The organism is uncultured Bacteroides sp. (genome assembly GCF_947632445.1).
GTDB lineage: Bacteria > Bacteroidota > Bacteroidia > Bacteroidales > Bacteroidaceae > Bacteroides.
The window spans coordinates 1-86,671 of sequence record NZ_CANRPM010000005.1 but is presented as its reverse complement, the minus strand read 5'-3'; the positions used below and the strand labels follow the sequence as shown (position 1 = coordinate 86,671).

74 protein-coding genes, 7 tRNA genes, 1 other RNA gene and 3 pseudogenes are annotated in these 86,671 nt (G+C 48.6%); 38 read left to right on the top strand and 47 right to left on the bottom strand.

Annotation, left to right across the window (positions count from 1 at the left end; all coding sequences use genetic code 11):
* The 12 genes and pseudogenes from Q0Z70_RS02145 to fabD form a co-directional block, all read right to left on the bottom strand.
* Positions 1-625, bottom strand: a 625-nt coding sequence (locus tag Q0Z70_RS02145; protein ID WP_298072186.1) for a hypothetical protein, incomplete at its 3' end; no start/stop codon positions are given.
* A gap of 249 nt (positions 626-874) precedes the next feature.
* Positions 875-1,507: a hypothetical protein gene (locus Q0Z70_RS02140; RefSeq protein ID WP_298072184.1), complete on the bottom strand. Its 633-nt coding sequence runs from the start codon at positions 1,505-1,507 to the stop codon at positions 875-877.
* A 314-nt stretch (positions 1,508-1,821) separates the two neighbouring features.
* Positions 1,822-2,397: a hypothetical protein gene (locus tag Q0Z70_RS02135; protein WP_298072182.1), complete on the bottom strand. Its 576-nt coding sequence runs from the start codon at positions 2,395-2,397 to the stop codon at positions 1,822-1,824.
* Between the two features lie 295 nt (positions 2,398-2,692).
* A pseudogene (locus tag Q0Z70_RS02130) lies at positions 2,693-2,986 on the bottom strand (transposase); the annotation flags it as partial.
* 290 nt (positions 2,987-3,276) lie between these two features.
* Positions 3,277-5,286: an alpha amylase C-terminal domain-containing protein gene (locus Q0Z70_RS02125; protein WP_298072180.1), complete on the bottom strand. Its 2,010-nt coding sequence runs from the start codon at positions 5,284-5,286 to the stop codon at positions 3,277-3,279.
* A gap of 25 nt (positions 5,287-5,311) precedes the next feature.
* Positions 5,312-5,758 carry a YhcH/YjgK/YiaL family protein gene (locus tag Q0Z70_RS02120; protein ID WP_298072178.1) on the bottom strand — a complete coding sequence of 149 codons (447 nt, stop codon included), beginning with the start codon at positions 5,756-5,758 and terminating at the stop codon, positions 5,312-5,314.
* 32 nt (positions 5,759-5,790) lie between these two features.
* Entirely contained in the window at positions 5,791-6,456 is a 666-nt protein-coding gene (locus tag Q0Z70_RS02115; protein WP_298072176.1) for a DUF2461 domain-containing protein, read from the bottom strand.
* Between the two features lie 175 nt (positions 6,457-6,631).
* Positions 6,632-8,332 carry an alpha-amylase family glycosyl hydrolase gene (locus tag Q0Z70_RS02110; protein ID WP_298072174.1) on the bottom strand — a complete coding sequence of 567 codons (1,701 nt, stop codon included), beginning with the start codon at positions 8,330-8,332 and terminating at the stop codon, positions 6,632-6,634.
* Positions 8,333-8,389: 57 nt separating this feature from the next.
* Positions 8,390-8,614, bottom strand: a complete 225-nt coding sequence (locus Q0Z70_RS02105) for a hypothetical protein (RefSeq protein ID WP_298072173.1) — start codon at positions 8,612-8,614, stop codon at positions 8,390-8,392.
* 221 nt (positions 8,615-8,835) lie between these two features.
* A complete protein-coding gene (locus Q0Z70_RS02100; protein WP_298072171.1) occupies positions 8,836-9,348 on the bottom strand; it encodes an ECF transporter S component in 513 nt (170 codons plus the stop codon).
* Positions 9,349-9,373: 25 nt separating this feature from the next.
* Positions 9,374-10,492: a DUF362 domain-containing protein gene (locus Q0Z70_RS02095; protein WP_298072169.1), complete on the bottom strand. Its 1,119-nt coding sequence runs from the start codon at positions 10,490-10,492 to the stop codon at positions 9,374-9,376.
* A gap of 382 nt (positions 10,493-10,874) precedes the next feature.
* On the bottom strand, positions 10,875-11,762 hold the full coding sequence (gene fabD, locus Q0Z70_RS02090) for an ACP S-malonyltransferase (protein WP_298072167.1): 888 nt from the start codon (positions 11,760-11,762) through the stop codon (positions 10,875-10,877).
* Between the two features lie 408 nt (positions 11,763-12,170).
* Here fabD and Q0Z70_RS02085 point away from each other — a divergent pair, with 408 nt between their 5' ends.
* From Q0Z70_RS02085 to Q0Z70_RS02060, 6 genes are all read left to right on the top strand, one after another.
* Complete coding sequence (locus Q0Z70_RS02085) at positions 12,171-12,899, top strand: NUDIX domain-containing protein (protein ID WP_298072165.1); 729 nt, start codon at positions 12,171-12,173, stop codon at positions 12,897-12,899.
* Positions 12,900-12,905: 6 nt separating this feature from the next.
* Positions 12,906-14,390, top strand: a complete 1,485-nt coding sequence (locus Q0Z70_RS02080; RefSeq protein WP_298072163.1) for an FGGY family carbohydrate kinase — start codon at positions 12,906-12,908, stop codon at positions 14,388-14,390.
* A gap of 67 nt (positions 14,391-14,457) precedes the next feature.
* The gene (gene xylA / locus Q0Z70_RS02075) at positions 14,458-15,774 is read left to right on the top strand and encodes a xylose isomerase (protein ID WP_298072160.1); all 1,317 of its coding nucleotides are present in this window, start codon (positions 14,458-14,460) and stop codon (positions 15,772-15,774) included.
* 120 nt (positions 15,775-15,894) lie between these two features.
* Positions 15,895-17,370 (top strand): D-xylose transporter XylE, encoded by a 1,476-nt coding sequence (gene xylE, locus Q0Z70_RS02070; protein ID WP_298072197.1) that lies wholly within the window; start codon positions 15,895-15,897, stop codon positions 17,368-17,370.
* A 24-nt stretch (positions 17,371-17,394) separates the two neighbouring features.
* Positions 17,395-19,563 carry a glycoside hydrolase family 3 C-terminal domain-containing protein gene (locus tag Q0Z70_RS02065; protein WP_298072158.1) on the top strand — a complete coding sequence of 723 codons (2,169 nt, stop codon included), beginning with the start codon at positions 17,395-17,397 and terminating at the stop codon, positions 19,561-19,563.
* A gap of 366 nt (positions 19,564-19,929) precedes the next feature.
* On the top strand, positions 19,930-20,334 hold the full coding sequence (locus Q0Z70_RS02060; RefSeq protein WP_298072156.1) for a helix-turn-helix domain-containing protein: 405 nt from the start codon (positions 19,930-19,932) through the stop codon (positions 20,332-20,334).
* A gap of 159 nt (positions 20,335-20,493) precedes the next feature.
* Here the strand turns inward: Q0Z70_RS02060 and Q0Z70_RS02055 are convergent, their stop codons facing one another.
* The 5 genes and pseudogenes from Q0Z70_RS02055 to Q0Z70_RS02035 form a co-directional block, all read right to left on the bottom strand.
* A complete protein-coding gene (locus Q0Z70_RS02055) occupies positions 20,494-21,129 on the bottom strand; it encodes a hypothetical protein (RefSeq protein ID WP_298072154.1) in 636 nt (211 codons plus the stop codon).
* A complete protein-coding gene (locus Q0Z70_RS02050; protein WP_298072152.1) occupies positions 21,129-21,593 on the bottom strand; it encodes a DUF488 family protein in 465 nt (154 codons plus the stop codon). The genes Q0Z70_RS02055 and Q0Z70_RS02050 overlap by 1 nt, the downstream gene beginning before the upstream one ends.
* The gene (locus tag Q0Z70_RS02045; protein ID WP_298072150.1) at positions 21,586-22,374 is read right to left on the bottom strand and encodes a DUF488 family protein; all 789 of its coding nucleotides are present in this window, start codon (positions 22,372-22,374) and stop codon (positions 21,586-21,588) included. Before Q0Z70_RS02045 ends, Q0Z70_RS02050 begins: the two co-directional genes overlap by 8 nt.
* Positions 22,367-23,770 (bottom strand): HAD-IIIC family phosphatase, encoded by a 1,404-nt coding sequence (locus tag Q0Z70_RS02040; protein ID WP_298072148.1) that lies wholly within the window; start codon positions 23,768-23,770, stop codon positions 22,367-22,369. The genes Q0Z70_RS02045 and Q0Z70_RS02040 overlap by 8 nt, the downstream gene beginning before the upstream one ends.
* Positions 23,771-24,109: 339 nt before the next feature.
* A pseudogene (locus Q0Z70_RS02035) lies at positions 24,110-24,303 on the bottom strand (IS982 family transposase); the annotation flags it as partial.
* A 107-nt stretch (positions 24,304-24,410) separates the two neighbouring features.
* Between Q0Z70_RS02035 and Q0Z70_RS02030 the strand changes: the two are divergent.
* Positions 24,411-25,436, top strand: a complete 1,026-nt coding sequence (locus tag Q0Z70_RS02030; protein WP_298072145.1) for an aminotransferase class I/II-fold pyridoxal phosphate-dependent enzyme — start codon at positions 24,411-24,413, stop codon at positions 25,434-25,436.
* A gap of 147 nt (positions 25,437-25,583) precedes the next feature.
* Positions 25,584-27,077, top strand: coding sequence for a proline--tRNA ligase (gene proS / locus Q0Z70_RS02025; RefSeq protein WP_298072143.1), 1,494 nt, complete (start codon positions 25,584-25,586; stop codon positions 27,075-27,077).
* A gap of 185 nt (positions 27,078-27,262) precedes the next feature.
* Here the strand turns inward: proS and Q0Z70_RS02020 are convergent, their stop codons facing one another.
* Both Q0Z70_RS02020 and Q0Z70_RS02015 read right to left on the bottom strand, forming a co-directional pair.
* Positions 27,263-28,633 (bottom strand): ATP-binding protein, encoded by a 1,371-nt coding sequence (locus Q0Z70_RS02020; protein ID WP_298072141.1) that lies wholly within the window; start codon positions 28,631-28,633, stop codon positions 27,263-27,265.
* 11 nt (positions 28,634-28,644) lie between these two features.
* On the bottom strand, positions 28,645-29,970 hold the full coding sequence (locus Q0Z70_RS02015) for a sigma-54 dependent transcriptional regulator (RefSeq protein WP_298072139.1): 1,326 nt from the start codon (positions 29,968-29,970) through the stop codon (positions 28,645-28,647).
* Positions 29,971-30,172: 202 nt separating this feature from the next.
* Here Q0Z70_RS02015 and Q0Z70_RS02010 point away from each other — a divergent pair, with 202 nt between their 5' ends.
* Both Q0Z70_RS02010 and purT read left to right on the top strand, forming a co-directional pair.
* Positions 30,173-31,690: a DUF4301 family protein gene (locus tag Q0Z70_RS02010; RefSeq protein WP_298072137.1), complete on the top strand. Its 1,518-nt coding sequence runs from the start codon at positions 30,173-30,175 to the stop codon at positions 31,688-31,690.
* 71 nt (positions 31,691-31,761) lie between these two features.
* A complete protein-coding gene (purT, locus tag Q0Z70_RS02005; RefSeq protein ID WP_298072135.1) occupies positions 31,762-32,928 on the top strand; it encodes a formate-dependent phosphoribosylglycinamide formyltransferase in 1,167 nt (388 codons plus the stop codon).
* A gap of 88 nt (positions 32,929-33,016) precedes the next feature.
* Here the strand turns inward: purT and ispE are convergent, their stop codons facing one another.
* On the bottom strand, positions 33,017-33,847 hold the full coding sequence (gene ispE, locus Q0Z70_RS02000; RefSeq protein WP_298072133.1) for a 4-(cytidine 5'-diphospho)-2-C-methyl-D-erythritol kinase: 831 nt from the start codon (positions 33,845-33,847) through the stop codon (positions 33,017-33,019).
* A gap of 190 nt (positions 33,848-34,037) precedes the next feature.
* Between ispE and dnaB the strand changes: the two genes are divergently transcribed.
* Complete coding sequence (gene dnaB / locus Q0Z70_RS01995) at positions 34,038-35,594, top strand: replicative DNA helicase (RefSeq protein ID WP_298072131.1); 1,557 nt, start codon at positions 34,038-34,040, stop codon at positions 35,592-35,594.
* 83 nt (positions 35,595-35,677) lie between these two features.
* Here dnaB and Q0Z70_RS01990 read toward each other — a convergent pair whose 3' ends face one another.
* The 12 genes from Q0Z70_RS01990 to atpD form a co-directional block, all read right to left on the bottom strand.
* A complete protein-coding gene (locus Q0Z70_RS01990) occupies positions 35,678-36,541 on the bottom strand; it encodes an alpha/beta hydrolase (protein WP_298072129.1) in 864 nt (287 codons plus the stop codon).
* A gap of 14 nt (positions 36,542-36,555) precedes the next feature.
* Positions 36,556-38,550 carry an oligopeptide transporter, OPT family gene (locus Q0Z70_RS01985; protein WP_298072127.1) on the bottom strand — a complete coding sequence of 665 codons (1,995 nt, stop codon included), beginning with the start codon at positions 38,548-38,550 and terminating at the stop codon, positions 36,556-36,558.
* Between the two features lie 437 nt (positions 38,551-38,987).
* Positions 38,988-39,380, bottom strand: a complete 393-nt coding sequence (locus Q0Z70_RS01980; protein ID WP_298072125.1) for a DUF1573 domain-containing protein — start codon at positions 39,378-39,380, stop codon at positions 38,988-38,990.
* Between the two features lie 87 nt (positions 39,381-39,467).
* Positions 39,468-40,361: a F0F1 ATP synthase subunit gamma gene (locus Q0Z70_RS01975; protein WP_298072123.1), complete on the bottom strand. Its 894-nt coding sequence runs from the start codon at positions 40,359-40,361 to the stop codon at positions 39,468-39,470.
* Positions 40,362-40,454: 93 nt separating this feature from the next.
* A complete protein-coding gene (gene atpA / locus Q0Z70_RS01970) occupies positions 40,455-42,038 on the bottom strand; it encodes a F0F1 ATP synthase subunit alpha (protein WP_298072196.1) in 1,584 nt (527 codons plus the stop codon).
* A gap of 79 nt (positions 42,039-42,117) precedes the next feature.
* The gene (locus Q0Z70_RS01965; RefSeq protein WP_298072121.1) at positions 42,118-42,678 is read right to left on the bottom strand and encodes a F0F1 ATP synthase subunit delta; all 561 of its coding nucleotides are present in this window, start codon (positions 42,676-42,678) and stop codon (positions 42,118-42,120) included.
* Between the two features lie 21 nt (positions 42,679-42,699).
* On the bottom strand, positions 42,700-43,206 hold the full coding sequence (gene atpF, locus Q0Z70_RS01960) for a F0F1 ATP synthase subunit B (RefSeq protein WP_298072119.1): 507 nt from the start codon (positions 43,204-43,206) through the stop codon (positions 42,700-42,702).
* A 91-nt stretch (positions 43,207-43,297) separates the two neighbouring features.
* The gene (gene atpE, locus Q0Z70_RS01955; protein WP_298072117.1) at positions 43,298-43,555 is read right to left on the bottom strand and encodes an ATP synthase F0 subunit C; all 258 of its coding nucleotides are present in this window, start codon (positions 43,553-43,555) and stop codon (positions 43,298-43,300) included.
* Between the two features lie 29 nt (positions 43,556-43,584).
* The gene (atpB, locus tag Q0Z70_RS01950) at positions 43,585-44,700 is read right to left on the bottom strand and encodes a F0F1 ATP synthase subunit A (RefSeq protein ID WP_298072115.1); all 1,116 of its coding nucleotides are present in this window, start codon (positions 44,698-44,700) and stop codon (positions 43,585-43,587) included.
* Entirely contained in the window at positions 44,697-45,104 is a 408-nt protein-coding gene (locus Q0Z70_RS01945) for a hypothetical protein (RefSeq protein WP_298072113.1), read from the bottom strand. Before Q0Z70_RS01945 ends, atpB begins: the two co-directional genes overlap by 4 nt.
* Positions 45,105-45,148: 44 nt before the next feature.
* A complete protein-coding gene (gene atpC / locus Q0Z70_RS01940) occupies positions 45,149-45,394 on the bottom strand; it encodes an ATP synthase F1 subunit epsilon (protein WP_298072111.1) in 246 nt (81 codons plus the stop codon).
* Between the two features lie 61 nt (positions 45,395-45,455).
* Positions 45,456-46,976, bottom strand: coding sequence for a F0F1 ATP synthase subunit beta (atpD, locus tag Q0Z70_RS01935; protein WP_298072110.1), 1,521 nt, complete (start codon positions 46,974-46,976; stop codon positions 45,456-45,458).
* A 334-nt stretch (positions 46,977-47,310) separates the two neighbouring features.
* On the opposite strand from atpD, the gene Q0Z70_RS01930 reads away from it, so the two are divergent.
* From Q0Z70_RS01930 to Q0Z70_RS01900, 7 genes are all read left to right on the top strand, one after another.
* The gene (locus Q0Z70_RS01930; protein ID WP_298072109.1) at positions 47,311-48,444 is read left to right on the top strand and encodes an aldose epimerase family protein; all 1,134 of its coding nucleotides are present in this window, start codon (positions 47,311-47,313) and stop codon (positions 48,442-48,444) included.
* 34 nt (positions 48,445-48,478) lie between these two features.
* Positions 48,479-50,224: a sodium:solute symporter gene (locus Q0Z70_RS01925; protein WP_298072107.1), complete on the top strand. Its 1,746-nt coding sequence runs from the start codon at positions 48,479-48,481 to the stop codon at positions 50,222-50,224.
* A gap of 20 nt (positions 50,225-50,244) precedes the next feature.
* Complete coding sequence (locus Q0Z70_RS01920; RefSeq protein WP_298072105.1) at positions 50,245-50,922, top strand: NUDIX domain-containing protein; 678 nt, start codon at positions 50,245-50,247, stop codon at positions 50,920-50,922.
* A 24-nt stretch (positions 50,923-50,946) separates the two neighbouring features.
* Positions 50,947-51,633, top strand: a complete 687-nt coding sequence (locus tag Q0Z70_RS01915) for an L-ribulose-5-phosphate 4-epimerase (protein ID WP_298072103.1) — start codon at positions 50,947-50,949, stop codon at positions 51,631-51,633.
* 58 nt (positions 51,634-51,691) lie between these two features.
* Positions 51,692-53,218 (top strand): L-arabinose isomerase, encoded by a 1,527-nt coding sequence (araA, locus tag Q0Z70_RS01910; RefSeq protein ID WP_298072101.1) that lies wholly within the window; start codon positions 51,692-51,694, stop codon positions 53,216-53,218.
* Positions 53,219-53,295: 77 nt separating this feature from the next.
* Complete coding sequence (locus Q0Z70_RS01905) at positions 53,296-54,891, top strand: FGGY-family carbohydrate kinase (RefSeq protein WP_298072099.1); 1,596 nt, start codon at positions 53,296-53,298, stop codon at positions 54,889-54,891.
* Positions 54,892-54,915: 24 nt separating this feature from the next.
* Positions 54,916-56,460, top strand: a complete 1,545-nt coding sequence (locus Q0Z70_RS01900) for an alpha-L-arabinofuranosidase C-terminal domain-containing protein (protein WP_298072097.1) — start codon at positions 54,916-54,918, stop codon at positions 56,458-56,460.
* 520 nt (positions 56,461-56,980) lie between these two features.
* On the opposite strand, the gene Q0Z70_RS01895 is transcribed toward Q0Z70_RS01900, so the two are convergent.
* From Q0Z70_RS01895 to Q0Z70_RS01855, 9 genes are all read right to left on the bottom strand, one after another.
* Positions 56,981-57,529 carry a WG repeat-containing protein gene (locus tag Q0Z70_RS01895; protein WP_298072095.1) on the bottom strand — a complete coding sequence of 183 codons (549 nt, stop codon included), beginning with the start codon at positions 57,527-57,529 and terminating at the stop codon, positions 56,981-56,983.
* Positions 57,530-57,677: 148 nt separating this feature from the next.
* A complete protein-coding gene (locus Q0Z70_RS01890) occupies positions 57,678-57,839 on the bottom strand; it encodes a hypothetical protein (RefSeq protein ID WP_298072093.1) in 162 nt (53 codons plus the stop codon).
* A gap of 12 nt (positions 57,840-57,851) precedes the next feature.
* Entirely contained in the window at positions 57,852-58,250 is a 399-nt protein-coding gene (locus Q0Z70_RS01885; protein WP_298072091.1) for a hypothetical protein, read from the bottom strand.
* A complete protein-coding gene (locus Q0Z70_RS01880; RefSeq protein ID WP_298072089.1) occupies positions 58,234-59,292 on the bottom strand; it encodes a PD-(D/E)XK nuclease family protein in 1,059 nt (352 codons plus the stop codon). Before Q0Z70_RS01880 ends, Q0Z70_RS01885 begins: the two co-directional genes overlap by 17 nt.
* Positions 59,293-59,325: 33 nt before the next feature.
* Positions 59,326-59,772 carry a nucleoside 2-deoxyribosyltransferase gene (locus Q0Z70_RS01875; RefSeq protein ID WP_366807087.1) on the bottom strand — a complete coding sequence of 149 codons (447 nt, stop codon included), beginning with the start codon at positions 59,770-59,772 and terminating at the stop codon, positions 59,326-59,328.
* 6 nt (positions 59,773-59,778) lie between these two features.
* Complete coding sequence (locus Q0Z70_RS01870) at positions 59,779-59,997, bottom strand: DUF6140 family protein (protein WP_298072088.1); 219 nt, start codon at positions 59,995-59,997, stop codon at positions 59,779-59,781.
* A 103-nt stretch (positions 59,998-60,100) separates the two neighbouring features.
* The gene (locus Q0Z70_RS01865) at positions 60,101-61,102 is read right to left on the bottom strand and encodes a DUF6557 family protein (RefSeq protein WP_298072086.1); all 1,002 of its coding nucleotides are present in this window, start codon (positions 61,100-61,102) and stop codon (positions 60,101-60,103) included.
* Positions 61,103-61,126: 24 nt separating this feature from the next.
* Complete coding sequence (locus tag Q0Z70_RS01860) at positions 61,127-61,426, bottom strand: hypothetical protein (protein ID WP_298072084.1); 300 nt, start codon at positions 61,424-61,426, stop codon at positions 61,127-61,129.
* Positions 61,427-61,483: 57 nt separating this feature from the next.
* Positions 61,484-62,404 carry a hypothetical protein gene (locus tag Q0Z70_RS01855; RefSeq protein WP_298072082.1) on the bottom strand — a complete coding sequence of 307 codons (921 nt, stop codon included), beginning with the start codon at positions 62,402-62,404 and terminating at the stop codon, positions 61,484-61,486.
* A gap of 248 nt (positions 62,405-62,652) precedes the next feature.
* Here Q0Z70_RS01855 and Q0Z70_RS01850 point away from each other — a divergent pair, with 248 nt between their 5' ends.
* Both Q0Z70_RS01850 and Q0Z70_RS01845 read left to right on the top strand, forming a co-directional pair.
* Positions 62,653-63,702: an ABC transporter ATP-binding protein gene (locus Q0Z70_RS01850; RefSeq protein WP_298072080.1), complete on the top strand. Its 1,050-nt coding sequence runs from the start codon at positions 62,653-62,655 to the stop codon at positions 63,700-63,702.
* Positions 63,696-65,069: an MATE family efflux transporter gene (locus tag Q0Z70_RS01845; protein WP_298072078.1), complete on the top strand. Its 1,374-nt coding sequence runs from the start codon at positions 63,696-63,698 to the stop codon at positions 65,067-65,069. Before Q0Z70_RS01850 ends, Q0Z70_RS01845 begins: the two co-directional genes overlap by 7 nt.
* A 588-nt stretch (positions 65,070-65,657) precedes the next feature.
* Here the strand turns inward: Q0Z70_RS01845 and Q0Z70_RS01840 are convergent.
* Entirely contained in the window at positions 65,658-66,245 is a 588-nt protein-coding gene (locus Q0Z70_RS01840; RefSeq protein ID WP_298072077.1) for a superoxide dismutase, read from the bottom strand.
* A 189-nt stretch (positions 66,246-66,434) separates the two neighbouring features.
* Here Q0Z70_RS01840 and Q0Z70_RS01835 point away from each other — a divergent pair, with 189 nt between their 5' ends.
* From Q0Z70_RS01835 to Q0Z70_RS01800, 8 genes are all read left to right on the top strand, one after another.
* The gene (locus Q0Z70_RS01835) at positions 66,435-68,786 is read left to right on the top strand and encodes an ATP-dependent helicase (RefSeq protein WP_298072192.1); all 2,352 of its coding nucleotides are present in this window, start codon (positions 66,435-66,437) and stop codon (positions 68,784-68,786) included.
* Between the two features lie 61 nt (positions 68,787-68,847).
* Positions 68,848-69,987: a carboxynorspermidine decarboxylase gene (nspC, locus tag Q0Z70_RS01830; RefSeq protein WP_298072190.1), complete on the top strand. Its 1,140-nt coding sequence runs from the start codon at positions 68,848-68,850 to the stop codon at positions 69,985-69,987.
* 98 nt (positions 69,988-70,085) lie between these two features.
* Positions 70,086-70,161 (top strand) — tRNA-Gly (locus Q0Z70_RS01825).
* 24 nt (positions 70,162-70,185) lie between these two features.
* Positions 70,186-70,270 (top strand) — tRNA-Leu (locus tag Q0Z70_RS01820).
* 37 nt (positions 70,271-70,307) lie between these two features.
* Positions 70,308-70,391: transfer RNA gene (locus tag Q0Z70_RS01815), tRNA-Leu, on the top strand.
* A 15-nt stretch (positions 70,392-70,406) separates the two neighbouring features.
* Positions 70,407-70,482: transfer RNA gene (locus Q0Z70_RS01810), tRNA-Gly, on the top strand.
* A gap of 24 nt (positions 70,483-70,506) precedes the next feature.
* Positions 70,507-70,588: transfer RNA gene (locus Q0Z70_RS01805), tRNA-Leu, on the top strand.
* Between the two features lie 23 nt (positions 70,589-70,611).
* Positions 70,612-70,684: transfer RNA gene (locus Q0Z70_RS01800), tRNA-Gly, on the top strand.
* Positions 70,685-70,764: 80 nt separating this feature from the next.
* Here the strand turns inward: Q0Z70_RS01800 and ung are convergent.
* Together ung and asnA are read right to left on the bottom strand one after the other, a co-directional pair.
* Positions 70,765-71,427 carry a uracil-DNA glycosylase gene (ung, locus tag Q0Z70_RS01795; RefSeq protein WP_298072075.1) on the bottom strand — a complete coding sequence of 221 codons (663 nt, stop codon included), beginning with the start codon at positions 71,425-71,427 and terminating at the stop codon, positions 70,765-70,767.
* Positions 71,428-71,452: 25 nt separating this feature from the next.
* Positions 71,453-72,490 (bottom strand): aspartate--ammonia ligase, encoded by a 1,038-nt coding sequence (gene asnA, locus Q0Z70_RS01790; protein WP_298072072.1) that lies wholly within the window; start codon positions 72,488-72,490, stop codon positions 71,453-71,455.
* A 229-nt stretch (positions 72,491-72,719) separates the two neighbouring features.
* Here asnA and Q0Z70_RS01785 point away from each other — a divergent pair.
* Positions 72,720-72,792: transfer RNA gene (locus tag Q0Z70_RS01785), tRNA-Arg, on the top strand.
* A 347-nt stretch (positions 72,793-73,139) separates the two neighbouring features.
* On the opposite strand, the gene Q0Z70_RS01780 is transcribed toward Q0Z70_RS01785, so the two are convergent.
* Both Q0Z70_RS01780 and Q0Z70_RS01775 read right to left on the bottom strand, forming a co-directional pair.
* Positions 73,140-74,498: an MFS transporter gene (locus tag Q0Z70_RS01780; protein WP_298072070.1), complete on the bottom strand. Its 1,359-nt coding sequence runs from the start codon at positions 74,496-74,498 to the stop codon at positions 73,140-73,142.
* 25 nt (positions 74,499-74,523) lie between these two features.
* The gene (locus Q0Z70_RS01775) at positions 74,524-75,528 is read right to left on the bottom strand and encodes a LacI family DNA-binding transcriptional regulator (protein WP_298072068.1); all 1,005 of its coding nucleotides are present in this window, start codon (positions 75,526-75,528) and stop codon (positions 74,524-74,526) included.
* A gap of 279 nt (positions 75,529-75,807) precedes the next feature.
* Between Q0Z70_RS01775 and Q0Z70_RS01770 the strand changes: the two genes are divergently transcribed.
* The 6 genes and pseudogenes from Q0Z70_RS01770 (at position 75,808) to Q0Z70_RS01745 (ending at position 81,827) form a co-directional block, all read left to right on the top strand.
* Positions 75,808-76,980, top strand: coding sequence for a glycosyl hydrolase 53 family protein (locus Q0Z70_RS01770; RefSeq protein WP_298072065.1), 1,173 nt, complete (start codon positions 75,808-75,810; stop codon positions 76,978-76,980).
* A 19-nt stretch (positions 76,981-76,999) separates the two neighbouring features.
* Positions 77,000-79,465: a beta-galactosidase GalB gene (gene galB / locus Q0Z70_RS01765; RefSeq protein WP_298072188.1), complete on the top strand. Its 2,466-nt coding sequence runs from the start codon at positions 77,000-77,002 to the stop codon at positions 79,463-79,465.
* A gap of 106 nt (positions 79,466-79,571) precedes the next feature.
* Positions 79,572-79,721 (top strand): annotated as a pseudogene (locus Q0Z70_RS01760) (IS982 family transposase); the annotation flags it as partial.
* 341 nt (positions 79,722-80,062) lie between these two features.
* Positions 80,063-80,629 carry a hypothetical protein gene (locus Q0Z70_RS01755; protein ID WP_298072064.1) on the top strand — a complete coding sequence of 189 codons (567 nt, stop codon included), beginning with the start codon at positions 80,063-80,065 and terminating at the stop codon, positions 80,627-80,629.
* 128 nt (positions 80,630-80,757) lie between these two features.
* Complete coding sequence (locus Q0Z70_RS01750; RefSeq protein WP_298072062.1) at positions 80,758-81,450, top strand: hypothetical protein; 693 nt, start codon at positions 80,758-80,760, stop codon at positions 81,448-81,450.
* Between the two features lie 170 nt (positions 81,451-81,620).
* Positions 81,621-81,827 (top strand): hypothetical protein, encoded by a 207-nt coding sequence (locus tag Q0Z70_RS01745; RefSeq protein WP_298072060.1) that lies wholly within the window; start codon positions 81,621-81,623, stop codon positions 81,825-81,827.
* A 369-nt stretch (positions 81,828-82,196) separates the two neighbouring features.
* Here Q0Z70_RS01745 and rnpB read toward each other — a convergent pair.
* Positions 82,197-82,566: RNase P RNA component class A (gene rnpB / locus Q0Z70_RS01740), an RNA gene on the bottom strand.
* Between the two features lie 100 nt (positions 82,567-82,666).
* On the opposite strand from rnpB, the gene Q0Z70_RS01735 reads away from it, so the two are divergent.
* The 3 genes from Q0Z70_RS01735 (at position 82,667) to Q0Z70_RS01725 (ending at position 86,531) form a co-directional block, all read left to right on the top strand.
* On the top strand, positions 82,667-83,875 hold the full coding sequence (locus tag Q0Z70_RS01735; protein WP_298072058.1) for an NlpC/P60 family protein: 1,209 nt from the start codon (positions 82,667-82,669) through the stop codon (positions 83,873-83,875).
* A gap of 126 nt (positions 83,876-84,001) precedes the next feature.
* Positions 84,002-85,177, top strand: coding sequence for a dipeptide epimerase (locus Q0Z70_RS01730; protein ID WP_298072056.1), 1,176 nt, complete (start codon positions 84,002-84,004; stop codon positions 85,175-85,177).
* Between the two features lie 16 nt (positions 85,178-85,193).
* Complete coding sequence (locus tag Q0Z70_RS01725; protein WP_298072054.1) at positions 85,194-86,531, top strand: transglutaminase family protein; 1,338 nt, start codon at positions 85,194-85,196, stop codon at positions 86,529-86,531.
* The last annotated feature ends 140 nt before the right edge of the window (positions 86,532-86,671 follow it).

The window sequence follows — 86,671 nt, the reverse complement described above, 5'->3', positions numbered from 1 at the left end:
TGAAAACAGAATACAGATATAAGAGGAAACTTACAACTGAATCCTGTTTCCATTTACACAAAATTGTGAACAGTGTCGAGAATAATTTCCCGTACTTTATTCCGGAGTTGAGCTCGTCTAAGAATTGATTCCACTCTGCACTTACATATGGTGTAGTTATATAATTAACTTCGCTGGCATAGACAATCATAAAACTACATTTGTTCACTATGCGACGAATGAGATAACCATAATAATCTGTTCCAATCTCCCTTAATACGGGATCTGCAAGAAATGGTTTATATCCATTTTCTAATAGAAAGCTGTATACCTCAAATGCTTTTTTGTAATCTTGACTTTTGCTCGAAATAAACACATTGAACCCCTCTTCTTCGATTTGCTTGTTAAGGCGTTCAATAATGATATTAATTCTATTTGCTTTCTCTTTTACATTTGTTAGTATTTCTATCAATCCACTTGAATAGTGATGGATTATGTTCTGTAATATTTCTGTTCCATTGAAAACAAATATAGTATTATTGAGTTTCTTTTCATATACCGAAAAAATTATTGCTAATTCATCATCACACTCTTTTATTTTTTTTCGGAGCGATTGGCAACGTCTTTTCAATTTCACTGATTTCATTTGTAAGTTGTTTTATTCTTTCTTTTTTTTCTTTAATTTCTTTGATTAAAAGATTAATAAGCATATTTATTTGTGAAGCCACACATCCATACTGTGATTGAAACTTGTTGAAATTCTTAATCTTTTTTAAGATCACCAATTAGTTCTTTACATAACAATATAGATTTTCGTCAAGTCCTAATATATCTATTTTCTAACAGTTCTATCATAGTCTAAATTATATAAAAACGTCTTCAAAAACGTTCTGTTTTACTTTTTTTCTTTTAAGTAATTGAATATTAGACGATAATTTGTATCTATACGTGATCCAAGACTCTCATCTCTTTCGTTTTCCCGAATAGATTCTTCTAATAGGAGTATCTCTTCCTTTAATCTATCTTGATTTTGGATTAGCCATGTTTTATCACTTTCCAACGATTTATATTTTCTTTTCTCCCCGTCAATATGATGATAGTCTTCTAAAAAAGACGTAACGATACTAATAGGAGTAAAATAGGAATCTAATTCTGTTGTTGTTGAAATGGAATAGAGTTTATATTTCAGATCTTTATTAGATATTAATATCAATGCCGGTAATTTATATTGTCCAATAGAATAATGCTTACATACTTCATTCGATATATAAACATGAGTTCTAATGGCTTCTGGGGACAATCTGTATTCTTTTACATGAACAAATGGACGTGGTAACCCCTCTTCATATGCAATATATGCTATTTCCTCACCCGTTAATCGATCAATACTGGTTTGATTTCGAATAATAAAGTCATCTAGCTCTCTATCTTTTGTGTCACTGCTTGGAAGAAAAAGCATCAGGTATTCGTAATGAGAATTTTGAAACCATTCTAATATTTTTGGGAAGTGTAATTTGGTCGCAAGCATACTATATATTTTTATTGTTAACGAGAGTCTGATAAAAATATTATATCTCATTTTAGCTCTCAATAAAAATTAGGCCCCAAGTTACAGCCTTTAAAGTATCAAGTCTTTATTAAATCCTCAATCTTTCGTTCAAATCCTTGTACCGTTCCAGTATGTCCAATGCCTTTTGATTGAGCGGCATGCGCACTGTATTGGCGTGTTCCAGCCTAGTATTCTGCGGGATCAATTGTCAGATAGAACGGGTCGCCATAGACGGGAAACTTGCAGCCGTACAGCTTATAAAGGTCGCTGTCCGTGTATTTCATCTTCTTGCATCAGTGCAGAAACATACAATACATATTCATCGTATTGACAAGGGTCGTGCTCGAGATTTCTCTGTATCTGCACTTCCTGCGGGGGTTGAACTGTTCATAGAACAGAGGATGCTCTTCACGCAGCAGATGTTCATTGACAAGATACTCCCGGAAATCGTTCATATCCTCCAAGGTCAGACGTTCGGCAAAGAGCGTAAAGCCCGTCTCACCGTCTATCTCGCGGCGGTATGCCTGATAGCGGATAATCTTGCGCTCGAAATCCAGAATGATCGCCTGTGTGCGGGCTGCGCCTTCGTGCGTTTCCCTGTACTCGTGTATGCGGGAAACCATAGAAAGATGCCTGCGTTCGTAAGCCCGTGCGGGTTGCAGCGCATCCTCGATGGTCTGGCGCAGCCAATCGCCGTTGGCTCTGCCTGCATCGAAACTTCGGTTTATCTCGGCGATGACGGCCGCTATCTGCTGCGGAATCCGCTTCTGCTCGGCGGCAGGAACCGCCGTCGTGCGCCGGTAGCTGAGGGTGTCCATATCCCAATATCTGTCATGGACTGTAAGAGACGAAACGACCTTTATGTCCACACTCCTCTCTGACCCGGAAGCAGATGTTCGAGGTCTCGGCGGAACACTTTTTCAGATAGACGGTAACTTTCATCGGCGACGATTTTTCGATTACACTGCAAAGGTAAACAAATTCCCGTATATGTTTCCATATATCCCGAAAAAAGTTGAAAAGGATTAAAACAAATCAGGGGAACATTCCCGAATGTGATACCACATAAAGAACACTATATCAATGAATATATTTGCATTTGATTGGCTTTTGTTTTCATTCCCGACTTCCCGTACCAAATATCATAACATATATTGCAGTTCCACGTTTCTTGATAAATTGGGGATCAAAGGTGGAATTGCGGTCACGGGGTGTAGACACTGTCACTTCACCTATGGAAGTCTGGATTTGTTTCTGCATCTTACCATTGCGACGATTGCCTCTCAAGCGTTTCTCATCATTAAGATGAGCATCCATTTCACCTTCCAATCGGCATTAAGAATACTTTCAAGCAAGGGGGGGGGGAGCAAATGCACTATCCTTGCCCAACAAAGGCTTACCGGCTTTCAATTGTTCAGTAGCCTTGTTCTTGATACTTTCAAAATCAAATGCACTCATATAAAAACTGTGTTAGCAAAGTTAATAATATTTTTCTATGCTGACACAGTTTAAATTACGTACTTTATAGAACAATTCTATAACTTTGCTTTCGGTGATCATGACGATTATTGTTTGTAAGCTTTTATAAGTCAGCACTATAAAGATACAAAAAAATTCGCAATCACCAATTTTCAACTACTTATAATTCATCGAACTCACGTTCATTATTAAATGAAAAGAGCCACACCAATCTTTTTTAGAAAAATGATGCAACTCCTTTGATTAATCTTTTATTTCCCAATACTCAATTATTTCTTTCTTTTTAACACAACGGCTGTACGCGCGGGGATATATAATTTCATCCATTCTTTCTTTTCTTTCTTATAGAGAGGGTCAGGAATGGTGAAATGCTTCACAGAGTCATCGGCAAATCCGTAACCTCCATAAGCGGGATCATCGGTGTTGAGAATAACTTCGTAACAACCTGCGGGCATCAGGAAACCGTAATCTGTAAACGATTGTTTTGGATTGAAATTGAACACAAATACCAAATCTTTGCGCATATAGGCAAGTATTTGGTCACCGTCATTATGCCAAATTTCCTGTACAGGAGTATCCTGGAAGTTTTTAATGCTCTTAATGACTTTCAGCATGGCAGCGTCGAAATCGCCTAAGTAGTGGTAGGCCAAGTTATGATTATCCACTAAATCCCATTGACGGCGGGCATACTTGCACGACCATCCGTTGCCTTCGCGTGGAAAATCAATCCATTCGGGATGTCCGAATTCATTGCCCATGAAATTAAGGTAGCCTCCGTTGATGGTGGTGGCTGTCAGCAGGCGGATCATCTTGTGCAAGGCTATACCACGTTTTACGGTATAGTTTTCGTCACCTTTCTGCATGTGCCAGTACATGTCTGCGTCTATCAAGCGGAAAATAATGGTCTTGTCACCCACCAATGCCTGATCGTGGCTTTCTGCATAAGAAATGGTTTTCTCGTCAGCACGGCGATTGGTTACTTCCCAGAACAAGCTTGACGGTTTCCAATCTTCATCAATCTTTTCTTTAATAGTCTTAATCCAATAATCGGGGATATTCATAGCCATACGGTAGTCAAAGCCATATCCGCCGTCTTCATATTTGGCGGCCAGGCCAGGCATACCCGACACTTCCTCAGCTATAGTAATGGCTTTGGGATTTACTTGATGGATCAGTCGATTAGCCAAGGTCAGATAACAGATGGCATTGTCATCTTGGTGGCCATTGAAGTAGTCGTTATAGTTGCAGAATGCTTCTCCCAGTCCGTGACTGTAGTAGAGCATGGAGGTCACACCGTCGAAGCGGAAACCGTCGATGTGGTATTCTTCCATCCAGTATTTGCAGTTGGAGAGTAGAAAGTGTATGACTTCGTTCTTGCCATAGTCGAAGCAGAGCGAGTCCCATGCTGGATGTTCGTGGCGGTCACCAGGATAGAAATATTGGTTGGGGTCGCCGGCAAAATTACCCAAGCCTTCTACTTCATTCTTCACGGCATGTGAATGCACAATGTCCATAATGACTGCGATGCCCATATTGTGGGCTGTGTCAATTAATTCTTTCAGTTCGTCGGGAGTGCCGAAGCGTGACGAAGCGGCAAAGAAGCTGGATACGTGGTAGCCGAAGCTGCCATAGTAAGGGTGCTCTTGGATAGCCATGATTTGGATACAGTTGTAGCCGTCCGTAACCACACGAGGCAGAACTTTCTCTTGAAATTCTTTATAGGAGCCTACTTTTTCTTCTTGTTGCGCCATGCCAATGTGGCATTCATAGATCAGCAATGGAGCGGTTACTGTCTTGAAAGCGCGTTTTTTCATTATGTATGGCTTTTCGGGGTTCCATACTTGGGCACTGAATATCTTAGTCTCACCGTCTTGTACGACGCGGGTGCTCCATGCAGGAATACGTTCGCCGCATCCGCCTTCCCAGTACACTTTCAGTTTGTATAGGTCGCCGTGTTTCAGTATGTCGGTTGGGAGTTTCAGTTCCCACTTGCCGTTGTCTTTACGTTCTAAGCTGAATTTTTTCTCTTCTTTCCAATCGTTGAAAGTTCCAATCAAAAAAATCTGGGTAGCGTTGGGAGCCCATTCGCGGAAAACCCAGCCGCTTTCAGTACGGTGTAAACCGAAGTAAAGGTAGCCGGATGCAAAGTCAGAGAGTGTTTTTTCCCCATTGTTTGTTAGCTCGGCTTCCTTGCTTATCGCATACTGATGACGTCCGTTGATGGCATCGGCGTAAGGCTTCAGCCAGGGATCGTTTTTTATGAGATTAAGTGTTTCCATAACGAATGAGTTTTATTGGTTCGATTTAAGCTTTTACTTTTATGATAATTTTCTTCACACCATCGGGAGTGATGCCAGGAGCGTGTCCGTCCTGAGGAAAGAAAATGGCAAACATGCCGGGTTTTACATCAATGTAGCTTTCGGCCAGTCCCTCGAAGAAGGTGATGTCTTTTTCCGCATTGTAAGGGGCATCGGCAGGTTGGCAATTGCAGGCGGGGGTGTAGCCCATGATTTCGGTTCCTGATACGGGGATTTGAATGTCGATAAAGTCCCTGTGAGTTTCGAGGCGTGCCTGTTCTTTGGTCTTGGGTTTAGTCTCCGTCACGTTTACAAGCAAGTCCTTGCCTTTCAGTTCCGTTTTGCCAAGCTCAAGAGTTTTCAAGTCGTGCGATTTCAAGAATTCAACGGCTTGTGCGAATAGAGGGTTCAGTGACACATACTTTTCTATGTTTTCCAGTTTGTCTATTACCATAATTCAAATGTTTTAGTTAGTTATAATCAATTTTATTCGAAATCATCTATTGTGTAGTTTACGAAGTCTGCAAAGCGTTTCATCTGACGGAAGATATCTGTTGTACGATTTAGAAAATCTGGAACCAGAAAGAAATCGTCGGGCAACGGGCAATTAACGGTATATTCTTTACATTGCAGGTATTTCAGGTAGGGAAAATCCTTGGGAAAACCTTTTGGGGCCGTTTTTAGGAACGTTTCGCCAATGACGGGGAAGTAACGGCTGAAAGCGGGGTCTTCCACAATACTTCGGAATTCGTCGATATTGTCATATACGGCTTGGCGCAAGGCTTTTAGCAGGGCAGGAGGGGGACAATAGCTTCCTCCAGCCAGTAGACAGTTACCAGGTTGTAAATGAAGGTAGTATCCGCAGTGGTCTGATTTTTTCCCTTTAGCGTTGATATAGCCTCCCATGTGTATTTTGTAGGGCGTTTTGTCTTGGCTGAAGCGTGTATCGCGATAGATGCGAAAAGTACAATCTTTGGCTTCGATATCACGGATCGTTTCGTCGAACGTCGAAATGTGTGCGATAACAGCCGTTAGGAGATTTTCAAATTCCCGATGGGCCGATTCGTATGCGTCGCGATGGGCGTTGAACCAGTCGCGGTTGTTGTTGGCGGCCAGGTCTTTCAAATATCGGAATATAACAGGAATGTCCATATTCTGTCTCTTTTTATCAATGTGACAAACTTACGAATAATATTTCTAAAATGCCAAATAATGGTATAAAAAGCATTGTTTTTTAGGGGAAAAACCGATGCTCTTAAAACATTCATTAAATTAACAGACGCCTTTGCTACATCAGAAACGGTGTGCCGGCATTTCTTTTGCCTTCCTACAGCGTGAATTTCAGTATCTTTGCGCTGTATCCTTTGACGGTTATGTCAGTGGACTTGTAGGGTAGCAGACAGGCGATTTCTTCTGCTCCAGTGAGCAAATCAACGGCTTGGTAGCGTTCAATCTGTGGCATTTGTAAGTAACTGAAGGCATGAGAAGGGATGTTGATAGCCATGTCGGCGGTAGCGGAGTCGAAGTTGGCAACGATAAGCAGTATTTCGTTGTCGTATTTGCGGAGGAAGGCATACTGGCGGTGTTCGTTGAAGCGCCAGCCGCCAATGTTGGCATACATCAGGTCGAAGAATAGACCGTGGGCGATGGCTTCTTCCTGGCGGCAGAGGGTGAGGATGCGCTGGTAGATGTCGTGTAGGCGTTGTTCTTCGTTGGTCAGCATGCGGCCGTCGAACTTGCCGTTGTCGCGCCAACGGCGGATGGTACCTACACTCCAGTAGTCGAAGATGGTGGTACGCCCATCGCGTCCGCTGAAACCTTCGTGGTCCATGCCGGGTTCACCGAGCTCTTGTCCGAAGTAGATCATCATGGGGTTGGTGTTCATGCAGGCCGATACAACTAAGGCGGGGATGGCTTTCCAAGGATTTCCGGCAAAGAAGTCGGAGGCGATGCGTTGTTCGTCGTGGTTTTCCAAGAAGTTGAGCATGCGTTGTTCGATGCCGCCCAGACTCTGCCAACAGCGGGTGATGGCGGTAGCCGATTCGTTGCCGCAGACGATGGCACGGAGTGTGTCGTAAAGACCTACCTTATCGTACAGGTAGTCGAAGTGGCCGCGATCCAAGTAGTTGCGGTATTCGTAGGGATTGTAGACTTCAGCAATGAAGAGCAGGTGGGGATGCTTTTCCTTTACTTGTGGGATGGCCCATTCCCAAAATTCGACGGGCACCATTTCGACCATATCGCAGCGGAAGCCGTCAATGTCTTTTCCTGCCCAAAAGAGTAGAATGTCCAGCATCTTTTCCCACGTGTCAGGGGTGGGGTCGAAGTGTCGGGTGCCACCGTTTTGATAGTCCACGCCGTAATTCAGCTTCGTCGTTTCGTACCAATCGTCAATCGTGGGACAGGCATCGAATCGGTTATTGCCTGTAGCCTTGGCGGGATATTCATGGTAAGGTTCAGCGGCGCTTCCCTGCATGTCGAATTGGCCTCGGAGTTCGCTTTGCGGGATGTAGTAGAAATTGTTGTAAGGGCTGAAGGCGTAGGACGGGTTATCGTTGGCGCCAAGCTGCGAGGTGCCGTCGGGCTGGGTGTCGGAGTGGTATTGGCGCGCCACGTGGTTGGGTATGAAGTCAATGAGGACTTTCAGGTTAGCACGGTGAGTGCGCTGCACCAGGTTTTCGAATTCCTTCATACGTTCAGGTACGTCCTTGGCCAAATCGGGGTCTACGTCATAATAATCCTTGATGGCGTAAGGCGATCCGGCCTTGCCCTTGACGACGGCGGGATGGTCGGGGCGGATATTGTAGCGGCGGTAGTCAGTTTGTGTGGCGTGCTCGATGATGCCCGTGTACCAGACGTGGGTGACGCCCAGTCGCTTAATTTCGGCTAAGGCCTTGCCTGTGAAGTCGGCTATTTTGCCACACCCGTTTTGGGTTAGGCTTCCACCATGGATACAGTGGTTATTGTTGTTTCCGAAGAGTCGGGTGAGTACTTGGTAGATGATGAATTTGTTGTCAATGTCGTTCATGATTCTTATGTTATTACTGATAGGTTGTTAATCGGGTTATTATTTCTCTTCCGTCTTCTAAAGCTTCCTTTTTCCTTCAACAGGTGGGTGCTGGCCTCCTTTGCCGTTTCTTAGCTCCATGTATGAAGATCGCAGGACGATGCTGACAATGTTCATCTTGTATTTGAGTGTCAGCAGGGTCGACATGGCACTCAGATGGGCGAAATTCTCGATGAAGTCTCCGTTCAAGGTGAAGTTTGCCGGGTATTTATAGGTGAAGTAGTTGTTGGCAGTCGCTCCCATAAACATATTTTTATCGGGTACGAAGTTAGTGATTTTCTCAAAAGAAGAAAGAAAGTTGAGCAGAAAAACGCATTCAGTAGGATTTCCGAGGATTCGGGATGGGTAATTGATACTTTTGGCAAACGGAACGCTCCCCTTTCCTGTTCGTAAAGCAGCGCTTTTGTAGGCAGCCTGCGGTGCGGAAGGGGAGCGTTTCAGAAGGAGAGAGTTTTTCGGACTCTTTACTTACGAGCCATAGCTTGGAGCACTTTATAGCCGCCCAGCCATTGGAGTAACATGCCCGGCACGCCGATGCGGAAATCTTGTGCTGCCATGTGGAAGTTGCCGCAGAGTAGCCACTCGAAGCCAGTGCCGATAACTTGGTAGGCCAGTACGGTAGCAAGCAGGCCTCCGAACAACACCTTGTCTTTTGCTCGACGGGCTACCGCCGAGGCGATCACAGCCAGCAGGGTAGACTTGATGAGTATGGCGGGCAGGACGGCGGCGGCAGGCATGGCAAAGAGCAGGTGGTTGATCACCGGTGACAGGATGGCTGTCAGCAGTCCTACGCGCAGGCCGAATTTATAGGCGGCCACGAGTGTGAAGAAATAAATGGGCAGCAGCGTGAGTCCTCCCAGCGGCATGAGATGACAAAGCTGTGGCAAAATGATATTGCCTGCTACGAAGAGCAGGGTAAACAAATAAGTCTTTACGTTAGTGAACGAAAGAGAATAAAGTTTGGCAGATGTATTCATAATTATAGTTTTGTATTTTTATGGGTTATACAATCAGTTCATAATTGCGGGTACCGATTCCGATGGCTTCGGCATGTTCCAGTCCGGCCTGCCAGTTGGTGTTGGGATGGATGAGGTGGAACTTGTCGTAGCCGCAGAGATCGTTGTGTTCATGCTTATTGCCTAACACATTGTTGCTGTGAAGCACTGGTGTTTGGTTCACCAAGTCGGCACAGGCTTGGTCGAGGGCAACGGGGTCAGTTGAGGCCAGAATGCCCAAGTCAGGGATGATGGCGGCATCATTGTGGTTCCAACAGTCGCACTCAGGTGACACGTTCATCACAAAGCTGACGTGGAAGTTGGGCTTGTCCTTCAGAACGGCCTTGGTGTATTCGGCAATCTTGTAGTTCAAGTTCTCCGATGTGTCCCAATTACCTACAACAGCACCTTCGTGCTGGCATAGGGCGACGCACTGTCCGCAGCCTACGCACTTTGTGTAGTTTATCTCAGCCTTACGGGCAGTGTTCAGGTGAACGGCATCATGGGCGCAATGCTTCACACAGATATTACAGCCGATGCAGTTGTCCGTGTCAATCTTCGGTTGGGCGGAGGCGTGTAGCTCCAGTTTGCCGGGGACGGCAGCGGATCCCATGCCCAAGTTCTTCAGTGTACCACCGAAGCCCGTCTGTTCGTGGCCCTTGAAGTGAGTCATGCTGATGACGATGGCCGCGTCGGCGATGGCCGTTCCTATCTTGGGTGCCTTGCAGTATTGTCCGTCGATGGGTATCTCGCGGAAATCGGTGCCCTTCAATCCGTCGGCGATGATGACTTGACATTGGGCAGAAATGGGGTTAAAGCCGTTCTCCATCGCACTTTCCAAGTGATCTACGGCGTTAGCACGCCGGCCGGAATAGAGCGTGTTACAGTCGGTCAGGAATGGTTTGGCACCGTAACTGCGCAGCAGGTTGGCCATGCGTGCAGCGTAGTTAGGACGAATGTAAGCCAGGTTGCCTGGTTCGCCGAAGTGTATCTTGATGGCCACGAAGCTGTTCTTCAGTGGCAACTGGGTGATGCCTGCCTTCTTCACCAGACGTTCCATCTTGTCGAGCAGGTTGGAGGTGGGCGAAGTGCGCAGGTCTGTGAAGTAAACTTTTGCTTGTTCCATGTCGTATTACCTATTTTTGATTACATCTGTGGCAAATTTAGTGGAAAATATCCATATAGATTAGGTATTCGTAGCTAAAAAATTAATTATTGTCCCTCATTCTGTAATCAAGGTATCGACGGCTGTAATCGGGGTATGGGAGCGGCTACTGGTTTAATAGAAAGGGTTAGAGATGCCTTTCATTTCGCTTATGTACTGTCGTTCATCGGTTTTTTAATTGAATTTATAGACTCTAATTGGCAGGACCATAGCTCCTTATTAGTATGTAGAAAGTATTTGGGGCGAACGTCGTGGCAACCTGCTGTGATTTATTTCTGAGCTTATAACCTGGGATTTTAATTTTATCCTTTATATTCTTGATTGAGATAGTATAGAGTTTGGATTATACGATTCCGTGTGCATTGACTGTGCTGTCAATCTTCTTGATCAGGCCCTGCAATACAGAACCGGGTCCGCATTCAGTGAAATCAGTCGCACCGTCAGCAATCATGTTCTTGACAGACTGTGTCCAGCGTACAGAAGCTGTAAGTTGGGCCATGAGATTCTTCTTGATTTCTACCGGATCGGTGTGGGGCAGGGCGTCTACGTTTTGGTAAACGGGGCACTTCGGAGTATGGAAGTTGGTGGCGTTGATAGCTGCTTCCAGTTCCACTTTGGCGGGATTCATCAGCGGAGAGTGGAAAGCACCACCCACTTTCAGGGGCAAAGCACGTTTGGCACCGGCAGCCTTCATCAGCTCACAGGCCTTGTTGATGCCTTCGATGGAGCCGGAGATAACAACCTGTCCCGGGCAGTTGAAGTTGGCAGCTACGCAGACTTCACCTTCCTTGCTTACCTGTTCGCAGATTTCCTCAACCTTTTCGTCTGGAAGGGCGATGATGGCAGCCATCGTGGAGGGTTGTGCCTCGCAGGCTTTCTGCATGGCCATGGCACGTGCATACACCAGTTTCAGACCGTCTTCGAAGCTCAGGGCACCGGCCGCAACCAAAGCAGAGAATTCGCCGAGAGAGTGTCCTGAAGTCATTTCAGGCTTGAAGTCGTCGCCCATGTGGAGGGCGGAAATAACAGAGTGGAGAAATACGGCAGGTTGTGTCACCTTGGTCTGACGGAGATCCTCGTCCGTACCGTTAAATATAATATCAGTAATGCGATATCCGAGGATATCATTAGCTTTTTCAAACAAATCTTTGGCCAGTGTCGAATTCTCGTACAAGTCTTTGCCCATTCCTACGAACTGGGCGCCTTGGCCCGGAAATACAAATGCTTTCATCTTTCTAATAATTTGGTTTGTAAAAAATAAGCTTTTGTTTCTAAAAAGCGCTGCAAAGGTAGGCCTTTTTCTGCTAACCGCCACACAAAATCGTTCTTTTTGAGTAATCGGGAGCGTTTTCTTCTTTGGAATACAATAAGATGTTCTTTCTGACTACATCTTTTCCTCACCGAAAACCTTGATAACGGACACATTGCGCCTTGATGCGGATGTTGTGGCCTACGACTATCATTTCCTACTTCTATACATATTGTATTCTGTATGATAAGATTTATTTTTTTATATTGTACGATATATGATATGTATTCATTTGTGAAATAGTGATTTACGATATGCTTAAAAACATGTTTTATGATTTCCGCGTTTTTATAAACATGTATATATTTGCATCGCTAAACGGAAAAAGTGATGAACGTTATGGAACATACAATGCCCCTTGCTAACAATCATATCTCGGTGGACTGCGTTGTTTTCGGTTTCGATGGAAAGCAACTGAAGGTGTTGCTTGTGAAGCGGGTGGGAGAGGAGAGCGGTGAACTCTTTCACGACATGAAACTGCCCGGAAGCTTGATTTATCAGGATGAGGACTTGGACGAAGCTGCCAAACGTGTGCTGAACGAATTGACGGGACTGAAATCGGTGAACCTGACGCAGTTTAAGACTTTCGGTTCCAAGGATCGCACGAAAAACCCGAAAGACGTTCACTGGCTGGAGCGAGCCATCCAGTCGAAGGTAGATCGCATCGTGACCATTGCTTATTTGTCGGTAGTGAAGATAGACCGTGCTCTCAGTAAGAATTTGGACGACTATCAGGCCTGTTGGGTAGCTTTGCCGGAGGTAAAGGATTTGGCTTTCGACCACAACCAGATTATCCGCGAGGCACTGATTTTCATTCGTCAATACGTCGAACTCAATCCCTCGATGTTGTTCGATCTGTTGCCTCGTAAGTTTACAGCCCTGCAACTGCGTCGTCTTTATGAACTGATATACAACAAGACCATCGACGTGCGAAACTTCCATAAAAAGATAGCGATGATGGACTACGTGGTTCCGTTGGAAGAAAGGCAACAGGGCGTGGCTCATCGTGCGGCACGCTATTACCGGTTTGATAAGAAAATCTATAATAAAAGAAGATAAACGATTATGTATTTATTGGGTTATGACATAGGAAGCTCCTCCGTCAAGGCGAGCCTGGTGGATGTTGAGAGCGGTAAGTGTGTGGCTTCGGCCTTCTATCCGAAGACGGAAGCTCCCATCCTGGCTGTCAGACAGGGATGGGCCGAGCAAGATCCTGAAAGCTGGTGGACGAACTTGAAGTTAGCCACACAGGCTGTGTTGTACGAGTCCGGTGCCGATGGAAGGGATATCAAGGCCATAGGCATCTCCTACCAGATGCACGGGCTGGTATGTGTAGACCGTGAACAACGGGTGCTACGGCCGGCCATCATCTGGTGTGATTCGCGTGCTGTGTCTTACGGACAGCGGGCCTTCGAGACCTTGGGGCGGGAACGATGCCTGATGCACTTGCTTAACTCGCCGGGCAACTTTACCGCCGCTAAGCTGGCATGGGTCAAGGAGAACGAGCCGCAAGTATATGAACATATATATAAGGTAATGCTCCCCGGCGATTACATCGCTATGCGTCTGACAGGTGAAGTGTGCACTACCGTCTCCGGCCTGTCCGAAGGCATGTTTTGGGACTTCCGTCGCGGTTGTGTGGCCGATTTCCTGATGGACTACTACGGCTTCGCCCCCTCGCTGATAGCCGATGTTCGTCCCACCTTCGCTGAACAGGGACGAGTAAGAGCCGACGTGGCTTGCGAACTGGGACTGAACGAGGGTACCCCCGTCACCTACCGTGCTGGCGATCAACCCAACAACGCCCTCTCGCTCAATGTATTCAATCCCGGCGAGATAGCTTCGACGGCAGGCACGAGCGGCGTGGTCTATGGCGTGAACGGCGAGGTGAACTACGACCCATGCAGTCGTGTCAACACTTTTGCGCACGTCAACCATACGGCCGACCAGACCCGCTTGGGCGTACTCCTCTGTATCAATGGGACGGGCATCCTCAATTCGTGGGTGAAGCGCAACGTAGCTCCCGAAGGCATCTCTTATGCAGAACTAAACGACTTGGCTGCTCAGGTTTCCATCGGCAGTGGAGGAGTCAATATCCTGCCTTTCGGCAATGGTGCCGAACGCATGCTGGAGAACCATGAGATGAACTGCTCTATCTGCGGCTTGAACTTCAACTTGCATGACCGCCGCCATGTGGCCCGTGCCGCGCAGGAGGGTATTGTCTTTGCATTCAAGTATGGCATCGACATCATGGAACAGATAGGCATTCCCGTGCAGAAAATACACGCCGGACGTGCCAACATGTTCCTTAGTCCCGTCTTCCGCGACACGTTGGCCGGCGTGACGGGCGCCACTATCGAGCTTTACGACACGGACGGCTCCGTAGGTGCCGCCAAGGGAGCAGGTATCGGCGCAGGTATCTACCGTGACCATGTAGAAGCTTTCGCCACGCTGGAGCGTTTGGCTGTCATTGAACCGGACGTTACCAAACGCGAGGAGTATCTTGAAGCTTATGCCCGCTGGAAACAGTTGTTGGAAAAACTGATTTAACCTGGAATAAAGAAATAAATAACAATCATAAAAACCGAGGCCTGGCCTCATAAAACATCGAAAAGATATGGCAACAAAAGATTATTTTCCTGGCATAGGAAAGATTAAGTTTGAAGGGAAAGAAAGTAAGAATCCCATGGCGTTCCACTATTACGACGCCGATAAGATGATCATGGGTAAGAAGATGAGTGAATGGCTGAAGTTCTCCATGGCCTGGTGGCATACGCTGTGTGCCGAGGGCGGCGACCAGTTTGGTGGCAGCACAAAGACTTTCCCGTGGAACGATTCGGCCAATCTCGTGGAGGCTGCCAAGCACAAGGCAGACGCGGGCTTTGAGTTCATGCAAAAGATGGGCATCGAATACTACTGCTTCCACGACGTAGACCTCTGCACTGAGGCTGACACCATTGAGGAATACGAGGCCAACCTGAAAGAAATCGTGGCCTACCTGAAGCAGAAGCAGCAGGAGACGGGTATCAAACTATTGTGGGGAACGGCGAACGTCTTCGGTCACAAACGCTACATGAATGGTGCCGCTACGAACCCCGACTTCGACGTTGTGGCCCGCGCTGCCGTACAAATCAAGAACGCCATCGACGCTACCATCGAACTGGGCGGCTCGAATTACGTCTTCTGGGGTGGCCGCGAGGGCTACATGAGTTTGCTCAACACCGACCAGAAGCGAGAGAAGGAACACTTGGCTACGATGCTGCGCATGGCCCGCGACTATGCCCGTGCCCGTGGTTTCAAAGGCACCTTCCTCGTAGAGCCGAAGCCTATGGAACCCACCAAGCACCAGTATGACGTGGACACGGAGACCGTCATTGGTTTTTTGAAGGCACATGGGCTGGACAAGGACTTCAAGGTGAACATCGAGGTAAACCACGCCACTCTGGCCGGACACACCTTTGAGCACGAACTGGCTGTAGCCGTAGACAACGGTATGCTGGGTTCCATTGATGCCAATCGCGGTGACTATCAGAACGGCTGGGATACCGACCAGTTCCCCATTGACAATTTCGAACTCATCCAGGCCATGATGCAGATTATTCGCGGTGGCGGTTTCAAGGACGGCGGTACGAACTTCGATGCCAAGACGCGCCGCAACTCCACCGATCTGGAGGATATTTTCATTGCCCATATCGCCGGCATGGATGCTATGGCCCGTGCACTGGAGAGTGCTGCCAAGTTGCTCGAAGAGTCGCCCTACAAGCAGATGCTGGCCCAGCGCTACGCTTCCTTCGACAGCGGCCTTGGCAAAGACTTCGAAGACGGCAAGCTGGCGTTGGAAGACATCGTAGCTTATGCCAAGCAGAATGGCGAGCCGAAGCAAATCAGTGGCAAGCAGGAATTGTATGAGGCTATTGTGAATATGTACGCTTAATAATAATGAAGAATGAATAACTTAGAATGAAGAGTTCAGCCATACGTAAGGCCGATGTATATGCTCCTTCGTCGCAGGCCGATTCTTCATTCTTCATTCTTAATATATTCTATTATCATGATAAAACAAACAGAAAGCGGTAGCAAGATCTATCTCTTTTCCATTGTGCTGGTGGCCGTACTGGGAGGGTTGCTCTTCGGGTACGACACCGCTGTTATTTCGGGGGCAGAGAAAGGCTTTCAGGCCTTCTTTATGGGGGCACCGGATTTTATTTATACCGACACATGGCATGGCATCACGTCGTCGAGTGCACTTCTCGGCTGTATCATCGGAAGTGCTATTTCGGGACTTTGTGCCTCTCTCCTGGGACGCAAGAAGTCGCTCTTCTTGGCTGGTGTCCTGTTCTTTCTTTCAGCATTGGGTTCCTATTATCCCGAATTCCTGTTCTTCAACTACGGCGAGCCGAGCTATTCGCTGCTCCTTGCCTTCAATTTCTACCGCGTACTGGGCGGTGTGGGAGTCGGTCTGGCGTCGGCCATCTGCCCTATGTACATTGCTGAAATTGCACCGAGCAATATTCGCGGTACACTGGTGTCGTGGAATCAATTCGCTATCATCTTCGGCCAGCTTGTGGTTTATTTCGTCAACTTCCTTATCTTGGGCGATAACATCAACCCCGTCGTCCGTGCGGTGGAAGGCGTGAACCAAATACTGAACCCCGATGCAGCCGCCTGGACCATCGAGACGGGCTGGAGACTGATGTTCGTCAGCGAGGCCGTACCGGCCGGACTGTTCACCTTGTTGGTGCTGCTTGTGCCCGAAACACCACGTTACTTGGCTCTCTGCGGACGCGACGACAAAGCATTGGCCGTTTTAGGCCGTATCAATGGTGCTTCACAGGCACGGGCTATCTTGGCCGACATCAAATCTACGGCGCACGAAAAGACCGAACGTCTCTTTACCTACGGTTGGTTAGTCATTTTCATAGGCATCATGCTGAGTGTGTTCCAGCAGGCGGTCGGTATCAATGCCGTCCTTTATTTCGCTCCGCGTATCTTCGAGAGCATGGGCATGGGCAATCCGATGGTGCAGACCGTCATCATGGGTGTCATCAATATTCTCTTTACGCTGCTTGCTGTATTCACGGTGGAGCGGTGGGGACGTAAGCCATTGCTCATTTCAGGCTCGATAGGTATGGCCGTCGGAGCTTTCGGTGTGGCGCTGTGTAATGTGGTGACGGGTCTTCCCGCTTTAGTGTCCGTAGTGAGTATCATGGTCTACAGTGCGTCGTTCATGTTCAGCTGGGGGCCCATTTGCTGGGTGTTGATAGCGGAGATATTTCCCAATACCATCCGGGGTGCAGCCGTCGCTGTGGCCGTTGCCTTCCAATGGATATTCAATTTCATTGTATCGTCTACTTTCGTTCCGATGTATAACATGCAGTTGGGTGAGATGGGCGACAAGTTCGGCCACATGTTTGCTTATGCCCTCTATGGCATTATCTGTGTGGTGGCCGCTGTTTTCGTGTGGAAGCTCGTACCCGAAACCAAAGGCAAGACGCTGGAAGACATGACGCGGCTTTGGAAGAAGAAATAAGGAATAAATGGACAAAGAACGCTTATGAAAAAGATTATAATTCCTGTTCTGCTGGCCGGTGCTGTGATGTCGGCCTGTCAGCATAAATTTCCCTATCAGGATGCTTCCTTTCCACCGGAGGAACGTGCGGCCGACTTGGTGCAGCGCCTGACGCTGGAAGAGAAAGTATTGTTGATGCAGAACAATTCGTCCGCCGTGCCACGTTTAGGCATCAAGCCCTACAACTGGTGGAACGAGGCCCTGCACGGCGTGGCCCGCAACGGGCTGGCCACTGTCTTTCCGCAGGCTATCGGCATGGGTGCTGCCTTCAACGACTCGCTGCTCCACGTGGTATTTACCGCTGTAAGCGACGAAGCACGTGCCAAGAACCATATTGCCCGACGTGACAGCAGCTATAAGATATATCAGGGTTTGACCTTTTGGACGCCCAACATTAATATCTTCCGCGATCCCCGTTGGGGACGTGGACAGGAGACCTATGGCGAAGACCCGTATTTAACGAGCCGGTTGGGTATGGCTGTTGTCAGAGGTTTGCAAGGCCCTGAAAACAGTCTGTACGATAAGGCGCATGCCTGCGCCAAGCATTACGCCGTTCACTCCGGTCCCGAATGGAACCGCCATAGTTTCAATGCTGAAAACATTGCTCCGCGTGACCTGTGGGAAACCTATCTGCCTGCTTTCAAAGACTTGGTGCAGAAGGCGGGCGTGAAAGAAGTGATGTGTGCCTACAACCGATTTGAAGGATCACCTTGTTGTAACAGTGATCGTTTGCTGATGCAAATCCTGCGCGATGAATGGGGATACGACGGACTGGTGGTGAGCGATTGCGGCGCTATCTACGACTTCTTCGAGGAAGGCCGTCACGGGACGCATAAGGATAAGGCGGATGCTTCGTCGGCAGCTGTCCTTTCGGGGACAGACCTGGAATGCGGCGATGCTTATAAGTCGCTGGTCGATGCTGTTCGTCAAGGTAAGATTAAGGAGGCGGATTTGGAACGTTCGGTATCCCGTCTGCTGCTGGCCCGCTTCAAACTGGGTGAGATGGACGAAACCACGCCTTGGGATACTATTCCCGACTCGGTTGTAAACTGCCGGATACATCAGGCTTTGGCTCTCCGCATGGCGCACGAGAGTATGACTTTGCTCCAAAACAAGAACAAACTGCTGCCGTTGAAGGCGGGCATGACCATTGCTCTTCTCGGTCCCAATGCCAACGACTCAGTGATGCAGTGGGGTAACTATAACGGCTTCCCCAACCATACCGTCACGCTGCTTGAGGCTCTGCGGAAACGTCTGCCTGAAGATCGGTTGATTTATGTGCCCGGTGCACTTTATGCAGAAGGCTTTGTACCGAAACATAAACAGGAAGAGATGGAACAGACGAAGCCACTGGATGCCGCCTCCCTGTTGAAGCAAGTCGGTCGTGCCGATGTCGTGATCTTTGCCGGAGGAATTTCTCCGATGTTGGAAGGTGAAGAAATGAAAGTCAATGTGCCGGGCTTCAAAGGAGGCGACCGTACAGACATCGAGTTGCCTGCCGCCCAGCGCCGGTTGCTCAAAGCACTGAAGTCTGCTGGAAAGAAGGTCGTCTTCATCAATTTCTCAGGCAGTGCTGTGGGACTGGAGCCTGAAACGCAGATATGCGATGCCATTTTGCAGGCATGGTATCCGGGCGAGGCAGGTGGTATAGCCGTAGCCGATGTGCTCTATGGTGACTATAATCCGGCCGGACGTCTGCCCGTCACTTTCTACAAGAATGTGGGTCAGTTGCCCGATTTCCAGGATTACAGTATGAAGGGCCGCACGTATCGTTATTTCGAAGGTATGCCGCTTTTCCCCTTCGGCTACGGATTGAGCTATACGACCTTTGCTTATGGCAAGGCCGAGGTAAAGGACGGCTCTCTGTTGGTGCCCGTTACCAATACAGGTAGTATGGATGGCGACGAGGTCGTCCAGCTCTACCTGAACCGTCCCGACGATACCGACGGGCCGCGCAAGACGCTGCGTGCCTTCAAGCGTGTGCATATTCCTGCGGGAACTACCCGTATGGTCAGCCTGCCGCTGACGGAGGAAACCTTTAATTGGTGGGATCCGGCTACCAATACGGTTCATCCTTTGGCTGGCAGTTATAAGTTGCTATACGGAGGCAGTTCGGACGACCGTGCCTTGCAGACGATAATGTACGAGTTTTGACAGATAAGGGCAATGAATGCTTACCCTAAACCCCTGTCCGGTCGTTGAGCCGGGCAGGGGTTTGTTGTCTGATTATTTTTCAAAAGGAAACGGAAGCCAAACTGATTTCAATGGATGCTCAAAATAGTCCTGTCAACAAAATCGCCTGATTATCAATGGATATTGTTGACAGGACTGAGTCTTTGGTAAACATTTCCGTGAAAAAATAAAAAATACCTTGCCTTTAAAGGCAGCCTATTTTTTATTGTATTTCATAAAGTTTGTACGGCTCCTGTCACCGTCGCCGTAACTTGCTGATAATGAAGCGATATTGTTGACAGGACTAAAAATTCTTTTTTTTGCGATGATAATTATTGCTTTCAATCTTTGTTTCCCATTATAAAAACCGTTATTTACATCCGTCGTCTCACTTCCTGGATTCACCGCTGCCGTCCGCTCTATGCCGAGCTGACGCGGGGCGGCATTCCCTTCGATAAGCGCCGCAACCTCACCGCCCGCAAGGCCCGGCCCATCATGGAATACTTGGGCGAACTTTGCCTTTCGCCCAACTACTTCGGCGACCTGATTAAGAAAGAAACGGGGAAGACAGCTTTGGAATGGATACAAAACAAAATCATCAGCACCGCAAAGGAACGGCTGCTTCTCTCCTCCGGTTCTATCAGCCAGATTGCCTGTAATCTCGGATTTCAATATCCCCAGCATTTTACACGGGTATTCAAAAGAATGACCGGAATGATTCCCAACGAATATAGAGAAAAAGCCGATGCGTGAAGACACAGTGCGTCGAGGCGGCTGTACAACGCCTTTGAACCGTCAGTTTAAAGGCTTTGTACTGATAGTTTAAAGACGTTGTACCGACAGTTTAAAGGCTTTGAACTGATAGTTTATTAATGATAGACTGAAAATAAACTAGGACTTATTTACTGGTCACTAAATCCAAAATACTTTACTGACAAACTTATATGCTCTTTTTTCACCTGTTTCAGGATGCGTCCAGTCAGCATACTTGGGAATAGATATAACAATAATGGCGTTTTCATAATAGATTTCTTCATCGTCTATTTTATAATAGAAATCTTGATCTGTCAGCGATACTCCTTTTATAGGATAACGCAACCCACTCCATGTAAAATCAATCTTTGCTTTGCCATAATCATTTCTATAAATTCGTACATCCGAAACATGTAAAAGGGACTCTGACGGTTGCGTCACATTATCCAGTTCATCCTCTCTTAAATACGGATATCCATTATTCCAAAAACCATGATAACCGTATTGCTTATAAGCTTGTACAACTCTTCTCTTTGATTCTGTGCCAACTTTCCTGCAAGAATGATTATCAATCACCCAGTTTTCTTTTTGTTTGCCTTGTGGCATTGGTCGACCATTAAATTCTATCACATCAAGCGGCTTGGCAAAATCTATTTCATACCCTTGCACAGCGCCTGCCCGACCATCGTCTCGTACAATACGGATCCACTCTTTTGGATTATCTAAATCAATACCACCCGGACATAATCCTCCGTTCTTGCAACTGACAGCAAGAAGAAACACACGTTTTCTCATTATAAATTCCCTCCAAATTTAATGTCGTTTCCAAATTTCTCAAGAAGCATATCGCTAAGCACTCTTCTATGGCACTTTTCATTTGTCGGCTCAGAACATAACAATACAACATTTTCATATTTCCTGAACTCTTCAACAAAGTTGGAAATGTCGGACTTTGTTTGAAGTTGTTTCCTATATGCCGCCTCGAACAATTTATAATCCTTGCTCATAGGACAAGACTTGTCTCTAACTTCTTTCAGTAGTTCTTTAGTTGGCGCCAAGTCCACACGATGTTTATATTTGCAACCATTTGCCAACTCCGAAAGGAAATACGGCAAATCTTGTTCAAAAGCGAAACGTGATAACTGGCCATTAGGGTTAAGACGTATGTCTACAAGACAATCAATCTTGTTTGCTTTGATAATTCCAAAAAACTCTTTTGCAGTTTTCTGTGTAAAGCCAATGTTGAATAACTTAATCATAGTTCTCGTTATTATTATAGTTAAACCTTTTCCATCCATGTATGAGATTCCAATACCTGTCACAGAAGTCGTAGAGTTTCTCCTTATCAGTTTCTCCAAAATAATGGGCAAGAACATCATCTTTGAACATGGGGTTCAACAAGTTTTTAATGCCCTTCCTTTCACAAACAAAATTCTCAAGTTGTTTATCCAAATCAGAATTTGATATAAAGTAGATTCCTCCACCTGGATTTTCAACGATATGCCTTACTTCAAGCCAATCACCGTATCTTTGTTCAAGTGCTTTGCTTACCAAGAAATATCTGTGACAGTCCATCGGTTTCTTCTCGCTGCACATCAAACATAAGGTAAAGTTTTTATCATAGGCATTTTCAATGCGTTTTAATCCACTTATAAAATGTTCATCATGTCTGAATTTACGAAAATCTACAATTTCATCTGAACCAAGCAATTCTGTTTTCTCCGGTCGGTAACTTTTTGCTATGGGAAAAACCTCTTGTTCAAAGAATATGTCTGATGCCTTGGAGAAAACCTCTTGTTGACTACTGGCTTTGGCTCCAATTTCCGGCATATTCATGTATGGTATGCCTAATTCATTTCCCGCAATCTGCATGTTGTCGGCATTACATTGTGGATATTGCTTGGAAAACGGCACAGAGCGCACATCTATCAAAAAATTTACGCCATACTCTTTTAATATGTCAAACAAGTGATAGACATCTATGGTATTACCTTTTTGAAATAAGGTGTAACCAACTGTATAAATGTACTTTTTATTCATTGCAATATTCTTTTAGTTTGGTATTAAGCTTTATGTCGTTTATAGATTGCCTGTTTGAAATGAAACATAGAATTTCATCTTTTCTAATAAAATTGTTTTCATACTTTTCTATTAATTCAACGACTTTTCCATTAAAACCGGTATCATTGAAAGCAAATGTTATGGTCCGCTTATTTGCTAAAGTAAAGATGTATATCAATATGTATTCTTCGAGTCCAATTTCAAAATATCTACAACTGATAGCCCAGTTTAAGACATGGATATTTTGTTCGTTCTCTGTATAAGTTACAGCAGAACAAATTCCCAGATTCTCACCGTTGTCTCTATATATTTCAAACACTAAAGATTTGCATCCTTCGTAAGTTTCCTTTTTTTCAGCAAACCGGAATTGATTAGACTTTGCATAAAGGCGTATTGCTTCTACATTGTTTATATCGTCACTAACTTTGACAAGCAGTTGAGGGAGATAACTTTTTTCACGTTCCCGTTGTAGAACTTCATATAATCGTTTACGATTTCTTGATTTCAATGAAAGTTCAAATCTATCAAAGACACAGCATGTAACAAGTAAAATTATCAGTTCATCATGACTATTCCAGTCAGGTACAAAAACCTCAGACAGGTTTTGTCTGACTTCATCACGAACTAACTGATTATCGTCAATAAATACACAAGCATTTGTTAATATTGATAGCTGCTGAGCTATGGTCTTTATATTTTTACTTTTATCATTGTAATTGGCAACAATGCAGTCTATATGACCTTTTAGAGGAAACTCCTTTTCGTTAAATTTGTCAATAGCTGACAGAACTTTTTCTTTATCATTACGTGAACAGATAGCCACATACAGCCCCAATTCTTTAGCCATTGCACGTATGAAACGCATAAACGTAACAAATGGTATGGCATCATTTGAATGAAGGTTTTGTTTAATAGTTTCTATACCATCTTCTGCAAGAGTACCTTTCCAGATTGTATCGTCCAAGTCTAGGATAATCGCCTTATATATGGTTTTGGATTTGCATATAATCCGTGAGATGATTTGCATAACCAGTATTCCGACAATGGAAATGCCAGTTTTGCTTGACAAATATGTAGTTGAAATCAGATTTTCTATCCTATATTCAAAAAACTCTTTTTTTACGTTCTCCTCAATAGTATATTCAACTTGTATCTCGTCTATAGTATCTTGTCCTTTGGAGATTATCACTTCAAAATCACAGGTCTTCAATTTGTGCAGAAGAAGATACACATCGTGGTCATCTACAGTAATAAAATCTGCAAGGCCAATAATATTAACTACATACTTGCTTTTTATGAAACTACGAAACGGCTTGACATAGCTGTTAATGTAGGTTTCTATGTATCTATTAATCGGTGACTCTGTTTTAGTCATGATCAAGTCAGTGTCTCCCAGCCCCCGAAGACCTCTTGCTATTATACACCGAAGCGTGGAACTGCAATGCTTCACATCTTAAGTTGACGGTCCTGAGAAAACCTTGTGTACAGATGTAGTAATAGCAGCCCACGCTATAGCGTGAGAACCACTATGCTATCCTTGTACACGTTTGAAAGTTTCTCAGGTTTTCAACTTACAAGATAAGCATAACGCTTCTTAAAATTCTAATATGTTCTGGAATGAGTTACCCCAATCCGACCGCAAAGGTACTAAAAAATCGTAATAATAAGCCTTGTACGGGCAAATTATTGTGATTTAGGTGTGTAATATTTAACGCTTGAAGCAGCGGAAACCACCAGAGTGAAACAGGATAAGAATAACAATAACTTCAGCATCACTCATGCGGTTAGGTTTGTTGCGATGTCTAATAGGTTTGTCTACAATTATATATTTTCCTGTTGCAATGTAAATTCCTTGCAAAAATCATCGGCCATACAATAAATCTCCGTAACTTTAGACGCTGGAAACATAGTGATAATCGTTTAAATGTGATAACTTGACACCATAAATTTAATACTTTTATCGCTATGTTCCTATTTAACAACAGATTATATTTATTCTTATATGAACTCACGTTATGCTACATTTTGATACCGATTATATGGAAGGCGCACATCCCGAAGTGATGCGTCGCCTGGTAGAAACCAATCTGGAACAGACGCCCGGATACGGTTGTGACGACTATACGGCTCGTGCCAGGAACCTGATACGCGAGGCTTGCGGCCGTCCGCAGGCTGCCGTTCAGTTCCTGGTAGGCGGTACGCAGACCAATGCTACCGTCATTGACGCCCTGCTGGCACGCCACGAAGGCGTATTAGGAGCTGAATCGGCCCACATCAACGTCCATGAAGCGGGTGCTATCGAGGCTACGGGTCACAAGGTGCTCACGCTGCCCCAATACGACGGCAAGGTAAAGGCTGCCGATGTGGAAGCCTATATCCGCAACTTCTACCGCGACGAGACCTACGAACACATGGTGGCGCCGGGCATGCTCTACATCTCGCACCCTACGGAGCTGGGCACGCTCTACACCCTTCGTGAACTGGAAGACTTGAGCCGTATATGCCGCGAGGCGAATATACCTTTATATATGGACGGCGCCCGTCTGGGCTACGGATTGGCGGCTGAGGGAACGGACGTTACACTAAGGGACATTGCCCGCCTGTGCGACGTCTTCTACATCGGAGGTACCAAGGTCGGTGCCCTTTTTGGCGAAGCGGTGGTGGCTGCTTGTCCCGAGCGGTTGCCTCATTTCTTCTCCCTCGTCAAGCAGCATGGCGCATTGTTGGCCAAGGGCCGTCTGCTGGGTGTCCAGTTCGGCACGCTCTTTACCGACGGCCTCTACCAGCGCATCGGTACCCATGCCGTCCGCCTCGCCCTGAAGCTGAAGCAGGCGTTTGTAGAGAAGGGTTACAAGCTCCACCTCGATTCGCCCACCAACCAGCAGTTCGTCTGCCTGCCCAACGATACCATCGACCGCCTCATGCACGAAGCCACCTTCGAATTGTGGGGGCCTCGTGGCGAAACGGAGACGGTGGTGCGCTTCGTTACCAGCTGGGCCACGCGCGAAGAAGATGTGGACAAACTGATAGACTTACTATAAAGACAGCGGATTTGATTCTCTTTATGGGCCTTGTTCTCTTTCGTCCGGCATGAAAAATCTGAAATCAGATACTTCGTTATTCAGTAGAAATTCGTAATTTTGCGCTTCATTTGAAACGATAGAAAACAAACTTAAATATAGATAGAAATGGCAGTAGAACTGAAAGAACTGACCAAACGCAGTGAGAACTATTCGCAGTGGTACAATGAATTGGTTGTCAAGGCCGACTTGGCCGAACAGTCGGCAGTGCGTGGATGTATGGTTATCAAACCGTATGGATACGCTATATGGGAGAAAATGCAACGTCAGCTGGACGACATGTTCAAAGAGACAGGACACGTAAATGCCTATTTCCCGCTTTTGATTCCTAAATCTTTCCTTAGTCGTGAAGCAGAACATGTAGAAGGTTTCGCTAAAGAATGTGCAGTTGTAACTCACTATAGATTGAAGAACGATCCTGCGGGTGGTGGAGTGGTTGTCGACCCGGCTGCTAAGTTGGAAGAAGAGTTGATTATTCGTCCGACATCAGAAACCATTATCTGGAATACATATAAGAATTGGATAAACTCCTATCGCGATCTGCCTATCCTATGCAATCAGTGGGCTAATGTCTTCCGTTGGGAAATGCGTACCCGCTTGTTCTTGCGTACAGCGGAATTTCTGTGGCAGGAAGGACATACGGCTCATGCCACTAAAGAAGAAGCCGAGGCAGAAGCTGTGAAGATGCTGAATGTATATGCCGACTTTGCAGAAAAGTATATGGCAGTGCCTGTGGTGAAAGGTGTAAAATCTGCTAACGAACGCTTTGCAGGAGCACTCAATACTTATACTATCGAGGCGATGATGCAGGATGGCAAAGCATTACAGAGCGGTACGTCTCATTTCTTGGGACAGAATTTTGCCAAGGCATTTGATGTTCAGTTTGTCAACAAAGAGAATAAATTGGAATATGTTTGGGCCACTTCATGGGGCGTATCAACCCGTCTGATGGGTGCTCTCATCATGACGCACTCCGATGATAACGGTTTGGTACTTCCTCCGCATCTGGCTCCGATTCAGGTAGTTATTGTTCCTATTTACAAGAATGCGGAAATGTTGCAAAAGATTGACGAGAAAGCAGCCGGCATCGTTGCCAAACTGAAAGCGATGGGCATTTCCGTGAAATATGACAATGCTGACAACAAACGTCCGGGTTTCAAGTTTGCCGATTATGAAGTAAAGGGAATTCCTGTACGTCTTGTGATTGGCGGCCGCGACCTGGAAAACAACACGATAGAAGTGATGCGTCGCGATACGCTGGAGAAAGAAACCCGTTCATGCGACGGCATTGAAGAATATGTAAAGAATCTGTTGGAAGATATTCAGAATAACATTTATCAAAAGGCCTTGAATTACCGCAATAGCCGTATCACAACAGTAGACAGCTACGACGAGTTTAAAGAGAAGATCGAAGAGGGCGGTTTCATTCTGGCACACTGGGACGGCACGACCGAAACAGAAGAAAAAATTAAGGAAGAAACCAAGGCTACCATCCGCTGTATTCCATTTAATTCATTGGTTCCAGGTGATAAAGAGCCGGGTAAGTGTATGGTAACAGGTAAACCTTCGGCTTGCCGGGTAATTTTTGCCCGTTCATATTAATGAATGAGAGTAAGTTATATGATTATCCGCATGATGTCCGTCTATAAATTCTAGACCATATATCCCTTATTAGCACAGAGTTTTCCTTGATGTCCTCCGGGACTTACTCTGTGCTTTAACGATTTCCGTTCATCTATATTTCCGAGAGTAAAAAAGCATAATGTTATCTTAAATCCATTTGTGATTTAATTGAATTTAAGTACGAATGTAGTTTCTTTCTCATCGCCTTTTAAGGTGAGGCTACCTCCCGACAGGCGCATAATCTGACGCGAAATGCTTAATCCGACACCACTGCCTTTTTCACGGGTGGTAAAGAAAGGCACAAAAATATGATTTTCTATGTCGGGTGGGATAGGTGGCCCATTGTTCGTTATTTCAATGACGACAGCTTCTTCTTCGTTGCAGTAGGCATGAATGCGGATGTATTTCTCTTTCTTATCTTTGTTTTCGCTTTCGATGGCCTGTACTGCGTTTTTTAAAAGGTTGGTCATTACCTGTGAAATCAGATTTTCATCTGCATACAGGATAAGGTCATCGGGAGTGATTTCTGTCAGGAAGGTAATGTTGGAATTGGGATATTGATGACGTGCCAGACTAATCATGCGTTTGGTAAAGTCTTTTACATAGAACAATTCCGGTATGGGTGACGGAATGTGTGTGAACTGCCGGTAGGATTCAACAAAGGCCATCAGGCTTTGACTTGTGGCACAAATAGTCTGAAGGCCGCCTTGTAGTTCGTCCCGATTGATTTTATTTTCATCCTTGGCAAGCTGTAATAGGGTTTTGCTTAGAGAAGTGATAGGGGTGACAGAGTTCATGATTTCGTGTGTCAGCACTTTGGTGAGTTTGGTCCACGAGTCTATCTCTTTCTCATCCAGCTCATTATGTATATCATTTAAAGCCAGTATGCGGAGATGATCGCCATGAAGCATGATTTCGCTGACGTGTACAGCCAGATTTCTTGTTCCTCTTTCGTTGCAGATGGGGACTTGCAGTTTATTCCCTGCATGGCAATTCTTTAACAGGTTAGCCAGTTTTTTGTCGATACGTTCCAATTGGACGATATGGGTCAGTATGTCTGTACCCAACAAGTGTAAGGCTCCATTGTTTTTTTGGCAGACTACTCCTTTATCATTGAGCACAATGATACCTGTATCCACGCAATTCAATATTAGTTCATAATATTTTTCTTGTTGGGCTGTCTCGGTTTTAACTTGATATAAAATCTGGGCAACCCGATTAATTGCATGATTTACGAGCCGGCTGTCGGGAGTACTGCTATCTTCTGCAAAATGGATAGATGTGTCATTGTTCTCAATGGCATCGAGAAAGAAGAGCACTTTTCGGGCGTGTTGTTTATATAATTGCAATTGCCAGTATAGCACTACAAACAACAGAACAGTTAGGAAGAGGGCTAAAAGAAATTTGCTTTCCGATAGCTGTAGTTCGGAAGTGTCAACGATGCAGACAGCCCATGCAAATCCTGACGCGAGTGCCGTAATGAGACTGACGGTTGTGCGAAAGGAATAGTATAGGGAAAGGTTGTGGAAAGTCATAGCTATTGGGATTATAGTCCGTATTTTTTCATTTTGTTATATAAGGTTTGTCGGCTGATACCCAAGCTGGCTGCTACGGCCGAAAGGTTTCCTTCACAATTCTGTATAGCCTTCGTTATCATTTGACGCTCCATTGCTTCCAATGTAGAGACTTGGGAATCTGTGGCTGGCCGGGCAGACGAATGTGTTAACTGAAAGCAATCAGACGTCAGGATAGCACCGTCGCAAATGATGACCGCCTTTTCGATGGTGTGCTCCAATTCACGGATGTTGCCATACCAGGGATGTTTTAAGAGCTTATCGCATGAATCATCGGGTAGTGTAAGTGGTTTCTTGTGATATTGTTGACAAAAACGGCAGACAAATTGTTCGGCAAGTGGCAGAATATCTTCTGTCCGCTGGCGTAAAGGCGGTATTTCCAAATGGATTGTATTGATGCGGTAAAGCAAGTCTTCTCGAAACTCACCACGTTTTACCATGTCGGGCAGGTTGCGGTTGGTCGCGCAGATTAGGCGTATATTGACGGGTATGGGCAGATTGCTTCCTACTTTGACAACAGCCTTCTGTTGGATGGCTGTAAGCAATTTGGCTTGCAGGTGGAAAGGCAGATTACCTATTTCATCGAGAAATAAGGAACTGTCGTTAGCTGCTTCAAATTTGCCGGTACGTTCATTCCGCGCATCAGTAAAAGCCCCTTTTACGTGGCCGAAAAGCTCGCTTTCAAACAAAGATTCGGTCAGGGCACCCATATCTACAGTAATCATCTCGTGATGGCGACGCGATGAAAGACGGTGTATTTCTCGTGCAAGCATTTCTTTTCCCGTACCGTTTTCACCGGTTATCAGTACATTGGCATCGGTGTCTGCTACTTTTTCTACAAGGCGTCGTAGGCGGTTCATGGCGGCACTCTCTCCCCAATACATTGGGATACTTTCTTTTGTCTGTAGCTTTTCGGGAGGCATGGCGGCTGAAAGCAAGGTCTCAATCAGTTTTTCGTTATCCCATGGCTTTACCACAAAGTCCGTAGCTCCTTCCTTGATACCACGTACAGCCAAGCTGATGTCTGCGTAGGCTGTAAATAGTACTACAGGGATGTATGGTTTCATTTTCTTTATTTCATGCAGCCAGTAGAGACCTTCATTACCATTGTTGATCCCAGCCTTAAAGTTCATGTCAAGTAGTATGACCTGCCAATCTGTTGCGTTTAGGCATGTCGGAAGAGAGACAGGTGAGGAGAGGGCTTCTATGCGGTCGAAGTGCGGCTTTAGCAGTAATTGCAAAGCGTTGCGTACGCCTCGGTTGTCGTCTATGATAAGTATGTTTCCGGCTTTTTTCATCTTAGTTCTCGCGATGCTTGTCTGTTTTGGCAGACAAATATACGTTTTTTTTGTGGATAATCCTTTTGCAATCTGATTTCCGCTCATAGTAGACAAAATGATTTTGCTCTACATCGTTTTTTCTTCTGTTTCTTACCGACTGTTACAGTTTTTTTGTATTTTTGGGCAGTAAAAGGCTGAAACTTATAAAAACATACATATTATGATGACACCACAAGACAAAGAGATGCTTGAAAAGAAAGGCATCAGTGAAAAACAAATTGAAGAACAGTTGGCTTGCTTCGAAAAGGGATTTCCTTATCTGAAACTGGCTGCGGCGGCTTCTGTAGAGAACGGTATCTTTGCTCCTGCTACCGATGAACAGAAAAAGTATTTAGACGCATGGGAGGCATACATGCAGACAGACAAGACAGTTGTGAAATTTGTTCCCGCTTCAGGAGCTGCCAGTCGTATGTTTAAGAACTTATTCGAATTTTTGGGAGCTGAATACGATATGCCGCAGACGTCTTTTGAGAAGACATTTTTTGAGAAAATCGAAAAGTTTGCATTTTATTCCGATTTGGAAGAAGCTTGTCTGAAAACAACGGGCAAGAAGATAGCCGAACTGATAAGTGGAGGGAAATACAAGTTTGTAGTTGCAGCTCTGTTGGAATCTGCGGGATTGAATTATGGCGCTCTTCCCAAAGGTTTGCTGAAATTCCATAAATACGAAGACGGTAACCGTACTCCGGTTGAAGAACATTTGGTAGAAGGCGCTCTTTATGCAGCCAACAAGAATGGAAAGGTAAATGTACATTTTACTGTATCGCCCGAACATCGTGCATTGTTTAAGGAACTTGTTGATAAAAAAGCTGCTGCTTATGCTAAAAAATATGGAGTAGATTATAATATTAGTTTCTCCGAACAGAAGCCCAGCACAGATACCATTGCTGCGGATATGGAGAACAAACCTTTCCGTGATAATGGAAAATTCCTTTTTCGTCCGGGTGGCCACGGGGCATTAATCGAGAACCTGAACGACTTGGATGCAGATATTGTATTTATCAAGAACATCGACAATGTGGTACCCGATAAGCTGAAAGGGGATACTGTATTATATAAGAAACTGATAGCCGGTGTATTGGTCGCTTTACAGCAAAAGGCATTTGCCTATCTGCAGTTGCTCGACAGTGGTAAGTATTCTCACGAGCAAGTCCTTGAGATGCTTCAATTCCTACAGAAAAAACTTCATTGTAAGAATTTGGAAGTGAAGAACTTTGAGGATTCTGAACTGGCTATTTACCTGAAAAAGAAACTTAACCGGCCGATGCGTGTATGCGGTATGGTAAAGAATGTAGGCGAACCGGGTGGCGGACCGTTCCTGGCTTACAACAGCGATGGAACTATTTCATTACAGATCTTGGAAAGTTCTCAGATAGACATGAAAGATCCCGAAAAGAAAGAAATGTTCGAAAAAGGGACGCATTTCAATCCTGTTGATCTGGTATGTGCAGTACGCGATTATAAAGGGAACAAGTTCGACCTGACGAAATATGTGGATAAGGCGACTGGATTTATTTCATATAAGTCGAAAAATGGAAAAGAACTGAAGGCTCTCGAACTTCCTGGTTTGTGGAATGGTGCTATGAGCGATTGGAATACTGTCTTTGTAGAAGTTCCGTTAAGCACATTCAATCCTGTGAAAACTGTAAACGATTTATTGAGAGAGCAGCATCAATAAATGGACGTTGAAGTTGAAAAAATCGGAGGTCGTTTCAGAACAAAAGAAATACAGATAAAAGACAGATTATAATGAAGAAGATTTTATTATTAGGCTCCGGTGAACTGGGTAAGGAATTTGTTATCTCGGCTCAACGGAAAGGACAGTATATCATAGCCTGCGATTCGTATGCTGGCGCACCTGCCATGCAGGTAGCAGATGAATGTGAGGTGTTCAGTATGCTCGATGGCGATGCTTTGGAGCGTGTTGTGCGCAAGCATCATCCCGATATTATCGTCCCGGAGATTGAGGCTATTCGTACCGAGCGCCTTTACGATTTCGAGAAAGAAGGAATTCAGGTTGTTCCAAGTGCCCGCGCAGTGAATTTTACAATGAACCGTAAGGCCATTCGTGACTTGGCAGCCAAGGAGTTGGGACTGAAAACAGCGAAATATTTTTATGCAAAATCACTTGACGAATTGAAAGAGGCAGCGGCTCAGATTGGTTTTCCTTGTGTGGTTAAGCCGTTGATGTCTTCATCGGGAAAGGGGCAGTCGCTTGTGAAGAGTGCAAACGAATTGGAACATGCCTGGGAATATGGTTGCAATGGAAGTAGGGGTGATATCAAAGAACTGATTATTGAAGAATTTATCAAGTTTGACAGTGAAATAACGCTGCTTACTGTAACTCAAAAGAATGGTGTTACGCTGTTCTGCCCGCCTATCGGGCATGTACAAAAGGGTGGTGATTACCGTGAAAGCTTCCAGCCTGCCCGTATTGATCCGGCCCAATTGAAAGAAGCACAAGACATGGCAGAAAAAGTGACACGTGCTTTGACGGGTGCCGGCCTGTGGGGAGTAGAGTTCTTCTTGAGTCACGAGAATGGCGTTTATTTCTCCGAACTCTCACCACGTCCGCATGATACAGGTATGGTGACATTGGCGGGGACACAGAACCTGAATGAGTTTGAACTGCACCTGCGTGCTGTCTTGGGACTTCCCATTCCAAACATCAAGCAAGAACGTATGGGGGCCAGTGCGGTCATCCTTTCGCCAATCGCCAGCCAGGAACGCCCTAATTACCGGGGAATGGAAGCTGTAACTGAGGCTGAGGATACTTATCTGCGTATTTTCGGCAAGCCTACTACCCGTGTTAATCGTCGTATGGGGGTAGTCCTGTGCTATGCGCCTTTGGGCAGTGACCTCGATGCTCTGCGTGATAAGACTAAAGCGTTGGCCGCCAAGGTAGAAGTCTATTGATAGAAATACCTGTTTACAGAAGAATGGCACACAATGTAAGCGAAGATTTCGCAGACTTAGTGTGCCATTCTTATTTTTTGTTGTATGGTCATTTCAGTGTGAGCCTGAACATCTGACTTCCTGTACTGAAGTCTTCGTCGGGTAGAAAAGCGCCGGGAGCGAACAGACCGTAGACTGACGATCCTGAACCACTCATCGAAGCATAGACGGCTCCCATACGATAAAGCTCCGCCTTGATGTCACCGATGATAGGGAATTGTGGGAATACACTTTCTTCGAAGTCATTTACCATATAGTCTTTCCACTTTTCTATGGGTAGCTGTATAATGTCTTTCAGGTTGTGTATCGGATGTTGTGGACGGATACGGGCAAAAGCGTCGCGTGTCGAAACGAAAACGGCCGGTTTCACCAGCACTAACTGCCAGTTTGCCAACGAGAGTTCAACCGGTGAAAAGATATTTCCGATACCTTCTGCATACGTTGGCCGGTTACGGATAAAAAAAGCGCAGTCTGCACCCAGGCAAGCGGCATATTTTTCCAGACGTTCTTCTGTCAGATGCAGGTTGTAAGTCCCGTTCAGCAGTTTCAGCATGAAAGCGGCATCAGCCGAACCGCCTCCCAGCCCGGATCCCGAAGGAATGTGTTTATGCAGATAGATGTTTACGGGCGGTAAATCACAGCCTTCATCTTGTAGCAATTTATAAGCCTTTACAACTAAGTTTTTTTCTATATCTCCTTCAATCGGCAGTCCGCTTTGTGTAAGCGAATATTTCCCTTCGCCTTTATAGCTGGTACATACTTCCAAAGCGTCTTCTAACGGGATAGGGTAGAAAATGGTTTCCAAGTTGTGGTAACCATCGGGTCTTTTCTCAGTAATGTTTAAACCCAAGTTTATTTTAGCGTTCGGAAAGGTAATCATACTCGTTCTAAGTTCGTGGTTGTTTGCACAAATGTAACAATAAACCGGCAAACCACCGCACAAAGGTTTTATAAAAAGACGGGAATGGGGAGATAGAGTATGGAGAATTTCCCGTATCTTTGTTTCCTCCTTGTACTAAAAGCGGCAAGGGGAAAAATGTCATTCAATTAAACCGCTATAATTCAAGGCCATGGCAGAACAGAAACGAAACATTCGCACATCGCGAAGCAAGACACCGCAGCCGGTGACCGACTACGGACGCATTCAGCCCCAGGCTCCCGAACTGGAGGAAGCTGTACTGGGCGCACTGATGATAGAGAAAGATGCCTATTCACTGGTAGGCGAGATACTGAGGCCGGAATCGTTTTATGAACGCCGTCATCAGCTGATATATGCTGCCATTACCGACCTGGCAATCAATCAGAAGCCTGTGGATATCCTTACCGTCAAGGACCAACTTTCCAAGCGGGGAGAACTGGAAGAAGTGGGAGGCCCTTTCTATCTGGCGCAGCTTAGCGGCAAGGTGGCTTCGTCGGCTCATATTGAATATCATGCCCGCATCATTGCTCAAAAAGCTTTGGCCCGTGAGTTAATCACCTTCACCAGCACTATCCAGACAAAGGCTTTTGATGAAACGATTGATGTGGATGATTTGATGCAGGAGGCCGAGGGAAAGCTCTTTGAAATCTCCCAGCAGAACATGAAGAAAGATTATACGCAGATCAACCCCGTTATTTCCGAGGCTTATCAGTTGATACAGAAGGCGGCGGCACGTACTGACGGCTTGAGCGGATTGGAAAGCGGGTTTACCAAACTGGACAAGATGACTTCAGGATGGCAGAACTCCGACCTTATCATCATTGCTGCCCGTCCGGCTATGGGTAAGACAGCTTTCGTACTGTCTATGGCCAAGAATATTGCCGTGAATTTTCATAATCCCGTCGCACTGTTTTCGCTCGAAATGAGTAATGTGCAGCTTGTGAACCGTCTGATATCGAATGTCTGCGAAATACCGAGCGAGAAAATAAAGAGCGGACAGCTGGCCGATTACGAGTGGCAACAACTGGATTATAAACTGCGTGATCTGCTGGACGCTCCGCTATACGTGGACGATACGCCGCAGCTTTCGGTGTTTGAACTGCGTACCAAGGCACGTCGACTGGTACGTGAGCATGGAGTGAAGATCATCATCATCGACTATCTTCAGCTGATGAATGCCAGCGGCATGTTCTTCGGAAACCGTCAGGAAGAGGTCAGTACCATCTCCCGCTCTCTGAAGGGATTGGCCAAGGAACTGAATATTCCCATCATTGCCTTGTCGCAATTAAATCGTAGTGTGGAAAACCGTGAAGGTGAGGAAGGTAAGCGCCCGCAGCTGAGCGACCTGCGTGAGTCCGGTGCCATCGAGCAGGATGCCGATATGGTGTGCTTTATCCATCGTCCCGAATACTATAAGATTTATACTTCAGCCGACGGCACAGACCTGCGCGGTATGGCCGAAATCATCATAGCCAAACACCGTAATGGTGCTGTCGGCGACGTTCGCCTGCGTTTTATCGGTCAATATACCCGTTTCCAGAATCCAGAGGACGACATGATAATACCGCTTCCGGGCGAGGGTGGGGGAACTACCTTCGGTTCTCGCATGAATGCACCTATCGGTAGCACGGCCACCCCTCCTCCTCCCACTGAAGCAGATCTCAATTCCTTCGGCGGGGAAGAAATGGATGGTTCCGTCCCGTTCTAACAGGACAGCCGGGCTCTTGAGCACCGGCTGTCAGAAATGGAAAGGCTGCCTTCAGCAACAGTTAAGGATCGATTGTTTCGTCATCATTCGAATTTAAGTCCTTCTCGCAGCCATTTTTCCAGTTCGCCTGTCCACTGGCGTTTGTAAGTGAAAGCGTCGCGGAATCCCCAGCCGTGACCGCCGGTGGGATAGACATGCAATGTAGCCGGAACCTGATGTTGGAGCAAGGCTTCAAAGTAATGAATGCCATTAGCGGGAGGCACGGCTCCATCGTCAGCCGAGAGCATGATGAAAGCTTGGGGTGTGCGGTCATTCACTTGTTTTTCCAGAGTGTACTTCTCTTCCAGTTCTTGGGAAGGCTGGTTGCCCAGTAAGTTCTCTCGTGAACCGCCATGCGTCACACCCGGCACCATCGAGATAACCGGATAAAACAATACCTGAAAGTCCGGGCGGGTTTCGTCACTGCTGTAGAGGGTAGCCAACGAAGCAGCCAAATGGCCGCCGGCCGAAGCACCCATGATGCCGATACGGTTCGGACAGATATTCCATTCCTTCGCATGTTGGCGGACAAGGCGGATGGCCTGTTCGGCGTCGCTCAACGGTACTTCATAATGACTGTTGGGCATACGGTATTTCAGTACAATGTAGGTGATGCCTTGGGCATTGAACCAGGGAGCCATGTCATGCCCTTCGTGGTTCATAGCCAGACGGGCATATCCGCCACCGGGACACATGATAATGGCTGTTCCGTTGGGCCTGTTGGCCTTATAGACCGTAATGGAGGGAGTGATTACATTGGCCACCCGGCCCCCTTCGAGGTCTTCTTCTGTTCCGGCCAATCCGTTGCTATTGGGCGCTCCGTTCGGCCAGAGCGGAAGTTCAAACGTATTTTGTGCAGATAACATCGTTGCAACAGATAATAAGATTGAAAAAAATATTGTTTTCATAAGCTTTCAGGGATTTATGATTTGATTTTCATGGATGCTTTGATGAAATAGAATATCAAGATGGCGTAAGCTGCGAGTGCTATAATCTGTGACCATGCGTTGGCAATCCAAGTCTCGTTGACTAAGTTGACACCACCGAAGCGCATGCCTGCGCTGACTACACCCATCAGTGCACCGCCGGCAATGAAACCGGAGGCCAGCAACGTACCTTTTTCACCGCGTTCGGCATTGATTTTGGCATCCTTGCTGCGGGTTGTCACATACCAGTTGATAGCACCGCCTACGAGCAACGGAGTGTTCAGTTCGAGTGGGATGAACATGCCTAAGGCGAAGGCCAGCGCGGGCACTTTGAGCAGTGTGAGTACGATGGCCAGTATGGCGCCGATGCCGTAGAGCAGCCAAGGAGCGGCTACACCGTTCATCAGCGGTTCGATGACGGCAGCCATGGCGTTAGCCTGCGGGGCGGCCAGCTGTCCGCTGGTGAAGCCGTAGGTCTTGTTCAGAATAATCATTACTCCGCCTACGGTGGCTGCCGAAACAAGGGTACCCAGGAACTTCCACGCTTCCTGCTTGAAAGGAGTCGTTCCCAACCAATAACCTATCTTCAGGTCGGTGATGAAGCCCCCTGCCATAGACAGGGCCGTGCAGACCACGCCGCCCATGACTAAGGCAGCTACCATACCGCCGGGACCTTTCAGACCGACGGCTACCATGACTACCGAAGCCAGAATGAGCGTCATCAATGTCATGCCCGAAACGGGGTTGGTACCCACGATGGCAATGGCATTGGCCGCTACGGTGGTGAATAGGAAAGCGATGCCTGCCACGAGCAGGATAGCTACGACAGTGTGCAACAGGTTACCCTGCATCACGTCGAGGTAGAAGAAGAGGAACACCAGCGCCAGCGTGATGAGGGAGCCGATGGCAATAAACTTCATCGAGAGGTCGCGGCGGGTGCGGATGACGTTGGCATCAACTTTCGACTTGCCCCCCATTTCCTTGGCTGCCAGTCCCACCGCACTCTTGATGATGCCCCATGATTTGATGATACCGATGATGCCGGCCATAGCGATACCGCCGATGCCGATACTTTTGGCATAGTAGGTAAATATCTGTTCGGGTGACATTTGGCCTACGGTCTGGGTGATTTCGGGGTTCCATTGGTTCAGTACGACGTCGCCCCAGAACAGTGACATGCCGGGGATGATGATCCACCACACGGCCAGCGAACCGAAGCAGATAATAGCGGCATACTTCAGGCCGACTATATAGCCCAAGCCCAACACAGCAGCGCCGACGTTCACCTTGAACACTAATTTGGTCTTTTCGGCCAGCATCTCGCCCCACGAGCAGAAACGGGTGGTGAAGTTCTCGTTCCACCAACCGAAAGTAGCCACGATGAAGTCGTACAGACCGCCTATCAGACCGGCTGCCAGCAGTGGCTTGGCCTGGCTGCCACCCTTTTCGCCCGATACGAGCACCTGTGTGGTAGCCGTTGCTTCGGGGAAAGGATACTTGCCGTGCATGTCACTGACAAAGTATTTACGGAAGGGAATGAGGAATAGGATGCCCAGTACACCTCCCAGCAGTGAGCTGATGAATACTTGGGCAAAGGTGACAGTCACTTCCTTCGGATAGCTTTCCTGCAAGATATAAAGAGCGGGTAGGGTAAAGATGGCTCCGGCCACAATGACGCCCGAACTGGCTCCGATAGACTGGATAATGACATTTTCACCCAAGGCATGCTTGCGTTTGGCGGCACTCGATACGCCGACGGCGATGATGGCAATGGGAATGGCAGCTTCGAACACCTGACCCACTTTCAGGCCCAGATAAGCTGCGGCGGCCGAAAAGAGGACAGCCATGCAGATGCCCCACAACACTGACCACACGTTTACTTCGGGATAGTTCTTGCCCGGACTCATCAGCGGGTTGTACGTTTCGCCCGGTTTCAGTTCCCGGAATGCGTTTTCCGGCAAACCGGTCACTTGTTCTTCTTCCTGTTTCATAGCAGAATGTTTGATATTGTTTTTTAGAATTAATAATAGGCTGTCTATATACTTCTTATTTGGAGGTCAAAGAAAACAAAAAAACGGGAAGTGTCAAAATTATCTGTGCCCTAAATGTAGAAAGAGAGGTCTGAAGACAGTACGAAGGTAATTCATTTGCCGGCAAACCGAGCGGAAGGAATGTATCTGGAGATGGGGAATCGACGAAGTGCTTCGTGGACATCTGACACAGTGCTTTCTCAGGGTTTAACACAGTGCTTCGTGAGGGGCTGAGGAAGTGCTTCGTGAGAGTGTCAGAAAGCGCTTCGTTAAGGGGGCTTCCTGCAGACGGTGTTTTTCCGACAAGATTGGCGAGGAAGGGAAACGGCAGGAAAAGAAAAAGGATGCCGTCGCTGTGTCAGGCATCCTTTTCGGTTATGATTTGGTAAGTTTATTCCTTATTTTTTTTCGCCTTTCGGGGTCATGTCTCCTTCGATGAACAGACGCATCATTTCCGTCTTGGCATTTGTACGCAGTGTAATGGACTTCTTGAAATGGCCGGGATACTTGCCCGTTCCGTCATATGTTACCTTGATTGTTCCTTTCTTTCCCGGTAATACAGGTTCTTGCGTGTATTCGGGGACTGTGCATCCGCAGGATGCTACCGCCTGATGAATGACCAGCGGCGCGTCGCCAATGTTCGTGAAAGAAAAGACACAGCTCACTACGGGCTTTTCTTCGGGGAATGTGCCGAGGTTGGCAGTGGTTTTATCAAACTTGATTTCAGCCTGTGCCATAGCGTAACCCATACCCAACAAGGCAAACATCATATACAAAAATACTCTTTTCATTTTATTACACGTTTTCAGTTAATACGATGGCAAAGATAAGCTATTTTCCTATAAGTAGCTTGTCTTTCGGGGTTTATTAGTATTTTTTTACCTCAGGCTGCCGCCGATGATGTCGAGCAGTTCGTTGGTAATGGTTTGTTGCCGGGTTTTGTTGTATTGCAGCGTCAGGTCCTGGATGAGTTCGTTGGCATTGTCGGTCGCAGCCTGCATGGCCAGCATGCGTGCGGCGTGTTCGGAAGCATTGGAATCCTGAAGCACCGTGAATATCTTCTGACAGAGTACTTTGGGAATCAGTTCGGCTATCAATTCGCCGACCGACGGCTCCACAATGTAGTCGTTGTTGTAAACAACCGTTTCTTTCTTGTCGGGATGCGTTGCCGTTTGCATGGCCATTTGTTCCAGATTAAGAGGGAGAAAGTCTTCTTGCTGAAGCACTTGCGAACCCATGGATTTGAAATGGTGATAGATCAGTATGACGCGGTCTATCGCTTTTTCGGCATACAATGCCATCAGCTGTTCGGCCAGTTGATAGGCCTCGGTATAGCAAGGCTTATCGGCCATAGACTGATATGTTCCTTGAGAAGTATATCCTAACTTCCTGACAGCCTCTTCCACCTTTTTGCCTATGGGATAAAGGAGAATATTATCCTTGCCGAGCGTGCTGTATTCTTCCAGCGCGTGTTCGAGCCTTTTCACCACGTTGGAATTGAAAGCACCGCACAATGAACTGTTGGACGAGAAGGCGACGATAGCAACTTTCGTTACGGGACGTACCTCGATGTAGGGAGATTCGACCCGGATGTCAGTGCCTAAAAAGTTCGTCAGAATCTCATTCAGCTTCTGCTGATAGGGGTACATGTTTTCAATCTGTCCCTGTGCTTTGTGAAGTTTGGCAGAAGCGACCATTTTCATGGCTGAAGTAATCTGTCGAGTACTCTTTACGGAATTAATTCTGTTTTTTACTTCTTTGAGTGATGCCATGTCTGTTCGATTATGAGTGATATATCCGGTATTTGGGGCAATCGGTACAAGGTTTTGTCGACCTCGTACCGATATAGCCTGAAATCCGTTTGTTTATAAGAATTGTCTGGCGACCCTTTCGGCCGTTTCTTCCAGCTTTTTGCATACATCGTCATCAATAACACCTTTCTTCAGCACATCGAGCACATCTTCCCGGTGGCTCATTTCGAGTGTATCGAGGAAACTGCGTTCAAAGTCGTTGACTTTGGCCAGCGGGACGTTCTTCAGCAATCCATGCGTTCCGCAATAGAGAATGGCGACTTGCTTTTCTACCGGCATCGGACAATATTGTGGCTGCACGAGTAGGCGCGTATTCTTCTGTCCCTTGTCAATGGTGAGGGCAGTAACGGGATCCATGTCGCCGCTGAACTTGGAGAAGGCTTCCAGTTCGCGATACTGAGCCTGGTCTATTTTCAACGTACCGGCCACTTTCTTCATGGCCTTGATTTGGGCATTACCACCTACACGGCTGACAGAGATACCTACATCAATAGCCGGACGGTTGCCTTGGTTGAAAAGGTTGCTGTCAAGGAATATCTGACCGTCGGTAATGGAGATTACGTTGGTCGGGATATAGGCCGATACGTCACCTGCCTGCGTTTCAATGAGGGGGAGTGCCGTCAACGAACCTCCGCCTTTGACTTTACCTTTCAGGCTGTCCGGCAGGTCGTTCATCCGGGCAGCCACTTCGGGCTGGTTGATAATCTTTGCCGCGCGTTCCAGCAGACGGGAGTGCAGGTAGAAAATATCACCCGGATAGGCTTCACGTCCTGACGGACGACGCAGAATCAGGGAAACTTCGCGATAGGCTACTGCCTGTTTGGACAGGTCGTCATAAACAACCAGTGCATGACGGCCGGTATCGCGGAAATATTCGCCGATAGCAGCACCTGCAAAAGGAGCATAGTATTGCAGGGCGGCCGGGTCACCGGCTGTCGCCGCTACGACAATGGTATAATCCATCGCTCCATATTGGCGCAGGGTGTTGACAATCGTGGCGACGGTAGAACCCTTTTGGCCGATAGCTACATAGATGCAGTAGACCGGATCGCCCGCTTCGTAATTGGAGCGTTGATTGATAATGGTATCAATGGCAATAGCTGTTTTACCGGTCTGGCGGTCACCGATAATCAACTCACGTTGTCCTCGTCCGATGGGAATCATGGCATCCACAGCTTTCAATCCTGTTTGTAACGGCTGGTTAACCGGTTGGCGGAAAATGACACCGGGAGCTTTACGTTCCAGCGGCATCTCACATAGTTCACCACCTATCAGTCCTTTGCCATCGAGAGGAGCGCCCAATGGGTCGATAACACGTCCCAGCATGCTTTCACCCACCATGATGGAGGCAATACGTTTGGTACGCTTTACAGTGAATCCTTCCTTGATTCGGTCGGTTGGCCCCAGCAATACGGCACCCACATTGTCTTCCTCCAGGTTCATCACAATGGCTTTAATGCCATTTTCAAATTCCAGCAGTTCGTTTGCCTCTGCGTTACGCAACCCGTATATACGGGCAACACCATCACTCACCTGAAGTACGGTACCTATTTCGTCTAATTGGACGCGGGTATCAATACCTTCCAGTTGCTTGCGTAAGACGTCGGAAACTTCGCTTACTTTTATGTTTTCTGAGATCATTTTACTTTCCTAATAAATTACATTTTACTTTCCTAATGAATAGTGAATCCCACAATCTTGTCTCCAAACCGGATTGTTATACAATTCTGCGGTTCTTTTCAATGAATTGTTGTTTCACTTTCTTGATCTGGGTTGCGATGCTGGCATCCAAACGAAAATCGTTGATGTCGAAGATAAATCCTCCTTCTATGGCGGGATTTACTTCTGTTTGCAATTCCATGCGGGCATGCAGCATGGAAGAAGCAGCCTGGCGGATACGTTCTTCCACTGCCTGACTGACCGGAATGGCTGTTGTCAGTTTGGCGGTACCGATATGTTTCCTTTGGCGATATAGCTTCTGAAATGACAGGCCGATATATTGAAGCATTCCTTCACGCCTGTTCTTCTGTATCAGTGCGATAGAGCGTTTGAATTCTTCGCTTGCCGGCTGGTCGCCACAAGCGGCTGTACAGATAAGCGTGAATTTATCTTCGGTAGAGAGAATGGGGTTCAGTAATGATTCGCGTAGTTCGGAATGTGCTTCCAGACTACGTGTCAATGTACTGAATTCCCGGTACATTACATCTTCCTTACCACTGTTGTAGGCATAATCAATCAGGGCTTTGGCATATCGCATTGAAACAATTCCTATATCCATCTTTTCCTTTTGTCTATCTCGTTAGTTCTTTTTGGGCGTAGTCAGCATCTCGTCAAGCATGCGTTCTATCATGTCCATTTGTTCGTGCTTTTCGTCCAATTCCTTTCGAAGCACTTTCTCGGCAATGTCCACTGAAAGAACTGCCACTTGACGACGGATGTCGCGAATAGCTTCTTCCTTTTCCTGTTGAATCTGCCTGCGCACTTCGTCCAATTCTTTTTGGGCTGCGGTATCTGCTTGTTTGCGTGCGTCGGCGATAATCTTATCACGTTCCTGCATCGCTTCCCGCAAGATGCGTCCCTGCTCCTTGTTGGCTGAAGCTATCAATGCTTCGCTTTCTTCTTTCAAATGGGCAAGTTGGGCATTGGCTTCCTGGGCTACCTTCATGGACTTGTCGATATAAGCTTTTCGTTCTTCTACCATTCGGGTAATAACAGGAAAACCGTATTTTGCCAGGATGATGAAGACGATGCCAAAGGATAAGGCCATCCAAAACAGCAGACCACTGTCGGGTAATAACAATGACATAAGTATTCGTTTATTTGTCAATCGGTAATGTCCGGTCGTTTCTGCCAATGTAGAAAGCGACCGTACATTTACAAATTGGAAGTTTTACAAATCAGATAAGGAATACCAACAAACATACAACTACAGCCAAGAAGGCAACACCTTCGATCAAGGCTGCAGCAATAATCATACTTGTACGAACGTCGCCTGCTGCTTCCGGTTGACGGGCAATCGCTTCCATTGCCGCACTTCCGATTCTGCCGATACCTAAACCGGCACCAATCACTACGAGACCGGCACCCAGTGCAGCTCCCAGTTTTGTAACTCCAACACCTGCCGCAGCAGCTTGTAATAATACAGATAGTAACATAGCTTTCTAATTTTTAAAGGGTTGTTTTATTAATTGTTTTCTATTGTTTTAGCTTCTTTATGGGAATGATCTTCTTGGGCCAATCCGATGAATACCGCTGAAAGCAGGGTAAATACATAGGCTTGTATAAAGGCTACCAGCAGTTCGAGGGCGTTCATGAACAGATTGAATAGAACGGAGGTAAAAGTCAATGTCCCGTTCAATGCAGGCCCCATGCTGGCAGAAATGAAGACCAAACATGTCAGTACCAGCATTGCTACGTGTCCGGCCAACATATTGGCAAAAAGACGGATCATCAGGGCGAACGGTTTGGTGAGAATGCCAAAGAATTCGATAAACGGCATCATCGGTACCGGCACCTTCAGCCACCATGGAACGTCTGGCCAGAAAATATCCTTCCAATAGGTTTTGGTTCCGAACAGATTGACTGCTATAAATGTACAGATAGCCAATGCCATAGTAATAGCAATGTTTCCTGTTACATTGGCACCGCCGGGGAAGAAGGGTATCAATCCCATCAGATTGTTGATGAAAATGAAGAAGAAAGCGGTCAAAAGATAAGGAGCAAATTTCTTGTATTTGGGCCCTACACAACTTTTGATGACATCATCATTGACCATCATAATGAGCATTTCCATCATTCCAACAAATCCTCCGGGAGCTGTACTGTCTTTGGAGTGTCTCTTATACCAGCGGGCTACATAAAGGATAATGAGCGTCAGCAGTACACTGTTGATTAGTAACGCCAAGACAACTTTGGTAATTGAAATGTCGAAAGGTCGGATTTCATTACCGGCAGCATCATGTTCTATCAGCTTCCCTTCATAGGGACTGCCGGCAGGGGCTATGGATAATCCCTCATAGCTGCCTTCATTTTCCTCTAAACGTGTTGAAGAGAATACGTGCCATCCGCTTGTCCGGCTGTACACGATTACCGGTAGAGGAATGGTGAAATGTGTATCTCCCCATGATGTAATGTGCCATTCGTATGAGTCACCGATATGGCCGAATACTATTTCCCTGATATCGACTTTTTCTTCAGCCGGTTCTGAGGAAGATTCAGCAGACCAAACGGAAACAGGACATAGGAGCAATAATGCTGCCATGACATACAATCCGGTCCATATTTTACACAATCGTTTCATTGTTTGTTCTCTTTTTGTGATTTCTTGTTCACTTCAAAAGTGTAGAAAAACCACGAATCATACGTTAGATATATCAAATAGTTGGCAATGAATGTCAGCAGAAAAGCTTGCGCTTCTTCGCGGGCTATCACACAATAAAGTACTATCAGAATGAATGAAGCAAGCATTCGCATTACACGGATCAACATATATATTTGCAATAACCTGCCGGGCATCTTTTTACGGCTCCATTCCACAATGTTGATTATTAACCATCCGAATAAAAAGAAATAGGAGGGGATTAATGGATAGCCGTTAAAATAATGGTGTGGATTGGCATTAAAATAAATCCATCCTCCTACTATTCCTACTAAGACGGTTAATATCGCGGTCTGGATCAGGTAATTACGTTTTGTCTTGCTCACGTCCTCATTCGTTTTTTCAATTATATAATGTACTTCATCAATTATTAATTAATGCAGACGGACACGTTATTGTCATTCATTTCTACGAATCCTCCCATTACTTCTAAGTCTTGTGACGTACCGTCTGCCGTAACATACAGAATTTTTCCACGTGTGAGTGAAGAAACAATAGGAGCATGTTGTGGCAAGATGGTAAAAGAACCCATGACTCCTGGTAGAGTAACTTGATTCACTTCACCTTGGAAGAGCCTTTTTTCCGGTGATACGATAGTCAACTGTAATTTTTTCATTGCCGTTGTTTGATATTCGGTTTATCGTCGGCAGCAAAATGAACTACTGACGGATTATAAGTTATGACTTGGCCTGCTCCAACAGTTTTTTACCTTTTTCTATTGCTTCCTCGATAGTACCTACATTCAGGAAGGCCGGTTCGGGCAAGTAGTCGACCTCACCGTCCAGAATCATACGGAATCCCTTGATGGTATCTTCGATATTCACCATAGTACCGGGGACGCCTGTAAACTGTTCGGCTACGGCAAACGGCTGCGAAAGGAATCGTTGAACGCGACGGGCACGATTTACCAATGTGCGGTCTTCATCCGATAACTCTTCCATACCCAAGATAGAAATGATGTCCTGTAATTCCTTGTTGCGTTGTAGTATTTGTTTTACCTTTTGGGCTACTTGATAATGCTCTTCGCCTACGATATGCGGGGCAAGAATACGTGAGGTAGATTCCAAAGGATCTACGGCCGGATAGATACCCAATTCGGTAATTTTACGACTAAGCACTGTCGTTGCGTCCAGGTGGGTAAAGGTTGTGGCTGGAGCAGGGTCGGTCAAGTCGTCGGCAGGTACATATACAGCCTGAACTGAAGTAATTGAACCGTTGCGTGTCGATGTGATTCGTTCCTGCATGGCTCCCATTTCAGTAGCCAATGTCGGTTGGTAACCTACAGCCGAAGGCATACGGCCTAACAAGGCTGAAACCTCGGAGCCCGCCTGTGTGAAACGGAAGATGTTATCAATAAAGAACAGAATATCGCGTGGCCCGTCTGTCTCGGAACCTATATCGCGGAATGATTCGGCAACAGTCAGGCCGGAAAGGGCTACGGATTGACGTGCTCCGGGGGGTTCGTTCATCTGTCCGAATATCAGAGATACCTGAGATTTGGCTACTTCGTCGTAATCTACTTTTGATAAATCCCAATTCCCTTCTTCCATGCTTTTCTTGAACTCGTCTCCGTAACGTATTACGCCCGATTCAATCATTTCCCTTAGTAAGTCATTACCTTCGCGTGTACGTTCACCTACACCGGCAAATACAGAAAATCCATGTTGCTTTTTAGCTATATTATTAATGAGTTCCTGAATAAGGACTGTCTTGCCTACACCTGCACCTCCGAACAAACCGATTTTTCCACCTTTACTATAGGGTTCCAGCAAATCAATAACTTTAATACCCGTGTAAAGGACTTCCTCGGTTGTAGTCAAGTCTTCAAATTTGGGTGGCTCACGATGAATAGGGTAAGCGCCTGTGCGGTCCAAATCTCGCATACCATCAATAGAGTCGCCTACTACATTCATCAATCGACCTTTGATTTGGTCGCCTACTGGCATTGTGATAGGACCACCCAAAGATCGTACTTTCATTCCTCGTTGCAGACCGTCGGTGCTATCCATGGCTACTGTACGAACAGTGTTTTCACCGATGTGCTGCTGTACCTCCACAATCAGGCGTCTGCCGTTGTGTCTCTTTATTTCGAGTGCATCATGAATAGCCGGAAGAAACGTTTCCGTTTCAGTGCCTTCGAAATATACATCAACCACAGGCCCGATGACCTGGGAAATATGTCCGACAATTTGTGACATAAGTTAGTTCTTTATTAATAGTTATCTACCAGAATAAGAAAATATCTTGAATATTCATTTATCTCTCTCGCTTGCCATGCAAAATTAAAAACAATTCGGTATGGAATATACTTTTGCATAAGTTTTTTTTAAATGATTATATAATTTTGGACGTTTAAGGTTCCTTTTTGAGCATTCGGTTTGCATAATAGATACAAGTATTGTTAACGTTTGTTTAAATACATGTCTCTCCCTTTCTTTCATGTTGTGAAACATACTAATGTTTGGCTGTTGGATAGGAATAAAGTGTTATTTTTACACTTAAAAAGAAATATTGAATCAAATACCAGTTATTATGAAGAAACATTTTTTGTTAGTTGGAGCTGTAATCTTATTATCAGCTTCTTGTGGTCAAAAAACTGATTTGACGCTTTCAGGATTAAATCCTATAGCTTATCAGACAAACGTGAATGATACCCAGACCAATTTGTATAAACTAAAAAATCAAAAGGGTATGGAGGTCTGTGTGACAAACTTTGGAGGGCGTATCGTTTCTATTATGGTTCCAGATAAAAACGGAGAAATGCGGGACGTGGTTTTGGGTTTCGATAGTATTGCTGACTATATTCATATTCCGAGTGACTTTGGCGCGTCTATAGGACGTTATGCCAACCGTATAAACCAGGGACGTTTGATTTTGGATGGAGATACAATTCAATTGCCGCAGAATAATTTCGGCCATTGTTTGCATGGAGGTCCTAAGGGATGGCAGTATCAAGTATATGAAGCTAATCAAATTGATGATACTACACTGGAATTGACAATTATTTCACCAGACGGTGATGAGAACTTCCCTGGGAACGTAACGGCCAAAGTTATCTATAAGCTTACGGAAGACAATGCGATTGATATTAAATACCGTGCAACTACCGATAAGAAAACGGTGATTAATATGACTAACCATTCTTATTTTAATTTGTCGGGAGATCCATCCAAGGCTGCTACGGATCATATCTTATATATAAATGCCGATACTTATACTCCTGTTGACAGTACGTTTATGACAACCGGAGAGATTCTGCCGGTAAAAGATACGCCGATGGATTTTACTGTTCCTAAAGTTATAGGAAAGGATATTAGTAATTATGACTTCGTCCAATTGAAAAATGGCAATGGATATGATCATAATTGGGTGTTGAATACTAAAGGCGATTTGACGCAGATCGCTGCTCGTTTGGTATCTCCTGAAACAGGAATAGCTCTGGAGGTATATACTAATGAGCCAGGAATTCAAGTATATACCGGTAATTTTTTGGATGGTACAGTGAAAGGTAAAAAAGGAATTACCTATAATCAACGGGCGTCTGTTTGTTTGGAAACCCAGCATTATCCCGATAGCCCCAATAAACCTGAATGGCCATCTGTGGTTTTAGAGCCGGGACAAACATATAACAGCGAATGTATCTTTAAATTCGGTGTCGAAAAATAACCTTAAAGGAGTACTAACAAAAAAATAGAAGTATATGAATTGGAATACGAATGAATTTATCTGGCTCGACTGGGTGGTACTTGCTGTTGGAGTCGTAGCTATTGTCTGGGCGATTTATCGTGCCATAAAGAAGGATAAGGGAAAAATGAAAGGTGCCGACAGCCAGGATTATTTGTTTGGGAAAGGTGAACCTTGGTATATCATTGGTGCGGCCATCTTTGCTGCTAACATCGGTTCTGAACATTTGGTTGGCCTTGCAGGAACTGGCGCCAAAGACGGTGTAGGTATGGCCCACTGGGAAATGCAGGGATGGATGATCCTGATTTTGGGATGGTTGTTTGTTCCTTTCTATCAACTGTTGAACAACAAAATGGGCAAGATTATCACGATGCCCGATTTCCTGAAATTCCGTTATACCCAACGCACGGGTTCGTGGTTGTCTATTATCACTTTGATAGCCTATGTATTGACTAAGGTTTCTGTTACAGCTTTTACCGGTGGTATTTTCTTTGAGTATTTGCTTGGCTTACCTTTTTGGTATGGTGCTATTGGCTTGATTGTCATTACTGCCGTATTCACTGTTTTCGGCGGTATGAAGGGGGTAATGACCCTGTCCGCCATTCAGACTCCAATTCTGATTATTGGTTCTTTCCTGGTATTGTTTTTGGGACTGAGTATGTTGGGTGACGGCAGCATCAGCGAAGGATGGTCACAGATGATGGCTGTCTGTAATGCTGCTCACGACGGTTTTGGTACGACTCACATGTTCCATACCGACCCTGCAGATCCCATGTATCCACAATTCCCCGGATATGTAGTGTTCCTCGGTGCTTCCATTATCGGTTTCTGGTATTGGTGTACTGATCAGCACATTGTACAACGTGTGCTTGGACAACAAAAGGGTGAATCTGATGATGTCGTAATGAAGCGTGCCCGTCGTGGTACGATTGCTGCCGGTTATTTCAAGCTGTTACCTGTATTTATGTTCTTAATTCCCGGTATGGTTGCTTATGCTCTTGCCCAAAAGACAGGCAGCGGTGTTGTGATGGATATTACTAACGCTCACGATACGGACGGCGCTTTTGCCATGATGGTGAAAAATATCCTACCTGCTGGAATTAAAGGTATTGTGACTATCGGTTTTATCTGTGCTCTTGTCGCATCGCTGGCAGCCTTTTTCAACAGTTGTGCTACGTTATTCACAGAGGACTTTTATAAACCTATGAAAAAAGACATGAGTGAAAGTCATTATGTGCTGGTTGGCCGTATTGCTACGGTGGTGGTTGTATTAATGGGATTGGCATGGATGCCTATTATGATGAATATGGGAAATCTTTATTCATACCTGCAGGACATCCAGTCTCTGATTGCGCCCGCAATGGTTGCTGTTTTCACGTTGGGTATCTTCTCAAAGCGTATCACTCCGAAAGCCGGCGAATGGGGACTCATCGGTGGTTTCCTTATCGGTATGGTACGTTTGCTTACCAATGTTATCACAGATTCGGGTAAAGCCATAATGGATGGTGCTTTTTGGAAATGCACTACCTGGTTCTGGCAAACTAACTGGCTTATCTTCGAGGTTTGGTTGCTTGTATTTCTGATTGTTATGATGGTTATTATATCCTGCTTTACGCCGAAACCTTCTGTTCAGCAGATTAAAGCCATTACTTTCACAGGCAGTTACAAACAACTCATCCGCGAGAGCTGGAATAAGTGGGACGTTATCGCTTCCCTGGGTGTTGTGTTACTTTGCGCCCTGTTCTACGCTTATTTCTGGTAATTGTATTGAATGTTTCTTGAATGACAACATATTATAATATTAATCCGAAGTTCTATGTTTCGGTAGACTGCATTATTTTCGGTTTCAGTAAAGGAGAACTTAACCTTCTCCTGCTGAAACGAAATTTTGAGCCGGCCAAAGGCGAATGGTCATTGATGGGTGGTTTTGTGCAGGAAAATGAAAGTGTGGACGATGCTGCCAAGCGGGTGTTGGCTGAACTGACGGGTTTGGAGCAAGTCTACATAGAACAGGTTGAAGCGTTCGGTGCCATAAATCGTGATCCGGGAGGAAGAGTTATTTCCGTTGCATATTATGCTTTGATCAATGTCGATGAATACGACTGGGAACTGGTTCAACAGCATAACGCATTTTGGGTTGGCATCAATGACCTGCCCCCATTGATATTCGATCATTTGGAGATGGTGCAGAAGGCACGTGCGCTGATGCAGAAGAAAGCATCCACAGAGCCTATCGGTTTTAATCTGCTTCCCAAGCTCTTTACCTTGTCACAATTACAAAGTCTGTATGAAGCTATTTATGGAGAGCCCATTGATAAGCGCAACTTCCGTAAACGGATTGCGGAGATGAACTATATTGAGAAGACGGATAAAAAAGACAAGACCGGCTCCAAACGTAGTGCAGCCCTGTATCAATTCAACGAAAATGTTTATCGGAAAGCTCCCAAATTTAAATTATAGGTTAACGTTTAAAGCGATATAGCTATGTTAGAAGAATTGAAAGAAAAAGTATTCCGCGCCAACCTCGACTTGGTGAAGCACGGGCTGGTCATTTTCACCTGGGGGAATGTATCCGCGATCGACCGCACAAGCGGACTGGTGGTCATCAAACCCAGCGGTGTAAGCTATGACGAGATGAAAGCCACAGACATGGTGGTGGTAGACCTTGACGGTAAGGTAGTGGAAGGGCATCTTCGCCCTTCGTCGGACACACCGACCCATGTGGTGCTCTACAAGGCTTTTCCTGAAATCGGCGGGGTAGTACACACGCACTCTACCTATGCAACTGCTTGGGCGCAGGCCGGACGGGACATTCCTAACATCGGCACGACTCATGCCGATTATTTCCACGATGCTATTCCCTGTACGGCCGACATGACCGAAGCAGAGGTAAAGGGTGAGTATGAACTGGAAACAGGCAATGTTATCGTGAAGCGCTTCGAAGGTCTGAACCCTGTGCACACGCCGGGCGTACTGGTGAAGAATCACGGCCCCTTTGCCTGGGGCAAGGATGCGCACGACGCTGTCCACAACGCCGTTGTCATGGAGCAGGTGGCCAAGATGGCATCCATTGCTTATGCGGTCAATTCTAATTTGACTATGAACCCCTTGCTTATCGAGAAACACTTCAGCCGCAAACATGGGCCGAATGCCTATTATGGGCAAAAATAATGAATGAATAAGGAAGTAAAAAGAAGAATAACCAACAACTAAAATACATTATATTCTTATGAACGCATTTGATCAATATGAAGTATGGTTCGTCACAGGAGCACAGCTTCTGTATGGCGGAGACGCAGTAGTCGCAGTAGATGCACATAGCAACGAAATGGTAAAGGGATTGAACGGGTCGGGCAAACTGCCTGTCAAGGTGGTGTATAAAGGTACGGCTAATTCATCTAAGGAAGTGGAAGCCGTATTCAAGGCTGCCAACAACGAAGAGAAATGTATCGGTGTCATCACCTGGATGCATACCTTCTCACCCGCCAAGATGTGGATTCACGGCTTGCAGCAGTTGAAGAAACCGTTGCTCCATCTGCACACCCAGTATAACAAAGAGATTCCTTGGGACACGATGGACATGGACTTCATGAACCTCAATCAGAGTGCTCACGGCGACCGTGAGTTCGGTCACATCTGTACCCGTATGCGCATTCGTCGCAAAGTGGTGGTAGGCTACTGGAAGGAAGAAGAGACTCAGAAGAAGATTGCCGTATGGATGCGCGTTTGCGCCGCTTGGGCCGATGCTCAGGATATGCTTATCATCCGCTTTGGCGACCAGATGAACAATGTGGCCGTGACCGACGGCGACAAGGTGGAAGCCGAGCAACGCATGGGCTACCATGTGGACTATTGCCCTGTAAGCGAACTGATGGAATACCATGCACAGGTGAAAGACGAAGACGTAAAGGCATTGGTTGACGAATATTTCCGCCTCTACGACCATGATGCCGTACTGGAAGACGGACGCACCGAAGCTTATGGGAAAATATGGAATTCTGCTAAGGCCGAGCTTGCCCTGCGTGCCATTCTGAAGGATAAAGGTGCCAAAGGTTTCACCACCAATTTCGATGACTTGGGTCAGACTGACGGCAGCTACTTCGACCAGATTCCCGGTCTTGCCAGCCAGCGTCTGATGGCCGAGGGATATGGCTTTGGTGCCGAAGGCGACTGGAAGTCTGCGGCCCTTTACCGTACCGTATGGGTAATGAACCAGGGCCTGCCCACCGGCTGCTCCTTCCTTGAAGACTACACTTTGAACTTCGACGGCGAGAACAGCTCCATCCTTCAGGCTCACATGCTGGAAGTCTGCCCGCTCATCGCTGCCCGGAAACCTCGTCTGGAAGTTCACTTCCTCGGTATCGGCATCCGCAAGAGCCAGACAGCCCGCCTCGTATTCACGTCGAAGGTAGGTACCGGCTGCACGGCTACGGTCGTTGACCTGGGTAACCGCTTCCGTCTGATTGTGAACGATGTGGAATGTATCGAGCCGAAACCGCTGCCCAAGCTGCCCGTAGCTTCCGCCCTGTGGAAACCGATGCCCAACTTCGAAGTAGGTGCCGGAGCCTGGATTCTGGCCGGGGGTACGCACCACTCCTGTTTCTCCTATGACCTGACCGCCGAATACTGGGAAGACTATGCCGAGATTGCAGGCATCGAGATGGTTCACATCGACAAGAACACCACCATCAGCGAGTTCAAGAAAGAGCTCCGCATGAACGAGGTGTACTACATGCTGAACAAGGCGCTTTGCTAAATTAAATTCGTAACCGAAGAAGGAAAGACATCCGTGTGTCCCTTCTTCGGTTTGTTTCACTTTATAACAAGACTCTTATGAAATCAGATCCCAAATTTACCATAGAAGCCGGACGTGCCGTGCTGGGCATCGAATTCGGATCCACTCGTATCAAGGCGGTTCTCATCGACGAGGAGAACAAGCCCATCGCTCAGGGTAGCCACACTTGGGAGAACCAGCTTGTCGACGGTCTCTGGACTTACAGCCTCGACGCTGTGTGGAACGGTCTGCAAGACTGCTATGCCGACCTCTGCGCCGACGTGAAGAAGCAATACGGCGTAGAAATCGAAACCCTGGCCGCCATTGGCGTCAGTGCCATGATGCACGGCTACATGGCCTTCGACAAGCAGCAGAACATCCTCGTGCCCTTCCGCACGTGGCGCAATACGAACACCGGTGCTGCCGCCGCCAAACTGTCCGAACTCTTTGTTTATAACATTCCTTTACGCTGGAGCATCTCGCACCTCTATCAGGCTATTCTGAACGGAGAGGAGCATGTGCCTTCCATCGACTTCCTGACTACCTTGGCCGGATATGTTCACTGGCAGCTGACGGGCGAACGCGTGCTGGGTATCGGCGATGCTTCCGGTATGCTGCCCATCGACCCGGAAACAAAAGACTATTCTGCCCCGATGATAGAGAAGTTCGAGCAACTGATTGCTCCGGGCTACGGCTGGAAGCTGCGGGACATCCTGCCCCGCGTCCTGATGGCCGGTGAAGATGCCGGACGCCTGACGGAAGACGGTGCACGCAAGATCGACCCCACAGGCCGGTTGAAAGCAGGCATTCCGCTCTGTCCGCCCGAAGGCGACGCGGGTACGGGTATGGTCGCTACCAACGCCGTGAAGCAGCGCACGGGCAACGTCTCTGCCGGAACGTCGTCGTTCTCCATGATTGTGCTGGAGAAGGAGCTTTCGCGTCCCTACGAGGCCATTGATATTGTGACCACGCCGGACGGCAGCCCCGTGGCAATGGTTCACTGCAACAACTGTACTTCCGATCTCAATGCCTGGGTCGGCCTCTTCAGGGAATACCAGGAACTGATGGGACTGCCCGTCGACATGAACGACATCTACGGCAAGCTTTACAACCATGCGCTTGAGGGAGACGCCGACTGCGGCGGTCTGATGGCCTACAACTACTTCTCCGGCGAACCCGTCACCGGACTGGCCGAGGGCCGTCCCCTGTTCGTGCGTTCGGCTACGGACAAGTTCAGCCTCGCCAACCTGATGCGCTCCCATCTTTATGCCTCTGTAGCCGTGCTGAAGATAGGCAACGACATTTTGTTCAACGACGAGAAGATCCGCGTGGATCGCATCACGGGTCACGGCGGCCTGTTCAAGACCAAAGGTGTGGGACAACGCATTTTGGCGGCTGCCATCAACTCGCCGATTTCTGTCATGGAGACGGCAGGCGAGGGGGGAGCCTGGGGTATCGCCCTGCTGGGTTCTTACTTGGTGAACAACGCCCGAAGCCTGTCGCTGCCGGACTTCCTGGACGCACAGGTATTTGCCGGTGACGCCGGTGTCGAGGTAGCGCCCGTGCCCGAAGACGTGGCCGGATTTAACGCATACATCGAGACCTATAAGGCCTGCCTGCCCATTGAGGCACAGGCAGTGGCTTGCAAGAAGTAAAACATTCAAATCCTTATACTTACCATGACAAACAAACTCTTCTTCAGCAGCCTGTTGCTGACCGCCTCGCTGTCGCTCTCCGCACAGCACAGCGCGACCCTTACCGTTGAGGCCGACGGCGGTACTCAAGTCATTCCGAGAGAAATCTACGGTCAGTTTGCCGAACACTTGGGCACCTGCATCTACGGCGGCCTGTGGGTGGGCGAGGACTCGCCGATTCCCAATATTCAAGGCTACCGCACCGACGTGTTCAACGCCCTGAAGGAACTTCGTGTGCCCGTCCTGCGCTGGCCCGGCGGCTGCTTTGCCGACGAATACCACTGGATGGACGGCATCGGCCCCAGGGAACAGCGCCCCAAGATGGTGAACAACAACTGGGGCGGCACCATCGAGGACAACAGCTTCGGCACGCACGAATTTCTGAACCTCTGCGAGTTGCTGGGTTGTGAGCCTTACATCAGCGGCAACGTGGGCAGCGGAACGGTCGAGGAACTCGCCAAGTGGGTGGAATACATGACTTCCGAAGGCGACTCGCCTATGGCACGCCTGCGCCGGCAGAACGGACGCGACAAGGCCTGGAAGGTGAAGTACCTCGGCGTGGGCAACGAGAGCTGGGGATGCGGCGGAGGCATGCGTCCCGAATACTACTCCGACCTCTACCGACGCTACTCCACCTACTGCCGCAACTACGACGGCAACCGCCTCTTCAAGATTGCCAGCGGCGCCAGCGACTACGACTACAACTGGACCGATGTCCTTATGAACCGCGTAGGCGGACGCATGCAAGGCATTTCGCTTCACTACTACACCGTGGCGGGCTGGAACGGCAGCAAGGGTTCGGCCACGCAGTTCACCGACGAGGACTTCTACTGGACGTTGGGCAAGTGCCGCGAGGTGGAAGACGTCATCCGTCGCCACTGCGCTATCATGGATCGCTACGATCCCAAGAAGCAGATTGCCCTGATGCTCGACGAGTGGGGCACGTGGTGGGACGAGGAGCCGGGCACCGTCGCCGGACATCTCTACCAGCAGAACTCCCTGCGCGATGCCTTCGTGGCCTCCCTCTCGTTCGACATCTTCCATAAATACACCGACCGCCTGAAGATGGCGAACATAGCCCAGGTAGTCAACGTCCTCCAGTCCATGATTTTGACGAAGGACGACCGCATGGTGCTGACACCCACCTACTACGTTTTCAAGATGTACCGCGTGCATCAGGATGCCACCTACCTGCCCATAGACCTTTCTTGCACCACCGTCGGCGTGCGCGACGGCCGCCGTCTGCCGCTGCTCAGCGCCACCGCCTCGCGCGACAAGGAAGGGCGCGTGCACCTCTCGCTCTCCAACGTAGACCTTGCCGAGGCACAGGAAGTCACCATCCACCTGCCCGGCATCACAGCCCGCAGGGTCGTGGGTGAGATACTGACGGCAGAGCGCGTTACCGACTGCAACACCTTCGACCGGCCCGACCGCGTGCGGCCCGTGCCATTCGGAGATGCCAAGATTGAGAAGGGAGTCCTCCGCCTGACGCTTCCGGCAAAGTCCATCGTGACGCTGGAACTGCAATGACTTTGATTGATTGGCCGCGAACGACGCGGACTTCTTTAAGAGAGGGGGCTTCGGCTCCCTTTTTTTATGTGCCGCAGACAGCACTTCCTGAAGTCCCGACACAGTGCTACTATCCCGAAGTTAATGTATATATTTATTACTAAGGCAAAATACCTCCCGTTATCGCTACGGAACAACGGCTTCTGTCGATTAAGTTAAGCGACGATGATCGATTAAGTTAGTCGATGATGATCGATTAAGTTAAGCGATGATGATCGATTAACTTAAACGATTAGACCCCCTTCAGAACACCTTCTGGCGGGGGTTCGGAGTACCCTTTTCCGGCGAAGGCAAATGGCAGGAAAACGGCCGTAACGCGTGCTGTTTTTGTCGCTATTTTTTATCGTTTCAGCGTGAAACTTCGGAGGATTCAGGATGGATAGTGTCCGTTCCGGCGGGAGCCGACCGCAGCCCGCCACGAAAAGCAGTCCTCAACCGAAGCAGATTCTTATTCCGACAATCTTAACTCGCCGTTTGCCAATCAATCGAAATATTCATTCCCGACTTTGTCAATTTTGCCATACTTGCCGTTCAATTCCACCTTTGCCAAGCCCTTGTTGAAATCCCATGCATCATCATATTTCAACGGGATAATCTCTTTTCCTGTGCGGTCTATAAAGCCATACTTGCCGTTCAATTTCACCCATGCCAAGCCTTCGCTGAAATTCCGTGCGGCATCATATTTCAACGGGATAATCTCTTTTCCTGTGTGGTCTATAAAGCCCCGCTTGCCGTTTAATTCAACCCTTGCCAAGCCCTCACTGAAAGCCCATACATCATCATATTTCAACGGAATAATCTCTTTCCCATTGCGGTCTATAAAGCCCCATTTGTCGTTTAATTTAACCCTAGCCAAGCCCTTGTTGAAATCCCATGCATCATCATATTTCAACGGGATAATCTCTTTTCCTGTGCGGTCTATAAAGCCATACTTGCCGTTTAATTCAACCACTGCCAAGCCCTCGCGAAAATGAAACCAATACATGTCATCGTACCTCTCCGAGAGCATTTTTCTTAATTGCTGGTTCATATTCTCAAAATTTAATCATCTTGTTTCTTTTCTTTCTGTGCGTCGTACAAGCCGCATGCGCTACGCCAAGAATGCAACTCTACAAATAACTATTATTTTCGATAGTCGTAGCGTGTGAACAGGTTTCTCCATTCAACGTGCCCGCTTGTCAATCGAAATGTTCATTCCCGTCCTTGTCGATTTTGCTGTCTTCTATATATTTGCGCTCAGCGTCATCGAGCTCAGACAGGATCGTATCAAGGAGCGGATAGATTTCCGCTTCGTCCGTCTTTTGCAGCTCGGCAAGGCGCGCTTTTTCCTGTTCGTTCATGGTTATCCTGTTTTATTTGTCATTCTGCCAACCTTCGTGCGCATACTCGCCGGTGTCGAGGTTCAGCAAGCGGTTCGCGCAGGTCCAATCCTGAAAGCCGACAAGGTTGCTCACGACCAGGCGGCCATCTGTATCGGATTCGATAAAATATGCTTCGTACTCGCTGAAATCCAGCTGGAGATACAGCGTCAAGCGGTTCTTGCTGGCGGTCAATTCAATCCCCACCATGTCGAGCCAATGCCCGTTGTCCCGGACAAACGCATCTATTGAAGCATACTCCCCGGCGATCGCAGCAAAGAACGCACGGCGCTCCCGCATCTTCGGGAGTGTCTCGCAGATGCAGCGCTTGTCCAACGGCAGAATTTCCGCCGCAATGTTATCCGGGGTCTGCCTATCATCCTTGCCTGTCATGCCAATTGCCTACCGTTGAAGTTGGGTCAGTGCATCTATCAACGAGTCTTTCGTATTGATGCAGTTTCTCTATCAGAGAATTTATCTGATGGGGATCATTCATATTTATCGAATGGTCATCATACATAAAAATATCTTCGACTACACCAATGGTCATATACATTCCTTTTCCGAAAGAAGGCTTCTCCACCTGAAGTCCCATTCGCTTGGCTTCTTCCATCAAACGGTTGTGCCACATATCGCGTATTTGGGAACGATCGGTATCTTCGCCTGAATACTCAATTTTTATACAGAATTTTTGTTGTTCAAATTGAAGATACATTTGGAGGTTATCGTCTATCTGTTGAAAGTGCCACCATAAACCAAGGAATCCCCCACTTGGATTTGACACATAACCCCATGAATCAACGTTAATGACAGCTTCATCTTCGAGCCATTTAAAAAAACCTTGCCATTGATACCAACCCCATTTATCTACAGGTTTTGTTTTATACTCCTGTGTTTTATTTTCTATATCTTCAAGATAGCTAACGTAGTCTGCTATGATTTGACAACTTTCGCAAGGCCTGAGTATCTCTAAAACATCGGCTCTGGTAATGACTTCATAATCGATACTTTTAATATAACGAAGTATGCTATTTGGTTCGTTATCTGTCTTGAAATAGGCAAATGATAACTTATCCAGCTTACCTTTGTATTCATTTTTTGCAATTTCCTTATAGCGTTCGAGCTGATTGTTGTGACTCGTGGTAGATGTTTTATCCTCGACAACAAGGAAAGCATCGTTATTGATTTCGACCCAGATATCGATATTCTTCCACTGTCGTCCTACTTCGACCTTGTGTATTTCTTTTTCGGAGATTCTTCCTCTCGTGAATCGTGACAGCAATGATTTAGCTGTCTCGCATAAGCCTTTATTGATTTCGAGGTATTTATCGTCCGCCCAACTGAATATATAGCACAAGACAGCATCTTGGCTTAGTTCGGATGTTGCAAAACTAAATAAATTAGGCTTGTGTGTTAAGTTTTTTTGTATGTCCATGGTTTTAACTATATTGGTGTTACAACAAATTTATTATTGAGCATTCACATAATTGCGCTCAGCGTCATCGAGCTCAGACAGGATCGCATCAAGGAGCGGATAGATTTCCGCTTCGTCCCTATAAGGATGAATCTGGAAATAGCCATCTCCCGTCAGCATGGCCGATAGGTTCGTCCGGTTCTTGTCATAGAAAATGTGCGCCGGGATGCCGTGAGCCTCGGCATAGGCCAGTTCATAGCCAACGCCCAGGGAAGGCGTCGTACATTCGGCGATCACCACATCGGCCTCCCGCAGCCATGCCGTGTCCTGCTCGTAGATGGCGACCTCCCGATTCGGGAGCCCCTCGGTCTTGCTCTTCGACAGGTCGCCGACGTGTTCTGTCAGGACGACATGGCTGCGCTGGATGTAGGCAATGATGCGCTTGTACAGCTCGGCATCCTGGCGCCCGCCGCGTATGGAACCGGCAAAATAGACTTTCATACGTATCTACCCCAATGGTTCAAAATCAAAATCGTTTCCGGAGCAACAAGATTTCTTGTAATCGAAGCCGTACAGCCGCATGTAGGCCTCCTGGACCTCCACGGCCCCGTTGTAGAACGGCGTGTTGCAGTGCGAGCGCGTCGTCACGACAACCTCCATATCGGGGGTCAGCACCTGCCCATTCGACTTTTTGATACGTTTGGGTGTGACTTTAAATACTTTCATAACTTTAGTTTTTATAGTTATACAATTTATATAATGTAAAAATAACATGTGGCTGCAAATATACTACTTTATTCAACAGTCGCAGCGTGTGAACTGTTAATTTTCAATAACTTCTCAGAAACAGCAGCTCCGCCTCCTCGCCGAGATCAGCCGCCGTACCGAACGACCAGAGCACCTCGGCATTGGGGCTGCGTTGTGCGAGGCACGCGTGGATTTCGGAAGCCGTGTCCCGTTCGTCGGTATCGAAAGGGGCGGCGGGGTCGGCCGATAGAACGACGACGAGGCGTGTGAACTTCGCCAAATCGTCCTCGTCCCAGTCTGCATAACGGGTTACGATTTCGCGCAGATAGGGTAGCCGCTGCGAACGGTCGAAGGCACGCGAGCGGTAGGTTGCCGGAGCGACGAGCTGCGTGTCGAAAAGATAGCTCAAATCCGTGCGGGCGATCTCTTGCGTCCGTGCCAGAATGCGCCGGATGTCCTGTTCGACCTTCCCGCAGTGCTCCAACTGCTTGATTCGCCGTTCCTGCCGGGCATCACGCATTCGCTTGGCGCGGTTGCGACGCCTTTCCCTGCCCTCGATAATCTTCCACGTCTCCAAGTCGAACGCGAGGCGCCTGTCACCGAATTGTTTCCTAAACTCGCTTTTCCTAATGCGCGCGTAGTTGAGAATATTGCGGTTATTGAGCCGCTCCGCCTGTTCCTCGTAAAAATTATGCGGTTCACGGTCAAAATAGCTGTTGTCGTCGGGCGAATAGCCGTAGAAGGTAAGGCTCCACATACATCGCGCCGCCAATTCGGCATCGGAAAGATGCACGTCTCCTGCGATTTCCAAACGTTTGCCGAGGTTGGACTCCCAGTAATCCCCCTCGCAGTTGCCGATGTGGATATACGGTTCCTCATCCTCCTCCCGTACCCATTCGACGGGAATCGTTTCGCTGTTCTCCGCATACTCCATGTGGCGGAGGATATCGAACGCCTCTTTGTAGTAGGGAATCTGGCTTTTGTGCTCCGGGTATTCCCTTAAAATATGCGGAACGATCTGCTCGAACGTCACGCTTTGAATCAAATCTCCTAGTAACATGTCTCTGTTCCTTAATCTTACCATTGTAAAAGCAACTGTAAGTTAGACTCATATTTTATATCCGTTTCTCCTCTTTATTTCTCCATATTTCTTATATATCTCATCAGCCATTAATCTTGCTTCTTCATCTGATATTTTATTAACTTCCTTAGCACATCTTTTTAAGTTAGCTAATAACTTCTTACTAGGAGGTGCATAAAATTCCTCCTTAGAAATTTTCTTAACAGGGTTTGCAGCAACAGAGTTTTGAGTGCCTAATTTTTTTCTCTCTCGTTCCTCTTCATCGAGAACCTCTATCAGATGCTCTACTGACTGATCTTTGTATGAAAAAGTTTTCTTATTTGCCATGTCCGTATGTTTTATTTAGTTTTTGAATCAAATCTCCTAGTAACATGTCTCTGTTCCTTAATCCCACCACTCCTGCAATTTCTCCTCCAGGAGCTTGAAGATCAGATGCCACGCCTTCTTCCAACGCACTTCATGCCGCTTGCTGGGACACCACACGGTAGGCTGGGCCGTGAAACGCGCCTGGTTGCGCAGGTTCACCCGGTGGCGAAGCCGCCGCGTACAACTTTCGTCTGGATCGCACCCATGATTTCGAATGATACCGATCAGATGCACGGCCAATTCCATTTGTTTGCGATAATAATCGCCGTCGCCGCTATGGCTGTCCCATTGCCAATAATCAATCATGCGGTTGATCTTGAATTGCAGCAAATCCAGCAGGTAATCAAAGTCGTAATCCTCATTTCCGGGCAAAAATTCGAGCCATAACCGTGCCTGGCGTTTATCCACCAGTTTTTGGTATTCGTGCCAATCCTCCAGCGACATTCCATGGCAGCATAGCTCATCGTATTCCTCCATATCCTTTTCTACCTCCGCATCCCAGTCCACCTCCTCCGGCGGAGTTTCTTCCGGCTGGCTGCACACCACTTTCAAACGCTTACCAGGGAGGTCGTCCCGATACCCGTCCGACATCTCCGCCGCCGTCTGCGCCGCCCACTTCTCTTCCTGCTCCCGCTTCCACGCTTCGTCGGCCTTTTGAAATGCGGCAAGACGCGCATCCTCCTCGGCGCTGTCCGTCAGCACCCATTCCCAGTAGCGTTTGAGGCTCAACCGATGGTATTCGTCCATCTCCTCAGGAGTCAGGCCTTCGTAGACAAGCCGCCTCCTCTTCTTTGAGCCCGACGAATTCGTGTCATCGATGAGCGCCCCATAGTACGCACTCCTTTTTTCGCGCCATGCGGCATCCTTGCTTTCCAGCTCCTCCAGCCGTGCTTTTTCCTGTTCGTTCATAGTCGTAATGTCTTTTTTATCACGCTGCAAAGATGATAGAAGAAAGTGCCAAAATGTGGCATTGCAGGAAAAAATTTCGAGGAAAATAACCAATCGCGGTGATAATGACGTTTCTTGTCGGATTTCAACGTGTATTTTTCCATCGTACAGAATAATTCCGTAACTTTGTCCTCGGTGAGCATCGCGATGATTGTCGGTAATTCTCTGTAATGGAGCACGATATTAAAATTCGTTGAACTCACACGTTAAGTATGAACCTGTTAAAGTAGGAAGACCGTTTGAACCAACCGACCATCCATATCGAAAACCTTTCCATCGGCTATGCTTCGAAGCATGGCGTGAAGACGGTGGCGGCAGGCATCTCGGCCGACATCTGCGGCGGTGAGCTGACTTGTCTGCTGGGAGCCAACGGAGTGGGGAAGTCCACCCTGCTGCGCACGCTCTCGGCCTTCCAGCCCAAACTGGGCGGAAACATCTACATACAGGGCAAGGAGATAGACACCTATACGGACAAGCAGCTGTCGCACGTGCTGAGCGTGGTGCTGACGGAGAAGTGTGACATCCGCAACATGACCGTCACGGAGCTGGTAGGCTTAGGCCGAAGTCCCTATACCGGCTTCTGGGGAACCCTGTCGAAGGCGGACAAGGAAGTGGTGGCGCGCTCCATTGCTATGGTGGGCATCGCGCATCTGGCCGGCCGTATGATAGATACCCTGAGCGACGGAGAACGTCAGAAGGTGATGATAGCCAAGGCGCTGGCACAGGAGACGCCCGTCATCTGTCTGGACGAGCCGACAGCTTTCCTCGACTTTCCCAGCAAGGTGGAGATGATGCAGCTGCTCCACCGCTTGAGCCGATGTACGGGCAAGACCATCTTCCTCTCTATCCACGACCTGGAACTGGCCCTTCAGACAGCCGACAAAATCTGGCTGATGGACAAGGCGGGCGGGGTAACCGTCGGAACGCCCGAAGACTTGTCGCTGGACGGCAGCCTGAGTCGCTTCTTCGCCCGCAAAGGCATCGTGTTCGACCTGAAAACGGGCCTCTTCCGCGTAGACAACGAATACACTTCGCAAATCCGCCTTGCCGGACACGGACAGCGCTACACGATGGTGCGCAAGGCCTTGCAGCGAAACGGCATCCTGGCCGGGCGGAACATCGAATCCGATGTCTGCATCGAGACGGACAGCCTGCGGGGTGACGGCATGTTCGTGCTCCGCCGGGCGGACGGCACAACGGCCACTGTCCGCAGCATCGGCGAGCTGCTGGGCGTCGTCCGGGAAACTGACTTGCCGCCAACGGATAAAACCATGATGACGCGATGCTGATACATCCCCACACAGCCAAAGAAAACTACGAACAGCTGACGACGGCTCCCATTGCGGGAGTCATTACCCGTCTGGCCGTTCCCACCATCATCAGTATGCTGGTGACGGCTTTCTACAACATGGCCGATACGTATTTTGTCGGCAAAATCAATACGCAGTCGACGGCGGCGGTTGGCATTGTGTTCTCGCTGATGTCCGTCATTCAGGCGGTGGGCTTCTTCTTCGGTCACGGGTCGGGCAACTACATCTCGCGCCGTCTGGGCGCACGCGACGTGGCCAATGCGGAGAAGATGGCGGCCACAGGTTTCTTTATGGCCTTCTTCACGGGCTGTGTGCTGGCGGTGCTGGGGCTGGTGTTCCTGACGCCGCTTTCGCTGATGCTGGGTTCCACGCCCACTATCCGGCCTTACACGGAACGCTATTTGGGCATCATCCTGACGGGTATGCCTTTCATGGCCTCGTCGCTGGTGCTGAACAATCAGATACGCTTCCAGGGAAACGCAGCCTACGGGATGGTGGGCATCGTGAGCGGTGCAATCCTGAACGTGGCACTCGATCCGCTGTTCATCTTCGTCTGCGATATGGGCGTGGCGGGTGCCGCGCTGGCAACGGTCGTCAGCCAGATATGCAGTTTCACGCTGCTGCTCTGCATGGCGGCGAAAGGGAGCAACATCCCCATCCGTTACCGCAATTTCACGCCGTCGCGCGCTTTCATCAGGGAGATTATCGGCGGAGGTACGCCCTCGCTTGCCCGTCAGGGACTGGCCAGTCTGTCTACCATTCTGCTCAATCTGGCGGCGGGGGCATACGGAGATGCTGCCATTGCAGGCATGTCCATCGTGTCGCGCATCGGCATGTTCATCAACTCTTTCCTGATAGGATTCGGTCAGGGCTTCCAGCCTCTCTGCGGTTTCTGCTACGGAGCGGGGTTATATGGCCGTGTGCGCCGGGGTTTCTGGTTCTGCGTCCGTATCGGTTTTGTCTTCCTTACGTGCTGTGCCGTCCTCGGTTTCGGCTTTGCCGAGGAGGTGGTGGAGCTGTTCCGCAAGGGCGACCCTGCCGTGGTGGCGACGGGCGCTTCGGCTTTGCGCTGGCAGCTTGTCACCTATCCGCTGGGCACGTTTGTCATCATCAGCAACATGATGTTGCAGACTATCCGCAAGTCCGTGCGTGCCACCCTCCTTTCATCCGCCCGACAGGGCCTGTTCTTCGTGCCGTTCATCTTCATTCTCCCCCGTATCTTCGGGCTGCAGGGTGTGGAGATGTGTCAGGCCGTTTCCGATATTTGCACTTTTCTGTTGGCTCTTCCGCTGACGTTCGGCGTATTGCTGGAGATGAAGCGACAGGAAGGCGGATTGAAAAGCTGAGCGGACGGAACTCCCTTTCATCCTCTTCTTTCCGTGCCCTTCTGCGCTCTGCCGGCTTGGCAGGCGGCCGCTGTCTGTCTACAGATGCGTATCTGCATGCCCTACAGATGCGTATCTGCATACCCTACAAATACGTATCTGCATACCCTACAGATGCGTATCTGCAAACTTACAGATGCGTATCTACAAATTGACAGATGCGTATCTACGAATTGACAGATGCGTATCTACGAATTGACAGATGCGTATCTATGAATTGACAGATGCGTATCTATGACCCTGACAGATGCGTATCTATGACCCTGACAGATGCGTATCTATGACCCTGACAGATGCGTATCTATGACCCTGACAGATGCGTATCTGTACTCCCCATAGATACGTATCTGTACTCCCTATAGATGCGTATCTGTAAATATACAGATGCCAGGCTGTAAGCATATAGCCGGCAGGAACCCGTTTTTTCATAAGCGGGGCCCGTCTGTACGGACGGGGAGCCTTAAAAAACAACATTGGCTGTCTCGAAACGGATTGAGGCAGCCAATGTATTTGTCGGGTCGGCAGCTTTCGGCTGACAGACGGACTTGATTATTTAAACCGTCCCTCTACAGTGGGCCAGTCGATGACGTTCCACAGTGCTTGCAGATGGTCGGCCCGCCGGTTCTGGTAGTCCAGATAGTAGGCGTGTTCCCACACGTCGAAGGTGAGCAGGGGCGTAAGTCCCGCACGGAGCGGACTGCTTCCGTTGGCTTCCTTCGTGATATGCAGTTTGCCGTCCTTGCCGGCCGACAGCCAGGCCCAACCCGACCCGAAGAGGCCGGTGGCGGCGGCTGTAAACTCTTTCCTGAAGTTGTCGAAACTGCCGAAATCGCGTCGGATGGCGTCGGCCAAGGGGCCTTCGGGTTCGTGGCGGGCAGGAGCGGGGGAGAACTGAAGGAAGTAGTACGTGTGGTTCAGCACTTGTCCGGCATTGTTGGACAGCGGGCCGTCGGGGGCGGCAGCCGCGATTTCTTCGAGCGTCTTGCCTTCGAACGGGGTGCCCGGCACGAGGCCGTTCAGGTTGTTGACGTAGGTTTGCAGATGCTTCCCGTAGTGGAAGTCGATGGTAGCCTGACTGATTACAGGTTCCAATGCGTTGTGTGCATACGGAAGTGTAGGCATGTTGAACATCGTCATAAGCGTTTTGATGAATGTAAAAAGTGTTATACTTAGTGTTTTAAATGGTCAGTTTTGTTTTCCTGACGGACAAAGGTACGAAGAACGCTTTGTAATAACAACACTTCGGCAAGGGAAATGTTTGCGGCTTTTCCGTATCTTTGCATTATCTTTGCATCACATTATATAATAAGAGAAAACAGACTGATGATGTCCGACTATATCAACCAACTGAACGAGAGCCAGCGTGCCGCCGTGCTCTACAACGACGGCCCCTCATTGGTAGTGGCGGGGGCGGGTTCGGGGAAGACCCGTGTGCTGACCTGCAAGATAGCCTGGCTGCTGGAGAACGGCTACCGGCCGTGGAACATTCTGGCCCTTACTTTCACGAACAAGGCGGCACGCGAGATGAAGATGCGCATCGGCCGTCAGGTGGGTTCCGAGCAGGCGCGCCGGTTGTGGATGGGAACTTTCCACAGCCTCTTCCTGCGCATCCTGCATGCCGAAGCCGATGTGCTGGGCTTCACGCCCCAATTTACCGTCTACGACACGGCCGACAGCAAGAGCCTGATACGCTCCATCGTCAAGGAGATGAAGCTCGACGAGAAGGTGTACAAGCCCGGACTGATTCAGTCGCGCATCTCCAATGCGAAGAACCACCTCGTGTCGCCCGGCGACTATGCCCGCAACAAGGAAGCGTATGAATACGATTGTGCGTCGTCGGTACCTGCCCTGCACGACGTGTACCGCCGCTATTGGGAGCGTTGCCGGCTGGCCGACTCGATGGACTTCGACGACCTGCTGTTTTATACCTTCCTGCTCTTCCGCGATCATCCAGATGTGCTGGCCCGCTATCGGGAACAGTTCCGCTACATCCTGGTAGACGAGTATCAGGACACAAACGTGGCCCAACATAGCATCGTGCTCCAGCTGGCGGGGGAGCACCGGCATGTCTGCGTGGTGGGCGACGACGCACAGAGTATCTACTCCTTTCGCGGGGCCGACATCGACAACATCCTCGGTTTTACCAAGACCTATCCGGGCACGCGCGTCTTCAAACTGGAGCAGAACTACCGCTCCACACAGACCATTGTGTCCGCCGCCAACAGTTTGATTAGCAAGAACCTGCGGCAGATACACAAGGACGTCTTCTCCGAAAAAGACCGGGGCGAACCTATCGGTGTCCTCCAGGCCTACAGTGACGTGGAGGAAGGCGAGATGGTGGCGAACAAGATAGCCGCCCTGCACCGCCGGACGGGCTGCGGATATGCCGACTTTGCCGTGCTCTACCGCACCAATGCCCAAAGCCGCATCTTCGAGGAAACCCTGCGCAAGCGCAACATGCCCTACCGCATCTACGGAGGCCTGTCCTTCTATCAGCGCAAGGAAGTCAAGGATGTGATAGCCTACTTCCGCCTCGTGGCCAACCCCCATGATGAAGAGGCTTTCAAGCGCATCATCAATTATCCGGCCCGCGGCATCGGCGACACGACGGTGAGCAAGATTGCGACTGCGGCTGCGGTGAACGGCGTCAGCCTGTGGACCGTCCTTTGCGAGCCGCCGGCCTACAGCCTGAACTTCAACAAGGGCACGGCAGGCAAGCTCCAAAGTTTCCGCGACCTGATAGCCTCTTTTATGGAAGATCTGGGGCGGAAGAATGCCTACGAACTGGGCGACGACATCGTGCGGCAGGCGGGCATCATCAATGACGTCTGCCAGGACAACTCGCCCGAAAACCTCAGCCGCAAGGAGAATATCGAGGAACTGGTGAACGGAATGAAAGATTTCTGTGCCGAGCGGTTGGAGGAGGGGAACGGACATATCGCCCTGGGAGATTTCCTTTCCGAAGTGTCTCTGCTCACAGATCAGGATTTGGACAAGGACGACGACAGCGAGAAGATTACGCTGATGACTGTCCATTCGGCCAAGGGATTGGAGTTCCGCAACGTTTTCGTGGTGGGAATGGAAGAGAACCTCTTTCCCAGCGCTATGGCAAGTGAATCGCCCCGTGCCCTTGAGGAGGAGCGCCGCCTGTTCTACGTAGCCATCACCCGTGCCGAAGAACACTGTTTCCTGTCGTATGCCAAGACACGCATGCGTTATGGAAAGACGGAGTTCGGCAGTCCAAGTCGCTTCCTGCACGATATAGATTCCCGCTACCTGAGCCTGCCGCAGGACTTTCTGCTGGGCCGCAGGGTGGACGAGGGGGCCGAACGCTTCCGCCGTTCATCGGACGATCTGTTCCGTCCCGCCTCACGTTCCCGGTATGGCACATCGGCTTCATCGCCCGCAGACGGACGGGAATTTTCGCGCGAACCGCTCGTTGCGCCTGTTGCGCCTCGTAAGCTGAAGCGGGTGGAGACCACGACGACTTCCGTTCCGGCTTCGTCGGGCAGGGGAGGCCTGCAAGTCGGACAGATCATTGAGCACGAGCGTTTCGGTCGCGGCGAAGTGTTGCGGGTGGAAGGCGCAGACGACAATGCCAAGGCTACCATCCGCTTCGAGCATGCGGGCGAGAAACAGCTGCTTCTGCGCTTTGCCCGCTTCAAGGTCATCGGATAAGCCTCGGAAAAGCATTTCAATAATATAAGTGCTTTACAAGAATATGAATAAAGACAGATACATGATAGACTTTACCCTTTTCCCTTCTCCCTGCTACATCATGGAAGAAGAGTTGTTGCGCAGAAACCTGACACTCATTAAAAGCGTGGCCGACCGTGCCGGCGTGGAAATCATCCTCGCCTTCAAGTCGTTTGCCATGTGGCGCTCGTTCCCCATCTTCCGCGAGTACATCGACCATTCTACGGCCAGTTCCGTCTACGAGGCGCGTCTGGCACTCGAAGAGTTCGGAAACAAGGCGCACACCTATTCGCCGGCCTATACCGAAGCCGACTTCCCCGAAATCATGCGATGCAGTAGCCACATCACGTTCAACTCCCTGTCGCAGTTCCGCCGCTTCTATCCGAGGGTGGAGGCTGAGGGAAGCGGCATTTCGTGCGGCATCCGCGTAAATCCAGAATATTCGGAGGTGGAGACTGAACTCTACAATCCCTGCGCTCCCGGTACTCGCTTCGGTGTCATGGCCGAGCAGCTGCCCGACTGCCTGCCGCAGGGTATCGAAGGCTTCCATTGCCACTGCCATTGCGAGTCGTCGTCCTACGAGCTGGAGCACACGCTGGTGCATCTGGAAGAGAAGTTTGCCCGCTGGTTTTCTCAACTGAAGTGGCTCAATTTGGGTGGCGGCCATCTGATGACCCGCGTGGACTACAACGTGGAGCATCTCATCGGTTTGCTAAAGGGTCTCAGAAAGCGTTATCCCAACCTGCGCATCATCCTTGAACCCGGTTCGGCCTTCACGTGGCAGACAGGCGTGCTGACGTCCGAGGTGGTGGACATTGTGGAGAACCGAGGCATCCGTACCGCTATTCTGAACGTGAGCTTCACCTGTCACATGCCCGACTGTCTGGAGATGCCCTACCAGCCTGCCGTACACGGCGCACGAATGGGGAAGGATGGGCCGTATGTCTACCGGCTGGGCGGCAATTCCTGCTTGAGCGGCGACTATATGGGCGACTGGAGCTTCGACCATGAATTGCAGGTCGGCGAACGGATTGTATTCGAGGACATGATTCATTACACTACCGTCAAGACTAATATGTTCAACGGAATCCGGCATCCTGCCATCGGAATGTGGACTGAAAAGGGCGAGGCCAAGATATTTAAACAATATTCTTACGAAGATTATCGTGACAGAATGGACTGATAATCAAAAGGCTGCTTACCCGTTTGAAATTCTTTGGCAAAAAAGTAACCGGAATGTTTGCAGGTTTACGAAAAACACCTACCTTTGCAACCGCAACTGCGGAAATAGCTCAGTTGGTAGAGCACAACCTTGCCAAGGTTGGGGTCGCGAGTTCGAGTCTCGTTTTCCGCTCCATTGAAATGATTATAACATCCCAATGCCCAGGTGGCGGAATTGGTAGACGCGCACGTTTCAGGTGCGTGTGTCGAGAGGCATGCAGGTTCGAGTCCTGTTCTGGGCACCAGGTTTTGTAGTCGGTTCTTTGAAAGATTGAAAGGTCTGGAGAGATGGCGGAATTGGTAGACGCGCTACTTTGAGGGGGTAGTGGCAATTATGCCGTGGGAGTTCGAGTCTCCTTCTCTTCACACGGCATGAAAACTGCGGAAATAGCTCAGTTGGTAGAGCACAACCTTGCCAAGGTTGGGGTCGCGAGTTCGAGTCTCGTTTTCCGCTCCATTGAAATGATTATAACATCCCAATGCCCAGGTGGCGGAATTGGTAGACGCGCACGTTTCAGGTGCGTGTGTCGAGAGGCATGCAGGTTCGAGTCCTGTTCTGGGCACCCAGATTTTAAGTCAGATAATTGCGGAAATAGCTCAGTTGGTAGAGCACAACCTTGCCAAGGTTGGGGTCGCGAGTTCGAGTCTCGTTTTCCGCTCTAATGCACCCCAAAAGTCGGACAGAAGACTTTTGGGGTGCAGTTCGTTGACGGCTTCCACATATCTCTTTAAAGTTGGCTTACCATTGGATGGCAGTTTCTCCGTGTGTCTCCAGGTACTCGTTTGTGCGGCTGAAGTGTTTGTTTCCAAAGAAGCCGTTGTAGGCGGAGAGAGGGGACGGATGGGCCGAAGTCAGCACCAGATGACGGTTGCGGTCGATGAAGGCCCCTTTACGCTGGGCGTATGCGCCCCACAGGATGAAGACCAAATGCTCTTTTTCTTCTGCCAGCAGGCGGATGACGGCATCGGTAAAGGTTTCCCAACCTCGGTTCTGGTGAGAACCGGCCTGATGGGCGCGTACCGTCAGGGTGGCGTTCAACAGAAGCACACCTTGTTTTGCCCAGCGGGTCAGGTTGCCGGTGGAGGGTGTGTCGGTGCCTGTGTCGCTTTTGATTTCTTTGAAGATATTGACTAAAGACGGCGGGAAGGCCACTCCGTCGTTTACGGAGAAGCAGAGGCCGTGTGCCTGTCCCGGACCATGATAGGGGTCTTGGCCGATGATGACCACTTTCACTTTGTCGAAAGGACAAAGATTGAAAGCATTGAATATGAGTTTGCCCGGAGGATATACGGTACCGTTCCGATATTCGGTTCGCACGAAGTCGGTCAGGGTCGCGAAGTAATCTTTGTCGAATTCGGGTTGCAGGCGTCTTTTCCAGCTCTCTTCTATTTGAACGTTCATGGGATTGTCGATCGGTTTTATGTCTTTAAATCAGATGGATATTGTGTTCGCTGCACTCCCGGCGCATCTGTTCGGGCCAGATGCTGGCCTGAATTTCGCCGATGTGTGCCTTGCGCAGATAGAACATGCAGAGGCGCGACTGCCCGATACCGCCTCCGATGGATAGCGGCAGGGTGTCGTCCATCAGGCGTTTGTGGAAATAAAGCTCCAGCCGTTTTTCTTCTCCCGCCAGTTTCAGTTGTTTGAGCAGGGATGCCTTGTCCACGCGGATGCCCATGGAAGACAGTTCGATGTTCCGTTGCAGGGGTTCGTCCCAAAGCAGGAGGTCGCCGTTCAGGCCGGGCAGACCGTTCAGGCCGGGGGTCGTATAGTCGTCATAGTCGGGGGCGCGTCCGTCGTGTCTCTTTCCGTCGCCCAACTTGCAGCCGATGCCTACGAGAAATACGGCTTTATATCTTTTCGTAATGGCCTGTTCCCGTTCTTTGGGAGACATGGCGGGATAGAGTTGGCGCAGTTCTTCGGCATGGATGAAGTGCAGCTTTTCCGGCAGGCAGGGCTTGATTTGGGGATACATTTCATAAACCATGTATTCCGTGCGTACCATAGCGGCATAGATGCGCGTAACTATCTCCTTGAGGAAGTCTATGTTGCGGTCGGCGGCCGTGATGACGCGTTCCCAGTCCCACTGGTCCACGTAGAGCGAGTGCAGGTTGCCCAGCTCTTCGTCGGCCCGGATGGCGTTCATGTCGGTGTAGATGCCGTAACCCGGTTCGATGTTGTATTCGGACAGCGTGAGGCGTTTCCATTTGGCCAGCGAATGCACCACTTCGGCCTGCGCCTCGCCCAAGTCCTTGATAGGGAAGGAGACGGGACGCTCCACGCCGTTCAGGTCGTCGTTGATGCCCATGCCTTTCAGCACGAACAGGGGAGCCGTGACACGTCTCAGGCGGAGTTCCGAAGACAGGTTTATCTGGAAGAATTCTTTGATTTGCTTGATGCCCAGTTCCGTCTGCTTCAGGTCTAACAGCGGTTTATAGTCTTCGGGCGTTATCAGATAACTCATAGGGATATGGTTTTTAAAGTTATGTTGTTAATTTGGTTGGCAAATATAGATAAAATATTATTCGGTGCATCCGTTTCGCCGGATAAAATATCAATGTGATTGCGTATTTTTGTTTTGTGTTTCCTTTTAATAGTATAAACGACGGTCTTTCCCTGCAAAATAATCTTGAAAAAAGCAGGCATATATTAGGAGAGTGCGGATATTTTTTATACTTTTGCCGCGCAATTAAGGCCTGGTAGCTTAGTGAATAGAGCGTCAGATTCCGGTTCTGAAGGTCGTGGGTTTGAGTCCCACCCGGGTCACTGAAAGAGGTTGGCAAGCATTCGCGCAACCGGATAAAAAACAATTACAAAACGGACATCCGTTCCGGCTGTTTTCCCCCATTTCCCATCGTCAAAAAAAGACATTCCGAACCCCCGCCAGAAGGTGTTCTGGAGGGGGTCTAATCGCTTAAGTTAATCGATCATCATCGCTTAACTTAATCGATCATCATCGACTAACTTAATCGATCATCGTCGCTTAACTTAATCGATCGTCGTCGATCAACTTAATCGACAGGGAAGGGTATTCCATACCGGTAATAAATATATACATAAGGTGCCGAATCGGGACATACCCGACCCTCCGAAAGGAGACACTTCACCCTTTCTCATTCGGATTTCCTTTCTTTAATCAGGCAGACAAAGGCCGCTCCGACTATCAACATGATACCGGCCGTGACAAGCATATTGATTTCGGGAGGCAGACCGCCTTCGGGAGTGAACAGGGCTAAGACCGTACCGCCTAAGGCGGCTGCTACAATCTGCGGAATGCAGATGGTGCCGTTGAAAAGTCCCAGGTAGGTGCCCAAATGGCTGCCGCCTAACGAATTGGTGAGAATGGTGAAAGGAAGGGCCAGCATGGCTGCCCAGGCGCAACCTATCAGGATGAATGAGAAGAACAGGACGTGTTGGTCGTGTATGAAGTAAGTGGAAACAAATCCGATTCCGCCCAATACGAGACTGAGTGAATAGACCAGCCGGCGGTTCTTGAACAGCGGAATGCAGACGGCCCACAGGACGGAACCGATGGCCTGGACTGCAAAGAGCACGCCGACCCAGTTGGCTGCCGCCTGATATTCCCGGCTGGTGGTGTCGAGCAGTACCTTCTTTACCCCGTTTACGGCATGTTCTACGGTAGGGGCATCGAAAACGTTGGCTGCGATGCTGCCGTTCGTATAGGTCCACATGAACATGAAAGCAAACCAGCAGAAAAACTGTACCAGTCCGACTGTCCAAAAGGTTTTGGGGGCTTTGACCAAAAGTTTCAGCATGTTTGTTTTCTCTTCCTTTTCGCTGATGCCATGATATTCGGCATATTGCTTGGGAGGCATTTCCTTGACCTTGACCGAGGTATAGACGACACACAGGATAAGGATGGCGGCTCCGATGTAGAAAGAGTAAATGACAGAGTCGGGGATGACTCCCTGTGAGGCTGTATTTCGGATTCCTATCCAGGCGAAAAAGAAGGGGAACAAATAGCCGACGAGGCTTCCGGCATTGCAAAGGAAACTCTGAATGGAATAGGCCAGGCCTTTCTGTTTTTCGTTTACCATGTCGCCCACCATCATCTTGAACGGCTGCATGGCCATGTTGATGGAAGTATCGAGAAACATAAGGGCAAGGAGACCGAAAATCATGGCGGTACTTACACTCATGCCGAAACTGCCGGCATTGGGCAACAGGCACATCACGAGTACGGCGATGAGCGAGCCTATGAATAGATAGGGAATGCGTCGTCCGAAGGGTGTCCATGTGCGGTCGCTGGCTGCTCCGACAATAGGCTGGACAATGATGCCCGCCAAAGGAGGCAGTATCCAGAAATAGCTTAAAGAATGGGGGTCGGCCCCCAATGTCGCAAATATGCGGCTGATGTTTGCGCTTTGCAAGGCATACGCTATCTGTACACCGAAAAAACCGAAGCTGATATTCCACAGCTTCCAGAAACTTAAATCAGGTTTTGCTTTCATGGTCATATTATGTTTTTAGATTGTTTCATTTGGTTGTACCTCTGATTACCAATTTGGTACGCACGATTCTGTTCGGGCTCTTCGCCTTCCCCTCCAGTTTCTCGTAAAGGAGATTGAAGGCGCTTCTTCCTATCTCCTCTCCGTATTGTTCTACGGTTGTCAGTTTGGGGTCTGTATTTTGGGCAATATCTCCGTTGGTAAATCCGCAGATAGAGACTTCGTCAGGAACCTTGATGCCGGCCGCCTTGCAGGCATGAAGAATGCCCGCTGCCGTTTCGTCATTGATGGCAAAGAAGCCGTCCGGCCGCTCAGGGCTCTTCAGCAGGTCGGGAGTAATGGCGACGGCCCGTTCCCGTGTGTCACAGAGGATAATCATGGAATTGTCGACGGGTATTTTATACTTCTTCATGGCGTCCAGATAACCGTTACGCCGGTTTTTTGTGATTTCAAGATGAGGTGATGAAGCGTAGAAGTAAATTCGTTTGCACCCTGTTCGTATCATGTATTCTACCGCAGCAAAAGAACCGGCATAATCGTCTACTACCACCCGTTCTGTCTTGATGCCGGTACAGATACGATCGTAGAACACGATGGAAATATTGTTATCCAACAATTCCTGATAGTGTTCGTAGTGGGAGGTCTCTTTGGCTAAGGACGTGATAACTCCGCATACGCGGGCCGCGAGAAATGAATGGACAATCTTCACTTCCTGTTCATACGATTCGTTACTTTGGGCAACGATTATGTTGTATCCGGCTTCCGACGATGCTTGTTCGATGCCGCTGAGTACACATGAGAAGAAGTAATGTACTATCTGCGGAACGATGACCCCGATGGTATTGCTTCGTCCGGCTCTCAGGTTCACAGCTTGTATATTGGGCTTGTAATTGTGCTCGCGGGCATAGGCGTGAATCAGGTCGCGCGTTTCCAGGCTGATGTCCGGGTTGTTTTTCAAAGCCCGCGATACGGTCGATGGAGAAACGTTTAAGGCATGTGCTATGTCTTTAATGGTGATTTGAGGTTTGTTCATATACATAGGTATTTTCCATCCAAAGGTAGACAATAATTTTTGTCTTGCAAAGGGGAAAGGCTACAGGTTGCTATATTTTCATTGCAAAAATAGAGGAATTATCGGATTTTGTTTTATGGATTGAAAACTATCGGGTTATCTGTTTTCGCAAACGATTGCGTCGCATGCTGTTGAGGCGTTTTGTTTTTTATTTATGGTGAAGGAAAAAACTTACTGTGTTGCGTGAGTCGTTTGCATTCATTATCTTTGAGAGCGATTAAATCATTAAAAGTAGTTGTTATGAAACGTCATGTTATTTCGGGATTGTTTGTTGGAGCCTGTTTATTGTTGGCTTGCGGCAATAACAATTCCTCAAAGGAGGACAATGGAAAAGAAAATGGGAATGGTTCGGAAAGCTTGGAGTTTGCTTTGGGAGCCGATATCAGTTGGGTGACCGAAATGGAAAGTCAAGGCCATCGTTTCTACAACGAGGCCGGCGAGGAGCGCGAATGCACAGCTCTGATGAAGGAGTGTGGCCTCAATGCCGTCCGTTTGCGCGTGTGGGTCAACCCGGAAGAACACAACAACTGGTGCAATACGGCCGACCTTGTGGTGAAGGCCAAACGTGCCCATGCTTTGGGTATGGGTGTAATGATCGATTTTCATTATAGCGATTGGTGGGCAGACCCCGGCCAGCAGCACAAGCCTGCCTCGTGGAAAGGATTGGCTTTGAATGAGTTGAAACAGGCTGTCGCCGCCCATACCACCGACGTGCTTCAGGCTCTGAAGGCCGAAGGCATCACGCCCAAATGGGTGCAGGTGGGCAACGAAATCCGTCCGGGTATGTTGTGGGACGAGGATGCCTCGCTCAGCGGTGCTTCGTATGATGTGAAAGAGTGTGATGTGAAAGGCTTGAACAGCACTTCGACTGCCGTCAAATATCCGGCCAACTGGGCCAATCTGGCCGCTTTCATCAATACGGGCTATGAAGCTGTCAAGGCCGTCTGCCCCGAAGCCATCGTCATTGTCCATTTGGATAATGGATACGACAAGAACCTCTATACTTGGTTCTTCGACGAGCTAAAGAAGAACGGAGGCAAATGGGACATGATAGGCATGTCGCTCTATCCTTATTGGACGAGGGAGTCGCACCCCGAATATACGGCCGAACGTACCATTACTGAGTGTATCGACAATATCAAGGCCGTCAGCACCCGTTACGATTGCGACGTGATGGTGGTGGAGACGGGCATGGAGTGTGCCGACGATAATGGCAATCTGGCTGACAACGCCGTTCTTCGGCAGGGCAAGGAGCAGCTGGCACGCATCATCAAGGAATGCCGCGAACAGACGGCCGGCCGATGCAAGGGAGTGTTCTACTGGGAGCCTGAGTGCAAGCCGGGCCAATACCGCTTGGGTGCCTTCACCGCAGACGGGAAGCCTACCGTAATAATGGATGCCTTTAAATATTGATAAACGTATGAACCGAAGAATGTTGGCAACCTTGTGTTGCCTCTTGTCGGCCTGGATGATGGCCGCCCAGCAACGCACGGAGACGTTGTTGGAGAAGAACTGGAGATTTACAAAGGGCGACGTGGCCGACGCCATGAAGCCGGAGTTTGACGACACGAAGTGGGAAACGGTCAGCGTGCCCCACGACTGGGCTATCTACGGCCCTTTCGACCGGAACCACGACTTGCAGAACGTGGCCGTGACGCAGAACCTTGAGACGGCCGCCTCGGTGAAAACGGGTCGCACGGGCGGTCTGCCCTACGTGGGTGTGGGGTGGTATCGCACCACGTTCGACGCTCCTGCGGGCAAGCAGGTGTCGCTGGTGTTCGACGGCGCCATGAGCGAGGCGCATGTCTACGTCAACGGGCAGGAAGCCTGCTTCTGGCCCTACGGCTACAATTCATTCCATTGCGACGTTACACCTTATTTATATAAGGACGGTCGCAAGAACCTTTTGGCCGTGCGGCTGGAGAACCGCCCTCAGTCTTCCCGTTGGTATCCGGGGGCGGGCCTGTACAGAAACGTGCACGTCGTGGCGACGGAGCCGGTGCATGTGCCCGTGTGGGGTACCCGGCTCACCACGCCTCACGTAGCCGCCGACTATGCTTCTGTCTGCCTCAAGACCACTGTCGAAGGTGTCGGTCGGCAGGATGTGCGCATTGTCACCGAAATCCTCTCGCCGGACGGGCAGGTGGTGGCTATGAAGGACAATACGATGAAAATCAATCACGGCCAACCTTTCGAGCAGAATTTCCTCGTGGAAAAGCCCCGGTTGTGGAGTCCCGAAACACCTTATTTATATAAGGCCTCTTCGAAGATTTACGCAGACGGCCGTCAGGTGGACGAATACGTCACGCGCTTTGGTATTCGCAGCATTGAGCTGGTGGCGGATAAAGGCTTCTTCCTTAACGGACAGCACCGCAAGTTTCAGGGAGTATGCAACCACCACGACCTCGGTCCGTTGGGCGCCGCCGTCAATGTGGCAGCCCTCCGCCGCCAGCTGACGTTGCTTAAGGATATGGGTTGCGACGCCATCCGTACTTCCCACAACATGCCTGCCCCCGAATTGGTACAGCTCTGCGACGAAATGGGCTTCATGATGATGCTCGAACCTTTCGACGAGTGGAACATCGCCAAGTGTGAGAACGGTTACCACCGCTTCTTCGACGAATGGGCGGAGCGGGATATGGTGAACATGCTCCGCCGGTATCGCAACAGTCCCAGCGTGGTGATGTGGAGCATCGGCAACGAAGTGCCCACCCAGTGCAGCCCCGAAGGCTACAAGGTGGCCTCGTTCCTGCAGGACATCTGCCACCGCGAAGACCCCACGCGCCCTGTTACCTGCGGCATGGATCAGGTGTCGTGCGTCTTGAGCAACGGCTTTGCCGCCCTGCTCGACGTGCCCGGTTTCAACTACCGCACGCACCGCTATGCGGAAGCCTATGGCCAATTGCCGCAAAACCTGGTGTTGGGTTCCGAAACGGCTTCCACCGTCAGCTCGCGCGGCATCTATAAGTTTCCCGTCGGACTGAAGAAGCAGGCCATGTATGACGACCACCAATGCTCCGGCTACGACCTGGAGGCCTGCTCGTGGTCGAACGTACCCGACGAGGATTTCGCCCTGGCCGACGACTATGACTGGACACTCGGTCAGTTCGTATGGACCGGCTTCGACTATCTGGGCGAGCCTTCGCCTTATGACACCAATGCGTGGCCCAGCCATAGCTCCGTGTTCGGAATCATCGACCTGGCCGGCCAGCCTAAAGACCGCTACTACCTCTATCGCAGCCTTTGGAACAAGCGCAGCAACACCCTGCACGTGCTTCCCCACTGGACCTGGCCCGGCAGGGAAGGGGAGAACACGCCCGTCTTTGTCTATACCGACTACCCCGAAGCCGAACTCTTTGTCAACGGGAAGAGCTACGGAAAACAGCGTAAACTGGATGCGAAAACAGCGCTTTCGTTGAAAGAAAAGGATGATTTGTGGTTGCAGCGCCGCTACCGCCTGATGTGGATGGATGTGCCTTACGAAGCCGGTGAACTGAAAGTCGTGGCCTACGACAAGGAAGGCCGTCCCGTCGAAGAGAAGATTGTGCGCACGGCCGGCAAGCCCCATCACCTGGAAGTGACGGCCGACCGCATGCAACTCGCAGCTGACGGAAAGGATCTGGCCTACATCACCGTCCGTGTAGTGGACAAGGACGGTAATCTCTGTCCGGCCGACAACCGCTTGGTGAACTTCTCCGTCAAAGGAGCCGGTACCTATCGTGCTACGGCCAACGGTGATGCCACCTGTCTGGATCTTTTTCACCTGCCGCGCATGCACGCTTTCAGCGGTCAGCTGACGGCCATCGTACAGAGCGGTTCGCAGGAAGGCAACCTTATTTTTGAAGCCAGGGCTAAAGGCTTGCGGACAGGAAAATTGATATTGGAGGTTGCTCCTTAAGACATATTTCTTCTGTTTGTTGTTTTCTTCAGGCGTGGATTGCACAGACTATTACGGAGATGATAAACGCTCTGTTTCATCTTGTGCAATTCATGCCTGAGGTGTATTTTGCAAGGAATTTACATTGTAACAGGGAAAATATATGATTGTAGACAGGAAGACCAAACATTGCAACAAGCCTAACCGCATGAGTGATGCTGAGATGACGGTTGTTCTTATCCTGTTCCATTCCGGTGGTTTTTGCTGCTTCAAGCATTAAATATTACACACCTAAGTCACAATAATTTGCCCATACAAGGCTTATTATTACGATTTTTTTGTAAATTTGCAGTCGGATTGAGGCAACTCTATCCAAGACATATTAGAAAAGAAAGAAGCGTTATGCTTGACTTGTAAGTTGGAAACGTAGGAAATTTCGAGCTTAGTACGAGAGAAGGCATAGTGGTTCTCACGCTATAGCGTGGACTGCTATTATCATATCCGTACTAAAGGTTTTTCCTACGACCTCCAACTTAGACGTGGTAGCATTGCAGTTCCACGCTTCTGCATAATTAACGGCTCAACTGGAACTAAAAGAGCCATTGACTTAAAAATAAAATGAAAAAAATTTTAGTCACATTCGCATTGCTCTTTGCTGTAATCAATATTATGGCGCAAGAGCATCTTTCTTTCAAAGGTATTCCCATTGAGGGAAGTATGACAGAATTCTGTCAAAAAATAAAAGCTAAAGGATTTACATCTGTTGGTAGTGAAGACAATCTTGCATTGTTTATGGGAGACTTTACTGGTCGCAATGCGACTATAGACGTGAAAGCTACTGATGATGGGAAAAACGTATTTGCCGTAGTCGTATTGTTTGATCCAAGTGATGAATGGAAAACGCTCGTTAACACTTATAGCTATTATAAGGATTTATACACTCGTAAATATGGCAAGCCAACCAATTCAAAAGAAAAGAACCCTGCTATCAATGATTCCAATACCGCTTTAATGATAGAAGTCCGTCAAGGAAGAGTTGTGTGGAGAAGTACATGGAAAGTAACAGGTGGAGACATTGAATTGTCGATAGAAACTTCTAGCTATTATGAAGGTAGAGTAATGATTCGTTATCGTGATTCTCAAAATGTTAAGGCCAAAATCAAAAAAGATTTGGATGATATTTAAAAACAAAAAGAGGAGCACTGCGCTAATAACCTAAAGAACTAACTAACACAACATACAAAATCTTCTGCTATTTTACAGGCTTTGCTTGGATAGCGTAGCTTTTTTGTATTCTCAACCTATCATCAAATATGAAAAAATGGATAATTTATGTGCTTGGTATAATCACAGGCATTATACTGACATTTGCTTTTTCATTCTGCGGCAATCTGTCTGACAATTCTGGAATTATTGGACTTGAAATGTTTGAAGAGCCTGGAGATTATATGGAATATTCACAATTTAAAGTATCCCAAGTAATAGAAGGGTGTGCATTAGCTTGCGCCAATGATTATTTTGGTCCAACCGTTTTTATTATACCAAACAAAAAACAACAATTTTATGACGGCCAAGAAATCGTTCTCAAAAGCGACCAACGCGCTCAACATGTGGGAACTTATAGATACAGCAACATCATAGAAATCGAAAGAACAGTGCCAGCTATTAGGATAATTGATAATGTAAAACGACTGAGATCAGATGAAGCTATTACATCTGGAAAAACATTGTTTGACAAGCCGGGCGAATGTGTAAGCAGGAAAAATTTTGAAGTGCAGAAAGTTTTGGAGTCTGGTGATGCTATTGCGTTGGAAATTAGAGAAATTCTTTCAGGAACTATATATACTTCCGACTTAGAAGTCTTAATATTAGCTCAAAAGGGTAGTAATTTTTATGACAAACAAGTGATTAAAGCTCCTCAAGGGAAATGTGCAAGACAAATTGGGAACTATAAGTATCAAAAATATGGAACTACAAAAGTAATTCCTATAATTGCTTTCAAATAATCCTAATAGCATTGCAAGTTCCTCTCTCAAGCGTAATTTAACGTGAGTTCGATGAAATCAAACAATCCTACCTATTTATTGCTATTTCCACTCGCTATTCCCTTACTCCGCCACGCAGCACTTCCTGAAGTCCCGACGCAGTGCTTCGTGAAGGTGTCATGCAGTGCTGTATGAGGAGGGAACGAAGCACATCGTCAGAGAGTGACGAAGCACGGCGTCAGGGTTCGCCCAAGTATTCCATGATGGGCCGGGCCCCGCGTCAGTTCGGCGTAGGGCGAACGGCAGCGGTGAATCCGGGAAGTGAGACGACGGACGGCCTGCTCTGGATTGGTATCGGGGGAAATAAAGGCAGGCCAAGGGACGACGGATGTAAGTAACGGTTTTTATAATGGGAAACAAAGATTGAAAGCAATAATTATCATCGCAAAAAAAACATTTTTAGTCCTGTCAACAATATCGCTTCATTATCAGCAAGTTACGTCGACGGTGACAGGAGCTGTACAAACTTTATGAAATACAATAAAAAATAGGCTGCCTTTAAAGACAAGGTATTTTTTATTTTTTCACGGAAATGTTTACCAAAGACTCAGTCCTGTCAACAATATCCATTGATAATCAGGCGATTTTGTTGACAGGACTATTTTGGGCCCCTCCCGGATTATTTCCAAAGTGATTTGGGAGCTTTCATAGACAAGATAGCTGATAAAAAGGGATATTCTTATATCGAACTCACGTTAAATAAAAAGAAAAGCAGTTGGCCTGTAAGCCGGGTTCTGTGCCTTGTCCGAGGGGGATAAGGTGTCTGCCATTTATCTGAGCCGTATGTCACCATACGCGCTTTAGCGGTCTACCCTCCGGCATCGAGCGAGCAACTCTTCTTGCGCCGGTTTACATGACCTTACAACTCCCAAGACGCACAGCCCTTGTATCGCCACAAGACTGGTGGGCTCTTACCCCGCCTTCTCACCCTTACCCTCCTTCCCAAAAAGAGGGCGGTTCTTTTCTTCTGCGTTACTCTACCCTTGCGGACAGCTTTCTGTTAGGAAGTGGGACGCTCTGTGTTGCCCGGACTTTCCTCATGCACACTATAGTGCAGGCGGCAGACCGGCCAACTGCTTTATGGCGGCAAAAGTACGATTTTCGCAGCGAAAACACAGGAATTATGGAAAATAATTCATAGATTTGCTACTGCTAATCACCAGCAAACAGACATTTCATGAACAAAAGCTATCTTATTCTTGCCTTTTTGCTCTTCTGCTCCTTGCCGGTCGCAACAAGGACTTATGCTGCCAACGGGGACGTTCCGCCCGAAGTGGCCGCCCTGACGGACAGCCTCAAACAGAAGTATGCCCCTGACGGGCGTGTCGCCCTCTTCAAGACAGACTATACATTCGACGGTAAGCGCGTGATGCTTCGTGGCGAGACTACCTCACCTTCCGCCAAGGCTGAGCTGATAACGGCTTTGTCGAAAGAGGGCTACGAAGTGATGGATTGCCTGAAGGTGCTGCCCGACGAGGCTGCGCTCGAAGGAAAAACCTATGGTATCGTCAATCTCTCCGTAGCCAGCCTGCACGTACAGCCCGACTACTCGTCGGAGATGATGACGCAAGCCCTGCTGGGCATGCCTGTGCGCGTGCTCGAACGCGACGGATGGTATCGCGTCCAGACCCCCGACGACTACATCGCCTGGACGCATCGTGTCAGTGTTCTGCCCGTCACCCGTGAGGAATTGACGGCTTGGAACCGGGCAGAAAAGGTGGTTGTCACGTCGCATTACGGTTTCGTTTACTCCCGGCCCGACCGCCGCTCGCAGACGGTGTCCGACGTTGTGGCAGGCAATCGCCTGAAGCTGGAAGGCACAAAGGGTGGATTCTATCTCGTGTCCTATCCCGACGGTCGCCGGGGCTATGTGGAAAAGGCTGCCGCTTTGCCTGAAAGCGAATGGCGCAAGAGCCTGAAGCGGGACGCTGCCGGCATCATCCGCACGGCCCATACGCTGACGGGCGTGCCTTATCTATGGGGAGGCACCTCGTCGAAGGGCGTGGATTGTAGCGGCTTCGTGCGCACAGTGTTCTTCATGCACGACATCATCATTCCCCGCGATGCCTCCCAGCAGGCTTATGTGGGGCAGCATATCGACATCGCTCCCGACTTCTCCAACCTCCGGCCGGGCGACCTTGTGTTCTTCGGAAGCAAGGCTACGGCCGAACGCAAGGAGCGTGTCGTGCACGTGGCCCTTTACGTTGGAGGCCGCCGCTTTATCCATTCGCAGGGCGATGTGCACATCAGCAGCTTCGACCCGCAGGACGAACTGTTCGATGAATTCAACCTGGGGCGCCTGCTTTTCGCCGTGCGCGTGCTTCCTTCTATAAATAAGGAGAAGGGGCTGAGCACGACGGACGAGAACCCTTACTATCGGTGGTGAACAGGAAAGTATTGCTTTCCCCTTCGCAAAACACCGTTTTCTTCTCTGCAAAGCACTGCTTTGTCGAGAGGATGCCGCCGCTGGCGGACGAACAAATTCAGAAACGTTGAAACATATAAGGATACAATGCAAAACAGAAGAGATTTCCTGAAGACGGCGGCCTTTGCCGCATTGGGTTCAGGCATGGTGATAAACGAGGCGCTGGCTGTTGAAAAGAAACAGGGCGCATGGTTCAATCTGAACAGAAAGAGTGGAGTGGGGGCACAGATGAAGTTGCGCTTCTTCCCTTACGAATTGAAGCTGCGCCATGTCTTTACCGTGGCTGCCTATTCACGCAGTACGACGCCCGACGTGCAGGTGGAGCTGGAGTATGACGGTGTTATCGGCTATGGCGAGGCTTCCATGCCGCCCTACTTGCAGAAGGAATTGGGCACGATGGACAGCGTGATGGCCTTTCTAAGGCGGGTGCAGGAAGGCATTGGCCGGTTCTCAGACCCCTTCCAGATGGAGGATATTCTGGCTTATGTCGACAGCCTGTCTGAGAGTAATGCGGCGGCCAAGGCAGCGGTGGACATCGCCCTGCACGACCTTGTGGGCAAACTCTTGCAGGCACCCTGGTATAAACTTTGGGGGTTGAACAAGGACAAGGCGCCTTCGACCACCTTCACCATCGGCATCGACACGGCCGATGTGGTTCGTGAGAAAACAAAAGAGTGTGCCGACCGCTTCAACATCCTCAAGGTAAAGCTCGGAGGCGACAACGACAAGGAGATGATCGAAACCATCCGTTCGGTCACGTCCCTGCCCATCGCTGTGGATGCCAACCAGGGATGGACCGACCGTCTGCAAGCCCTCGACATGATATACTGGCTCAAGGAGCAAGGCATTGTCATGGTGGAGCAGCCCATGCCTAAGGAGCGGATAGACGACATCGCCTGGATTACCCGGCAGAGTCCCCTGCCCATCTTTGCGGACGAGGGCGTCCAGCGCCTGAAGGATGTAGCTGCACTGAAAGGCGTCTATACGGGCATCAACATCAAACTGATGAAATGTACAGGCATGCGCGAAGCATGGAAGATGCTCAACCTGGCCCGTGCGCTCGACATGAAGGTGATGGTGGGCTGCATGACGGAGACTTCATGTGCATGTTCGGCGGCTGCCCAGCTCTCGCCTGCGGTCGATTTTGCCGACCTCGACGGCAATTTGCTGATAGCCAACGACCGCTTTCGCGGCATGGAAGTGGTCAAGGGAAAGATCGTGTTGCCCGATTTGCCTGGCATTGGGGTGGTGATTACTGATTAATGATTTTCCATTCAATATGAAAAACCTGCTTTATCTTGTCTTGCTTCTGCTGGTCTTTTCGGCCTGCAACCGCAAGGCGTCCGATGCTTCCTACTCGTGGGAGGCCGACTTGCACCATCGTCTCCTGACCGATTTCTGCCTGACGGAGGCGCAAGTGAAGGATTACATCCGTCGTTACCTGCCCGATGTGACCGACGAACAGATGCGACAATGGGAGAAGTCGGGCGCATTGGAGTGTATGACGCTCGATGGCGAGAAGCGTTACTTCCGCAATGCGGGCCCCAATCTTTTCCGCATCGACTCCCTATGCCGTGAGACGAAATTAGCCAAGGAAGGCGAACCGGTGAGTACCAACGACCGCGTGAATGCTGAGAACCTGTCCGAAATTCTGGCTGCTGCCGACGGACGAAACGGCTCATACCTGGCTGCTCCCAAGCGCATGCGCATCACTTATACGTTGACCGTCGACACCAATGCTGTGCCTGCAGGCGAAGTGGTGCGTTGTTGGTTGCCCTATCCGCGCACGGATATTTTCCGTCAGCAGGACGTGAAGCTGATAACTGCCAGCGAACCTTCGTACACACTGACCTCTGAAGGCACGACGCACAGCACCCTCTACATGGAGAAACGGGCAGTGAATGGAGAGCCTACCGTCTTCTCGGAAACGTTTGAATACACCTCTTATGGCGAGTGGCACGACATTCGTCCCTCTGATGTCTTGCCCTATGATACCACAACGGAACTCTATCGGCGTTATACGTCCGAACGCGACTGTCACATCGTCTTCACGCCCCGACTGCTCCGGCTGGCTGACAATTTGACAGAAGGCGAAGATAATCCCTATTTGAAGGCCTGCCGCATTTTCCGTTGGGTGGACGATCACTTCCCTTGGGCCTCGGCTCGCGAGTATTCTACCATCGACAACATTCCTGAATATGTGCTCGACAATCGTCATGGCGATTGCGGTCAGGTAACGCTGCTCTTCATTACTTTGTGTCGCATTGCGGGCATTCCTGCCCACTTCCAGAGCGGCTTTATGATGCAACCTCATGCCTGGAACCTGCACGACTGGGCGGAAGTCTACTTCGAAGGCATCGGCTGGGTGCCTGTCGACCAGTCGTTCGGCCTGGCTTCGTATGCGGAAAAGGCCGGCCAGCCCTATTTCTACTTAGGCGGCATCGACTCGTGGCGCATGGTGGTGAACTCCGATTATGGCATGCCGCTCGTGCCCGAAAAGAAATATCCGCGAAGCGAGACGGTGGATTTCCAGCGCGGCGAAGTGGAGTGGGCAGGTGGCAACCTGTACTTCACAGAGTGGGATTACCACATGGATGTCGAGTATCTGAACTATTAACCCTATGCTCCGCATGATGCTTCCTTTTTCCAATCGGTGAAGCATCTCTTTAGAAGCGGAAACGTTAGTGGTCAATTTAGGGCGTCCAACAGTATACACTCGTCGAGAGACGTTTGCCCATGTTGTTTTTCCCCTGTTGT

Coding starts and splice junctions, on each gene's coding strand:
- Q0Z70_RS02045 (WP_298072150.1), bottom strand. CDS start 22,374: ATGAATAAAAAGTACATTTATACAGTTGGTTACACCTTATTTCAAAAA.
- Q0Z70_RS01900 (WP_298072097.1), top strand. CDS start 54,916: ATGACAAACAAACTCTTCTTCAGCAGCCTGTTGCTGACCGCCTCGCTG.
- Q0Z70_RS01965 (WP_298072121.1), bottom strand. CDS start 42,678: ATGGATATAGGAATTGTTTCAATGCGATATGCCAAAGCCCTGATTGAT.
- Q0Z70_RS01975 (WP_298072123.1), bottom strand. CDS start 40,361: ATGGCATCACTCAAAGAAGTAAAAAACAGAATTAATTCCGTAAAGAGT.
- dnaB (WP_298072131.1), top strand. CDS start 34,038: ATGGCAGAACAGAAACGAAACATTCGCACATCGCGAAGCAAGACACCG.
- Q0Z70_RS02095 (WP_298072169.1), bottom strand. CDS start 10,492: ATGGAACAAGCAAAAGTTTACTTCACAGACCTGCGCACTTCGCCCACC.
- Q0Z70_RS01745 (WP_298072060.1), top strand. CDS start 81,621: ATGAGGAGGGAACGAAGCACATCGTCAGAGAGTGACGAAGCACGGCGT.
- Q0Z70_RS02055 (WP_298072154.1), bottom strand. CDS start 21,129: ATGAGAAAACGTGTGTTTCTTCTTGCTGTCAGTTGCAAGAACGGAGGA.
- Q0Z70_RS01835 (WP_298072192.1), top strand. CDS start 66,435: ATGTCCGACTATATCAACCAACTGAACGAGAGCCAGCGTGCCGCCGTG.
- atpB (WP_298072115.1), bottom strand. CDS start 44,700: ATGAAACGATTGTGTAAAATATGGACCGGATTGTATGTCATGGCAGCA.
- Q0Z70_RS02105 (WP_298072173.1), bottom strand. CDS start 8,614: ATGGGAGCGACTGCCAACAACTACTTCACCTATAAATACCCGGCAAAC.
- Q0Z70_RS02120 (WP_298072178.1), bottom strand. CDS start 5,758: ATGGTAATAGACAAACTGGAAAACATAGAAAAGTATGTGTCACTGAAC.
- Q0Z70_RS02030 (WP_298072145.1), top strand. CDS start 24,411: ATGCTACATTTTGATACCGATTATATGGAAGGCGCACATCCCGAAGTG.
- Q0Z70_RS01860 (WP_298072084.1), bottom strand. CDS start 61,426: ATGGCAAATAAGAAAACTTTTTCATACAAAGATCAGTCAGTAGAGCAT.
- Q0Z70_RS01840 (WP_298072077.1), bottom strand. CDS start 66,245: ATGACGATGTTCAACATGCCTACACTTCCGTATGCACACAACGCATTG.
- Q0Z70_RS01915 (WP_298072103.1), top strand. CDS start 50,947: ATGTTAGAAGAATTGAAAGAAAAAGTATTCCGCGCCAACCTCGACTTG.
- nspC (WP_298072190.1), top strand. CDS start 68,848: ATGATAGACTTTACCCTTTTCCCTTCTCCCTGCTACATCATGGAAGAA.
- Q0Z70_RS01890 (WP_298072093.1), bottom strand. CDS start 57,839: ATGAACGAACAGGAAAAAGCGCGCCTTGCCGAGCTGCAAAAGACGGAC.
- Q0Z70_RS02020 (WP_298072141.1), bottom strand. CDS start 28,633: ATGACTTTCCACAACCTTTCCCTATACTATTCCTTTCGCACAACCGTC.
- galB (WP_298072188.1), top strand. CDS start 77,000: ATGTTGGCAACCTTGTGTTGCCTCTTGTCGGCCTGGATGATGGCCGCC.
- fabD (WP_298072167.1), bottom strand. CDS start 11,762: ATGAAAGCATTTGTATTTCCGGGCCAAGGCGCCCAGTTCGTAGGAATG.
- Q0Z70_RS01990 (WP_298072129.1), bottom strand. CDS start 36,541: ATGAAAACAATATTTTTTTCAATCTTATTATCTGTTGCAACGATGTTA.
- Q0Z70_RS02115 (WP_298072176.1), bottom strand. CDS start 6,456: ATGGACATTCCTGTTATATTCCGATATTTGAAAGACCTGGCCGCCAAC.
- Q0Z70_RS01770 (WP_298072065.1), top strand. CDS start 75,808: ATGAAACGTCATGTTATTTCGGGATTGTTTGTTGGAGCCTGTTTATTG.
- Q0Z70_RS02080 (WP_298072163.1), top strand. CDS start 12,906: ATGTATTTATTGGGTTATGACATAGGAAGCTCCTCCGTCAAGGCGAGC.
- Q0Z70_RS01980 (WP_298072125.1), bottom strand. CDS start 39,380: ATGAAAAGAGTATTTTTGTATATGATGTTTGCCTTGTTGGGTATGGGT.
- Q0Z70_RS01920 (WP_298072105.1), top strand. CDS start 50,245: ATGACAACATATTATAATATTAATCCGAAGTTCTATGTTTCGGTAGAC.
- Q0Z70_RS02140 (WP_298072184.1), bottom strand. CDS start 1,507: ATGCTTGCGACCAAATTACACTTCCCAAAAATATTAGAATGGTTTCAA.
- Q0Z70_RS01775 (WP_298072068.1), bottom strand. CDS start 75,528: ATGAACAAACCTCAAATCACCATTAAAGACATAGCACATGCCTTAAAC.
- Q0Z70_RS01885 (WP_298072091.1), bottom strand. CDS start 58,250: ATGACAGGCAAGGATGATAGGCAGACCCCGGATAACATTGCGGCGGAA.
- Q0Z70_RS02085 (WP_298072165.1), top strand. CDS start 12,171: ATGAACGTTATGGAACATACAATGCCCCTTGCTAACAATCATATCTCG.
- xylA (WP_298072160.1), top strand. CDS start 14,458: ATGGCAACAAAAGATTATTTTCCTGGCATAGGAAAGATTAAGTTTGAA.
- Q0Z70_RS02065 (WP_298072158.1), top strand. CDS start 17,395: ATGAAAAAGATTATAATTCCTGTTCTGCTGGCCGGTGCTGTGATGTCG.
- atpD (WP_298072110.1), bottom strand. CDS start 46,976: ATGTCACAAATTGTCGGACATATTTCCCAGGTCATCGGGCCTGTGGTT.
- Q0Z70_RS02110 (WP_298072174.1), bottom strand. CDS start 8,332: ATGAACGACATTGACAACAAATTCATCATCTACCAAGTACTCACCCGA.
- Q0Z70_RS01750 (WP_298072062.1), top strand. CDS start 80,758: ATGAAAAAATGGATAATTTATGTGCTTGGTATAATCACAGGCATTATA.
- Q0Z70_RS02040 (WP_298072148.1), bottom strand. CDS start 23,770: ATGACTAAAACAGAGTCACCGATTAATAGATACATAGAAACCTACATT.
- Q0Z70_RS01730 (WP_298072056.1), top strand. CDS start 84,002: ATGCAAAACAGAAGAGATTTCCTGAAGACGGCGGCCTTTGCCGCATTG.
- Q0Z70_RS01895 (WP_298072095.1), bottom strand. CDS start 57,529: ATGAACCAGCAATTAAGAAAAATGCTCTCGGAGAGGTACGATGACATG.
- Q0Z70_RS01905 (WP_298072099.1), top strand. CDS start 53,296: ATGAAATCAGATCCCAAATTTACCATAGAAGCCGGACGTGCCGTGCTG.
- Q0Z70_RS02015 (WP_298072139.1), bottom strand. CDS start 29,970: ATGAAAAAAGCCGGAAACATACTTATCATAGACGACAACCGAGGCGTA.
- proS (WP_298072143.1), top strand. CDS start 25,584: ATGGCAGTAGAACTGAAAGAACTGACCAAACGCAGTGAGAACTATTCG.
- araA (WP_298072101.1), top strand. CDS start 51,692: ATGAACGCATTTGATCAATATGAAGTATGGTTCGTCACAGGAGCACAG.
- Q0Z70_RS02010 (WP_298072137.1), top strand. CDS start 30,173: ATGATGACACCACAAGACAAAGAGATGCTTGAAAAGAAAGGCATCAGT.
- Q0Z70_RS01875 (WP_366807087.1), bottom strand. CDS start 59,772: ATGAAAGTCTATTTTGCCGGTTCCATACGCGGCGGGCGCCAGGATGCC.
- atpF (WP_298072119.1), bottom strand. CDS start 43,206: ATGTCATTGTTATTACCCGACAGTGGTCTGCTGTTTTGGATGGCCTTA.
- Q0Z70_RS01725 (WP_298072054.1), top strand. CDS start 85,194: ATGAAAAACCTGCTTTATCTTGTCTTGCTTCTGCTGGTCTTTTCGGCC.
- Q0Z70_RS01930 (WP_298072109.1), top strand. CDS start 47,311: ATGAAGAAACATTTTTTGTTAGTTGGAGCTGTAATCTTATTATCAGCT.
- ispE (WP_298072133.1), bottom strand. CDS start 33,847: ATGATTACCTTTCCGAACGCTAAAATAAACTTGGGTTTAAACATTACT.
- Q0Z70_RS02125 (WP_298072180.1), bottom strand. CDS start 5,286: ATGGAAACACTTAATCTCATAAAAAACGATCCCTGGCTGAAGCCTTAC.
- Q0Z70_RS01780 (WP_298072070.1), bottom strand. CDS start 74,498: ATGAAAGCAAAACCTGATTTAAGTTTCTGGAAGCTGTGGAATATCAGC.
- Q0Z70_RS01845 (WP_298072078.1), top strand. CDS start 63,696: ATGCTGATACATCCCCACACAGCCAAAGAAAACTACGAACAGCTGACG.
- atpE (WP_298072117.1), bottom strand. CDS start 43,555: ATGTTACTATCTGTATTATTACAAGCTGCTGCGGCAGGTGTTGGAGTT.
- Q0Z70_RS01870 (WP_298072088.1), bottom strand. CDS start 59,997: ATGAAAGTATTTAAAGTCACACCCAAACGTATCAAAAAGTCGAATGGG.
- ung (WP_298072075.1), bottom strand. CDS start 71,427: ATGAACGTTCAAATAGAAGAGAGCTGGAAAAGACGCCTGCAACCCGAA.
- Q0Z70_RS01865 (WP_298072086.1), bottom strand. CDS start 61,102: ATGGTAAGATTAAGGAACAGAGACATGTTACTAGGAGATTTGATTCAA.
- Q0Z70_RS01925 (WP_298072107.1), top strand. CDS start 48,479: ATGAATTGGAATACGAATGAATTTATCTGGCTCGACTGGGTGGTACTT.
- Q0Z70_RS02050 (WP_298072152.1), bottom strand. CDS start 21,593: ATGATTAAGTTATTCAACATTGGCTTTACACAGAAAACTGCAAAAGAG.
- purT (WP_298072135.1), top strand. CDS start 31,762: ATGAAGAAGATTTTATTATTAGGCTCCGGTGAACTGGGTAAGGAATTT.
- atpC (WP_298072111.1), bottom strand. CDS start 45,394: ATGAAAAAATTACAGTTGACTATCGTATCACCGGAAAAAAGGCTCTTC.
- Q0Z70_RS01985 (WP_298072127.1), bottom strand. CDS start 38,550: ATGAAACAGGAAGAAGAACAAGTGACCGGTTTGCCGGAAAACGCATTC.
- Q0Z70_RS02100 (WP_298072171.1), bottom strand. CDS start 9,348: ATGAATACATCTGCCAAACTTTATTCTCTTTCGTTCACTAACGTAAAG.
- Q0Z70_RS01735 (WP_298072058.1), top strand. CDS start 82,667: ATGAACAAAAGCTATCTTATTCTTGCCTTTTTGCTCTTCTGCTCCTTG.
- asnA (WP_298072072.1), bottom strand. CDS start 72,490: ATGAGTTATCTGATAACGCCCGAAGACTATAAACCGCTGTTAGACCTG.
- Q0Z70_RS01880 (WP_298072089.1), bottom strand. CDS start 59,292: ATGGACATACAAAAAAACTTAACACACAAGCCTAATTTATTTAGTTTT.
- Q0Z70_RS01755 (WP_298072064.1), top strand. CDS start 80,063: ATGAAAAAAATTTTAGTCACATTCGCATTGCTCTTTGCTGTAATCAAT.